107 protein-coding genes, 2 tRNA genes and 1 other RNA gene are annotated in these 108,738 nt (G+C 64.8%); 46 read left to right on the plus strand and 64 right to left on the minus strand.

What is annotated here, in order from left to right:
* Window positions 1–834: 834 nt before the first annotated feature.
* The gene (locus HV681_RS23595) at window positions 835–1,311 is read right to left on the minus strand and encodes an Lrp/AsnC family transcriptional regulator (protein WP_056566859.1); all 477 of its coding nucleotides are present in this window, start codon (window positions 1,309–1,311) and stop codon (window positions 835–837) included.
* A gap of 156 nt (window positions 1,312–1,467) precedes the next feature.
* On the opposite strand from HV681_RS23595, the gene hppD reads away from it, so the two are divergent.
* Complete coding sequence (hppD, locus tag HV681_RS23600; RefSeq protein WP_175125322.1) at window positions 1,468–2,580, plus strand: 4-hydroxyphenylpyruvate dioxygenase; 1,113 nt, start codon at window positions 1,468–1,470, stop codon at window positions 2,578–2,580.
* Between the two features lie 216 nt (window positions 2,581–2,796).
* Here hppD and msrA read toward each other — a convergent pair whose 3' ends face one another.
* From msrA to ilvD, 3 genes are all read right to left on the minus strand, one after another.
* Entirely contained in the window at window positions 2,797–3,351 is a 555-nt protein-coding gene (gene msrA / locus HV681_RS23605; protein ID WP_175125324.1) for a peptide-methionine (S)-S-oxide reductase MsrA, read from the minus strand.
* A 75-nt stretch (window positions 3,352–3,426) separates the two neighbouring features.
* Complete coding sequence (locus HV681_RS23610; RefSeq protein WP_175125326.1) at window positions 3,427–3,762, minus strand: c-type cytochrome; 336 nt, start codon at window positions 3,760–3,762, stop codon at window positions 3,427–3,429.
* Window positions 3,746–5,431 (minus strand): dihydroxy-acid dehydratase, encoded by a 1,686-nt coding sequence (gene ilvD, locus HV681_RS23615; RefSeq protein WP_175125328.1) that lies wholly within the window; start codon window positions 5,429–5,431, stop codon window positions 3,746–3,748. The genes HV681_RS23610 and ilvD overlap by 17 nt, the downstream gene beginning before the upstream one ends.
* A 130-nt stretch (window positions 5,432–5,561) precedes the next feature.
* Here ilvD and lgt point away from each other — a divergent pair, with 130 nt between their 5' ends.
* Entirely contained in the window at window positions 5,562–6,350 is a 789-nt protein-coding gene (lgt, locus tag HV681_RS23620) for a prolipoprotein diacylglyceryl transferase (protein ID WP_056327922.1), read from the plus strand.
* Here the strand turns inward: lgt and HV681_RS23625 are convergent.
* From HV681_RS23625 to HV681_RS23640, 4 genes are all read right to left on the minus strand, one after another.
* Window positions 6,325–7,089, minus strand: a complete 765-nt coding sequence (locus HV681_RS23625) for an SIMPL domain-containing protein (protein ID WP_175125330.1) — start codon at window positions 7,087–7,089, stop codon at window positions 6,325–6,327. The two genes, lgt and HV681_RS23625, sit on opposite strands and share 26 nt — an antisense overlap.
* An 83-nt stretch (window positions 7,090–7,172) precedes the next feature.
* Window positions 7,173–7,358: non-coding RNA, 6S RNA (gene ssrS, locus HV681_RS23630), on the minus strand.
* Window positions 7,359–7,389: 31 nt separating this feature from the next.
* Complete coding sequence (locus HV681_RS23635; RefSeq protein WP_076518838.1) at window positions 7,390–7,701, minus strand: cell division protein ZapA; 312 nt, start codon at window positions 7,699–7,701, stop codon at window positions 7,390–7,392.
* A complete protein-coding gene (locus HV681_RS23640) occupies window positions 7,702–8,148 on the minus strand; it encodes a hypothetical protein (RefSeq protein ID WP_175125332.1) in 447 nt (148 codons plus the stop codon).
* A 480-nt stretch (window positions 8,149–8,628) separates the two neighbouring features.
* Here HV681_RS23640 and HV681_RS23645 point away from each other — a divergent pair, with 480 nt between their 5' ends.
* The 4 genes from HV681_RS23645 (at window position 8,629) to HV681_RS23660 (ending at window position 13,371) form a co-directional block, all read left to right on the plus strand.
* Complete coding sequence (locus HV681_RS23645; protein ID WP_175125334.1) at window positions 8,629–9,093, plus strand: tripartite tricarboxylate transporter TctB family protein; 465 nt, start codon at window positions 8,629–8,631, stop codon at window positions 9,091–9,093.
* 13 nt (window positions 9,094–9,106) lie between these two features.
* Window positions 9,107–10,612: a tripartite tricarboxylate transporter permease gene (locus HV681_RS23650; RefSeq protein ID WP_175125336.1), complete on the plus strand. Its 1,506-nt coding sequence runs from the start codon at window positions 9,107–9,109 to the stop codon at window positions 10,610–10,612.
* A 191-nt stretch (window positions 10,613–10,803) separates the two neighbouring features.
* Window positions 10,804–12,408 carry a gamma-glutamyltransferase family protein gene (locus tag HV681_RS23655; RefSeq protein ID WP_175125338.1) on the plus strand — a complete coding sequence of 535 codons (1,605 nt, stop codon included), beginning with the start codon at window positions 10,804–10,806 and terminating at the stop codon, window positions 12,406–12,408.
* A 57-nt stretch (window positions 12,409–12,465) separates the two neighbouring features.
* Entirely contained in the window at window positions 12,466–13,371 is a 906-nt protein-coding gene (locus tag HV681_RS23660; RefSeq protein WP_175125340.1) for an NAD(P)-dependent oxidoreductase, read from the plus strand.
* A 75-nt stretch (window positions 13,372–13,446) separates the two neighbouring features.
* On the opposite strand, the gene HV681_RS23665 is transcribed toward HV681_RS23660, so the two are convergent.
* Window positions 13,447–14,076: an FMN-dependent NADH-azoreductase gene (locus HV681_RS23665; protein ID WP_175125342.1), complete on the minus strand. Its 630-nt coding sequence runs from the start codon at window positions 14,074–14,076 to the stop codon at window positions 13,447–13,449.
* A gap of 196 nt (window positions 14,077–14,272) precedes the next feature.
* Here HV681_RS23665 and HV681_RS23670 point away from each other — a divergent pair, with 196 nt between their 5' ends.
* A complete protein-coding gene (locus tag HV681_RS23670) occupies window positions 14,273–15,208 on the plus strand; it encodes a LysR family transcriptional regulator (RefSeq protein WP_175125345.1) in 936 nt (311 codons plus the stop codon).
* Here HV681_RS23670 and HV681_RS23675 read toward each other — a convergent pair.
* The 6 genes from HV681_RS23675 to HV681_RS23700 form a co-directional block, all read right to left on the minus strand.
* Window positions 15,202–16,131 carry a 2-hydroxyacid dehydrogenase gene (locus tag HV681_RS23675; RefSeq protein ID WP_175125346.1) on the minus strand — a complete coding sequence of 310 codons (930 nt, stop codon included), beginning with the start codon at window positions 16,129–16,131 and terminating at the stop codon, window positions 15,202–15,204. The genes HV681_RS23670 and HV681_RS23675 overlap by 7 nt on opposite strands.
* Window positions 16,132–16,238: 107 nt before the next feature.
* The gene (locus HV681_RS23680; protein ID WP_175125348.1) at window positions 16,239–17,762 is read right to left on the minus strand and encodes a tripartite tricarboxylate transporter permease; all 1,524 of its coding nucleotides are present in this window, start codon (window positions 17,760–17,762) and stop codon (window positions 16,239–16,241) included.
* Window positions 17,763–17,768: 6 nt separating this feature from the next.
* A complete protein-coding gene (locus tag HV681_RS23685; RefSeq protein ID WP_175125501.1) occupies window positions 17,769–18,197 on the minus strand; it encodes a tripartite tricarboxylate transporter TctB family protein in 429 nt (142 codons plus the stop codon).
* 344 nt (window positions 18,198–18,541) lie between these two features.
* The gene (locus HV681_RS23690) at window positions 18,542–20,074 is read right to left on the minus strand and encodes a sensor histidine kinase (protein WP_175125350.1); all 1,533 of its coding nucleotides are present in this window, start codon (window positions 20,072–20,074) and stop codon (window positions 18,542–18,544) included.
* Complete coding sequence (locus HV681_RS23695) at window positions 20,075–20,761, minus strand: response regulator (protein WP_056327910.1); 687 nt, start codon at window positions 20,759–20,761, stop codon at window positions 20,075–20,077.
* Window positions 20,742–21,314, minus strand: coding sequence for an RNA pyrophosphohydrolase (locus HV681_RS23700; protein ID WP_056327909.1), 573 nt, complete (start codon window positions 21,312–21,314; stop codon window positions 20,742–20,744). The genes HV681_RS23695 and HV681_RS23700 overlap by 20 nt, the downstream gene beginning before the upstream one ends.
* Before the next feature lie 65 nt (window positions 21,315–21,379).
* Between HV681_RS23700 and HV681_RS23705 the strand changes: the two genes are divergently transcribed.
* From HV681_RS23705 to HV681_RS23750, 10 genes are all read left to right on the plus strand, one after another.
* On the plus strand, window positions 21,380–23,110 hold the full coding sequence (locus tag HV681_RS23705) for a proline--tRNA ligase (RefSeq protein WP_175125352.1): 1,731 nt from the start codon (window positions 21,380–21,382) through the stop codon (window positions 23,108–23,110).
* A gap of 57 nt (window positions 23,111–23,167) precedes the next feature.
* Entirely contained in the window at window positions 23,168–23,590 is a 423-nt protein-coding gene (gene ybgC / locus HV681_RS23710) for a tol-pal system-associated acyl-CoA thioesterase (protein ID WP_056564208.1), read from the plus strand.
* Between the two features lie 2 nt (window positions 23,591–23,592).
* Window positions 23,593–24,273 carry a protein TolQ gene (gene tolQ / locus HV681_RS23715; protein WP_056564211.1) on the plus strand — a complete coding sequence of 227 codons (681 nt, stop codon included), beginning with the start codon at window positions 23,593–23,595 and terminating at the stop codon, window positions 24,271–24,273.
* A complete protein-coding gene (tolR, locus tag HV681_RS23720; protein WP_105237338.1) occupies window positions 24,273–24,731 on the plus strand; it encodes a protein TolR in 459 nt (152 codons plus the stop codon). The genes tolQ and tolR overlap by 1 nt, the downstream gene beginning before the upstream one ends.
* Window positions 24,732–24,770: 39 nt before the next feature.
* Window positions 24,771–25,937, plus strand: a complete 1,167-nt coding sequence (gene tolA / locus HV681_RS23725) for a cell envelope integrity protein TolA (RefSeq protein WP_105237337.1) — start codon at window positions 24,771–24,773, stop codon at window positions 25,935–25,937.
* A 16-nt stretch (window positions 25,938–25,953) separates the two neighbouring features.
* A complete protein-coding gene (tolB, locus tag HV681_RS23730; protein WP_175125355.1) occupies window positions 25,954–27,279 on the plus strand; it encodes a Tol-Pal system beta propeller repeat protein TolB in 1,326 nt (441 codons plus the stop codon).
* 31 nt (window positions 27,280–27,310) lie between these two features.
* The gene (gene pal, locus HV681_RS23735) at window positions 27,311–27,811 is read left to right on the plus strand and encodes a peptidoglycan-associated lipoprotein Pal (protein ID WP_056564223.1); all 501 of its coding nucleotides are present in this window, start codon (window positions 27,311–27,313) and stop codon (window positions 27,809–27,811) included.
* Window positions 27,812–27,896: 85 nt separating this feature from the next.
* A complete protein-coding gene (ybgF, locus tag HV681_RS23740; RefSeq protein ID WP_056564227.1) occupies window positions 27,897–28,586 on the plus strand; it encodes a tol-pal system protein YbgF in 690 nt (229 codons plus the stop codon).
* Window positions 28,586–29,629, plus strand: a complete 1,044-nt coding sequence (locus tag HV681_RS23745) for a FecCD family ABC transporter permease (RefSeq protein ID WP_175125357.1) — start codon at window positions 28,586–28,588, stop codon at window positions 29,627–29,629. The genes ybgF and HV681_RS23745 overlap by 1 nt, the downstream gene beginning before the upstream one ends.
* Entirely contained in the window at window positions 29,626–30,438 is an 813-nt protein-coding gene (locus tag HV681_RS23750) for an ABC transporter ATP-binding protein (RefSeq protein WP_175125359.1), read from the plus strand. The genes HV681_RS23745 and HV681_RS23750 overlap by 4 nt, the downstream gene beginning before the upstream one ends.
* Before the next feature lie 83 nt (window positions 30,439–30,521).
* Here the strand turns inward: HV681_RS23750 and HV681_RS23755 are convergent, their stop codons facing one another.
* Window positions 30,522–31,019 carry a YbaK/EbsC family protein gene (locus HV681_RS23755; RefSeq protein ID WP_175125361.1) on the minus strand — a complete coding sequence of 166 codons (498 nt, stop codon included), beginning with the start codon at window positions 31,017–31,019 and terminating at the stop codon, window positions 30,522–30,524.
* A gap of 141 nt (window positions 31,020–31,160) precedes the next feature.
* Here HV681_RS23755 and HV681_RS23760 point away from each other — a divergent pair, with 141 nt between their 5' ends.
* Entirely contained in the window at window positions 31,161–31,970 is an 810-nt protein-coding gene (locus tag HV681_RS23760; protein WP_175125363.1) for an alpha/beta fold hydrolase, read from the plus strand.
* A 12-nt stretch (window positions 31,971–31,982) separates the two neighbouring features.
* Here the strand turns inward: HV681_RS23760 and HV681_RS23765 are convergent, their stop codons facing one another.
* Window positions 31,983–32,453: an Lrp/AsnC family transcriptional regulator gene (locus HV681_RS23765; RefSeq protein WP_175125365.1), complete on the minus strand. Its 471-nt coding sequence runs from the start codon at window positions 32,451–32,453 to the stop codon at window positions 31,983–31,985.
* Between the two features lie 300 nt (window positions 32,454–32,753).
* Between HV681_RS23765 and HV681_RS23770 the strand changes: the two genes are divergently transcribed.
* Window positions 32,754–33,647 (plus strand): DMT family transporter, encoded by an 894-nt coding sequence (locus HV681_RS23770; RefSeq protein ID WP_175125502.1) that lies wholly within the window; start codon window positions 32,754–32,756, stop codon window positions 33,645–33,647.
* Between the two features lie 78 nt (window positions 33,648–33,725).
* Here HV681_RS23770 and fusA read toward each other — a convergent pair whose 3' ends face one another.
* The 4 genes from fusA to HV681_RS23790 form a co-directional block, all read right to left on the minus strand.
* Window positions 33,726–35,837, minus strand: a complete 2,112-nt coding sequence (gene fusA / locus HV681_RS23775) for an elongation factor G (RefSeq protein ID WP_175125367.1) — start codon at window positions 35,835–35,837, stop codon at window positions 33,726–33,728.
* Window positions 35,838–36,054: 217 nt separating this feature from the next.
* A complete protein-coding gene (locus HV681_RS23780) occupies window positions 36,055–36,519 on the minus strand; it encodes a universal stress protein (protein ID WP_175125369.1) in 465 nt (154 codons plus the stop codon).
* Between the two features lie 98 nt (window positions 36,520–36,617).
* On the minus strand, window positions 36,618–36,962 hold the full coding sequence (locus tag HV681_RS23785) for a protein tyrosine phosphatase family protein (protein ID WP_062838528.1): 345 nt from the start codon (window positions 36,960–36,962) through the stop codon (window positions 36,618–36,620).
* A gap of 36 nt (window positions 36,963–36,998) precedes the next feature.
* Window positions 36,999–38,459 carry an aminotransferase-like domain-containing protein gene (locus HV681_RS23790; protein ID WP_437340400.1) on the minus strand — a complete coding sequence of 487 codons (1,461 nt, stop codon included), beginning with the start codon at window positions 38,457–38,459 and terminating at the stop codon, window positions 36,999–37,001.
* Between the two features lie 139 nt (window positions 38,460–38,598).
* Between HV681_RS23790 and HV681_RS23795 the strand changes: the two genes are divergently transcribed.
* Window positions 38,599–39,522: a DMT family transporter gene (locus HV681_RS23795; RefSeq protein WP_175125372.1), complete on the plus strand. Its 924-nt coding sequence runs from the start codon at window positions 38,599–38,601 to the stop codon at window positions 39,520–39,522.
* Window positions 39,519–40,163, plus strand: coding sequence for a LysE family translocator (locus HV681_RS23800; protein ID WP_175125374.1), 645 nt, complete (start codon window positions 39,519–39,521; stop codon window positions 40,161–40,163). The genes HV681_RS23795 and HV681_RS23800 overlap by 4 nt, the downstream gene beginning before the upstream one ends.
* An 8-nt stretch (window positions 40,164–40,171) precedes the next feature.
* On the opposite strand, the gene HV681_RS23805 is transcribed toward HV681_RS23800, so the two are convergent.
* Both HV681_RS23805 and HV681_RS23810 read right to left on the minus strand, forming a co-directional pair.
* Window positions 40,172–40,864 carry an LrgB family protein gene (locus HV681_RS23805; protein WP_175125376.1) on the minus strand — a complete coding sequence of 231 codons (693 nt, stop codon included), beginning with the start codon at window positions 40,862–40,864 and terminating at the stop codon, window positions 40,172–40,174.
* Complete coding sequence (locus tag HV681_RS23810) at window positions 40,854–41,258, minus strand: CidA/LrgA family protein (protein ID WP_175125378.1); 405 nt, start codon at window positions 41,256–41,258, stop codon at window positions 40,854–40,856. Before HV681_RS23810 ends, HV681_RS23805 begins: the two co-directional genes overlap by 11 nt.
* 97 nt (window positions 41,259–41,355) lie before the next feature.
* Between HV681_RS23810 and HV681_RS23815 the strand changes: the two genes are divergently transcribed.
* Both HV681_RS23815 and HV681_RS23820 read left to right on the plus strand, forming a co-directional pair.
* Window positions 41,356–42,243, plus strand: a complete 888-nt coding sequence (locus HV681_RS23815) for a LysR family transcriptional regulator (RefSeq protein WP_175125380.1) — start codon at window positions 41,356–41,358, stop codon at window positions 42,241–42,243.
* Window positions 42,244–42,348: 105 nt separating this feature from the next.
* Window positions 42,349–43,236, plus strand: coding sequence for an alpha/beta hydrolase (locus HV681_RS23820; RefSeq protein ID WP_175125382.1), 888 nt, complete (start codon window positions 42,349–42,351; stop codon window positions 43,234–43,236).
* Between the two features lie 7 nt (window positions 43,237–43,243).
* On the opposite strand, the gene HV681_RS23825 is transcribed toward HV681_RS23820, so the two are convergent.
* Complete coding sequence (locus tag HV681_RS23825) at window positions 43,244–43,705, minus strand: multidrug/biocide efflux PACE transporter (RefSeq protein ID WP_175125384.1); 462 nt, start codon at window positions 43,703–43,705, stop codon at window positions 43,244–43,246.
* Between the two features lie 110 nt (window positions 43,706–43,815).
* Here HV681_RS23825 and HV681_RS23830 point away from each other — a divergent pair, with 110 nt between their 5' ends.
* Window positions 43,816–44,679, plus strand: coding sequence for a LysR family transcriptional regulator (locus tag HV681_RS23830; protein ID WP_175125386.1), 864 nt, complete (start codon window positions 43,816–43,818; stop codon window positions 44,677–44,679).
* Here the strand turns inward: HV681_RS23830 and HV681_RS23835 are convergent.
* Complete coding sequence (locus HV681_RS23835) at window positions 44,666–45,532, minus strand: ChbG/HpnK family deacetylase (RefSeq protein WP_175125388.1); 867 nt, start codon at window positions 45,530–45,532, stop codon at window positions 44,666–44,668. The genes HV681_RS23830 and HV681_RS23835 overlap by 14 nt on opposite strands.
* A gap of 36 nt (window positions 45,533–45,568) precedes the next feature.
* Between HV681_RS23835 and HV681_RS23840 the strand changes: the two genes are divergently transcribed.
* Window positions 45,569–45,964, plus strand: a complete 396-nt coding sequence (locus HV681_RS23840; RefSeq protein ID WP_175125389.1) for a GtrA family protein — start codon at window positions 45,569–45,571, stop codon at window positions 45,962–45,964.
* Here the strand turns inward: HV681_RS23840 and HV681_RS23845 are convergent.
* Together HV681_RS23845 and HV681_RS23850 are read right to left on the minus strand one after the other, a co-directional pair.
* On the minus strand, window positions 45,924–47,507 hold the full coding sequence (locus HV681_RS23845; RefSeq protein ID WP_175125504.1) for an ArnT family glycosyltransferase: 1,584 nt from the start codon (window positions 47,505–47,507) through the stop codon (window positions 45,924–45,926). The two genes, HV681_RS23840 and HV681_RS23845, sit on opposite strands and share 41 nt — an antisense overlap.
* Window positions 47,508–47,509: 2 nt before the next feature.
* Window positions 47,510–48,556: a glycosyltransferase family 2 protein gene (locus tag HV681_RS23850; protein ID WP_175125391.1), complete on the minus strand. Its 1,047-nt coding sequence runs from the start codon at window positions 48,554–48,556 to the stop codon at window positions 47,510–47,512.
* A gap of 150 nt (window positions 48,557–48,706) precedes the next feature.
* On the opposite strand from HV681_RS23850, the gene HV681_RS23855 reads away from it, so the two are divergent.
* The 5 genes from HV681_RS23855 (at window position 48,707) to HV681_RS23875 (ending at window position 52,880) form a co-directional block, all read left to right on the plus strand.
* Window positions 48,707–49,234 carry a GNAT family N-acetyltransferase gene (locus HV681_RS23855; RefSeq protein ID WP_175125506.1) on the plus strand — a complete coding sequence of 176 codons (528 nt, stop codon included), beginning with the start codon at window positions 48,707–48,709 and terminating at the stop codon, window positions 49,232–49,234.
* A gap of 156 nt (window positions 49,235–49,390) precedes the next feature.
* Window positions 49,391–50,599 carry a sodium/glutamate symporter gene (gene gltS / locus HV681_RS23860; protein ID WP_175125393.1) on the plus strand — a complete coding sequence of 403 codons (1,209 nt, stop codon included), beginning with the start codon at window positions 49,391–49,393 and terminating at the stop codon, window positions 50,597–50,599.
* A 2-nt stretch (window positions 50,600–50,601) separates the two neighbouring features.
* Window positions 50,602–52,098 (plus strand): TAXI family TRAP transporter solute-binding subunit, encoded by a 1,497-nt coding sequence (locus HV681_RS23865; RefSeq protein ID WP_175125395.1) that lies wholly within the window; start codon window positions 50,602–50,604, stop codon window positions 52,096–52,098.
* 42 nt (window positions 52,099–52,140) lie between these two features.
* Window positions 52,141–52,407, plus strand: a complete 267-nt coding sequence (locus HV681_RS23870) for a hypothetical protein (protein ID WP_175125398.1) — start codon at window positions 52,141–52,143, stop codon at window positions 52,405–52,407.
* A 5-nt stretch (window positions 52,408–52,412) separates the two neighbouring features.
* Window positions 52,413–52,880 carry a YaiI/YqxD family protein gene (locus tag HV681_RS23875; protein ID WP_175125400.1) on the plus strand — a complete coding sequence of 156 codons (468 nt, stop codon included), beginning with the start codon at window positions 52,413–52,415 and terminating at the stop codon, window positions 52,878–52,880.
* 36 nt (window positions 52,881–52,916) lie between these two features.
* On the opposite strand, the gene HV681_RS23880 is transcribed toward HV681_RS23875, so the two are convergent.
* The 7 genes from HV681_RS23880 to HV681_RS23910 form a co-directional block, all read right to left on the minus strand.
* Window positions 52,917–53,084: a hypothetical protein gene (locus tag HV681_RS23880; protein ID WP_175125403.1), complete on the minus strand. Its 168-nt coding sequence runs from the start codon at window positions 53,082–53,084 to the stop codon at window positions 52,917–52,919.
* A gap of 294 nt (window positions 53,085–53,378) precedes the next feature.
* A tRNA-Val gene (locus HV681_RS23885) sits at window positions 53,379–53,453 on the minus strand.
* A gap of 61 nt (window positions 53,454–53,514) precedes the next feature.
* A complete protein-coding gene (gene dnaQ / locus HV681_RS23890) occupies window positions 53,515–54,240 on the minus strand; it encodes a DNA polymerase III subunit epsilon (RefSeq protein WP_175125405.1) in 726 nt (241 codons plus the stop codon).
* A gap of 44 nt (window positions 54,241–54,284) precedes the next feature.
* Window positions 54,285–57,383, minus strand: a complete 3,099-nt coding sequence (locus HV681_RS23895) for an efflux RND transporter permease subunit (protein WP_175125407.1) — start codon at window positions 57,381–57,383, stop codon at window positions 54,285–54,287.
* A 30-nt stretch (window positions 57,384–57,413) separates the two neighbouring features.
* Window positions 57,414–58,496: an efflux RND transporter periplasmic adaptor subunit gene (locus HV681_RS23900; protein WP_175125409.1), complete on the minus strand. Its 1,083-nt coding sequence runs from the start codon at window positions 58,494–58,496 to the stop codon at window positions 57,414–57,416.
* 199 nt (window positions 58,497–58,695) lie between these two features.
* Window positions 58,696–59,157: a ribonuclease HI gene (gene rnhA, locus HV681_RS23905; protein ID WP_175125411.1), complete on the minus strand. Its 462-nt coding sequence runs from the start codon at window positions 59,155–59,157 to the stop codon at window positions 58,696–58,698.
* Window positions 59,158–59,207: 50 nt separating this feature from the next.
* Window positions 59,208–59,987, minus strand: a complete 780-nt coding sequence (locus HV681_RS23910; RefSeq protein WP_175125413.1) for a class I SAM-dependent methyltransferase — start codon at window positions 59,985–59,987, stop codon at window positions 59,208–59,210.
* A gap of 19 nt (window positions 59,988–60,006) precedes the next feature.
* Between HV681_RS23910 and gloB the strand changes: the two genes are divergently transcribed.
* The 3 genes from gloB (at window position 60,007) to fabI (ending at window position 63,169) form a co-directional block, all read left to right on the plus strand.
* Entirely contained in the window at window positions 60,007–60,828 is an 822-nt protein-coding gene (gene gloB, locus HV681_RS23915) for a hydroxyacylglutathione hydrolase (protein WP_175125415.1), read from the plus strand.
* Window positions 60,829–60,835: 7 nt separating this feature from the next.
* Window positions 60,836–62,254, plus strand: coding sequence for a transglycosylase SLT domain-containing protein (locus tag HV681_RS23920; RefSeq protein ID WP_175125417.1), 1,419 nt, complete (start codon window positions 60,836–60,838; stop codon window positions 62,252–62,254).
* A 129-nt stretch (window positions 62,255–62,383) separates the two neighbouring features.
* On the plus strand, window positions 62,384–63,169 hold the full coding sequence (fabI, locus tag HV681_RS23925; RefSeq protein ID WP_175125419.1) for an enoyl-ACP reductase FabI: 786 nt from the start codon (window positions 62,384–62,386) through the stop codon (window positions 63,167–63,169).
* Window positions 63,170–63,250: 81 nt separating this feature from the next.
* Here fabI and HV681_RS23930 read toward each other — a convergent pair whose 3' ends face one another.
* The gene (locus tag HV681_RS23930; protein ID WP_175125427.1) at window positions 63,251–63,649 is read right to left on the minus strand and encodes an OsmC family protein; all 399 of its coding nucleotides are present in this window, start codon (window positions 63,647–63,649) and stop codon (window positions 63,251–63,253) included.
* Between the two features lie 209 nt (window positions 63,650–63,858).
* On the opposite strand from HV681_RS23930, the gene HV681_RS23935 reads away from it, so the two are divergent.
* A complete protein-coding gene (locus tag HV681_RS23935) occupies window positions 63,859–64,536 on the plus strand; it encodes a tellurite resistance TerB family protein (protein ID WP_175125429.1) in 678 nt (225 codons plus the stop codon).
* Between the two features lie 86 nt (window positions 64,537–64,622).
* Here HV681_RS23935 and HV681_RS23940 read toward each other — a convergent pair whose 3' ends face one another.
* The 3 genes from HV681_RS23940 to HV681_RS23950 all read right to left on the minus strand — a co-directional run bounded on the left by HV681_RS23940 (window position 64,623) and on the right by HV681_RS23950 (window position 67,525).
* Window positions 64,623–65,609 carry a tripartite tricarboxylate transporter substrate binding protein gene (locus tag HV681_RS23940; protein ID WP_175125431.1) on the minus strand — a complete coding sequence of 329 codons (987 nt, stop codon included), beginning with the start codon at window positions 65,607–65,609 and terminating at the stop codon, window positions 64,623–64,625.
* A 19-nt stretch (window positions 65,610–65,628) separates the two neighbouring features.
* Complete coding sequence (gene nadC, locus HV681_RS23945; RefSeq protein WP_175125433.1) at window positions 65,629–66,513, minus strand: carboxylating nicotinate-nucleotide diphosphorylase; 885 nt, start codon at window positions 66,511–66,513, stop codon at window positions 65,629–65,631.
* Window positions 66,514–66,595: 82 nt separating this feature from the next.
* Entirely contained in the window at window positions 66,596–67,525 is a 930-nt protein-coding gene (locus tag HV681_RS23950; RefSeq protein ID WP_175125435.1) for an NUDIX hydrolase, read from the minus strand.
* Between the two features lie 222 nt (window positions 67,526–67,747).
* Between HV681_RS23950 and HV681_RS23955 the strand changes: the two genes are divergently transcribed.
* Complete coding sequence (locus HV681_RS23955; protein WP_175125437.1) at window positions 67,748–67,975, plus strand: hypothetical protein; 228 nt, start codon at window positions 67,748–67,750, stop codon at window positions 67,973–67,975.
* Window positions 67,976–68,027: 52 nt separating this feature from the next.
* Here HV681_RS23955 and HV681_RS23960 read toward each other — a convergent pair whose 3' ends face one another.
* The 9 genes from HV681_RS23960 to ribD all read right to left on the minus strand — a co-directional run bounded on the left by HV681_RS23960 (window position 68,028) and on the right by ribD (window position 79,299).
* Window positions 68,028–68,993, minus strand: a complete 966-nt coding sequence (locus HV681_RS23960) for a Bug family tripartite tricarboxylate transporter substrate binding protein (protein WP_175125439.1) — start codon at window positions 68,991–68,993, stop codon at window positions 68,028–68,030.
* Between the two features lie 69 nt (window positions 68,994–69,062).
* Window positions 69,063–70,241 (minus strand): CaiB/BaiF CoA transferase family protein, encoded by a 1,179-nt coding sequence (locus HV681_RS23965; RefSeq protein WP_175125442.1) that lies wholly within the window; start codon window positions 70,239–70,241, stop codon window positions 69,063–69,065.
* 29 nt (window positions 70,242–70,270) lie between these two features.
* Entirely contained in the window at window positions 70,271–71,209 is a 939-nt protein-coding gene (locus HV681_RS23970) for a hydroxymethylglutaryl-CoA lyase (RefSeq protein WP_217467868.1), read from the minus strand.
* A gap of 196 nt (window positions 71,210–71,405) precedes the next feature.
* Window positions 71,406–72,338, minus strand: a complete 933-nt coding sequence (locus tag HV681_RS23975) for a LysR substrate-binding domain-containing protein (protein WP_175125454.1) — start codon at window positions 72,336–72,338, stop codon at window positions 71,406–71,408.
* A gap of 115 nt (window positions 72,339–72,453) precedes the next feature.
* A tRNA-Ser gene (locus HV681_RS23980) sits at window positions 72,454–72,544 on the minus strand.
* Window positions 72,545–72,689: 145 nt separating this feature from the next.
* Window positions 72,690–74,243, minus strand: coding sequence for a SpoVR family protein (locus tag HV681_RS23985; protein ID WP_175125455.1), 1,554 nt, complete (start codon window positions 74,241–74,243; stop codon window positions 72,690–72,692).
* On the minus strand, window positions 74,240–75,499 hold the full coding sequence (locus tag HV681_RS23990) for a YeaH/YhbH family protein (RefSeq protein WP_175125456.1): 1,260 nt from the start codon (window positions 75,497–75,499) through the stop codon (window positions 74,240–74,242). The genes HV681_RS23985 and HV681_RS23990 overlap by 4 nt, the downstream gene beginning before the upstream one ends.
* 12 nt (window positions 75,500–75,511) lie before the next feature.
* Window positions 75,512–77,428: a PrkA family serine protein kinase gene (locus HV681_RS23995; protein WP_437340401.1), complete on the minus strand. Its 1,917-nt coding sequence runs from the start codon at window positions 77,426–77,428 to the stop codon at window positions 75,512–75,514.
* Window positions 77,429–78,183: 755 nt separating this feature from the next.
* Complete coding sequence (ribD, locus tag HV681_RS24000) at window positions 78,184–79,299, minus strand: bifunctional diaminohydroxyphosphoribosylaminopyrimidine deaminase/5-amino-6-(5-phosphoribosylamino)uracil reductase RibD (protein WP_414632017.1); 1,116 nt, start codon at window positions 79,297–79,299, stop codon at window positions 78,184–78,186.
* A gap of 213 nt (window positions 79,300–79,512) precedes the next feature.
* On the opposite strand from ribD, the gene HV681_RS24005 reads away from it, so the two are divergent.
* Both HV681_RS24005 and HV681_RS24010 read left to right on the plus strand, forming a co-directional pair.
* The gene (locus HV681_RS24005) at window positions 79,513–80,076 is read left to right on the plus strand and encodes a cysteine hydrolase family protein (RefSeq protein WP_175125459.1); all 564 of its coding nucleotides are present in this window, start codon (window positions 79,513–79,515) and stop codon (window positions 80,074–80,076) included.
* 19 nt (window positions 80,077–80,095) lie between these two features.
* Complete coding sequence (locus HV681_RS24010) at window positions 80,096–81,088, plus strand: GlxA family transcriptional regulator (RefSeq protein WP_175125460.1); 993 nt, start codon at window positions 80,096–80,098, stop codon at window positions 81,086–81,088.
* A 49-nt stretch (window positions 81,089–81,137) separates the two neighbouring features.
* Here the strand turns inward: HV681_RS24010 and nrdR are convergent, their stop codons facing one another.
* From nrdR to tyrS, 4 genes are all read right to left on the minus strand, one after another.
* Window positions 81,138–81,617 carry a transcriptional regulator NrdR gene (gene nrdR / locus HV681_RS24015; protein WP_056327845.1) on the minus strand — a complete coding sequence of 160 codons (480 nt, stop codon included), beginning with the start codon at window positions 81,615–81,617 and terminating at the stop codon, window positions 81,138–81,140.
* 225 nt (window positions 81,618–81,842) lie between these two features.
* On the minus strand, window positions 81,843–83,093 hold the full coding sequence (glyA, locus tag HV681_RS24020; RefSeq protein ID WP_175125461.1) for a serine hydroxymethyltransferase: 1,251 nt from the start codon (window positions 83,091–83,093) through the stop codon (window positions 81,843–81,845).
* A 281-nt stretch (window positions 83,094–83,374) separates the two neighbouring features.
* Window positions 83,375–84,028 (minus strand): YbhB/YbcL family Raf kinase inhibitor-like protein, encoded by a 654-nt coding sequence (locus HV681_RS24025; RefSeq protein ID WP_175125462.1) that lies wholly within the window; start codon window positions 84,026–84,028, stop codon window positions 83,375–83,377.
* 71 nt (window positions 84,029–84,099) lie between these two features.
* Complete coding sequence (gene tyrS, locus HV681_RS24030; protein WP_175125464.1) at window positions 84,100–85,329, minus strand: tyrosine--tRNA ligase; 1,230 nt, start codon at window positions 85,327–85,329, stop codon at window positions 84,100–84,102.
* A 256-nt stretch (window positions 85,330–85,585) separates the two neighbouring features.
* On the opposite strand from tyrS, the gene HV681_RS24035 reads away from it, so the two are divergent.
* The gene (locus HV681_RS24035; protein WP_175125466.1) at window positions 85,586–86,995 is read left to right on the plus strand and encodes a M23 family metallopeptidase; all 1,410 of its coding nucleotides are present in this window, start codon (window positions 85,586–85,588) and stop codon (window positions 86,993–86,995) included.
* 87 nt (window positions 86,996–87,082) lie between these two features.
* Window positions 87,083–88,216, plus strand: coding sequence for an anhydro-N-acetylmuramic acid kinase (locus HV681_RS24040; protein ID WP_286939706.1), 1,134 nt, complete (start codon window positions 87,083–87,085; stop codon window positions 88,214–88,216).
* Window positions 88,217–88,375: 159 nt separating this feature from the next.
* Here HV681_RS24040 and erpA read toward each other — a convergent pair whose 3' ends face one another.
* The 12 genes from erpA to pmbA form a co-directional block, all read right to left on the minus strand.
* The gene (gene erpA / locus HV681_RS24045) at window positions 88,376–88,747 is read right to left on the minus strand and encodes an iron-sulfur cluster insertion protein ErpA (RefSeq protein ID WP_063951957.1); all 372 of its coding nucleotides are present in this window, start codon (window positions 88,745–88,747) and stop codon (window positions 88,376–88,378) included.
* An 86-nt stretch (window positions 88,748–88,833) separates the two neighbouring features.
* Window positions 88,834–89,583 carry a DUF6776 family protein gene (locus tag HV681_RS24050; RefSeq protein WP_175125469.1) on the minus strand — a complete coding sequence of 250 codons (750 nt, stop codon included), beginning with the start codon at window positions 89,581–89,583 and terminating at the stop codon, window positions 88,834–88,836.
* 42 nt (window positions 89,584–89,625) lie between these two features.
* Window positions 89,626–90,690: an N-acetyl-gamma-glutamyl-phosphate reductase gene (argC, locus tag HV681_RS24055; protein WP_175125472.1), complete on the minus strand. Its 1,065-nt coding sequence runs from the start codon at window positions 90,688–90,690 to the stop codon at window positions 89,626–89,628.
* 193 nt (window positions 90,691–90,883) lie between these two features.
* Window positions 90,884–91,276 (minus strand): 30S ribosomal protein S9, encoded by a 393-nt coding sequence (gene rpsI / locus HV681_RS24060; protein WP_008163098.1) that lies wholly within the window; start codon window positions 91,274–91,276, stop codon window positions 90,884–90,886.
* A 9-nt stretch (window positions 91,277–91,285) separates the two neighbouring features.
* The gene (rplM, locus tag HV681_RS24065; RefSeq protein ID WP_056564379.1) at window positions 91,286–91,714 is read right to left on the minus strand and encodes a 50S ribosomal protein L13; all 429 of its coding nucleotides are present in this window, start codon (window positions 91,712–91,714) and stop codon (window positions 91,286–91,288) included.
* A 290-nt stretch (window positions 91,715–92,004) separates the two neighbouring features.
* Entirely contained in the window at window positions 92,005–92,715 is a 711-nt protein-coding gene (locus tag HV681_RS24070; protein WP_175125474.1) for an ABC transporter ATP-binding protein, read from the minus strand.
* A complete protein-coding gene (locus HV681_RS24075; protein WP_175125476.1) occupies window positions 92,712–93,500 on the minus strand; it encodes an ABC transporter ATP-binding protein in 789 nt (262 codons plus the stop codon). The genes HV681_RS24070 and HV681_RS24075 overlap by 4 nt, the downstream gene beginning before the upstream one ends.
* Window positions 93,493–94,368: a branched-chain amino acid ABC transporter permease gene (locus tag HV681_RS24080; protein ID WP_175125479.1), complete on the minus strand. Its 876-nt coding sequence runs from the start codon at window positions 94,366–94,368 to the stop codon at window positions 93,493–93,495. Before HV681_RS24080 ends, HV681_RS24075 begins: the two co-directional genes overlap by 8 nt.
* Before the next feature lie 3 nt (window positions 94,369–94,371).
* Window positions 94,372–95,253 (minus strand): branched-chain amino acid ABC transporter permease, encoded by an 882-nt coding sequence (locus HV681_RS24085; RefSeq protein WP_056564389.1) that lies wholly within the window; start codon window positions 95,251–95,253, stop codon window positions 94,372–94,374.
* Window positions 95,254–95,421: 168 nt separating this feature from the next.
* Window positions 95,422–96,576, minus strand: a complete 1,155-nt coding sequence (locus HV681_RS24090; RefSeq protein ID WP_175125481.1) for an ABC transporter substrate-binding protein — start codon at window positions 96,574–96,576, stop codon at window positions 95,422–95,424.
* 254 nt (window positions 96,577–96,830) lie between these two features.
* Entirely contained in the window at window positions 96,831–97,925 is a 1,095-nt protein-coding gene (locus HV681_RS24095; protein ID WP_175125483.1) for a TRAP transporter substrate-binding protein, read from the minus strand.
* 196 nt (window positions 97,926–98,121) lie between these two features.
* Window positions 98,122–99,486, minus strand: a complete 1,365-nt coding sequence (gene pmbA / locus HV681_RS24100) for a metalloprotease PmbA (protein ID WP_175125485.1) — start codon at window positions 99,484–99,486, stop codon at window positions 98,122–98,124.
* Between the two features lie 58 nt (window positions 99,487–99,544).
* Here pmbA and yjgA point away from each other — a divergent pair, with 58 nt between their 5' ends.
* The 6 genes from yjgA to HV681_RS24130 all read left to right on the plus strand — a co-directional run bounded on the left by yjgA (window position 99,545) and on the right by HV681_RS24130 (window position 104,534).
* Window positions 99,545–100,096 carry a ribosome biogenesis factor YjgA gene (gene yjgA / locus HV681_RS24105; RefSeq protein WP_175125487.1) on the plus strand — a complete coding sequence of 184 codons (552 nt, stop codon included), beginning with the start codon at window positions 99,545–99,547 and terminating at the stop codon, window positions 100,094–100,096.
* A 19-nt stretch (window positions 100,097–100,115) separates the two neighbouring features.
* Window positions 100,116–100,790, plus strand: coding sequence for an alpha/beta hydrolase (locus tag HV681_RS24110; RefSeq protein WP_175125489.1), 675 nt, complete (start codon window positions 100,116–100,118; stop codon window positions 100,788–100,790).
* 382 nt (window positions 100,791–101,172) lie between these two features.
* A complete protein-coding gene (locus HV681_RS24115) occupies window positions 101,173–102,177 on the plus strand; it encodes an ABC transporter substrate-binding protein (protein ID WP_175125491.1) in 1,005 nt (334 codons plus the stop codon).
* Complete coding sequence (locus tag HV681_RS24120; RefSeq protein ID WP_056564409.1) at window positions 102,177–102,992, plus strand: ABC transporter ATP-binding protein; 816 nt, start codon at window positions 102,177–102,179, stop codon at window positions 102,990–102,992. Before HV681_RS24115 ends, HV681_RS24120 begins: the two co-directional genes overlap by 1 nt.
* A 3-nt stretch (window positions 102,993–102,995) precedes the next feature.
* Window positions 102,996–103,832 carry an ABC transporter permease gene (locus HV681_RS24125; RefSeq protein ID WP_175125493.1) on the plus strand — a complete coding sequence of 279 codons (837 nt, stop codon included), beginning with the start codon at window positions 102,996–102,998 and terminating at the stop codon, window positions 103,830–103,832.
* A 9-nt stretch (window positions 103,833–103,841) separates the two neighbouring features.
* Entirely contained in the window at window positions 103,842–104,534 is a 693-nt protein-coding gene (locus tag HV681_RS24130; RefSeq protein WP_175125495.1) for a cysteine hydrolase family protein, read from the plus strand.
* A gap of 75 nt (window positions 104,535–104,609) precedes the next feature.
* Here HV681_RS24130 and HV681_RS24135 read toward each other — a convergent pair whose 3' ends face one another.
* On the minus strand, window positions 104,610–107,048 hold the full coding sequence (locus tag HV681_RS24135; protein WP_175125499.1) for a bifunctional acetate--CoA ligase family protein/GNAT family N-acetyltransferase: 2,439 nt from the start codon (window positions 107,046–107,048) through the stop codon (window positions 104,610–104,612).
* Window positions 107,049–107,182: 134 nt separating this feature from the next.
* Between HV681_RS24135 and gltX the strand changes: the two genes are divergently transcribed.
* Window positions 107,183–108,589 (plus strand): glutamate--tRNA ligase, encoded by a 1,407-nt coding sequence (gene gltX, locus HV681_RS24140; RefSeq protein ID WP_175125500.1) that lies wholly within the window; start codon window positions 107,183–107,185, stop codon window positions 108,587–108,589.
* Window positions 108,590–108,738 lie beyond the last annotated feature (149 nt).

Below are 108,738 nucleotides of genomic sequence, written 5' to 3' on the forward strand. Positions count from 1 at the left end.
TCGCTACTCAAAGGAAGTGAGGTATGTTCTTAAACTTGACGTCTAAGGTACTTCACTTCTAGTGAGCACTTGATTTCTTGTGCTTGCGATCCAGGCCGAAACCCAAACCGCCGCACTCGCATCAAGCGCCCACACTTATCGGTTGTTTAATTGTTAAAGAGCGGTACTGCTAAATTCTGTACTACTTAACTTCAAAATCGAGGCGCTGATTTCTCAGCGCGTAGCGACTATCGAAACGTCAGGGTAAACCCTAATTTTTCGGCAACCGCCAAGCCCTCTACTATAACACAGCTTTTGCAGATTGTGCAACTGGCTTCTGCCTGATTTGCACCGCATCTTGCAACCCCGCTTAGCTTTCAAGCGGCTTCGGGAAACCCGAAGGCTGATTACCGCACAGGTGGCTGAAACATCGATCCGGGTAAACCCTGATTCGTCATCACCAGCCAAGCCCAAGACTATAGCACAATTTTTGCAGATCTTGCAACTGGCTTTTGCCTGATTTGCGTCGATCTTTGCAATAACCGCTCGGCCTCATTTCTGACTGCCTTTGCGGCAGGCCGGGGAAACCCACGAACCTGTTGCACCTGCTTGGCTTCGCTGTTCAAAACTGTTGGAGCAGCGAAGGAGCGAGACTATAGCACAGAAATTTGGCGTGTGCGATCAGCATGACACCCATTTTGCAGAAATGTGATTCTTTTTGGCGACGCAGTTGCGGGCAAGCCGCTGAGCCGGCGTTCTTCGGTATCTATCTATATAGAGCGTGCGGGCTCGCCTCTATATATATAGAAGGTATGGGGATGCCTTCGACGGCGGCACCCGCCCCGCTCATTGAGTCTATATACGAAGCTCCGTCGTTTCTTTGATCTGCTGGAGCGCGAAGAAGGAACGCATGTCCACCACCGCCGGGTGGCGCATGAGGGTGTCCATGGCGAAGCGAGAGAAGTGCGCCAGATCGGCAACCTGGATGCGAAGCAGATAGTCCATGTCGCCGGACATGGCATAGCACTCGACGACTTCCGGCCAGAGCTGGACGTCGCGTGCGAAGTCGCTCATGGGTGCGTGACTGGATCCGCTGTGCTTGTTCAGGCGGATATTGACGTACGCGAGCAGTCCGAGGCCTACCTTGGCCGCGTCGATGAGCGCCACGTATTTCTTGATGAAGCCCTGCTCTTCAAGACGCCGCACTCGGCGCAGGCAGGGGCTGGGCGACAGCGAGACGCGGTCCGCCAACTCCTGATTGCTGAGGCGTCCGTCGCGCTGCAGTTCAGCCAGAATCCTTAGATCTGTCCTGTCTAGCTCAATTCCGGACATCTTCAACCCCTCTAATTCGAAAACGAGCAATATTATTGCTCAAGTCATTGCCTTTCGCGCCATCTTTGCAATTGTCTGCCCGGCCTTCGTACCTACAATCTGCGTCTAGACTTGAAGAACAAGTCGTCCTCACAAAACATGCAAGGGAGCAGACTTATGAGCAGCGCTTTCCAACCCTGGGACAACCCGATGGGCACCGCCGGGTTCGAGTTCATTGAATATGCCGCGCCGGACCCCGCCGCGCTGCGCAAGGTGTTTGAGTTGCTGGGCTTCAAGGCCATTGCCAAGCATCGCCACAAGGACGTGACGCTGTACCGCCAAGGCGGCGTGAACTTCCTGATCAACGCCGAGCCCGATTCCTTCGCTCAACGATTTGCTCGCCTGCATGGCCCGTCGATCTGTGCGATTGGCTTTCGGGTGCAGGACGCCAACGCCGCCTACAAGCGTGCGCTGGAACTTGGCGCGTGGGGCTTTGATTCCCATAGCGGGCCGATGGAACTGAACATTCCTGCCATCAAGGGCATTGGCGATTCGCTGATCTATCTGGTGGACCGCTGGGCCGGCAAGGAAGGCCACGGCGGCATTGGCGACATCAGCATCTACGACGTGGACTTCATTCCGCTGGATCCGGCCAATGCGCAGACCGACGTCAACTGGCGCGGCGCGGGCCTGACGCTGGTCGACCACCTGACCCACAACGTGCACAAGGGCCGCATGGCCGAATGGTCGGAGTTCTACGAGCGCCTGTTCAACTTCCGTGAAGTGCGTTACTTCGACATCGAAGGCAAGGTGACGGGCGTGAAGTCCAAGGCGATGACGTCGCCTTGCGGCAATATCCGCATTCCCATCAACGAGGAAGGCACCGACGAGAAAGGCCAGATTCAGGAGTACCTGGATCTGTACCGCGGCGAAGGCATCCAGCACATCGCCATGGCGACCGATGACATCTATGCGACGGTAGAAGCGCTGCGCGAGACGGGCGTCGTGTTTCTGGACACGCCGGAGACCTACTACGAACTGCTGGATCGCCGCATGCCGAACCACGGCGAAGACGTGGATCGCCTGCAGAAGAACCGGATCCTGCTGGATGGCGCGCCGGACGGCGGACTGCTGCTGCAGATCTTCACCGAAAACCAGATCGGTCCGATCTTCTTTGAGATCATCCAGCGCAAGGGCAACGACGGCTTTGGTGAGGGCAACTTCAAGGCCCTGTTCGAATCCATCGAGCTGGACCAGATGCGCCGTGGCGTTGTGAAGTCCGTGGAATAAGACTTGCAGACGGGCGCCAGGCGTGCGTCTACCAAGCTTGCCCAAAACCCCGCTGCGAAGCGGGGTTTTTCTTTGGGCGATCGTCAATCTGACTCGCGACGCATCGGGAAAAGCACCGCGTGGAAAAAAGCCCCACATGCGAGAAGGCCCCGCTTTGATCGGCGGAACGCTTTCCGCCGTACGGGGCCTTCAGTCACGCGAAACGATTGCCGCCGCTCAGCGCTTCAGGCGATCCTGAAATTGCTTACGGAATTTGGCGACCTTGGGCGCAATCACAAACTGGCAATAGCCTTGCTCGGGATGCAAGGCGAAATAATTGCTGTGATAGTCCTCGGCCTGCCAGAAATGCGCCGGCGCCAGCAGCTTGGTCACGATGGGAGCATCGTAGACTTTCTGCGCCTCGACCTCGGCGATGACGGCTTCGGCCTGCTCGCGCTGCGATTCGTTCTGCCAGAAGATGGCGGACTCGTACTGCGGGCCGATATCGTTGCCCTGGCGACCCGGGGTGGTGGGATCGTGGGTGGCGAAAAAGACGCGCAGCAGATCGCTGTAAGAGAGTTCGGCTGGATCGAATTCGATGCGCGCGACTTCGATGTGGCCGGTGTCCTTGCCGCAGACCTGTTCATAGCTGGGATTGTCGACGTGTCCGCCCGCGTAGCCCGGCAAGACGCTCTTGACCCCGCGCAGATCGACAAACACTGCTTCGACGCACCAGAAGCAACCGCCGCCAAGTACGGCGACTTCATTGCCCGGTGATGGTTGTTCTGCCATGACGATTCCTTTGCTGTAGACGGCCGCTGCGCGCGGCCGGCGCCCCCGGCTTGGTGCCGGGGCATAAGAATAAGGCTACTGCTTTGCCGGTGCCAGCGACAAGATCCATTCGGCCAAAGCGCGGGCGTCTTCAGGCGTGACGTGGGTCTGGGCGGGCATAGGCACCGCGCCCCAGGCGCCGCGGCCACCGCCGCGGATCTTGCCCGCCAGGTAATCCACCATGGCGTCGCCCTGCCCCGCGTATCGTTCCGCCACGCTCTTCAAGGGCGGCCCGACCCGTTTGGCTTCCACCTGATGACAGGCCATACAGGCCTTGCTCTTGGCCAGATCCAGGCCAGTGGTTTGCGCATGCACCGCGCCAGCGCCCAGGGCGCCGGCCGCGGCCAACAACAGACTAATCTTCAAACGCATCGGTTACTGCCCCACGGCTGGCGGTGCTGGCGAGCTTGCCGAACTTGGCAAGCACACCGCGTGTATAACGCGGCTTGGGCTGGACCCAGGCCTGGCGACGAGCCGCCATCTCTTCGTCGCTGATGTTGAGCTGCAGCAGCAGCTTGTGGGCATCGATGGTAACCGAATCGCCTTCCTGGATGAGGGCGATGGGACCGCCCACGTACGCTTCGGGCGCGACGTGGCCCACCACCATGCCCCAGGTGCCGCCGGAAAAACGGCCGTCTGTGATGAGACCCACGGTTTCGCCCAGCCCCTGCCCCACAAGCGCGGACGTGGGCGCCAGCATCTCACGCATGCCCGGACCGCCCTTCGGGCCTTCGTAGCGGATGACGACGACGTCGCCGTCGCGGATCTGCTGCGCCATGATGGCCGTCATCGCGTCGTCTTCGGAATCGAACACGCGTGCGGGCCCCGTGATGACGGGGTTCTTCAGCCCAGTGATCTTTGCGACGCAGCCTTCCGGCGAGAGATTTCCCTTCAGGATAGCGAGGTGCCCCTGTGGATAGAGCGCGCGATCGATCGGCATGATGACGTCCTGATCCGCGCGCGGCACGTCGGGTACGTCGGCCAACGTTTCCGCGATGGTCTTGCCCGTGATGGTGATGCAATCGCCATGCAGCAGGCCCGCGTTGAGCAGAAGCTTCATGACTTGCGGAATGCCGCCGGCACGATGCAGGTCGGTGGCCACGTACTTGCCGGACGGCTTCAGGTCGCACAGCACAGGCACGCGCCGGCGGATGCGTTCAAAGTCGTCGATGGTCCACGGCACTTCAGCGGCGTGTGCGATGGCCAGGAAATGCAGCACCGCGTTGGTGGAGCCACCCGTGGCCATGATGACGGACACCGCATTCTCGATGGCTTCGCGCGTGATGATGTCGCGCGGGCGCAGATTGCGCTTGACCGCGTCGACCAGCACGCGCGCGGACTCGGCGGCCGATGTGACCTTTTCCTCGTCTTCGTTGGCCATCGTGCTGGAATACGGCAGGCTCATGCCCATGGCTTCGAATGCCGAGCTCATCGTATTGGCGGTGTACATGCCGCCGCAGGAGCCCGAGCCGGGAATCGCGCATTTCTCGATCTGCTTGAAATCTTCTTCGGGCATGCGGCCCATGGTGTATTCGCCAACGGCCTCGAACACGGACACGATGGTGAGATCGTTGCCCTTGTAGCGGCCCGGCTTGATGGTGCCGCCGTAAACATAGATGCCCGGCACGTTGGTGCGCGCCAAGGCGATCATGCCGCCGGGCATGTTCTTGTCGCATCCGCCGATGACGACGACGCCGTCCATCCACTGGCCTTGCGCGGCGGTTTCGATGCAGTCGGCGATGACCTCGCGCGACACCAGCGAGTACTTCATGCCTTCGGTGCCCATGGACATGCCATCGGAAATGGTGGGCGTGCCGAACACCTGCGGATTGGCGCGCGACGCGCGGATCGCGTCGATGGCGGCGTCGGCCAGCCGTTGCAAGCCGCTATTACAGGGCGTGATCGTCGAATGGCCGTTGGCCACGCCGATCATGGGTTTCTGGAAATCTGCTTCTTTGTAGCCCAGCGCGTAGTACATGGCGCGATTGGGTGCGCGCGCGACGCCTTCGGTAATGTGGCGGGAACGTTCGTTGTGCGGCATGGTCAGTGTCTCCTGTCGGCCGTCGGGGCGCGGACATGGCGAACGCACCCGGGGAAGCTGGCTCGCTTGGCATGCGAATCTTCAGTGCTCGCCGGTTATTATCATTCAACTTTATTGTGTCGGGCAGAACATGCTGGAATATCCAAAAATCGACCCCATCGCCCTGCAGATCGGGCCGCTCGCCATTCATTGGTATGGGCTGATGTACCTGGCGGGCTTCGCGCTCGTGTATTTGCTGGGCCGCCATCGCATCAAGAGCGGGCACACTACATCGCTGAACGTGCGGGACCTGGAAGACCTGATCTTTTATAGCGTGCTGGGCGTGGTGCTGGGGGGACGGCTGGGATATGTGCTGTTCTACAAGCCAGGCTATTACCTTTCGCATCCGCTGGAAGTGCTGTACCTGTGGCAGGGCGGCATGTCTTTCCACGGCGGCCTGATCGGCGTGATCCTGGTGATGCTGCTGTTTGCGCGCAAGAAGGGCCTGCCGTTCTTTGCAATCAGCGATTTCATCGCGCCGTTGATTCCGCTGGGCCTGGGTTTTGGCCGGCTGGGCAACTTCATCAATGGCGAGTTGTGGGGCCGTCCCACCGATGTGCCGTGGGCGATGGTGTTTCCCGACAGCGGCGACGGCCTGCCCCGCCATCCCTCGCAACTCTATGAGCTGGGCCTGGAAGGCATCGTGCTGTTCGCGCTGCTGTGGTGGTTTTCGAGCAAGCCGCGCCCGCTGGGACAGGTGAGCGGATTGTTCCTGATGGGTTATGGAACGTTCCGCTTCCTGGTGGAGTTCACCCGCGAGCCGGACAACTTCCTGGGTCTGCTCGCGGGGGGATTGAGCATGGGACAGTGGCTGTCCCTGCCGATGGTCGCCTTGGGCGCCATCATGTTCAGCCTTACTGCAAAACGATCGTCCCGTTGACGGCGACGCTGACCGTCACGTTCCCTGCTTCAAGGGGAACGCTGACGTCGGCGCTGCTGAAGGAACCGCCCTTCGCCATGGCCGCGCCCATCATGCGCGGCATCGGCGCGGGAGCACCGGAGCCGCCGAGATCCAGCTTGGACAGGCGGTAGCCGGAGAAACCGAACGCGTTGGCCGCGGCCAATGCGCGGTCTTTGAAGGCCTGCGCCGCTTCTTTGAGAAGCTTGCGCTCTTCGGCTTCACGCGCGGCATCCGACAGCGAGAAGCTGATGTTGGAAATGGCGGTCTTGTCGGAAAGCTTGGACGCCAAGGCCGCGGCAGCCGCGAAGTCCTTGGATTCCAGCACGATCTCGCCCTGGCCGCGCCACGAGGCGATCTTTCCCTTGTTGTTCATGTTGGGCCAGACGTTGAAGTTGCTGGTGCGCACTTCCACGTCCTTGGTGTCGCGCGCGCGCTTGACCACGTCTTCGAGCGCAGCGGTCAGCTTCTGGCCGGCGGTCGGCTGATCCGGCGCTTCGACTTCGGCGGACAGGGCGATGCGGACGGTGTCCTGCTTGACCTCGGACGACGCCATCGCTTGCAAGGTCAGCTCCGGCGAACGGTTCGCGGCGGACTCGGCAGCGGCCGCCGGTGCGGGCGCCTGAGCCTGAGCGAAAACGGGTTGGGCCACAGCGATGGCGGCCACGGCTGCGCACGCCGCACCAAGCCTGGTGAGCGAAAAAACGGGGTGTTTGAACATGGACTGGTCCTATGTGGGAGGACGAAGGGGAATTGCCGAGAGGCACCCGACGCGGACCTGCTCCATGGCAGGTCCGCTGGGATAGATGCCCCGCCTGTGCCGTCAAGGCCGGCATCTCGAACCCTGAGGTTCAAGGTGGTCGCGTTCCGAAGAGCATCGGGTTCGTCTGCAAGAGACAATCACTCCAGCTCTGCACTCCCGCAACCAATATGCCAAAAAGACATAGGTTCAGAGAATGTATGGCCTAGTCACGAACACGGCAGGGACAAACTTGAAAATCTTGAATGCAGCTTATGAACGTTAGAGCAGTTTTTCCTGACCCGACAAGGCGTCATCGAGTACTGCGTTCATGTCCTCAATTCTACGCTTGAAGTCGCCGACCGCCAAACCGCCCAGCGGACCGTCCGGCGCTTTCATTGCAAGCAGCTCGCCAGCGATCTGCAATGCAGCCATCACAGCGATGCGTTCGTTGCTGGAAACCTTGCCCGTGCCCTGGATGCGCAGCATGAGCTGATCGACATGGCGCACGGCAGCCAGCAGCGTGGGCTTTTCTTCGGCGGAGCACGCAAGTGAATACTCACGGCCGAGGATCGATACGTCTACACGTTCCATTTAGTGTTGCTCTCCGGACGGCGCACCCGGCAAGCGGGCCAGGACGGCGTCGATGCGCTCGCGGGCCGAAGCGGCGGCCACACGCAAGCGCTGTAGTTCTGTGTCGCGCGATTGCAAGTTGCCCTGCAGTTCGCTTTCGCGCGCGGCGAAGCGCGATTCGAGCGCTTGGCGCTCGGCGGTCTCGCGAGCGAGTTGCTCGCGCAGCGCGGCTTCTGCCCGCTTGGCGTCCTCGAGCATGGCCGAGACGGCGCCGTCGTTATCTTGAAGCTTGCTTTGCAGCGTGACGACCTCGGCCTCGCGATCAGCAGCGCGCTGCTTGAGCACACGCTGCTCGGCTTCGAAGTCGTTCAGGCGGAGACGCAACGCGTCACGCTCGGCGTGGAGTTGGCGGGTGCGTTGCACCAGTTGCCCGATTCGGGCGGCGAGTTGGTCTAGATCTTGCAGCATGGGCGCTATCGTAAACCATCCTGGGTTGGACCGGGCCTCTTCACGCAAGGTGAGAAACCCGGCAATATTCAGTAGGAAATACGGTTGGGTTTTGGCGCGCGAAGGTTACCGGCTCTTGCCTGCCAAGAAAAGTCCCCATCCGTCGAAATTGCCGCATCCGGCCGATCCGGCTTTCGTGAATCTTTCTATAAACTTTCACTTAGCTTTCAAAAAGCCCTCAAACTTCTGACCGCGTTACAAACGGGGATCGGGAGTTCCCCAATTCTAGGGAAAACCCCAGCCTTTCACAGACCTTACAGGGTTTGCAGCGTGGCGGGCGTCCATTACCATTCGGCCTTTCAAGAAACCACGACGTCGCTTTCAGAATAATTAATGGCACCCCGAAGTGCCTTTTTTGTGCCTGTCACTCGCCTTTCGGCGAGCGTCCATCCGGCTACAAACCTCTTTTATCTACATGCTGTAAACAGGAGCCAACCAATCATGCAGCTACGCAATCGACAGGATTTCTGGTCGGGGGTGATGTTCATCGCTCTCGGACTGGGATTCGCCTGGCAGGCCAGCAGCTACCAAATGGGTACTGCTGCCCGAATGGGCCCAGGGTACTTTCCTTTCTGGCTAGGCATTGTTCTTGCATTGCTCGGCGCCATCGTGCTGCTTGGCTCGCTGTCCAAGAAAGCCCATGAAACTCACGTCGACAAGTTCGACTGGCGCATCGTCTTCCTGGTGGTGGGCTCCGTCGTTCTGTACGGCTTGGTCCTGAAGCTGCTGGGCGTGTACATCTCGGTGTTCGTGCTGGTGGTCGTCAGCAGTCTTGCCAGCCATGAATTCAACCTGAAGGTCGCTGTTGCCAACGGCATCTTCCTGGTGGTGTTCACGTACCTGGCATTCATCAAGGGGCTGGGGCTGATTTTCCCGCTGTGGCCGTCGTTTCTGGGCATGAACTGAGGAGCAACCGGTCATGGAATTGTTTGACAACCTGATGATGGGTTTCTCGGTGGCGTTCACGCCCGAGAACCTGCTTTACGCACTGCTGGGCTGCATTCTGGGGACGCTGATCGGCGTGCTGCCGGGCATCGGCCCCGTTCCGACCATCGCAATGCTGCTGCCGATCACGTACGTGCTGCCCCCGGTGGCCGGCCTGATCATGCTGGCGGGTATTTACTACGGCGCCCAGTACGGCGGCTCCACGACGGCGATTCTTGTGGCATTGCCAGGAGAAACGTCAGCGGTGGTGACCGTGCTGGACGGTCACCAGATGGCCCGCAACGGCCGGGCGGGCGCCGCGCTGGCAATTGCCGCGCTGGGTTCGTTCTTTGCCGGTTGCGTTGCCACGCTGCTGCTGGCTGCCTTTGCGCCTCCCCTGGCTGAAGTCGCGTTCAAGTTCGGTCCTGCCGAATACTTCTCGCTGATGTGCCTGGGCCTGGTCGGCGCCGTGGTGCTGGCCTCGGGCTCGCTGCCCAAGGCAATCGCGATGATCATCCTGGGCCTGCTGCTCGGCATGGTCGGTACCGATGTCAACTCGGGTGTCGCCCGCTTCGACTTCGGCGTGCCGGAACTGCAAGACGGCATCGACTTCGCCATCGTGGCCATGGGCGTGTTCGGCTTTGCCGAAATCATGACGAACCTCGAGCAGAAGGAAAACCGCGTCGACATCACCGACAAGATCGGCACGCTGTACCCGAACAAGCAGGAATTCAAGGAAGCCGCTCCGGCCGTGCTGCGTGGCACGGCGCTGGGTTCGGCCCTGGGCATCCTGCCGGGTGGTGGCGCGGTGCTGTCCTCCTTCGCTTCCTACACGCTGGAAAAGAAGATCTCGAAGAATCCGGAACGCTTCGGCAAGGGCCACCCGGCCGGCCTGGCAGGTCCGGAATCGGCGAACAACGCTGCAGCTCAGACCTCGTTCATTCCGCTGCTGACGCTTGGCATCCCCGGCAACGCCGTGATGGCGCTGATGGTGGGCGCCATGACGATCCACAACATCCAGCCCGGCCCGCAAGTCATGACGAGCCATCCGGAGCTGTTCTGGGGCCTGATCGCCTCGATGTGGATCGGCAACCTGATGCTGGTGGTGCTGAACCTGCCGCTGATCGGCCTGTGGGTCAAGCTGCTGAAGGTGCCCTACCGCATCCTGTTCCCGGCGATTCTGGTGTTCTGCACGATCGGTGTGTATTCACTTAACTACAACCCGTTCGACATCTTCACCACGGCCATGTTCGGCATCATCGGGTATGTGTGGTCGAAGCTGAAGTGCGAAGGCGCCCCGCTGCTGCTGGGCCTGGTGCTGGGTCCCATGATGGAAGAAAACTTCCGCCGTGCCCTGCTGCTGTCGCGCGGCGACTTCTCCACCTTCGTGACGCGTCCGCTGTCGGCATCCCTGCTGGCCGTCGCCGTGTTCCTGGTGATCCTGGTGGCCCTGCCGGCCATCCGCAAGAAGCGCGAAGAAACCTTCGTCGAAGAAGACTAAAGGCACAACGCGCCGCCTGTGTGGCGCCCTGTCCTGCTAAAAAAAACCCCCGGGCCTTGCTCGGGGGTTTTTCTTTGCGCGAACGTCGTGCATTCGGCTGAAAACTACTGAAAATTACCTACAGCAACAAATCGTACATAGCCGATTTCATCTACGTTAAGCTACGGGTTTACCCCACGCGATGATTCGACATGAATTTCGACTGGAAGAATCCGTATACGAGTACCCGCACGCCTGTCTTTGCCCGCAACGTCGTCGCCACCTCCCAGCCGCTGGCTGCCCAGGCGGGCCTGCGCATCCTGGCGCAAGGCGGCAATGCCGTGGACGCGGCCATTGCCGCGGCGGCAACCCTGGCGATGGTCGAACCCGTCAGCAACGGTTTGGGTTCAGATTGCTTTGCCATCATCTGGGACGGCGCCAAGCTGCATGGACTTAACGCTTCCGGACCGGCGCCTGCCGCCTGGAACGTGGACTACTTCCGGCGCAAGCATCAGGGCGCGGTGCCGGCGAGGGGTTGGGACAGCGTGACCGTCCCGGGTTGCGTGGCCGGCTGGGCTGCGTTGCACGAAAAGCTGGGCCGCCTGTCTTTCGCCGACATCCTGGCGCCCGCCATCGAATACGCCGAACGCGGCTTTGCGATCACGCCGATGGTGCATCAGAAGTGGACCGCGCAGGCTGACGTGCTGCAACCGCAGCCCGGCTTTGCCGACCACTTCCTGCCGCGCGGCCGTGCGCCGCACATCGGCGAACACTTCGTGCTGCAAGGCGCGGCGGCGACGCTCAAGCGCATTGCGGCAACCAGCGGGCGCGACTTCTACGAAGGCGAGACCGCTCACAAGCTGGTGGCACACGCGCAAGCGCACGACGCGGCCCTGACGCTGAAAGATCTGAGCGACTACACCCCAGAGTGGGTCACGCCGATCAGCCAGGCGTACCGCGGCCATACGCTGCATCAGATTCCGCCCAACGGCCAGGGCATCGCGGCGCTGATTGCGCTGGGCATCCTGCAGAACTTCGATCTGGCGGCGCGTCCGATCGATCATCCCGAGACGCAGCATATGCTGATCGAAGCGATGAAGCTGGCGTTTGCCGACGTCTATGCGCACGTGGCCGACGCGCGCCACATGCGGGTCGCCCCGGAAGAGATGCTGCGGGCCGACTACCTGGCCGAGCGCGCGCGACTGATCGATCCGCGACAGGCTCAGACTTTCGCGACCGGCCATGCGCCGCAAGGCGGCACGGTCTACCTGACCGCCGCCGACCGCAACGGGATGATGGTCAGCTTCATCCAATCGAACTACATGGGATTCGGATCCGGCGTCGTGGTGCCGGGCACGGGCGTCAGCCTGCAGAACCGTGGCCACTGCTTCAGCGCCGATCCCGAGCACGCCAATGTGGTCGCGGGCGGCAAGCGGCCGTTCCACACGATCATTCCGGGCTTTCTGATGCGTGATGGCGCGCCGGTGATGAGCTTTGGCGTCATGGGCGGCAACATGCAGCCGCAGGGCCAGATGCAGGCGCTGGTGCGCATGCTGGACTACCGCCAGCAGCCGCAGGCCGCTTGCGATGCACCGCGCTGGAAGTGGAACCAGGGCCTGGAGGTGGACCTGGAGCCGACGGTATCCCCTGCCGTTGCACAGGGACTGCGGGAGCGCGGCCATGTCCTGCAAGGCATGGACGAGCCGTACATGGACTTTGGATCGGGGCAGTTCATCTGGCGGTTGGGCGATCCGGCCGTGGACGGTTACGTCAGCGCCAGCGATAGCCGCAGAGATGGACTCGCCGCCGGCTTTTGATTGCGTTAAGGTTAGTGTCCTGAAACAGACCTACCCTTATTCAGCGGAGTCCATTGCATGGCAACGATCGGTACCAAGAGCTACGACGCAGCCGTAGCCCAGAAAGTCGCTTTCCTCGGATTGGGCGTGATGGGCTTGCCCATGGCCGGTCACCTGGCCCGCGCCGGGCATGACGTCACGGTCTACAACCGGACCCCCGCCAAGGCGCAGGCCTGGGTCGCCGAGTTTGGCGGGCATAGCGCGGCCACCCCGCGCGAAGCCGTTGCCGGCGCGCAGATCGTCTTTGCCTGCGTGGGCAATGACGACGACCTGCGCAGCGTCGTGCTGGGTCCTGACGGCGCGTTCGCCGGCATGGCGCCGGGCGCCGTGTTCGTCGACCACACCACGGCGTCCGCCGACGTGGCGCGCGAACTGCACGCGAAAGCCAAGGAGCTGGGCCTGAACTTCGTGGACGCCCCCGTCTCGGGCGGTCAGGCAGGCGCCGTCAATGGCGTGCTGACGGTCATGTGCGGCGGCGAGCAGGCGGTGTTTGACGCCATCCAGCCCGTCGCGCAGTGCTTTGGCCGCGCGGTCACGCTGGTCGGCCCCCCGGGCGCCGGCCAGCTTGCCAAGATGGTCAACCAGATCTGCATAGCCGGCATCGTGCAGGGCCTGTCGGAAGCGATCGCATTCGGCCAGGCGGCCGAGCTGGACATGAAGCAGGTGCTGGACGTGATCAGCAAGGGCGCGGCGCAGAGCTGGCAGATGGAGAACCGCGGCGGCACCATGGTCGACGACAAGTTCGACTTCGGTTTCGCGGTGGACTGGATGCGCAAGGATCTGGGCCTGGTGCTGGCGGAGGCGCGCAACAACGGCGCGCGCCTGCCGTTGACCGCGCTGGTGGATCAGTTCTACGGCGACGTCCAGAAACTGGGCGGCGGACGCTGGGACACCTCCAGCCTCATCAAGCGTCTGCGCGACTAAGCCAGCCGTCCTGGCCCAATGCAAAAGGCGAGCCTTCCGGCTCGCCTTTTTGCTTGATACGGCAGCGCCGCCGGGTCAGGCGGCGAGCGAGGCTTCGCTGGCAGCCGGCAGCAGCGCGTCGATGCGTTGCTTGGCCAGGGCCAGTCCTTCCAGCGCGGCCACTTCGCCCATGGCCATGCCTTCCGCGGCGATGAAGGTGACTTCGGTCATTCCCAGGAACGCCAGCATCTGGCGCAGGTAAGGCGTCATCGTGTCGGACGGCGTGCCTTCCGCCTTGCCACCGCGCGCGGTCAGCACGACCACCTGTTTACCCTTGACGAGCCCCTCGGGCACGCCTTCCGACGTATAACGGAACGTGACGCCGGCGCGCGCCAGGTGATCCAGGTAGGACTTGAACTGCGCCGGCAGGTTGAAGTTGTACACGGGCACGGCGAAGACGATGCGATCGGCTTCCATCACTTCGGCGACTAGCGTGTCGCTCAGTTCGACCAGACGCTGTTGCTCGACCGAGCGCGATTCAGCGGGCGTGAACAGGGCGCCAGCGGTGTTGCCGTCGAAATAAGGAATGGGTTGCGCGCCGATGTCGCGAACCTTGATGGCCGAGGCCGGGTTCGACGCCTTGATGCGGGCGATCAGGTGATCGGCCAATTGCTTGCTGTTGGAACGTTCGCCGAGAATCGAGGAAAGGATGACCAGGGTTTTCATTGCAGATATCTCCAGTGGGCGCGCCCGGTGTGGACGGTCTGGATCTGTCAGCGCCGCACCCGTCAGGATGATCGGGCGGGGCCTTGCCGCTTGGGCGGCGTTGGCAGATCCGTTGTGCATGGCGACACTGTAGTAGGACCGATTGAATACATAAATACGGGTATGATGAACTGTTCGTTCCAAACATAGAACAATCATGCAAGATCTCAATGACCTCTACTACTTTTCGCAAGTCGTCGAGCAAGGAGGCTTCAGCGCCGCAGCGCGCGCGCTGGACATTCCGAAATCCCGTCTATCCCGCCGTATCTCCCACCTGGAAGAGAGCCTGGGGGTGCGTCTTTTGCAGCGCACCACCCGCCGGCTTCGGCTGACGTCCGCCGGCGAGCGCTATCTGCATTACTGCCGGGAGATGGCCGCATCGGCGCGCGCGGCGGACGACGCGATGCGGCAGTTGCAGGCGGAGCCGACCGGCCCGGTGATCGTGAGCTGCCCGGTGTCGATCGCGCAGGACGTGCTGGCGCCGCTGCTGCCGGAATTTCTGGACGCGTGGCCCGCAATATCGGTGCAACTGCTGGTGACCAACCGGCGGGTGGATCTGATCCGCGAAGGCGTGGACCTGGCGCTGCGGGTCCGCACGAAGCTCGACACGGACGCCGAATTGGTCGTCCGGCATCTGGGCACGGCGCGCGGCACGCTGGTGGCCAGCCCCGGATACTTGCAGCGCCACGGCGCGCCCGATACGCCGCAGGACCTGGCGTCGCACGTGACGCTGAGTTTCAGCGATCCGCAGAACGAAGTGCGGTGGCCGCTGCGCAATGACAAGGGCGAGGAGGTGCAGATCGAACTGAAGCCGCAACTGTCGTGCAACGACTTCATAGTGCTGACGGAAGCGGCCGTGCGCGGACGCGGCATCGCGTTGCTGCCGTCGATCGCCACGCAGGAGGAACTGCGCCGCGGGCAGCTGGTGCCGGTGCTGCCGCAATGGCAATCGCCCGAGGGCATCGTGCACTGCATCTATCCGTCACGGCGGGGCATGATGCCTGCCGTGCGGACGCTGCTGGATTTTCTGTCGCAGCGCCTGCCCTCGATGTACGAGCGGCTTGAGAAAGCCGTGACGCCCGCGCCTCAGTAGCCGCGCGAGCGTTCCACGACGCCGGTGATGGATTCGCCGCGCATAAGTTGCGCGACCTTGCCCGCGATCTGTTCGATGCTTTCGTCGCGCAGCGTGCGCGCGGCGATATGCGGCGTGACATGGACGCGCGGGTCGTGCCAGAACGGGTGGTCTTTCGGCAGCGGTTCGGTGCGGAAGACGTCGAGCGTGGCGCCCGCGATTTCGCCCTCTTCGAGCATCTGCACCAGATCGTCTTCGACCAGATGCTCGCCGCGTCCCACGTTGACCAGATGCGCGTCAGGCAGCAGCTGCGACAGCGTTTCGCGGTTGAGGATGCCTTGCGTGTCGGGCGTCAGCGGCAGCACGTTGACCAGAAAACGCGTGCGGCCCAAGAAGGCCGGCAAGGCGGCCTCGCCAGCGAAGGATTCAACACCCGGGATCTCGCGCGGCGAGCGCGACCAGCCGGCCACGGGATAGCCGAATTCAGCCAGGGTTTGCGCAACGCGCGCACCGACCTGCCCCAACCCGAGAACGCCCACGGGCCAGTCCGCCTGCCGGGTGCCCTCGCGGGTGTCCCAATGCTGGCGTGCCTGCGCCTGATCGAAGGCTTCGAAATCGCGCGAGACGCGCAGCAACGCATACAGCGCGTATTCGGCCATCTGCGCGGCCATGCCGGCGTCTTCGAGACGCACGATGCGAACGTGGGCCGGGATCTCCGGCATCTTCAGCAAGGCATCGACGCCCGCACCCAGATTGAAGAGGGTTTGCAAACCGGTTTCGTGCTGGAAGAGCTGGGCCGGCGGACGCCAGACCAGCGCGACCTCCGCACCAGACGGCGGGCCGTCGGGATTCCAAACCGAAATACGGCAACCGGGCATGGCGGCCTCGAGGCGAGGCACCCAGGCGTCAGCATCGTGATGGGGACAAGCAAAGAGAATGTGCATGGTGGCAGTGCGCGGGCGATGAAAACCCCAAGCATGAGGGATGCCGCCGCACAAATCAAACGGCCCGGCAAAAGCCGGGCCGCGTGTGCCAGAAGCAAGCCGGGGGATCAGGCCGTCTGCGGCAGCTGAGGTTTGTTCTTGCCCTTGTTGCGACGCAGGAACGCCCAGACCTGCAGCGCGATCAGCAAGGCGCTGGCGCCGATGAACCATGCGCTGATCGGACGTTCGACGAACACGGCCAGGTCACCGCGCGACAGCAGCAACGCGCGGCGGAAATTCTCTTCGACCATGGGGCCGAGCACGAAGCCCAGCAGAATGGGCGCCACCGAGAACTCCAGCGTCATCAGGACCGCGCCGATAACCCCGAAAGCCAGCACTTCCCAGATCTGGAAGAGACTGTTCTGCGTGCTGTACACGCCCACCGCGATGAAGAACAACGCCGAGGGAAAGAGGTAGCGGTACGGCACCTGCAGCAGCTTGACCCACACGCCGATGAGCGGCACGTTCAGCACCATGAGCAGCACGTTGCCGACCCAGAAGCTGGCGATGAGGCCCCAGAAGATGTCCGGATGCTCGGTGATGAGCTGCGGGCCGGGTTGGATGCCCTGGATCAGCAGCGCGCCCAGGATCAGCGCCATCACGGCGTCGCCCGGAATGCCCAGGCTCATCGTCGGGATGAAGTCGACCTGCGTCTTCGAATGCGACGATGCTTCCGGCGATGCCACGCCGGCGATCATGCCGGTGCCGAACTTTTCGGGCGTCTTGGAGACCTTGCGCTCCAGCGCGTAGGCGACGAAGGTGGTGATGGTCGGGCCGGTGCCGGGCATGGCGCCGAACAGCGTGCCGACGGCCGTGCCGCGCACCATGGGCCAGAAAGCGGTCATCAGCTCCTGCTTGCTGGGCCGCATGTCGCGCAGTCGCAGCTTGGCGCCGCTGCCGATGATGGTCATGCGGTTCACGCTCATCAGGAAGTCGGCAACGCCGAACAGCCCCATCGAGATCGCGACCAGTTCAAGGCCGTCGGACAGGTCGAGCAGGCCGAACGAAAACCGGATCGTGCCGGTGTTCACGTCGGTGCCGACCACGCCGCACATCAGGCCGAACACCGTCATCGCCACGCCCTTGAGCGGCGAGCCGCGCGACATGGTGGCGCCCGCCAAGAGGCCCAGCAGCATGATCGAGAAGATCTCGGTCGGGCCGAACTTGAAGGCGACTTCCACCAGCAGCGGCGAGGCAAAGATCATGACGATGATGCCGACCGATGCCGCGAAGAACGAGCAGATCATCGTGATGCCGAGCGCTGTCCCGCCCTTGCCCTGCTTGGTCAATGGATAACCATCAAGACACGTGACCGCGTGCGGCGGATGCGAAGGCAGGTTGAGCAGGATCGCGCCGATGGCGCCGCCATATTGCGAGCCGTAGAAAATGCCGGCCAGCATCAGGATGGCGGGCACGGGCTGCATGACGTAGGTGAGCGGCAGGAGGATGGAGATCGCGGACAGCGCGCCCATGCCGGGCAGCACACCGATAAGGTTGCCCACCAGCACGCCGAAGAACGACCACATCAGGTTGTGCCATTGGAACGCGACGCCGAAGCCGTACCAAAGGTCTACCAAAGCTTGAGAAATCATGGCGCATCAACCCCAGCGGAACAGCGGAAGCTGCAGTTGCAGCGCCCACCAGAAAACGACGACCGCGATCGCGGACATGGTGATCGACAGCAGGATGGCCTGTTTGATCGTGTTCTTGCGGTCGCCCAACGCTGAGATGAAAACGATGGCGAACGTGGCGGGCAGCAGGCCGCCGTAATGGCCCAGCAGCAGGAAAGCCAGGATGCCGAGCAGGATGCAGACGCTGCCGCGGATGTCCGGCATGCCGGTGGGATGGCCTTCGGCGGGCGCCGGGGCCGCGGGTTCGGCCGAGCGCGCCGACATCGCGATCAGCAGGCCGGTGAGCGCCAGCAGGCCGCCGAGCGCCGCGGGGAAAAATCCCGGACCCATGTGGCTGAGCGAGCCGATGTGGTAGTCGGTGCCGCCATAGATCGCGGCCATGCCGATAAGGACCATCAGCGCGCCGCCGTAATAGTCCTTTCTGTTGATTGTCTTTTTCACTTCCGTCCTCCTTCCTTGTGCCGGACAGCGCCGGCCTTTCATGCGCTGCACGAAGCGGACAGCGCCCGGCCCCTGACGACAGGCCGGATCGCAGATTACGGAAGGAAGCTGCTAATCCGCTTTCTATGCGCTGTCGCATTCCTGAATCCGGGGGTTATCCCTGATCGGCATGCGCGAAGCCGCGAAAAAAGCGGGTAGTGGGGAAGCGGACCTTGATGGATTGAGCGTCGAGGAAGGCGCTGGTGAGCGCCGCCTTATTGATCGCCCGGTTATTGATCGCCCGGTTATTGATCGCCCGGTTATTGATCGCCCTTGAGCTGGACCTCGGCGGGCCGCGGATACTGCGACACGGTGGGCGCCAGCGGCAGCCACAGCACCGACGCGAGGCCGACGCCGCCCTGGTCGTTGGGCTCGCCATCGCGCAGTTCGATGTCACCCTCGTTGCGCCGGGCGTAGGCGCGCGCGATGCCCAGGCCCAGGCCAGAACCGGAGGAGGTCACCGGCTTGTCCGTACCCACGCGCTCGAACCGTGTGAAGGCGCGCGTGCGCATGACGGGATCCAGGCCCGGCCCATTATCGGAGACGGCGACCTCGACCCTGTTGTCGGCACGGCAGACGGAGACCGTGATTTGCGCGCCGACCGGCGCGTAATGGATCGCGTTGTGCACGAGATTGGACAAGGCCTCGTGCAGCTCGGCCTCGTTGCCGGACACCGGCACCGGCGTGTCCTGGCCGTCTTCGGCATCGGCCTGCACCCAGCCCAGATCCTGCTGTTTTTCGTGCGCGAGCGGCAGGTACTGCAAGACGACCTCGCGCGAGACCGCGTTCATGTCGAGCAACTGCCGCGGGGTCTGGCCGGCCTGGTTTGCGTGCGCCAGCGACAAAAGCTGTTCGGTCAGCCGGCGCGTGCGCCCGAGCTGGTCGACGATGGCGCGAAGTCCCTCGCGCACGCGCGCTGGATCGCGTTCGCGCAGCGTGTATTGCGCCTGCGTCAGCATGATGGCGAGCGGCGTGCGCAATTGATGCGAGGCGTCGGCAAGAAAGTTCGATTGCTCGTCCAGCACCCGCCGGTAGCGGGCGATGTGGTGATTGACGGCTTCGACGAGCGGAGCGACTTCGCTGGGCACGCGCGAGGCGTCCAGCGGCGTCAGGTCGTCCGGCCGGCGTCCGCGGATGTCGGCCTGCAGCCGGCGCAGCGGCTTCAAGGCCCACGACACGCCCCACCAGACCAGCAGCACGACCAGCGCCAGCATGCGTGAATCGCGCAGGATCTCCTGGCGCCGCGCATTGTTCTCGGCCTCGATGCGCTTGCCGGTGCTTTCGGCCACGACCACCAGCACCTGGCGATGCTGGCCCTGGTAATAGAGATCGCGCACCACGGAAACGACCCGCACGGGATCGTTGCGGTACACGCTGTCGTAGAAGATGGGTTGGCCGTTGGACCGGGGCCAGGACGGCGGGCGCGGCATTTCCGGCATGCCCAGCAGCGTCTTGCCCTGCGTCTGGGGCACGGGCGCCCCGTCGGGCAAGGGCGGATCGATTTCCTCGATGCGGAAATACTTGCGCAGGCCCGCCCGCGATTCGAGCATGACCTGCGCGTAGAGCGGCGTGGCAACCTGCAGGTTGCCGTCCGGGGTGAATTCCAGGCTGCTTTCAAGCACCCGTGCAGGTTCAACCAGCGCGCTGTCGTAGGCTTCGTTGGTGATCTCGGCCAGGGTGCGGTAGTCGTTCAGGCTGTCGATGACCAGCAGCACCACCACGCCGGGCAGCAGCAGGATGATGAGAAGCGCGCGGATGCCGACGCGCGGCAGTCCGGGAATCCGCAGGCTCACTTAGGGTTCCGCGGACTCGCTGGCGACGCTTTCCAGCATGTAGCCCAGCCCGCGCACGGTCACGATGCGCACGTCGCTGCCGGCCAGCTTCTTGCGCAGGCGGTGCAGCACGACCTCGATGGCGTCCGGATTGGCTTCGCTGTCGTGCGTGAAGACCTTGCCGAACAATTGCGACTTGTCCACCGGGTAGCCGCTGCGCGTCAGCAGCGCCGCCAGGGCGGCGTGTTCGCGCGGCGTCAGGAACAGCAGCGATCCGTCCAGCGTGAACGCACGGCTTTCGCTGTCGTAGGACAGCGAGCCGCACTGCAGGCGCGGATGCTGGCGGCCGCGGCTGCGGCGCACGAGCGCGGTCAAGCGCGCTTCGAGTTCTTCGAGAGCAAAGGGCTTGGTCAGGAAGTCGTCGGCGCCGAGATTCAGGCCGCGCACACGGTCCTGCAGCGCACCTTGCGCGGTCAGGAGCAGGACGGGCGTGCGGTCGTCACGGTTGCGCATTTCCCGGAGGACGACCAGACCATGCTTGTCGGGCAGGCGCAAGTCCATGACGATGGCATCGTATTCGGTGCCCGCCATGAAGGCTTCAGCCGTGCGCGCGTCCGCCGCGTGATCGGGCACAAACCCGCTCTGGGCGAGCGCGCGCATCAGCCAGGACGCCATGTCCCGTTCGTCTTCAACCAACAATATGCGCATGACCGTCCGTTCCTTCGGGCAAATTCTCTGCAGCCCGCTGACCATGCACTCGTTGGCGCAGGTAGCGGGTTTCGTGATGGCGCCGAAAGAGGATAGCCGACAACTCGTTCAACGCCTGGGTATAGACGTCTCGCTTGAACTCGATGACGGCATCCAGCGGAACCCAGTACTGGCTCCAGCGCCAGGCGTCGAATTCCGGATGCTGCGTCGCGCGCAAGCAAACATCACTGTCACGTCCCACCAGGCGCAACAAGAACCAAATCTGTTTTTGTCCTTTATAGTGGCCACGCCACTCACGCCGGACAAAGTGATCGGGCACGTTATAACGTAACCAATCGCGTGTACGCCCCAAAATACGGACATGCTCGGGCTTCAGGCCCACCTCTTCATGGAGTTCGCGATACATGGCCTGCACCGGGCTTTCGCCATACTTGATGCCGCCCTGGGGGAACTGCCATGCATGTTCCCTGATACGCTTGCCCCAAAAGACCTCGTTTCTAGTGTTGACGAGAATGATGCCGACATTGGGGCGGTAGCCTTCGCGGTCAAGCATGGGCCACCCCCACCGAATTCAATACAATTACGGTCGATTATACGTATCTGCTGCCACCTTTAAACATGCGCGCATCCAACTACCACATCAACACCCTCAAAGAAGCCCCGTCCGAAGCGGAAGTCGCCAGCCACCAGCTGATGACCCGCGCCGGCATGATCCGCAAGCTCGCGGGCGGCATCTACACCTACATGCCGCTGGGCCTGAAGGTCATCCGCAAGGTCGAGGCGATCATCCGCGAAGAAATGAACGCGGCGGGCGCCATCGAGCTGCTGATGCCCGTGGTGCAGCCGGCCGAACTCTGGCAGGAATCCGGCCGCTGGGAGCAGTACGGCGCCGAACTGCTGCGCATCAAGGATCGGCACCAGCGCGATTTCGTGCTGCAGCCGACGTCCGAGGAAGTCATCACGGACATCGCGCGCAATGAAATCCACAGCTACCGCCAGTTGCCGCTGAACTTCTATCACATTCAGACCAAGTTCCGTGACGAGCGCCGTCCGCGCTTCGGCCTGATGCGCGGCCGCGAGTTCACGATGAAGGACGCGTATTCCTTCGACCGCGACGAAGCCGGCGCCCAGAAGAGCTACGACACCATGTTCGCCGCCTACATGCGCATCTTCGGCCGTCTGGGCCTGGAGTTCCGCGCGGTGGCGGCCGATACGGGTTCCATCGGCGGCACGCGCAGCCATGAGTTCCAGGTGATCGCCGACACGGGCGAAGACCTGCTGGTCTACAACGCGGACTCGGACTACGCCGCCAACATCGAGCTGGCCGAGGCGCCCAGCCTGTACGCCACCCGTGCCGCTGCCGCTCAGACGATGCAAGACGTCGCGACGCCGGGCGCCGCCAAGTGCGAGGACGTGGCCAAGCTGCTGGACATTCCGCTGGAACGCACGATCAAGTCCATCGTCCTGGCCACCGACGGCGAAAAGGGCAAGGTCGACATCTGGCTTCTGCTGCTGCGCGGCGACCACGAACTGAATGAAATCAAGGCGGGCAAGCTGCCGGGCCTGTCGGGCTTCCGCTTTGCCACCGAAACCGAGATCGTCGAATACTTTGGCTGCAAGCCCGGCTACCTGGGCCCGGTCAAGACGGTCAAGCCGGTCCACGTCATCGCCGACCGCACCGTGGCCAACATGGCCGATTTCGTGTGCGGCGCCAACCGCGAAGATTTCCACACCCAGGGCGTGAACTGGGGCCGCGACCTGCCCGAGCCCGAACTCGTGGCCGACCTGCGCAACGTGGTCGCCGGCGACCCCTCGCCCGACGGCAAGGGCACGCTGTCGATCCAGCGCGGCATCGAAGTGGGCCACGTCTTCTACCTGGGCAAGAAGTACTCCGAAGCCCTGAAGGCCACCTTCCTGGACGAAACCGGCAAGCCCGCCGTCCTGGAAATGGGTTGCTACGGGATCGGCGTGACCCGCATCGTGGGCGCCGCCATCGAGCAGAACCACGACGCGCGCGGCATCATCTGGCCCCGAGCGCTCGCGCCTTTCGAGGTCGTCATCTGCCCGGTGGGCTGGGGCAAAAGTGAAACGGTGCGTGACACCGCGCAAAAGCTCTATGAATCCCTGCTGGCGCGCGGCGTTGATGTCGTGCTGGACGACCGCGATGCCCGCCCCGGCGTCATGTTTGCCGAGTGGGAACTGATCGGTGCGCCGCTGCGTGTAACAGTTGGAGAACGCGGCCTGAACGATGGTGTGGTGGAATTGCAGGCCCGCCGGGAAACCGAAGCGGCCAAGATTCCGGTAGAGTCCGCGCTTGAAGCCGTGCTGACCAAGCTCGACACGCTCTAACCTTGTAGCCACTACGGACTTTCCGCGTCCCGACCCGCATATCATCTGTTGAGTACCGTGACCGACCCGAAGTCCGCCGAATCCACCCTGCAAGTCCGCGTCTACTACGAAGACACGGATGCCGGCGGGGTGGTTTTCTACGCCAACTACTTGAAATTCCTGGAGCGGGCCCGCACCGAATGGCTGCGGGACCTTGGCGTCAACCAGTCCGGACTGGCCGCCAGCGAGCAACGGCTGTTCGTTGTCCGCGCCCTGGACATGTCCTACCGCAAACCGGCCAGACTGGACGATTTGCTTACCATACGCAGCCGAGTCACCAAACTGGGCCGCGCTTCGATACACTTCGCGCAGCGCGCGGAGCGCAACGGGGAACTGCTTGCCGAAGGCAACATCCAAGTCTGTTGCGTCGATGCCGTTCACATGCGGCCGGCGGAGTTGCCGGCTGACATTCGCGCAAAACTGGAATTCATTCAGGAATAACCATGCAAGTCACCAACGACATGTCGTTGCTTTCGCTGATTTCGCACGCCAGCGTGCCGGTCCAGCTCATCATGCTGATGCTGTTGGGCATCTCGATCATGTCCTGGACCTACATCTTCGCCAAGCGCATGGCCATCAAGCGGGCCCATGACCAGACGCGCCGCTTTGAAGACGACTTCTGGTCGGGCGGCGACCTGTCGATGCTGCAGCAGGCCGTGGCCTCGCGCCGCGACGAGCAAGGCGCCCTCGCCCGCATCTTCGATGCCGGCATGACCGAATTCCTGAAGGCCCGCCGCGGCAACGCCAGCGGCGACGCCACGGCCGTGCTGGACGGCCCGCGCCGCGCCATGCGCGCCGCCTACCAGCGTGAAATGGACTCGCTGGAATCCCACCTCAACTTCCTGGCGTCCGCCGGTTCGGTGTCCCCGTACATCGGCCTGCTGGGCACGGTCTGGGGCATCATGCACGCCTTCATCGGCCTGTCGAACATGCAGCAGGCCACGCTGGCCTCGGTGGCCCCCGGCATTGCCGAGGCGCTGATCGCCACCGCGATCGGCCTGTTCGCCGCCATCCCGGCCGTGGTTGCCTACAACCGCTTCACGAATGACATCGACCGCATCTCGATCCGCTTCGACAGCTTCGTCGATGAATTCCTGAACATTCTGCAACGGCAGGTGCGCTAATGCCCTCGGTAAGCTCGCGCGGCAGGTCCGGCCGCCGCATGAAGGCCGACATCAACGTGGTGCCGTACATCGACGTGATGCTGGTGCTGCTGGTCATCTTCATGGTGACCGCGCCCCTGATCACGCCCGGACTGATCCAGCTGCCGTCGGTGGGCGCCGCCTCCGACGTGCCGGTCAAGCCCCTGGAAGTCCAGATTTCGGAAGACGGCAAGATCGCGCTGCGCATGCGTGAAGCCGGCGCCACCATGCAGGACATCGCGCGCCCCGAACTGGTCGCGCAAGTGCGTTCGCGCATCACCGCGGAAACGCCGGTGGTGATCGCCGCCGACGGCAAGGTGCCCTACGAGACGGTCGTGAAGGTCATGGACGAGCTGCGCACCAACGGCATCACCCGCCTGGGCCTGCTGGTGGACCAGTCCGGCGCCGCCTCCCAGCCCGTCCCCGCCAAGAAACGCTAACGCGCCGCCCTCCGCCGGCCTGGCCGGCATGCACCGCACATGACGCCACCCATAATTCGACACCGCAGCGGCCCGCCGGCCACCCCGCCCAACAACGACAACCGGAATTCGCTGATTCTGGCTGTGGCGGTGCACCTGCTGCTGCTGGTTGCCCTGATCTTTGGCGTGAACTGGCATACCGAGAACCCTGGCCCCGTCCAGGTGCAACTCTGGGCAGACGGCAATTCGCCCGTCTCGCCCCCGCCCACGCCGCAACCCGAACCGCCCAAGCCGCAACCCAAGCCCCAGCCCGAGCCGGAGCCTGAAAAGACGCCCGAGCCGCCTCCTCCGCCGCCCCCGCCGCCGCCTCCCGAGCCCGAGCCGCAGGTTCAGGCCAAGACCGAGGAGGTCGATCCCGAGATCGCCATCCAGGAAGCCAAGAAGAAGCGCGAGCAGGAAGAGAAGGCACGCGAAGCCGCCGAGGCCGCCAAGGAAAAGGCGCGCCTCGAGGAAGAGCGCAAGCAGGCTGAACTGAAGGAAAAGAAGCGCCTCGAGCAAGAACGCCAGGCCGCCGAGAAGGCCGCGGCTGAAAAGGCTGCCGCCCAGAAGGCGGCCGCCGAGAAAGCTGCCGCCGAGAAGGCCGCTGAGAAAGCCGCCGCTGAAAAGGCCGCAGCCGAGAAGGCCGCAGCTGAAAAGGCGACTGCCGAGAAGAAGGCCAAGGAAGAAGCCGCCAAGAAGGCGGCTGCTGAGAAGGCCGCCGCTGAAAAGGCCGCTGCCGAGAAGGCCGCGGCTGAAAAGGCGGCTGCTGAAAAGGCCGCCGCCGAGAAGGCTGCGGCTGCCAAAAAGGCTGCCGCAGACAAGGCGCTGAAGGACGCGTTCCGCAACGACGCCCTGGGCGCAGCCGGCATTCCTGGCGGCACCGCCGACCGCAACCAGGCTGGCGGCGGACGCGACAGCGGCTATGGCGCCAAGGTCCGCGCCTGCGTGCAACCCGGGGTGGCGTATCCGCCCCCGCCCCGCAGCGGCTCGGGAAATCCGACCGCGCAATACCGGGTACAGTTAGGTTCTGACGGGAAGGTGAATGGCGTTACGTTGACCAGTTCTTCTGGCAACTCCGGCTTCGACCGCGCGGTCGAGACGGGCATCCGCCGTTGCAACCCGTTCCCGAAGCCCTCGACGGGCCGCTACGAACCCATTATTGACGTTGTCTACAGAATGTATGACTGACAGGAGATTGACGAACATGACTCCCGCTTATAGTCGACGAGTACCCACTCTCGCGCTCTGGAGAGCGTATGGAATCGGACTGCTGATGGTGGCGCTTGCCTGCCTGATGGCCATGAAGCCCGCCCACGCACAATTGCGTGTCGATATCTCCGGCACCGGCGCCACGCAATACCCCGTGGCTATCGCCGACTTCGCCGTTGACGATACCCACGGCCGCGCGCTGGCCGAAGTCATCCGCGCCGACCTTACCCGCACCGGCCAGTTCCGCCTGATCAACGCGGCCGGCTCCGGCCTGAACGTCGACTCCCCGATCGCCCACGACGACTGGCGCGGCAAGGGCGCCGACTTCATCGCCTACGGCAGCATTACCCGCGGCGCCGATGGCCGCTACGACGTGCGCTACCGCCTGGCCGATACGGTCAAGAAGTCGCAGCTGGACGGCGTGGCCTTCTCGGGCACCGAGCTGGAACTGCGCCGCGTGGCCCACCAGATCGCCGACCGTATCTACGAAAAGATCACCGGCGTTCGCGGCGTGTTCTCGACCCGTATCGCCTACGTGCTGAAGAAGGGTTCCACCTACGAACTGCAGGTGGCTGATGCCGACGGCCAGAATCCGCAGGTTGCCCTGCGCTCGCGCGAGCCGATCATTTCGCCGTCCTGGTCGCCCGATGGCGCCAAGCTCGCCTACGTGAGCTTCGAGTCCGGCAAACCCGTCGTCTACGTGCACACGCTGGCCACCAGCGCCCGCGCACCGGTCGCCAATTTCAAGGGCAACAACAGCGCCCCCGGTTGGTCGCCTGATGGCAGCAAGCTGGCTGTCGCCTTGACGCGTGACGGTTTGTCGCAAATTTACGTCGTTAATGCGGCCGATGGCTCGAATCCGAGCCGAGTTACGCGTTCTCCCGGGATTGACACCGAGCCGAGCTTTACGCCCGACGGCGCTTCCATTATCTTTACGAGTGACCGCAGCGGCGGGCCGCAAATCTATCAGACCGGCTCGACAGGCGGCGAAGCACGCCGTCTCACGTTTAATGGTGGTTACAACATCTCACCCCGAATTTCCCCCGATGGATCGACGCTGCTGTACGTTGCAAGACGAGACGGCGCGTTTCGAATCGCATCTCTGAACTTGTCCACTGGTGCCGAAGCCTTGCTGACTGATGGTCGTGACGATCAGTCGCCCAGCTTTGCGCCCAACGGAATGCAAGTGCTCTACGCCGCCATCCAGAATGGCCGTAGCGTGCTGGCAGGTGTGTCAAGCGATGGACGCGTGCGACAAACGCTTTCGGTACTGAACGGGGAAATACGTGAACCGACTTGGGGCCCATTCATTACCCGATAACACGTGTGACTCTCTTTGCAAAGGAACTATCATGAAGTCGCGCATTGCCAAAAGCCTAACCATCGCCGCTCTGGCTGCCGCCCTGGCAGCTTGCAGCTCCGTCCCTCTCGACGATAAAGCGGGTCAGGGTGGAGGCGCTGGCCAAGGATCTTCGGCCTCTGGCCAAATCCTTGATCCTTTCAACCCCCAAAGCATCCTGGCGCAACAGCGCTCGGTGTACTTTGATTTCGACAGCTACACCGTGTCGGACCAATACCGTGGCCTGGTCGAAACCCATGCCAAGTACCTGGCTTCGCACCAACAGCAAAAGATCAAGATCGAAGGCAACACCGACGAACGCGGCGGTGCTGAGTACAACCTGGCCCTCGGCCAGCGTCGTGCCGACGCCGTGCGTCGCATGATGACCCTGCTGGGCGTCAGCGACAACCAGATCGAAACCATCAGCTTCGGCAAAGAAAAGCCGCGCTCGACGGGTACGACTGAAGCCGACTTTGCTGAAAACCGCCGCGCCGATATCAACTATCTGCGCTAAGATTTTCGCTTAGTCTGGAGCCCTACCTCGCGTCGGGACGGCCAGCCGGCCGTCCCGACGTTTGTTTTTATACCCGGGAATATTCATGCGCGATTACGTTCTGTCCCTGCGTCCCCTGATTGTGGCCACTGGCCTGGCGCTTGCCGCCCTCACGGCCCCCGCTCACGCTTTTTCCGACGATGAAGCCCGCAAGGCCATCCTGGATTTGCGCCAGCAGGTGCAGCAGCAGAACGAGCAAAGCCAACGCGCCAAGCTGCAACTGGCCGACCAGATCCAGTCGTTGCAGCAGGAAATCGCCCAACTGCGCGACCAGCTTGAACTGGTGTCGCGCCAGCAACCCAGCGCCAAGCCGGGCACCGCGCCGGGCAGCGCCAATCCCCCGGGCGCCTCCGCCGGCGATCCCCAGGAACAGACCGCCTATGACGGCGCGATGGACCTGTTCCGAAAGGGCCAATACAAGGAAGCGGCCGAATCGCTGGCCGCCTTCACCGCGCTTTATCCCAACAGCCAGCTCGCACCCAGCGCCCAGTTCTACCAGGGCAGCAGCCGCTATGCGCTGAAGGACTTCAAGGGCACCATCGAGCAATTGAACGCCATGGTCCAGAAGTCGCCGGATAACGCTCGCGCGCCCGACGCGCTGTTGATCATCGCCGGCAGCCAGATCGAACTGAACAACCGCGCCGGCGCCAAGACCACCTTGCAGCGCATTGTTCGCGACTACCCGACCACGCCGGCCGCCACCACGGCCAAGAGCCGGCTGCAACTGCTGCAGTAATGCGGCACGCCGCAAGCGCGGCAGGCGCTTACCGCCACATTCTTCGCCGCCGGGCGGGGCTCATTGCCCTGCTGCTGGCGGCGATTCTGTTTGCGCTGCTGATCGACTTCACCGTGGGCCCGTCCGGCCTGCCCTGGCGCGCGCTCTGGCAGACGCTGGCCGCGCCCGGCGACGCCGACCCGACCTATCGCGTGATCGTCTGGGACATCCGCCTGCCGTCCGCGCTGATGGCCGCGCTGGTGGGCATGGCGCTCGGCTTGGCGGGCGCCGAGATGCAGACCATTCTGAACAACCCGCTCGCCAGCCCGTTCACCCTGGGCGTGTCGTCGGCGGCCGCGTTTGGGGCGTCGCTGGCGATCGTGCTTCAGTTCGGATTGCCCGGCATTCCGGCCGGCTGGCTGATTGCCGCCAACGCTTTCCTGTTTGCCCTGCTGGCGGCGCTGCTGCTGGACGCCGTGGCCCGCTGGGGCGGCATGAATACGTCTGGCGTCGTGCTGTTCGGCATCGCCATGGTGTTTACCTTTAATGCGCTGGTGTCGCTGGTGCAGTTCACGGCCAGCGCCGAGGCCTTGCAGAACCTGGTGTTCTGGACAATGGGCAGCCTCACGCGTTCAAGCTGGACGACCGTGGGCGTGCTGGCGCTGGCGTTCGCGGTGGCACTGCCGCTGGCCATGCGGCAATCCTGGAAGCTGACCGCCTTGCGGCTGGGCGAGGACCGCGCCGCGAGCTTCGGCGTGGACGTGCGCCGCGTGCGGGTGTCGGCGTTGGCGCGCGTGAGCCTGCTGTCCGCGCTGGCCGTGGCATTCGTGGGAACCATCGGTTTCATCGGGCTGGTCGCGCCGCACATTGCGCGGCGGCTGTTCGGCGAAGACCACCGCTTTTATCTGCCAGGCAGCGCGCTGGTGGGCGCGGTGATCCTGTCGCTGGCGTCCATTGCGTCCAAGAATCTGATGCCCGGCGTGGTGGTGCCCGTGGGGATCGTGACCGCGTTGGTCGGCATCCCCTTCTTCGTGTCCGTCGTGCTGCGCCGCCAATTGCCATGACAACGCCGGCACACACGACCCAATCTTCCGGACTGACGGTGCAGGCGCTGACGGTGGGCTACGGGCGCGAAGACGTCCTGCACGACCTGTCGATCCCCCCGCTGGCGCCGGGCAAGGTGACGGCGCTGCTGGGACCCAACGGCAGCGGCAAGTCGACGTTGCTCAAGGCTCTGGCGGGTCTGGTGCGGCCCCGGGCGGGCAACGCGGCGCTGGATGGGCTGGACCTGACCCGGCTGGACCACGGCGAGCGCGCGCGCCACGTGGTGTATCTGCCGCAGAGCCTGCCCGCGGCGGTTCACCTGCGCGTGTTCGAATCGGTCCTGGTCGCGGCGCGCGCCAGCGACGCCGCGGCGGGGCCCGTGGATCTGCAGGCCATCGACCAACTGCTGGTACGGCTGGGCATTGCGCATCTGGCGCTGCACTATCTGGACGCCCTTTCCGGCGGACAAAAGCAACTGGTGGGCCTGGCGCAAGCGTTGATCCGCCATCCGCGCGTGCTGCTGCTGGACGAGCCGCTATCGGCCCTCGATTTGAACTATCAGTTCCACGTCATGCGGCTACTGCGGCAAGAGACGCGAGAGCATGGCCTGATCAGCCTGATTGTCTTGCACGACTTGAACGTGGCCCTGCAGCACGCGGATCAGGCAGTGATGATTCACGAGGGGCGTCTGCACGCCGCGGGAGCGCCGGCGGACGTCATCACGCCGGATTCGCTGGCCGCCGTTTATGGCGTGGAGGCGCGGGTGGAATCGTGCTCGCAGGGGCGGCGGCAGGTGCTGATCGACGGGCTTCAGGCGCACCCCGGCTGACCGGGCCGGGCCGCAGCGCAGGCCGGGGTCTCCGGCCGCATGCTCGAATCCGAATCCCAGACCCAAAGATCAAACCGGGGCCTTCAGGCTCGCAGCGCCACGTCCGCAACCGGCGCGCCGGTCATGTCCGCCAGCTGGGCCGGCGTCAGGTTGAACACGGTGTGCGGGTGGCCGGCGGCGGCCCACAGGCTTTCGTAATTGAAGAGATCCGCATCCAGCAGCATTACCGGTTTGACCGCGTGGCCGATCGGGCAGACGCCGCCGATGGCGTAGCCGGTCATGTCGCGCACGAAACGCGCATCGGCCTTGGCCAGCGGGCCGACCTGCGCCGCGACCTTGGCTTCGTCCACGCGATTGGCGCCGCTGGCGATGACGAGCACCGGTGCGTCGTCGGTGGCGCGGCGAAAGATGATGGACTTGGCGATCTGGGCGACTTCGCAGCCCAGGCCCGCAGCCGCTTCCGCCGAGGTCTTGCCCGACTGGGGCAGCACCACCACGGGTTTGTCGTGCCCCATGTCCACCAGCAGGCGCGCAACGCGCTGGGCGGATTCCGGCAAGGCGGCGATGGATTCTGGCGACATCGTTGAAAACTCCGTTCAAGAAATCAGGCGCGCGGGCTGACTCCCGCCGGCGCGCCGCAGACGAGTGTATCAGCGTCCGGCACGCCCGCTGCAACGCGATGCCGGGCTAGAATGCGTGCCTGGCTTCACCTCCCGATCCACATGCGTTCCGAACCCGTTCTGCCCCTGCAAACCGCGTCCATCGGCGGTTACGCCATGTCCTACACCGAGTACGGCAGCGGCACGCCGCTGGTGCTGGTGCATGGCTCGCTGTCCGACGCCCGCTACTGGAAGTCGCAAATGGCGCCGCTGGGGCGTTCTTTCCGGGTGCTGGCCGTGTGCCTGCGCCGGTATTGGCCGGAGACCTGGGACGGCGAAGGCGGCGGCTTTTCGGTCGAGCAGCATGCCAGCGACGTGCTGGAATTCATCGACACGGTGGCCGGCGGCCCGGCCCATCTGGTAGGCCATTCGCGTGGCGGGCGCGTCGCGCTGGAAGCCGCCCTGCGCCAGCCCGACTCGCTGCGCAGTCTTACTCTTGCGGACCCCGGCCTGTCGCTGCCGGGCTGCAAGGATGAACGCGGCGGTTTCCGCCAGCGCGCCCTGACGCTCATCCGGCAAGGCGACGTCGAAGAAGGGCTGGCCCTGTTCGTGGACACAGTGACCGGACCCGACACGTGGCAGCGCATGGTGCCGTGGTTCAAGGAGATGGTGCGCGACAACGTGGGCACGCTTTTCGCGCAAGTGGACGAGCAGCCCGACGCCTTGACGCCCGCGCAGATCGGCAGCCTGACGATGCCGGTGCTGCTGATCGGCGGCGCGCTCAGTCCGGCGCCCTATCCGGCCGTGCTGGATGCGCTGGCGCAGTGGCTGCCGCAAGCCCAGCGCCTGGATATCGTGGGCTCATCGCACGGCATGAACCTGGGCAATCCGCGCGCCTTCAATGGCGCCATTCAGGAATTCCTCGGCGGATAACGGACGCACCCGTCAGGGTTCGACGGACGGCGTGTGCTTCAGGCGGCGCAGCACAAAGGTGGAGCGGCTGTGCCGCACACCGCGCAGCTTGTACAGGCGCTTGCGCAGGAATTCCTCGTAGCCCTCCGTGCCCGCCACGGCGACCTTGATGAGGTAGTCGTATTCGCCCGTCACCAGGAACGCCTCGACCACTTCGGGCAGGCGGCTGATCTCTTCGCCAAAGCGCGCCAGCGTGTCGTCGTCGTGGTGCTCCAGCGTGACTTCGATCATTACCGTGTCCGGCAGCCCGAGCGCCTTCTGGTTCAGCAAGGCCGCATAGCCTTCGATCACGCCCGCCTCTTCCAAAGCCTTGACCCGGTTCCAGCACGGCGTCGGCGACAGGCCGACCATGTCGGCCAGCTTCAGATTGGTCAGCCGACCGTCCGCGCGCAGCGCGCGGAGGATCTTGCGGTCGGTTTCATCGAGTTTGGGCAATGTGGGCATCGTGGGCGATATGTGAAGACAGAATCCCTGCAAGAGCGGATTCTACAGAAAGAAGATTCTTCAGATTGCCGCAAACAGGCGGGGATCAGGAAACCTATTTTGCGCGTGGGCACGTAGACTTTCCCCAAAAGGCGCGCACCTATCCCGCACGCCCCGATTCGGCGCTTTCGCTGCGGCACAACCCGGCGGGTGCGCCGGCAGTTCCCACGCAGCAAGCCCGCGCGCCGATCCGCGCGGCCGGAAATCATGCCCAACACAGCAGCACCCGCAAAACCCGGTCTCGGCCTGTCCGGCGCCGTCATGCTCTTCAGCGCTCCGGCGCTATTCGCTTCAAACATGGTCGCAGCCCGCTGGGCCCACGACGCCAACCTTCCCCCCGTTTTCCTCGCGTTCGGCCGCTGGCTGATTGCCCTTCTGATCCTCTTGCCGTTCGCCCTCCCCGCGCTGCGCACGCATCGCCGGGCGCTGTGGCGCGGCTTGCCGGCGCTGTTGCCCTTGGCCGTGCTGGGCATGGGCGTGGCGGTGGCGCCGCAGTACATCGGCGCGCAGACCACCAGCGCCACCAATATCGCGCTGATCTTTTCGTGCAGCCCGCTGCTGGTGACGCTGCTGGAAGCCGTGATCTGGCGCAAGCCGCTGTACGCGCCGCGCGCGGCCGGCCTTGCGCTGGCGCTCGGCGGTGTGCTGGTGGTGCTGACACGCGGTGACGCCAATGTGCTGGCCCGGTTGGCGTTCGGACAAGGCGACTTGTGGGTGCTGCTGGCGGCCACCGGGTGGGCGTTCTACACGGTGCTGCAAAAGCGTCTGACCCTGCCGGCGGTGCCCGACAGCGCGCGGCTGGCGACCATGATGCTGGGTGGCGCGCTGGCGCTGGCGCCGTTCGCGGGCATTGAAGCGGCCGCCGGCATGGCGCCTGCCTGGACGGACCCGCGCCTGGCGGCGGTGCTGCTGTTTTTGGCAGTGGTGCCTAGCCTGGGCGCCTATTACGTGTACGGCCGGCTAATCAGCGTGGCCGGCCCCGCGACCGCGGGCCTGTCGATGTTTCTGGTGCCGGTCTACGCCGCGCTGCTGGCCTGGCCGCTGCTGGGCGAGGCGCCGCAGCTCTTTCATGCATACGGCTTTGCGATGATCCTGCTGGGCGTGAAGCTGGCCGCGTCGCGGCTGCGCCCGGCGGCAGCCGCGGCCGCCGCCTGACATACCGCGGCGACAAACGCTGCGGCCGGAAATTCGGCGGCCTGGAATCCAGCCGCTCGAATCTCAGTCACCGGACAATCAGCGGCCCGCGCCCTGGGCCGCCATGATTTCCTGCGCCACCTGACGCGGCGCTTCGGCGTAGTGCTTGAACTCCATCGTGTACGTCGCGCGGCCCTGCGTCAGTGACCGCAGCGACGTCGAATAGCCGAACATCTCGGCCAGCGGCACTTCGGCGCGCACGACCTTGCCGCCGCCGCCCGCGATGTCTTCCATGCCCTGCACCATGCCCCGGCGCGACGACAGGTCACCCATGACATTGCCGGTGAAGTCCTCGGGCGTCTCGACCTCGACCTGCATCATGGGTTCTAGCAGCACCGGATCAGCGCGCCGCATGCCTTCCTTGAATGCCATCGAACCGGCCATCTTGAACGCGTTTTCGTTCGAGTCGACGTCGTGGTACGAGCCGAAGAACAGCGTCGCCTTCACGTCCACAACCGGGTACCCCGCCAGCACGCCGGCGTTGAGCGCTTCGCGGATGCCCTTGTCCACTGCCGGAATGAACTCGCGCGGCACGACGCCGCCCTTGATGGCGTCGACGAACTCGTAGCCCTTGCCCGCTTCCTGCGGTTCAAGCTTGAGCACCACGTGGCCATACTGCCCGCGGCCGCCCGATTGCTTGACGAACTTGCCCTCGACCTCGTTGCAGGTCTTGCGGATGGTCTCGCGGTACGCCACCTGCGGCTTGCCCACCGTGGCTTCCACGTTGAATTCACGCTTCATGCGGTCGACCAGGATCTCCAGGTGCAGCTCGCCCATGCCGGAGATGATGGTCTGCCCGGACTCTTCGTCGGTGCGCACGCGGAACGACGGATCTTCCTGCGCCAGGCGGCCCAGCGCGATGCCCATCTTTTCCTGGTCGGCCTTGGTCTTGGGTTCCACGGCCTGCGAGATGACGGGCTCGGGAAAGACCATGCGTTCAAGGATGATGATGTGCGAGGGATCGGTCAGCGTGTCGCCGGTGGTGACGTCCTTGATGCCCACGGCCGCGGCGATGTCGCCCGCGTAGACTTCGGTGATTTCGCGGCGCTCGTTGGCATGCATCTGCAGGATGCGGCCCAGGCGTTCCTTCTTTTCCTTGATCGGGTTGTAAACCGAGTCGCCGGATTTCACCACGCCGGAATACACGCGGAAGAACACGAGCTGCCCCACGAACGGATCGGTCATGATCTTGAAGGCAAGCGCGGAGAACGGCTCGTTGTCGGTCGGGTGGCGCTCGATTTCGTTGTCGCGCTGGTCGTGGCCCTTGATGGCGGGCACGTCCACCGGCGACGGCATGTAGTCGATGACTGCATCGAGCATCGCCTGTACGCCCTTGTTCTTGAACGCGCTGCCGCACAGCATCGGCACGATCTCGTTGGCGATCGTGCGGGCGCGCAGGCCTTCCTTGATTTCCGCTTCGGTCAGGGCTTCGCCGGACAGGTATTTTTCAAGCAGGGTTTCATTGGCCTCGGCGGCCTTTTCCACCATCTTGTCGTGCCACTTCTGCGCCTCGTCCTGCATGGCTGCGGGGATATCCACGTACTGAAATTTCACGCCCTGGCTGGCGTCGTCCCAGATGATGCCTTTCATCTTGACGAGGTCGATCACGCCTTCGAAGTGGTCTTCGGCGCCGATCGGCAACTGGATGGGCACGGCGTCGCCCTTCAGGCGCTCGGCGATCTGGCGCTGCACGCGCAGGAAGTCCGCGCCCACGCGGTCCATCTTGTTGACGAAGGCCAGGCGCGGCACCCGGTACTTGTTGGCCTGGCGCCAGACGGTCTCGGACTGCGGCTGCACGCCGCCCACGGCGTCATAGACCATGACGGCGCCGTCGAGCACGCGCATGGAACGTTCGACTTCGATGGTGAAATCGACGTGGCCCGGCGTGTCGATGATGTTGATGCGGTGTTCGGGGTAGTTGCCCGCCATGCCTTTCCAGAAGGCGGTGGTGGCGGCCGACGTGATGGTGATGCCGCGTTCCTGCTCTTGTTCCATCCAGTCCATCACCGCGGCGCCGTCATGGACTTCGCCGATCTTGTGGGTGATGCCGGTGTAGAAGAGGATGCGCTCGGTGGTCGTCGTTTTGCCTGCATCAATATGGGCGCTGATGCCGATATTGCGATAAAGCTCGATGCGCGTCTTGCGGGTCATGGCCTCTTCCTACGGTTGGATGAAGATGCGTAAATATTACGCGCCGTGCGGCAAGATACAAGCCTGAATCGGCCTTGCGAAGGGTCTTTGCGAAGGCAATGAGTTTGGCCCCGCCATACCAACGTATAAGCGCATGCGCGGCGCATAAAAAAGCCCCTCCGACGGAGGGGCCGTGGCGCATGCGGCGGTGCGCGGTGCGCACCACTTTGGCGCGCAATTACTTCTTGTCTTCCTTGACGCGATACACCAGCACGGCGGTGGTGGCCAGCGACAGCACCTTGGCGGTGACGCTGCCCAGCAGCAGGCGCGACAGGCCGCTGCGGCCGTGGCTGCCGATGAAGATCAGGTCGCAGCCGGCGTCGGTGGCGGCCTGAACGATGCCGTCGGCGACGTTGAAGTTGGACACCGCGCGCGCATCGGCTTTGACGCCGGCAGTATCGGCGCGGTCGATGATCTGCTTGAGGTACTTGTCGGCTTGCTCGGCGGAGGCCTTTTCGTAGTCTTCGTCGGTGATGGCATAGGCCGCGGCCATGCCGTCAAATCCGATGGTGGCCGCGAACGGCTGCGTCACGTAGAGGGCGACGACTTCGGCGCCAACCGAGCGCGCGAAGCAGATACCTGCGTTGGCGGCTTGCGCCGAGAGCGGAGAACCGTCGGTGGGAATCAGGATCTTCTTGAACATCTTGCCTGCTCCTGTTTTAAAGGAATCTTTATGCTACCGGAAAGCCGCCGGGTCCACATCCGTCGAACCGGCGGCCTTGACGAGGGTCAAGGCCGGGTTTATCCCAACTGCTGGGCAGCCGCGAACAGGTTCGTGCAGCGGGTGCCGGTGCGGCAGTATGCCAGGACCGGGCCCGGCAGGGTGCGCAGCAGTTCCGCAAAGCGCGCGACGTCGGCGGCCGTCATGGCGCTGCCCACGACGGGCTGGTATTCGATCTGCAGACCGGCTTCCTGCGCGGCGCGCGACACGTCGGCGGCGGTGGGCTGGTCAGGACCGCCCTCGAAATCGGGGCGGTTGATGATGACGCTCTTGTAGCCGGCGGCGGCCACGTCGGCCATGTCGTCGGGACCCAGTTGCGGGGCGACGGCAAAGTTCTGGGTGAGAGGCTTGATGGGTGCGGACATGACGGTTCCTTCGGTGACTGGCGATGTGGCTCGGAATTATTGATTGTAGGACCCGTTCTGCGCGAAAAGTTTTTCCAGTTCGGCCCAGATTCCCCGGTGGTCGGCAACGGATACCGAAAAGCGCAGCATGGTGGACGGCGCCTGCGTCGGCGAAAACAACGTGCCGGGCGCCAGCAGCAGGCCGCGGTCAGCGGCTTCGCGCGCCAGCACCTCGGAATCGCGCCCGCAATCGGCCCAGACGAACATGCCCCCGTGCGGCTCGTGCGGGATGGTCAGGCCCAGTTTCAGCAGCCCTTTCATGCACCGCTGGCGCGCGTCATCGACCCGGTGCCGCACGCGCTCGATATGCCGCCGGTACTGCCCTTCCATGAGGACGCGGTGCACGACGCGCTCGCCGAGTTCGGGCGAGGTCAGACCCGCCAGCATTTTCAGGTCGGCCAGCTTCTGCAGCAGTTCGGAATTGGCGGCCAAATAGCCGACACGAAGACTGGCCGCCAGCATCTTGGAATAGCCGCCCACGTAGATGACGCGGTTAAGCCGGTCCAGCGCGGCGAGCTTGATGGCGCCCCCCGGATGCAGCTCGCCGTAGGTGTCGTCTTCGACCACCATGAAATCGAGGCGCTCGGCGATGCGCAGAATGCCGTAGGCCGCTCCCGCGGACAGGGTGTGGCCGGTGGGATTGTGGACCGAGCCATTGATGATGAAGAGCTTGGGCTTGTGCTGCGCGGCCAGTTGCTCGAGCAGGTCGAGATCGGGGCCGTCCGGGCCGCGCGGCACGCCGATCAGGCGGGCGCCAAAGGCCGCCAGCCGGCCGAAGATCACGAACCAGGCCGGGTCCTCGACCAGGACGGTATCGCCCGGCTTGACCAGATGGCGCGCGATGAGGTCCAGCCCGTGGGTGACGCCGTTGGTCGTGAGCAGGTTGAGCTCGGGATGGGCGGGCACGCCCTCGTTCTGCAGGACCGCGGCAATCTGCTGGCGCAGCGGCGCGAAGCCCTGGGGGCTGCCGTAGCTGACGAGGTTGGCGCGCACCGAGCGGCCCACGGCGCGCACGGCCCCCGCCACCATGTCGGGATCCAGCCAGTCCGCAGGCAGCAGGCCCGCGCCGCCCGGCATGCCCGGCGCGGTGGATTCTCGGAACATGCTGCGAAGCAGCCACGCGATGTCGACCCGTGCGGGCGGCGCGAGCGTGCTGGGCGCGGCCGCGGCCACCGCCGTCAGCGGGCCGCTGCGCGCCTTTACGAAAAACCCCGCGCCCCGGCGCGACTGCACCAGCCCGCGCGCCACGAGGCGGTCGTAGGCTTCGACCACGGTAAAACGGCTGACGCCCGACTGTTCGGCCATTTTGCGGATGGACGGCAGGCGCGTGCCGGGCCGCAGGCCTTGCTCGTCAATGCGGCGGGCCAGGCCGTCGGCCAGTTGCGCCACCAGCGTGGCATCGGCCTGGCGCACGGGCTGCCAAGGCAGGGAAGATGGGGGGGAGTGAGCAACTGTCATGGAGATTTGACCAGGCCAGTGATTAAAGTGACTGCGAAGGTGTACCGGTACTGTACTGACGGCTGTGCGTAGAGTGACAGCAATGCCGCAAACCTGCAACCGCAGGCGCTGCGGCCATGTCACTTTTTACGGTGCCGTCATGTCCCGTCCCGCGCTTTATGCCACGCCTTCGGCCGCCCCCGCCGCCTCGACTTCCCTCTGGGAGGGATACGGCTATGGTTTCCTGGGCGTGCTGGTGTTTTCGCTGACCCTGCCAATGACCCGCGTCGCGGTGGCCGAGTTGTCGCCCTTGCTGGTCGGATTGGGCCGTGCGCTCATCGCCGCCCTGCCCGCCATCGCCCTGCTGTGGCTCACGCGAAGCCGCCGGCCCAACCGGCAGGAATGGCCGGGCGTGATTCTGGCGGCGCTGGGCATCGTCGTGGGTTGGCCGCTGGCCTCGTCGATGGCGATGCAGACGGTGCCTTCGTCGCAGGGCGCTGTCTTCAACGGCCTGCTGCCGCTATCCACCGCCGCCTTTGCCGCCCTGCGCAGCGGCGAGCGTCCATCCGCCGCCTTCTGGGGCTGGGCCGTCGCCGGCGCCGCGCTGGTCACCGCCTATGCGCTGCGCCAGGGCGAAGGCACGCTGACGGCCGGCTACCTGTGGTTGCTGGTGGCGGTGGTGCTGGGCGGAATGGGGTACGCGGAGGGTGCGCGGGCCTCGCGCACGCTGGGCGGTTGGCGCACAATATGTTGGGCGCTGACCATCAGCGCACCGGTGGTTGCCCTGCCCGTCGGCTGGATGGCGGCGCAGCAGCCCCACTGGCCCAGTTCCGATGTGGTTGCCGCCTTCGCCTACCTGGCTTTCGGCTCAATGTTCCTGGGATTTTTCGCCTGGTATCGCGGCTTGGCCGCCGGCGGAATTGCCCGGGTCGGACAAGTGCAATTGCTGCAACCCTTCCTTACCGTCGTGGCCGCTGCTTTGCTGTTTGGCGAAACCGTGGAGGCGACGACGTTCGTGTTTGCCGCCGCCGTGATCGCCGTTATTGCCGGCGGACGCCGCGCCATCGTAAGGACCCCGACATGAACCTGTTTCCCGCCAATTGGGCCGAAGTCCCGCTGGCCTCGCTTTCCCTCCTGGGTCCGCTGGCGCTGTTTGCACTGGTCAGCTCGATCACGCCCGGCCCCAACAACGTAATGCTGGCGTCGTCGGGCCTGAACTTCGGATTCCGGCGCAGCGTTCCGCACCTGCTGGGCGTGAATCTGGGCTTTACGCTGATGATTTTTCTGGTCGGTGTGGGCCTGGGCTCGGTGTTCCAGCAGACGCCTGTCCTCTACACCATCCTGAAGTATGCCGGCGCGGCCTATCTGCTTTACCTCGCCTGGAAGATCGCCACCTCGGGTCCGCTGGACGAGGGCGAGGCGCGCGGCAAACCGTTCACGTTCCTGCAGGCCGCCGCCTTCCAGTGGGTCAATCCCAAGGCGTGGGTGATGGCGGTGGGCGTGGTGGCCACCTATACGCCGCAAAACGGATTCTTTGCCAATCTGGTGATCGCGACGCTGGTCTGCGGCATCGTCAACCTGCCCAGCATCGGCATCTGGGTGACGTTCGGTACAGCCCTGCGCCGCGTCCTGCACCGGCCCGCCGCGATCCGCGCCTTCAATGTGGGCATGGCTCTGCTGCTTGTCGCCTCGCTGTATCCGGTCGCGCTGGAACTGCTGCACTGAACAGCGGCTCAGGCCAGCAATCCCACCACGACGGCCGGCGTGACCAGCACGTTGAACAGGCCCGCCATCACCATCACCAGGCCCGCGACCGCGCCTTCTTCGGCGGCAAGCTCTCGGGCCTTGGCCGTGCCGGCGCCATGTGCGCCCATGCCGAACAGCGCGCCGCGCGCCAGCGCCGAGCGCAGCGGCAGCCAGCGGCACATGAGCTGGCCGATGGCCGCGCCGAAGACGCCCGTGACGATGACGAAGACCGCCGTCAGGTCAGGCACCCCGCCCACGTGGGAAGACACCGCGATCGCGAACGGCGTGGCGACCGAGCGCGGCAGCAGGCTGAGCCGCAGGTCCGGCGGCAAGTCCAGCAGGCTGCCCAGCAACCATGCGCTGACACCCGCGATGCCGCTGCCCACGGCCACGCCCGCGGCCAATACCGGCCAGTACCGCCGGATCAGCGCCCGCTGCTCGTAAAGCGGCAGCGCGAACGCCACGATGACCGGGCCCAGCATGGCCATCAGCCAGTGCGAGCCGGACATGTAGTCGCGATAGCCGGTATGCAGCAGGATGGCCAGCGTCAGCAGAAGCGCGGGCGCGACGACCAGGGTGGATGTCCACCAATAGGCAAAGCGGCGGTAGAACAGGCGCGCGCAGACATACGCGGCGACGGTGGCCGCCGGCCAGAACAGCAGGTTGAATTCAGGCCGCACGGCGGTTCATCCAGCGATAGCAAAGATCGATCGTCAGCGCCGTGCCGGCCATGACAAGCGCCGTGCCGAGCAGGATCACGGCGAGCAGCTTCACGCCGAGCAGGCCGAGAAATTCGCGGTGGTCCAGCAACGACATCACCGCCGGCACGAAGAACAGCAGCATTTCCCCCAGCAGCCAGCTCGCCCCGCGCTGCACGTTGCGCACGCGCAATCGCCGCGTCGCCAGCAGGACCAGCACCAGCGCCATTCCGATGACGCCGCCTGGCACCGGCAGCCCCGAGGCCTGCGCCATCGCCTGGCCCAGCACGGAGAAAAGGACGATCAATGCAATCTGCAGCAAACGGCTGCGGCGCAGCGCGCTGCGGATAAGGGTGGAATGGCGAAAGCGGGGCATGAGACGAAGATCCAGCGGCGAGCCCTTGTTTTACGCTTCGTAGGCGCATAGATAAAATGAATTCGATGAATCCCATTTATTCCAAACTGGCATAGCGATGGAACTGCGAACGTTGCGGGCGTTGGTGGAGGTCGTCAGGCAAGGCGGTTTCTCCCAGGCGGCCAAAGTGATCCACGCGACCCAACCCACGATCAGCAAGGCCGTTCGACAGCTGGAGGACGAGCTGGGCATGCTCTTGCTGGACCGGCAGGCGCAGCCGCTGCGGCTGACGGCCGCGGGCGAGATCGTGTATCGGCGCGCCCTGAACATGCTGGCCGAACGCGACGACCTGAACGCCGAGCTGGATGACCTGAAGGGCCTGAAACGGGGTGTGCTGCGCCTGGGCCTGCCGCCGCTGGGCAGCAGTTCGCTGTTTGCGCCGATGTTCGCGCGCTTTCGCAGCCGCTATCCGCGCATCGAGATCAGCCTGGTCGAACACGGCAGCCGCCGGCTTGAAGAAATGGTGATGGCCGGCGAAATCGAACTGGCGGGATCGCTCAAGCCCGTGCCGGACCACTTTGAATGGCAGCCCGTCGCGCGCGAACCGCTGGTGGCGCTGATGCCCGCCGATCACCCACAGGCCCGCGCCGAGTCGGTGGGGCTGCACGATCTGCGCGACTCGCCCTTCGTGCTGTTCGAAACAGGGTTTGCCCTGAACCGCATCATCCACGACGCGTGCCAACGGGCGGGGTTCGTCCCGACCATCGCCGCGCGCAGCGGTCAGATCGATTTCATCGTGGCGCTGGTGGCGGCGGGGCTGGGCGTGGCGTTTCTGCCGCGCATGAAGGCCAACGAGGAACTGCATGCGAGCGTGGCTCGCGTGCCTTTGCGTGATTCGGGGACGGACTGGGAGATGGTCCTGGTGTGGCGCCGTGGCGGTTATCTGTCGTATGCCGCGCAGGCATGGCTGGCGTTGACGCGCGAGGTCCACCCGGGCGCCGCCTGATGGCGGGCCGCGCCCGGACCGGTAAACATCGGGGCAAACTTCCGGCGCCCGCGCCGGAGTATGCTGATGCCGGAACCCGGCCCGACTTGCCGGGTCAGATCATTCATGCCCGCCCTGCCCCGACTCTCCGCCCGCCGCCTGTTTGCCGCCGCCGTGCTTGCCGCCGCCGGCGTGGTCGGCTGCTCCCAGCTGGATTCCTGGCAGCGCCAGACCATTTTTTCGCCACAGTCCGAGCCGCAATCCTGGTGGCGGGACCCTGCCGCGGGAACGCAGGTCTACGACCTGACGCTCGACAACGGCGACAAGATCCGCGCCTGGTATCTGGCCAGCCCCAAAAAAAGCGCCCCCACGGTGCTGTATCTGCACGGCGCGCGCTGGAACCTGAATGGCAGCGCGTTCCGCATCGACGGCTGGAGCCGCATGGGGTATTCCATACTGGCGATCGATTACCGCGGCTTCGGTGCGTCCACGCCGCGTCTGCCCTCTGAAGACAGCGCGCTAGAGGACGCCATGGCGGGCCTGAAGGAACTGGCGCGCCTGCAGCCCGATCCGGCGCGCCGCTTTGTGTACGGCCATAGCCTGGGCGGCGCAATCGCCATCGATCTGGCCTCACGTCCCGAGCAACCGGACTTCGCGGGCCTGATCGTGGAATCCAGCTTCACCAGCATCGGCGCCATGCTGGCCACGCTGCGCTGGGGCAACGTGCCCGGCGCCAGCCTGCTCGTCACGCAGCCGTTCGCATCCGTGGACAAGCTGGCCCAGCTGCACACGCCCATGCTGTTCATGCACGGCACGGCCGACCGCGTGGTGCCTCACACCATGAGCGACGAACTCTTTGCCGCTGCCCGCAACGTGGCGCCGGAATTGAAGCGGCTGGTGAAAATAGAAGGCGCCTCGCATTCGGGCGCCTTCCGCAGCGGCACGCAGTACGAGACCGCTGTCAGAACCTTCATGCAGGACGCGAGCCAGGCATACGAGCGCAAGAAGGGTTGAAGAGACGTCAGACGCCGGCGGCAGCGGCGCCGCTGCGGCGGGACAGCCACGCGATCACGCGGGGACGGCTGCGGTCGTACGCCAGGTTGTAGAAGAACGCGTAGGGCAGATAGAACAGCACCAGCGCGATGTCCAGCACGAAGGCTTCCCACAGGCTGATGCTGAGCCACCAGGCCGCCAGCGGAATCACGATCAGGATCAAGCCGAACTCGAAGCCGAACGCGTGCAGTACGCGGATGCGGAACGTACGGGTCCAGCCGAAGCGGTTTTCGACACGGTCGAAGCCAGCGTTGTAGATCATGTTCCAGACCAGCGCGATCCAGGCGATGACCGCGGTCAGCACGCCCATTTCGAACAGCGACTTGCCCATGGCCCACGCGGCCACGGGCGCACACAGGCCGATGGCGATAATTTCGAACAAGAAGGCGTGGATGAAACGTTCTTTTAGGGTTTTCTTGGCTTGGGTCATGACCCACCTGCGGTCGAATGCTGAAGAGAGACCGCATTGTCCGCGACATTTCCGGTACGAAAAAGATAATATCCATCGGAAAAACCGATACAACTACCGCCGGGCCACTTATGCGCCACTCCCTCGAATCCCTCGCCGCCTTCGCCCAGGTCGCCTCTGAAGGCTCGTTCTCGGCTGCGGCCCGCAAGCTGGGCAAGAGCCAGTCCACCATCAGCGAGACCATCGCCAATCTCGAGGTGGACCTGAACGTCGCGCTGTTCGACCGCAGTCAGCGCCAGCCTTCCCTGACCGCCGCCGGCAAGGTGCTGCTGGGGCAGGCCTTGCAGGTGCTGGCCGCCAACGATCGCCTGAACCGCAGCGCCAGCCAGTTATCCGAAGGCCTGGAACCCCGGCTCACGGTCGTGCTGTCCGACACGTTCCAGTCGCGCACGTTCGAGGCCATGCTGAGCCAGATCGACGCGCGCTATCCGGCGCTGCGCTTCGAATGCCTGATCGCGGAATACGAGGATGTGGTGGCACTGGTGCAGCAGGGCCGCGCGCACGTCGGGCTGATGGCGGCGCAGGAAAGCTATCCGCCGGACGTCGCGCACGCGTGCCTGGCGGAACGCTCCGAAATCGTCCTGTGCGTGGGGCGCTCGCATCCGCTGGCTACTTTGCCGTCGGTCACGGCCGATCACCTGAAGACCGAACGCGAGCTGCGACTGAGCACCTACGAACTGGACGACAAGGAGGCCACGCCGGCCCATTCGACGTGGTCGGCGCCGGGCTATCTGATGCTGTTGGAAATGGCCAGCCTGGGCTTCGGCTGGACCGAGCTGCCGCGCTGGATGATCCAGCGCTTCGGCCGCGACCAGCTCGTGGAATTGAAGGTGCCGGGTTGGCCGCGCCACATCCATGTCGACGCAGTCTGGTCCACGCGCCGCGCGCTGGGACCAGCGGGCGCCTGGCTGCTGGAAAGCCTTACGCAGGGATAGCGCGCGCCGCCACGGGCAACACGGGATCCGCGTGCGTCAACGCCAGGCGCGTGATGCTGACGCCATTGGCGCGCAGCCATTCACCCAGCTTCGGATCGGCCAGCACGTCGAATTCGGCGCGCCGCTGGCGAGCCATGGCGCTGCCCCGCTCGCTGCCCAGTGCCGGATGGCACATGACGAGATCGCCTTCGCGCGCGTTGAACAGCCAGGTCTGCAAGAAGTGCGCGTAGCGGCGCCTGCCGCCGTCGAACGCATAGACGCCCAGCAGCCGTCTGTTGGTTCGCAAGCCGCATGAACGGGCCTCGCGCGCCAGCGCCGACGCCCCCAACGCGCCGATCACGCGCGCCTTCACCGACTCCTTCAGCGGCATCCCGCACTGCATGCCGGGCGCGGTCTGGCGCAGCCAGGGCGTCTGCACGCCCGCCTGCGTGCCATAACGTCGCGCCATTAATGCCAGCAAGCGCTGGCGGATGCCGGGCAGCTGATGCACATGCTGGTGTCCATCCACATAGTCCGGCGCCCGGCCGAACGCCGCCTCGAACGCATCGAACTGCCGGACAAGCTGCGCCTCGACCCACGCCGCGTCGAGCAGGCCCGCGTAGGCCTTGAGGATCAGCGCGCCCAACGCGGGCATCGGTTCGGCGCCCGCGCGCAGCGTTTCCGACAGATTCAGGTGCAGGCCGATGTCCACATCCAACGCGGCGAGCCGCGGCGCGTTGGCCGCGAAGGTGGGTCCCAGCGTCAGGCAACTGACCGCACTGACGCGCCCCATGCCGGCCAGCGCAATCATGCCCTCGTCGACATCCGCATTCATGCCAAAATCATCACCGCACACCACGACGCGTTTGCTCATCGCCGCCTCTCCGTCTTTCTGTCCGCCACATCCCACATGCGCGCCCTCATCCGGCAAATCAGCCTTTTCATCGCCGTCGGTTGCGCCGCTGCGGCAACGCATTGGGCCATTGCCGTGGGCTGCGTCGAAGCGTTCGGCGCCCCCCCGTTGGCGGCCAACCTGATCGGCTGGATGGTCGCCTTCGTGGTGTCCTTCAGCGGCCATTACCGGCTCACGTTCCGACATTCGCCCATACCCTGGACCGTAGCGGCCCGTCGTTTCCTTTTCATTTCAGCGATTGGTTTTTTGATCAATGAAACGGCCTACGCCTGGCTGTTGCACGCCACCGACGTGCCGTACGACACGCTGCTGGCGCTGATTCTGATCGGCCTGGCGTTCGCGACATTCATCGCTAGCCGGCTGTGGGCGTTCCGGCACAAAGCCGGTTCTTAAGCGCCGCGTCCGCCTGCAGTAACCACATCGCATGCCGGGCGCTGGCGACGGCAGGCTTCACGCCTTGCAGCGGCGCGTAGACCGCGCCGTCGCCATGATTGCCCCACACCCAGAACCGCGACCCCTCGGGCGCCGCGCACAAGCGGGCATTGAACTGGGCCGCGCTGACCAACACCTGCGCCCCGGTGACCGGATCGAACTTGGCGGCGTCGTACAGTTCCTTGCGCCAGTTGTCGCGCACCGGCACTTCCGGATTGAGCCAGTCGTCCACGACCCACGTGGGCCGCGGCGCACGCGCGTACAGCGCCAGATCGAAGGGGTAGGCGTGCAGCGAGACAAAGGTGTCGTCCGGCCGCGCCTCCTGCCGCACCAGCGTGGCCAGCGGCGCAGCGCTGCCTCGGGCATTGAACGCCGCAACACCCACCGCGATGACGCAGATTCCCGCCGCGACGGTGGCGCTGATGCGCACCAGCCGCGGCGTCATCACGCCGGTCTGGCCGCGCCATGCCGACAGGATGACCTCGGCCAGCAGAAAGGCCAGCGGCGCCAATGCCGGCAGCACATAGCCGACCAGCTTGGAATGCGGCAATGAAAAGAACACCACCACCACAGCGAACCACACCGCCGCCAGGCGCCGCAGGCTGCGCGCGGGACCGGGTGCCCAGTAGGCCCGGCGCAGGATGCCGCCGCCCCACAATGACCACGGCAGGCTCAGGCCAGCCAGCACCGGCAAATAGAACCAGAACGGCTGGGCGTTGTTGAAGCCGCTGGCGGCGAAGCGCTGGAAATGCTGATAGACGAAGAAATAGTCGTAGAAGCCGGGATACCGCACCTGCATCAGCACGAACCACGGCGCGGCGACGGCCACGAACATCAGCAGCGCCGGCGGCCAGAACAGCGCCGCCAGCCCGCGCCACCGCCGTTCCCAGACCAGCCAGAGCAGCAGGATGGCGCCCGGCAGCACCAACCCGATCAGCCCTTTGGCCAGCACGGCCAGCGCGGCCAACGCCGCGGCAGCGACGGCCATCCCGCGCGCCCCTTCCCCGCGTTCGGCGCGCAGCGCGGTTTCAGCGGCGGCCAGGACGCACAGCGTGATGAGGCCCGCAACCAGCATGTCCAGGTTGGCGAACTGCGCGCCCCCATAGAAGAACGGCATGGTGCAAAGCGCCAGCACGGTCAGCGTGGCGGCAAACGCATCGCGATGACGCCGCACGAAAACGTACAACCCGGCGGCGGCGCCCCAGGCGGCCAGCCAAGACGGCACGCGCGCCGCCCACGGATGCACGCCGAACACCGAGAACGACAGCTCGGTCAGCCAGTAGTACAGCGGCGGCTTGTGGAAGTACGGCATGCCGTCCAGCAGCGGCACGGCGTGCGAGCCGCTGCGCAGCATGTCCCAGGCCACGCCGGCATAGCGCCCTTCATCGGGCAAGGTCAGCGGCCGCATCCACGCCAGCCAGGCCAGCCAGATGCCGACGGCCAGCAAAAACCGTCCTGCCGGCGGGGTCCATTCGGAGCGCGCCGGTGTGCTGTAGTCCGCCATCATCAGCCCTGCGCCTTGCCAGCGGGTCGGCCGCGGCTGCGCCGCACGACGAACAGCGGACGACCCTTCACCTCGTCGAAGATGCGGGCCACGTATTCGCCCACCACGCCCAGCGAGATCAGATTGACGCCCGCAAAGAACAGCACCGCGGTGACGATGGTCGTCCACCCGGAGACAGCGTTGCCGGACATCAGGTAATCGCCCACGAGAAAGGCCGCATAGGCCAGCGCCAGCACGGCAAACGCCACGCCCACCAGGCTGACCATGCGCAGCGGCCACGTCGTGAATGCCGTCAGGCCGTCAAGCGCCAGGCGAAAAAGGCGCAGCCCGCTATAGGTGCTGGTCCCGTGCATGCGCTCGTCCGGCGTGTAGGGCACGGCCTCTCCCTTGAAGCCGACCCAGGCATACAGGCCCTTCATGAAGCGGGTGCGCTCGGGCAGCGCGATCAGCGCATCGACCACGCTGCGGTCCATCAGCCGGAAGTCGCCGGCGTGCGCTGGCACCTGCACGCCGCGTGCGTTGCTGAGCAACTGATAGAACCAGCGCGCGCCCGAGCGCTTGAGCCAGGATTCGTCGGCGCGGTCGCGCCGCACGGCGTACACCATCTCGGCCCCCGCGGCCCATCGCGCCAACATCAGCTCGATCAACGCGGGCGGATGCTGCAGGTCGGCGTCCAGGCAGATGACCACGTTGCCGCTGGCGGCTTCCAGACCTGCGCTCAGCGCCGCCTCCTTGCCGAAATTGCGGGACAACTGCACGTGGCGAAAGCCTTCGTGCTCGGTCCATTCGGCCATCAGCGCGTCCGTGCCGTCAGTGCTGCCATCATCGGCCACGATGATCTCCCAACCGGTGCAAAGCGCGGAGAGCCGGTTGCGCAGCAGCGGCAGCAGCACGCGCAGGTTCTCGCATTCGTTCAGGCACGGAATCACGCACGTGACGCGGATGTCATACGGCACGTCGGCGGCCTGCGGCGGCCACACGGACCTGAGCGGCAGGGATTTTGCCAACACCTGCGGCGCTGGCGGGTCGGACCGGAACTGGATGTGCATGGGGTTCTGCAATGACGGAATACGGGACACGATGCGGTGCAGTATGCGCAGGGGCTCGTCGAATTTTCATGAAATGCCGGCCGGGGCCCGGCCGCTAAAATGGCGGGCATCTCCAGTCTTCGGGTTGTCATGCAATACCAAGTCCGTCCCATGCGGGCCAGCGATGTGGACGCCATCCTGCAGGCCCAGGCCCTTGCCTATCCTCAGTTCCTGCTGGAAGGCGCCGGCTTCTTCCTGAACCGTCTCGCGCTTGCGCCGCAATATTGCTGGGTTGCCCAGCCCGGCACGCCAATGTCTTCGGGCGCGTTGCTGGGCTACCTGATTTCCTACCCGTGGGATGCGGGCCTGCCGCCCGCCCTGGACGTGCCGCTACCCGCGCTGCCGGCGCGGGCCGATCACTGGTTTCTGCATGACTGCGCGGTCGTGCCGGCGGCGCAAGGCACGGGCGTGGGTCAGGCGCTGGTGGGCGCCGCCGCCGCAAGCGCCATGGACAACGGCCTGACGCGCGCCAGCCTGGTGTCCCTGGCATCGGCGGCCGGCTATTGGTTGCGTCATGGCTACGCGCCGCTCGCGCCGCAGACGCCGGGTCTGGCCGAAAAACTGGCGGGCTACGGCGAGGGCGCCAGTTACATGTCGCGCGCCTTTCCCTTCCCGGCCGCACGCCCGTTGCGCGCCTGACGGCGTCCCCCACCCCGTGTACAGGTGCACTGGCCTGGACGTAAGATAGCTTCGCAGTCCGCGAACGATGCGGCGGAAGATGGCCTGAACAGCGGGCTTGAACATCGGGTTTGAACAGCTAGTCTTGCTGCGCCCCGGCGGGGCGCGAAGGTTCATATGATCTCCCTTTCGCCCGTCCAATCCCTCCTCGCCTGCTGCCTCGTGCTCGTCATCGGACGGGTCATGACCACGCGCATCGGCGTCCTGGCGCGCTACAGCATTCCGGACCCCATCGTAGGCGGGCTGCTGTTCGCCGTATTGGCCTATCTGCTGTCCACCTGGGGCGGCGTCGCCGTCTCGCTGGAGACCAGCATCAAGCCCACGCTGCTGCTGCTGTTCTTCGGCTGCATCGGGCTTACCGCCAACCTCAAGCTGCTGGCGCGCGGCGGGCCCCGTCTCATCGCCTTTCTCCTCGCGTTGATTCCGTTTCTGGTCCTGCAGAACGCAGTGGGGCTGGGCATGGCATGGCTGCTGGACATGCATCCGCTCATGGGCCTGCTGGGCGGCACGATCACGCTGGTGGGCGGTCACGGCACCGGCGCGGCCTACGCGACGCGCTTTGCCGACTTCAACAACATCCAGGACGTCATGCCGCTGGCCATGACGGCGGCGACGCTGGGACTGGTGCTGGGCGGCGTGGTGGGTGGCCCCGTGGCGGAATGGATCATGCGCCGCCACAAAGTGTCGGGCAGCCTGGACCACACCGCGGCCGAAGGCCACCAGGCCGCCGACCTGAATGAAGCGCATCAGCCGCCCACCCCCGGTACGTTCATCCTGTCCATGACCGCCGCGTTCGTCTGCCTGGTCGTCGGCGGCATGCTGGCAGCGCTGGTGGAAGATGCCCCGGTCAGCCTGCCCAACTTCCTGTGGTGCCTTGCGACCGGGGTACTCATCCGCAACGCAGGGCCGCTGGTGGGCATCCGGCTCGACGATCGCGCCACCGACATCATCGGCACGATCTCGCTATCGCTGTTTCTGGGCATGACGATGATGACGCTGGACCTGTCCAGCGTCGCGCGCCTGGCCGGTCCGCTGGCGCTGATGCTGGCGGTGCAGACGCTGGTCTGCGCGCTGTATGCCGCCTGGGTGGTGTTCCGGCTGCTCAAGCGCGACTACGAGGCCGCCATCATGTCTGCGGCGTTCTGCGGCTTCGCGTTGGGCGCCACCGCCACCGCCATCGCCAACATGCAGGCGCTCACGCGCCGCCACGGTCCGGCGCCGGAAGCGTTCATTGTCGTTCCGGTCACGGGCGCCTTCCTGGTGGACATCCTGAACGTGATCGTCCTGAGCTCGCTGATCTCCTTGCCGTTCGTGGGAGGGATGTAGCCATGTTCAAAAGACTCATGATTGTCCTGCTGTGCGCGATGCTGGCTGCGTGCGGCCGCGCTCCCGATGCCGACACCCTGCGCGCAGACGTCACGCGCAGCCTGGACGCGACCTATGGGCAGGACCTGTTCCGCATCGCGGATCTCAAGCGCATGGGGTCGGCAACGGACAGCACCGCCCCGGCGGGCGAAACCCGGCGCGTCGTGTACTACGACATCGACCTGGAACTGACCCGCGACATTTCGCTGGGCGCATGGGATCAGCCCGGCGCGGCGTCGCTGGTGACGTTGCTGGGCGCCGGTCCCCGCAGCATCAGCGGCGTGAAGTCCGGCGGCAACAAGGCCGGCGATCGCATCATTGCCCACGCCAGCGCCATCTACCGCGAAGCGGACGGCGCGTGGAAGCTGGTGACGCCCGCAGGCTTCAAGGCGGCCGAGGCGCCGTCACTGGACACCGGGGCGCCGCCGCCCGTCACGCGCCAGCTGCTGGACACGCTCGACCAGATCACCCACTCGGTAACCTACAGCGCGTCCAGTACGGCCCAGCATGTGGTCCAGCAGGAGCTGGAACGCTCGGTCGCGCGCATCAATGGCCGGCTTTCCCGGCTCCAGCAGGGTTACCCGCTGGCCGGCGGTCCGGACCGCGGCGAGTACCTGGCCTTTTCCCGCGCCCTGAGCGACGTGGCGCGCGCGCGCCAGATCCGGGTGTCGCCGCTCATCACCGGCGGCGGCGCCGACAACATCGCATTGCTGCGCAGCGGCGACGCCGTCGTCGGCCTGGCGCAGGCCGATACCGCGCAGATGGCCTACGAGGGCACGGGTCCCTTCGCGGGTCAGGGGCCGTTTCCCGGCCTGCGCGCGCTGGGCAGCCTGTATCCGGAGATGGTCCACATCGTCGTGCGCGACGATCCCGCTCTGCGTGGCGTGCGAGATCTGAAGGGCAAGACGATCGCATTGGGTCCCGAAGGGTCAGCCGTGCGCGCTACCCTGCAAACTGTGCTGGCCGCGCATGGCCTGCAGGCCGGGCGCGATTACCAAGTGTCCGACACCCCGTTTGTTGCCGCCCTGCCGCTGCTGCAATCCGGGGCGGTCGACGCCGCAGCCCAGGTGATCGGCGTGCCGGCAACGCCGCTGCGCGACGCGCTGATTCCCGCGCAGCTCAAGCTGCTGCCGCTCGACGCCGATGCCATCAAGACCCTCACGGCCGGCGACAGCGTGCTGATGCCGCTGGACATCGCGGCGGGCACGTATCCCAATCAGCAGGAACGCATCCCGACCGTGGGCGTGGCAGCCCTGATGCTGACCACCACCGACCTCACGCGCGACGAAGCGCTGGTCGTGGTGCGCGCGGTGTACCAGGCCGGCCAGGACCTGCTGGCGGCCGGTTCGACGCAGGGCTCGCAGGTATCGGCGGCCACCGCCCGGCTCGGCCTGAGCGTGCCGCTGCATGACGGCGCCGAGGAGGGAATCGCCCAACTGGAGCACGCCAAACCGCGCTGAGGCGCGTTGCGTCTATGATGGCGCTCCCTATCAGGAATTCCGATGAACAAATTCGATCTTCAAAAGAACCAGGCCCTCAAGCTGGCCGGCCAACTCAAGCAATCGGCAACGCCCGACCGCTTTGGCGCCTCGTCCCAAGTGCCTGACCGCCGCGAGCAGCGCAAGCTGGATCAGGCCGCCGGTCTGGTGCCCTTCCCGCTGAAGCTGTCGCAAACGCAGGCCGACAAGCTGCGCGCCGCCGCCGCCGAACGCGGCGTATCGACCAACGACCTCGTGGCCGAGGCGCTTGAGAAAGCGCTGGGCAAGTAAGCGCAATGCACATCTGGGTCGACGCGGACGCCTGCCCCGCCGTCATCAAGGACATCCTGTTCCGCGCCGCGCAGCGCTGGCAGGTGCCCCTGACGCTGGTGGCCAATCAGGCGCTCTACACGCCGCCGTCGCCGCTGATCCGGGCCGTGCAGGTGCCGCGCGGCTTTGACGTGGCCGACGCGCATATCGTGGAGCGGGCGGAAAAAGGCGACCTGGTCATCACCGGCGACATTCCGCTGGCTGCGCAGGTGCTGGAAAAAGGCGCGATGGCGCTCAATCCCCGCGGCGAACGCTATTCGCCGGAAACCATCCGCGAACGGCTGGCGATGCGGGACATGATGGAGGAACTGCGCGCCAGCGGCGTGGACACGGCCGGCCCGTCGTCGTTCAGCCAGTCCGACCGCAAGGCATTCGCGAACCAGCTCGACACGCTGCTCGCGCGGGTGGCCCGCCAGCAGGCGCAGAAAAGCTGAAAACCGCCGGCAGGGCCCGCGGTCAGTTATCAGCGGTCAGTAGAAGGTGATGTATGCCTTGTAGATGATCGCGCCGATCGCGGTGACAAGGCCCAGGCCCATCAGGGTCATGCCGAGATTGCGGTCACGAAACCCGAAGCCGATCAACATGAGCGCCACGCCGGTGCAGATGATGATGAGCATGGTGTTGGTATGCGGACCCATGGCCTTCTCCTGTTTTGCTCGGCAGTCATTCGCCGTTTTATCGATGATAGACAGGCGTGGAACAGGCTTGGCGCAACCGGCAGCAGCCAGATTGCGGCAGATCAGAAGAAGATTAATGAATCGATAACAAAAAAGCCAACCGATGAAGGTTGGCTTTTTACTTGAGCATTACTGCCCGAAATACTGACTGCCCGAAGAACAAAACCGATATCGCTAATTACTGCTGCATTACTGCTACGACATGGGCGTTGTCTTTTGGGGCTCTTCGAAGGCTGTTAAGCCCAAGAAGGTCTTTGGTGGGTAGTACTGGGTTCGAACCAGTGACCCCTGCCGTGTGAAGGCAGTGCTCTACCACTGAGCTAACCACCCCGAAAGAGGCGAAATAATAGCACGAATTTTTAAACGTGTGCAAGTCGCCTCGGGAAAACTTTCAAGCGGACGCCGCCACAGGCGCATCGAGCTTGCGCCAGATGCTCTCGCCGCCCACGCTCTTGTCCAGCGCAGCCACGTAAGCCTCGTGCTCGGCCAGCTCTTCGGCGTTGGCGTACAGCACCGGCAGCCCCGATGCGTCGAACTTGGCCAGCACCAGGCCATCGCTGCCGGTGCCCGCGTTGTCGTCCACGTCGATCAACAGCGCGTCCTGGCCGCGCGTCATCGCCAGCCAGACTTCGGCCAGAAGCTGCGAGTCGAGCAATGCGCCGTGCAGCGTACGGTGCGCGTTCGAGATGCCGAAGCGGTCGCACAGCGCGTCCAGCGAGTTGCGCTTGCCGGGGAACAGCGACCGGGCATGCAGCAGCGAGTCGGTGACGGTCTCGCAGAACTCGGTGATGGGACCGCGCCCGGTCTTGGCAAGCTCGGCGTTGAAGAACTTCACGTCGAACGCGGCGTTGTGCGCGATCAGCTCGGCGCCCTGGATGAACTTGACGAATTCGTCCGCGACCTCGGAAAAGCGCGGCTTGTCCGACAGGAACTCGGTGGTCAGCCCGTGCACCGCGAGTGCCTCGGGGTCGCTGTCGCGGTCCGGATTCAGATAGATGTGCAGGTTGTTGCCCGTGGCCATCCGGTTGACGAGCTCCACGCAGCCGATTTCGACGATGCGATGACCCTGTGCAGGGTCCAGTCCGGTGGTTTCAGTGTCAAAGATGATCTGGCGCATAACGATTCCGACGCGTCGATTTCGACGCGTCTATTCCGAAGGGTTTATTCCGATGCTTGAGGCTGCGAGGCCGGCGGCGTATGCGGTTGATGCGCTTCGCTGCCGGACTCGCCTGGCTTCTTGCGTGCGGTGGCAATCAGCGTGTAGGCCACCGGCACGACCAACAAGGTCAGTAGTGTACCCAGCAACAGCCCGCCGACCAGAACCCAGCCGATCTGCTGCCGCGATTCCGCCCCCGCGCCCGTGGACAGCGCCAGGGGGACGGTACCCAGGACCATGGCGCCCGTCGTCATCAGAATGGGCCGCAGGCGCAGCACGCTGGCTTCGACCACGGCCTCGAACAGTTCCCTGCCCTCGTCGCGCAACTGGTTCGTGAATTCCACGATCAGGATGCCGTGCTTGGTGATCAGGCCGACCAGCGTGATTAGCCCGATCTGGCTGTAGATGGACAGCGTGCCGCCCGTCAGCCACAGCGCCAGCAATGCGCCGGTCATGGACAGCGGTACCGACAGCATGATGATGAACGGATTGCGCCAGCTTTCGAACTGCGCGGCCAGCACCAGATAAATGAACGCCAGCGCCATCGCGAACACCAGATAGATGCTGCCCGACGAATCGCGGAACTCGCGCGACTGGCCGTCCAGGTCCGTGATGATCGTGTTGGGCAGGACCTCGCGCGCCACCTGATGCATGTGTTCCAGCACTTCGCCCAGCGCGTAGCCCGGCGCGACAGCCGCATCGATCTTCACGGCGCGCAGGCGGTTGAAGTGGTTGAGCGACTGAGGCGACACGCCTTCGTGCACGCCCAGCAGGTTGTCCAGCTGGACCATGCTGCCGTCGCGCGCGCGCACATAGATGCCTGAAATGTCGGTGGGATTGGCGCGGTCGCGCGGCGTGACCTGCACGATCACGTCGTACTGCTCGCCTTCGTCCTTGTAGCGGGTGACCTGGCGGCCGCCCAGCATCGACTCCAGCGTGCGGCCCACGACGTCCACGTTGGCGCCCACGTCGGCCATCTTGTCGCGGTCCACGCGCACGCGCAGCTCCGGCGTGTTCAGGCGCAGGTCGGTGTCCAGGTTCAGCAGGCCGGGATACTTGCGCAGCTCGGTCAGGAAAATCTGGGTCAGCCGCGACAGCTCTTCGTACGAGGCCTGGCTCATGATGATGAACTCCACCGGCTTGGATCGGGCCGACTGGCCCAGCGACGGCGGATTGGTCGGGAAGGCGCGCACGCCCGGCAGCGATGCGAACTGCGGCTGCAGTTGCTGCGTGATGGTCTGCTGCTTGCGCTCGCGTTCTTCCCAGGGCTTCAAGCGCAGGATCGCCGTGCCGTCCGTGACCGTGGGAAAGCCCACCGTGACCTGGCTGCCGCTGGCTTCCGGAATGTCGGCATAGAACTTCTCGATGCCCAGCATGCTGTCCAGCGTGTAGTTCAGGGTCGCGCCCTCGGGCGCGTTCACGATGCCGAACACCACGCCGCGGTCCTCGACCGGCGCCAGCTCGCTCTTGACCACCTTGAACAGCACGCCGCTGCCCGCGGCCACGGCCAGGCCGATCACCACGACGATCCAACGATGCCGCAGCGACGCGCCCAGCATGCGGCGATAGCCGTTGCTCATGCCGTTCAGCCAGCCTTCGATCAGGTTGTACCAGCGGCTATGGCTGGTCTCGTGCCGCAACAGCACGGAACACATCATGGGCGTGAGCGTCAGCGCCACGAAGCCCGACACCAGCACCGCGCCGGCCAGCGCCAGCGCAAATTCAATGAACAGCCGGCCGGTGCGCCCCGTGGCGAACGCCAGCGGCGCATATACGGTGACCAGCGTCATGGTCATGGCGACCACCGCAAAGCCGATTTCCTTGGAGCCGCGCAGCGCCGCTTCCTTGCGTGGCATCCCGTCCTCGATGTGGCGGTAGATGTTCTCCAGGACCACGATCGCGTCGTCCACCACCAGGCCGATCGCCAGCACCATGGCCAGCAGGGTCAGCGTGTTGATGGAAAAGCCGAACAGGTACATCAGCGCACACGCGCCCACCAGCGACACCGGGATGGTGACGATGGGAATGATGCTGGCGCGCAGGTTGCGCAGGAAGAAGAAGATCACCAGCACCACCAGCACGATGGCCTCGATGATGGTGTGGAACACGGAATCGATCGACCGCTCGATGAACACGGACGAGTCGTACGCGATGTTCAGCTTCATGCCGGCCGGCAGGGTCTCGTTCAGCCGGGCGACTTCCTGGCGCGCCGCCTTGGACAGTTCCAACGGGTTGGCCGTGGACTGCCGCGTGACGCCGATGTTGATGGCGGGCTTGCCATTGAAGCGGGACAGGATGCGGTCATTGGCTGCCGCGATCTCGACCTTGGCCACGTCGCGCATCCGCACCGGATAGCCCTTCACGTTGGCGACGATCACGTCTTCAAATTGGGCCGGCGTCTGCAGGTCGGTCGCGGACACCACCGAGAATTCCCGCGCGCGCGATTCAATGCGCCCCGCCGGAATTTCCACGTTCTGGCTGCGCAGCGCGGCCTCGACGTCCTGCACGGTCAGGCCGTACGCGGCCAGCTTGTCGCGGTCGACGTAGATGCGCATGGACGGCAGCCGCTCGCCAAAGACGCGCACTTCCGCCGCCCCCGGCAGCACCGACAGACGGGTCTTGATATAGCGGTTGATGTAGTCGGACGTCTGGATGGCCGAGAACGATCCGGATTCCACCGCGATGTAGATGATGGGCTGGGAATCCGCCTCGACCTTGCCGATGATGGGCTCGTCGATCTCGTCCGGCAGAAAGCGCCGCGCGCGCGAGACCTTGTCGCGGACTTCGGCCGCCGCGGCGTCCGGGTCGCGCGTCAGGTTGAACTTGATGTTGATCTGGCTGCGCTCGGACCGGCTGCGCGAGGTCATCACGTTGACGCCTTCGATGCCGGCCAGCTGGTCTTCCAGCGGCTTGGTCACCTGCGATTCGATCACCTCGGGCGATGCGCCCTTATACGTGGTGTCGACCGACACGATGGGCTCGTCGATCTTGGGGTATTCGCGCACCGTCAGGCGCGAATACGAGATCAGGCCGATCAGCACGATGATCAGCGACAGGACCGACGCGAACACCGGGCGCTTGATACAGGTTTCCGAGATACGCATGGTGCTATCGCTGAAAGGGTAAGGGGCCGGCTACTGGCCGTTGCCCACGATGGTCACGGGCGCGCCATCGGTCACGCGCTGCAGGCCCGAGACCACCAGCTGGTCGTTCAGGGCGACGCCGGTCAGGATCTCGACACGGCCCTCGCGGCGCTCGCCGATGGTCACTTCGCGCCGATGCGCCACGCCGTTCTCGACCCGGTAAACGTACTGCGTTTCGCCCGACGGCGATAGCGCGGCCTCGGGCGCGACCAGCGCCTTGTCCTCGTTGAACAGCAGTTGCACCCGCGCGAACATGCCGGGGCGCAGCACACCGTCCTGGTTGGCCACGGTGGCGCGCAGCAGGATCGACCGGCCGCCCGCGTCGACCAGCGGGCTGACCGCGTAGACGAGTCCCCGGCGCTCCTGGCCGGGCAAGGCGTCCAGGCGCAGCGTCAGTTGCTGGCCGACCCGCACCTTGCTCAAGTACATCTCGGGCACGCGGAAATCCACTTTGAGCGGATCGATCGCCTCGAGCGGCGCCAGGTCCTGGCCCTGGTTCACGTAGTCGCCGACCGACACGCTGCGCAGGCCGACGATGCCCGCGAACGGCGCGGTAATCGTCATCTTGTCGAGCCGCGCCTGGGCCAGCGCCACGGCGGCCTCCTGCACCTTCAGGGTGCTGGCCGACTCGTCGCGCGCCTGCTGGCTGACGAAGCCCTTGCCCTGCAGCTCGACGGCGCGGCGGTAATGGCTTTGCGCCAGCGTCAGGTTCGCGCGTGCCTGTGCCAATTCGGCGCGCGGCACCGAGTCGTCCAGGCGGATGAGCAGCTGGCCCTGCTTGACGGGCTGGCCTTCCTTGAAATCAATGGCCTGGATGCGGCCGGCAACTTCGGGGCGCAGGACGACGGATTCATCGGAACGCAGACTGCCCACAGCCGACAGGCCACGCGCAAAGGGAATTTCCTGGACGGCGGCCACGGCCACGCGAGCGGGCGCGGCGGGCGCGGTTTGGGATTTGGTGGCGACCGGGGCGGGAGCGGCGGACGGCGCCAGCCAGCGCGGCACAAACACGCCGAGCGCGGCCCCCGCGGCCAACCCTGCCGCGACGGCGGCCAGCAGTACAGCTTTTTTCATGCGCGAAAGTGGCGGTGTTGCGGCGCGGACCGGGCATGCCCCACTCGGACGTCGCCGCAGGAACTGGAGGAAGGGTTGGCACTTTAGCACCCGAATTTACATACTGGAACAATCCTGAAGCGCGATGAAAGAACTAAATCTGCCCTAGTGGGCCGATTTGAGGGTATATCCGGATGCCGGCAGGGGCGACGGATACCGTTCAGGCGCGGCGCGCGACCTCGACACCCATGTTGGCAAGCTGGTCCGCGCGCTCGTTGCCGGGGTCGCCCGCGTGACCGCGAACCCAGCGCCACGACACCGTGTGCCGCTGCACCTGCTCATCCAGCGCCTGCCAGAGCTCGGCATTCTTGACCGGCTTTTTCTCGGCGGTAATCCAGCCGCGCCGTTTCCAGTTGGCCAGCCACTCGGTCATGCCCTTCATGACGTATTGCGAGTCGGTGTGGATGGTGACGACGCACGGACGCTTGAGGGCGCGCAGGCCTTCGATGACCGCCAGCAGTTCCATCCGGTTGTTGGTGGTCTGGAGTTCGCCGCCATGCAGCGTCTTTTCGTGCGCGCCGGCGCGCATCAGCACGCCCCAGCCGCCGGGACCCGGATTGCCCTTGCAGGCGCCGTCGGTCCACATTTCCACTTTCTGATCGTTCGCTTTGTTGTCCTGCATGGTGCTGCGTGCGTGTCCTTATTCTTGCAATGTGAGGCCGGCCCGGCCGTTCAGGAGGGGTCGAAGCCGTCGTCCGCCTGGCGGTTGACCACCACCGACGCCGCGCGTGCGCGCTTGGGTTTGGTCTTCCAGGCAGGCCCGATGATACGCATGCCGGTCACGCGCTTGACTGCCGAGACCATGTACACCGCGCCGCCAAGGCTCCACCAGCGGGCGCCGGCGGACTCCAGGAAGCTCCAGCGCTGCAGCCATTTTTCGCTGCGGCAGGCCGGCGCGTAGCAGCCGAACTGGCTTTCATCGACCTCCAGCGACAGCAGCTTGAACCAGTCCTTGAGCCGCACCAGCGACACCTGGGACGACGGCGGCTGCGGCAGCCAGGGCTCCATGCCGGGCATGCGGGTGCGCGCGCCCCACATGCTCCAGGGATTGAACCCCGAAATGACGACCCGCCCCTCGGGCACCAGCACGCGCTCGACCTCGCGCAGCACGTTGTGGGGATCGGGCGTGAGTTCGAAGGTGTGCGGCAGGATCAGGAGGTCGACGCTTTGCGATTCGAACGGCAGGGCCTCGGGCTCTGCGACGACCACGCGCGACTGCCAGCCGGGCATGTTTTCCGGCGCAGGGGTCTCGGTGCCCACATAGCCCTTGAACGGCATCCGGTTCGCCCGCAAAAGGTTCAGGTCGGCAAGGCCGACCTGCCAGGCGTAATATCCGAAGACATCCGCGACGGCCGCGTCGAACTGGGCCCGCTCCCAGGCCAGCACGTACTGGCCCGGCGGCGTCTGGAACCATTCGGCCAGTTCTACAATCGGCGGAGTTTCTTCTGCCACGTTTTTTCCTTCGAATCCCATGCAAGCCTTGACCGCCCCCGCAGGCGGCCGCGAACGCAACGCCGCGGTCTTGCCTTTGCCAGCCTTTTCCGACAACTACATCTGGGCAATCGTCCAGGACGGCCTGGCGGCTGTCGTGGACCCCGGCGAAGCCGGCCCCGTGTTGCAGTTCCTGGATCAGCATGGCTTGAAGCTGCGCGCCATTCTACTCACGCACCACCATGGCGACCATGTGGGCGGCGTGCTCGAATTGTCCCGCATCGAGGGCATCACCGTATATGGTCCGGCGCGCGAAAAGCTGCCGCGCTGCGACGTCCGTCTGGCCGAAGGCGACCGCGTGACGCTGCCGGAACTGGACTTGGACCTGACCGTGCTGGACGTCCCGGGCCACACCGCCGGGCACATCGCCTATGCCGGCCGCGCGGCCGGCGTCGAGCACGCGCTGTTCTGTGGCGACACGCTTTTCGCGGGGGGCTGTGGCCGGCTTTTCGAAGGCACCCCAGCGCAAATGTTTGATTCCTTGGAAAAATTTTCCGCTTTACCGCCGGATACAAAAGTTTTTTGCGCACACGAGTACACTCTAGCGAACCTTCGCTGGGCATCGGCCGTCGAACCGGCCAACCGCGACCTGCAAACGTGGCACCTGCGGGCCCAGCAATTACGCGCGGATGGTCACCCCACGCTTCCTTCGACCATCGGCCAGGAACGCGCGACCAATCCGTTCTTGCGCACGCAGCAGCCCGACGTCGTCCAGGCCGCCGCAAGCTGGGCCGGACGCCACCAGCAAACGCCGGTAGAGGTTTTTGCCTCCCTTCGTGAATGGAAGAACGATTTCAAGTGACCACCTGATGAATCTATCCCGACTCCTTCTGCCGCTCATGCTGGCAGTCCTCGCCGGTTGCGCAGGAACCAAAGCCCCCGATAACAAGAACCTCACCACCAATTCCCAAGGCCGATACATCGCCCGGGACACTTCCCGCACGATCGACCTGACCAACCCGCCGGCCGACGCCTGGGACCGCATCCGCCGCGGTTTCGCGATCCCCAACCTGAATACCGACCTCTCCAAGCAGTGGACCGACTACTACGCGTCCCACCCCGAGGCGGTGCAGCGCATGGCGGAACGCGCGGGCAAATACCTGTATTTCATCGTCGACGAGATCAACCGCCGCGGTCTGCCGACCGAGCTGGCGCTGCTGCCCTTCGTGGAAAGCGCGTACAACCCGACGGCGCTGTCCCGCGCGCAGGCTTCGGGCCTGTGGCAGTTCGTGCCGGCCACGGGCCAGCATTTCAACCTGAAGCAGGACTGGTGGCGCGACGAGCGTCGCGATCCCATCGCCTCAACCAACGCAGCCCTGGACTACCTGGAAAAGCTGTTTGAAATGCAGGGCGACTGGTACCTCGCCCTGGCCTCTTACAACTGGGGCGAAGGCTCGGTGCAGCGCGCCATGGCCAAGAACGAGGCCGCCGGCCAGAACACCGACTACCTGTCGCTGAACATGCCGGACGAGACCCGCAACTACGTGCCCAAGCTGCAGGCCATCAAGAACATCATTGCGGATCCGCAGCGCTATGCCGTGGCCCTGCCGCCCGTGGGCAACACCCCGTACTTCGTGACGGTGCAGAAGAACAGCGACATCGACCTTGAAATCGCCGCCAAGCTGGCCGAAATGCCGCTGGACGAATTCAAGGCCCTGAACCCGTCCTTCAACCGCCCGGTCATCCGCGGCGACCACGGCCCCACCCTGCTGCTGCCGGCCGACCGCGTTGAAATCTTCAACGCCAACCTCACCAACTACAAGGGCGACCTGTCCGCCTGGAAGGTCTACCACTCCCGGCGCGGCGAGTCCTACGCGGCCATCGCCAAGCGCTTTGGCGTATCCGAAGCCTCGCTGCGCGAGACCAACGACATCAGCCGCCGCCAGAAATCCGCGAACGGCCAGGCGCTGCTGGTGCCGGGCGACCCCGGCACGGGCGGCGTGCAGATCGCATCGCTGGCCCCGCCGGTGGGCGCGCTGGACGCGGCGCCGCAGGACAACAAGGCCGCCGCCCCGCGTGGCCGCACCACGCAGGCGCCCGCCGCCCGCGTTTCCAGCGCCCGCCCCAACGTCCGCAGCCACAAGGTCCGCCAGGGCGACACCCTGTTCTCGCTGGCCAAGCAATACGGCACCACGGTCGACGCGCTGCGTGCGCTCAACAACATCAAGGGCAGTGCCCTGAAGATCGGCACGCAGCTCCGCGTGCCGGGCACAAACGCGCGCGGGTAACTCCCGCCACACTCGGCGCGGCACACCGGCGCGGCACCCCGCAAAGGGGCCGCGCCGTTTTGCCCGCTGGACCGCCAAATTCCCTAAAATAGGCGGCCTCCAGAAGGGAAAAATTTCAAGGACACATCTATGGGCTTTCTCGCCGGCAAGCGCATCCTGGTCACCGGGGTGCTTTCCAACCGTTCCATCGCCTACGGCATCGCGCGCGCCTGTCATCAGCAAGGCGCCGAACTGGCGTTCACCTACGTGGGCGACCGCTTCAAGGACCGCGTCAGCGAATTCGCCGCCGAATTCGGCAGCAACATCGTGCTGCCCTGCGACGTGGCCGAAGACAGCCAGATCGACGGCGCCTTCGCCGAACTGGGCAAGCACTGGGACGGCCTGGACGGCCTGGTCCACTCCATTGGCTTCGCCCCGCGTGAAGCCATTGCCGGCAACTTCCTGGACGGCCTGTCGCGCGAAGGTTTTCGCATCGCCCACGACATCTCGGCCTACAGCTTTGCCGCCATGGCCAAGGCCGCGCTGCCCCTGATGGAAGGCCGCAACGGTTCCGTGCTGACGCTGACGTACCTGGGCGCCGAGCGCGTGGTTCCCAACTACAACACGATGGGTCTGGCCAAGGCGTCGCTTGAAGCCAGCGTGCGCTACCTGGCCACGGCGCTGGGCCCGCGCGGCATCCGTGCCAACGGCATCTCCGCCGGCCCGATCAAGACCCTGGCCGCCAGCGGCATCAAGGACTTCTCGGCCATCCTGAAGTTCGTGGAAAACCAGTCCCCCCTGCGCCGCAACATCACCATCGAAGACGTCGGCAACGTCGCGGCCTTCATGCTGTCGGACCTGGCTGCCGGCGTGACCGGCGAGATCACCCACGTGGACGGCGGCTTCTCGACCATCGTTCCGGGCATGGAAGAGTAAGACTTTCTTGGGACGGGGCCTGGCGCCCCGCCTTGTCGAACGGGGCCGGTTTCTCCGGCCCCTTCTCAGATTTCCGGTTTCTCAGTCCGGCCGCACGATCAGCGTGGACACCTGCACGTCCACCGCCGTCATCAGCTTGTGGATCGGGCACTTCTCGGCCACGGTCAGCAATTCGTCGATCTGCGCATCGGACAACTCGCCGTGCAGCGTCAGCTTGGCGGTCAGGCGGTAGATGCCACGGCGTTCCTCGCTGGCATCGCGCACCACTTCCACCCCCACCGATTCCAGCGGCAGGCCCTTGCGCTGCGCGTAGACCATCAGCGTCATCGCCTTGCATCCGCCCAGCGCGGTATCGAAGTAATCGTGCGGATCCGGCCCCTCGCCTTGCGGCTTGGGCATGTCCAGCGGCAGGTCGTGGCCTTCGGCCGTGGCGGTGAATTGCAGGGACTGGGGCGCATTCTGGCGCACGCGGATGCTCATGGTTCGGTTCTCCTGTGTTGGGACTACCAGGGACAGCCTTGGATGATCTGGCTGCGCCTGTGCATGGGGCGGCCGGTCGGCCGGCGACAAGGACGGTTGTAGCACTTGCCGCAGCCTTCCGGGGCCGGATCAACCGCCTGACGGTTAGCTGAACTTCCTGCGACGGCCACGGTCCGATATCCCTGACCGATCGTTTTACAGGAGGCCGCATGAGCGCCCGGCAATTACTTGATCAACTGTTGCAGTCCGGACAAGGGCTGCTTTCCGACACGACGAACCGCGTGCAGAACGCCACCGGCGGCAAGGGATCGTCCCTGCTTTCCGGCTTGGGCGGCGGCGCCCTGGGCGCAGGCGCCCTAGGCCTCTTGATGGGCAGCAAGAAGGCCCGCAAGATCGGCGGCAAGGTCGCCATGTACGGCGGCATGGCCGCGCTGGGCGCATTGGCCTATCGCGCCTACGGCGACTGGCAGCGCAAGCAGGCGGGCGCGCCCACTGCCCCGCCCCAGACGCTGGACCGCCTGCCCGCCCCCGAGGCCGAACAGCACAGCAACGCCGTCCTCACCGCCATGATCGGCGCGGCCAAGGCCGACGGCCACATCGGTCCCGAGGAAAAAACCCTGCTGGAAACGGAACTGGCCAAGCTGTCATCCGACGCCCAGGACCGCCGCTGGCTGGAAGCCGAGCTGTCCCGTCCGCTGGATCCCAGCGTCATTGCCCAGTCGGCCAAGACGCCCGAAATGGCGGCGGAAATGTACCTGGCCAGCCTGCTCGTCGTGGACCAGGAAAGCTACATGGAGCGCGCGTACCTGGATGAGCTGGCGCGTCAGCTCAAGCTGGAACCGGGCCTGAAGGAGCAATTGGAGCAGCACGCCAAAGCGGCTGTCTGATAGCAGCGGCTGACGCTGCAACCGTAGTTTCAGCCCCCTCCGCGGCCGATTCCGCGCATCACGCGCCGGATCGGCCGCTTTGCCGTTCAATCCGCCCGCAATCCGATCGCCTCGGTCAGCGCGGTATAGCGGTCGATGTCCGCGCCGATCATCTGCTGAAACTCTTGCGGCGAGCTGCTGGCAGGCGTAAAGCCCTGCTCACGCAGTGCGGCCTGCACATCCGGCCGCCGCACGATCTTCCCCACCGCCGCATTCAGCTTGTCGACCACTGCCGGCGGCGTCGCCGCCGGGGTCAACAGCCCGTGCCACTGATCCAGCGCATAGCCTGACACGCCCTGCTCGGCCACCGTCGGCACAGTGGGCATGAGCGGTGACCGCGCGGGCGACGTCACGGCCAGCGCGCGCAGCTTGCCCGCGGCGATCAACGGCGCCGCGCTGGAAGCCGTCACCACCCCCACGCCCACCTGCCCCGCCATCACATCGGTCAGCGCCGGGCCACATCCCTTGTACGGCACCTGCTGCATCACCGCACCCGTCTTGCGCGACAGCATCTCGCCCGCCAGATGCTGCGGTGTGCCGTTGCCGCACGTCGCAAACGCCAGCGGCTTGTCCGGCAGGGCGGCCAAGATCACGTCATCAAGATTGCGCAAAGGCGACGCCGCCGGCACGACAAACACCGAGGGCACGAAAGCCACATTGATGACCGCCGAAAAATCCCGGTTCGGCGAGAAGCCCAGATTGCGATAGACGCCCGGGTTGATCGCAAACGAGCTGTTCACCATCAGCAGCGTGTAGCCGTCCGGCGGCGACTCGGCCACGATCCGGGCACCGATGTTGCCGCTGGCGCCCGGCCGATTCTCCACCACCACCGGCTGCCCCAACGACTCCTGCAGACTGGCGCCGATGCGGCGTGCAAGCAGATCGGTCCCGCCGCCGGGCGGGAACGTCACGACGATCGTGATGGGATGCGACGGATACGACGCATCGCCCGGCGCCTCGCCCGAGGGCGGATTACCGCAGGCCGTCAGCGACAGAGCAACAAGCGTAAGAGACGAGAGCAGCAGGCGTTTCATGTTCGGGACCAATGAAAAGTCAGGCGTCCAGACCAATGTCCAGCACCTTGGCGCTGTGCGTCAGCCACCCCACGGCGATCTGGTCCACGCCGGTAGCGGCCACGGCCGCCGCGGTTTCGGGCGTGATCCGGCCCGAGGCTTCCGTAATCGCCCGGCCCCGCGCCATCGCGACGGCGCGACGCAGGTCATCCAGGCTCATGTTGTCCAGCAGCACCACGTCCACGCCCAGCGACAGCGCCACTTCAAGCTGCTCCAGCGTGTCCACTTCCAGCTCGATCTTCACCATGTGGCCCACGCCGGCGCGCGCCCGTTCGACGGCCGTCGCCACGCTGCCGGCCAGCGCAATGTGGTTGTCCTTGATGAGCACCGCGTCGTCCAGCCCATGACGGTGATTGCTGCCGCCGCCCACGCGCACCGCGTACTTTTGCACCGCCCGCAACCCCGGCATGGTCTTGCGCGTGCAGGTGACACGCGCGCCGAAATCCGAGATGGCCCGGGCGATCGACGCCGTGGCTGTCGCCACGCCGCTCAGGTGACACAGAAAATTGAGCGCCACCCGCTCCGCGCTAAGCATCGCGCGCGCATTGCCCTGGATGCGCGCGATCTCCATCCCGGGCTCGAGATCGCTGCCATCGCGGCGCGACACCGTGAATGCCAGGTTCGGGTCCATCGTGCGGAACGCCAGCCGGGCCAGATCCAATCCCGCCAGCACGCCCTCCTGCCGCGCCACGAGCCGCGTTTCGGCCGTGGCATCGGCCGGCACGATGGCGTCGGTCGTCAGGTCGCCAGCGCGGCCCAGGTCCTCCAACAACGCCGCCCGCACGAGCGGCTCCAGCATGACGTCCGGCAGCGGCGGAACGGGAAGGCGATCGGCTGCGAGGGGCTTTGCGGCTTTAATGCTCATTTTGAGTATTTGTATCGTAAAAAAAGGCGCGCAAGAATTGCGCACCACTTATGCTAATTATGAGTATAAGCCTTGTCAAGCATCAAACGACGCGCGACACCGGCAGCTTGCTGCCTGCAATGGCCCGCTCCAACAGCACGTCGCGCCGGAACCGGAACAGTTTGGCGGGCCGGCCGGCGGTGCCGGTCGCCATGGCGCCGGTCTCTTCGACCAGATCCTGCTGTTCGATGAAGCGGCGGAAGTTCTGCTTGTGCAACCCACGCCCCGCCAGCGCCTCGACCGCCATCTGCAGCTGCAACAGCGTGAACTCGTCCGGCATCAGTTCAAACACCACCGGGCGGTACTTGATCTTGGCGCGCAGCCTCGCAATGCCGGTGGCCAGGATGCGCCGGTGGTCGTGGCGCATCGGCTGTCCGGGCACCACCGCGGTTTCGCCGGTGCGCCGCACCGCCTCGGGCACCAGCCCGGCTTCGAACAACAGTTCGTAGCGCTGCAGCACCATGTCCTCATTCCACGCTGCGCCATCCAGTCCAAAGGTGATCGCCGCGCGCTGCTGGCGGCGCGCGCGGACCGATGCGTCCGCGCTGCCTTCGCACCACGCGGTGAGCCGCGGCACGATCACATCCTCGACGAGCGCCGGCGTGCCCGCGCGGCGGTCTTCCCACGGAAAGTAGCGATACCAGTCCTGCCAGCCGACTTGCGCAACGCCCGTCTCGCCCGCTTCGCGCGTGAGGCCCAGGTAGCTGACCGAGATGACCCGCCCGCCGGACTCATCCGAGCGATCGCCGTCCGCAAAGGTATACAGCTGCTCGACATACCCCAACGGATGATGCGTCTGCGCCTCGACCCAATCGCGCAGGCCGGCCTGCAGCGACCGGTGCGACAACTCGAACGGCCCGGCCGGCAACGCCCTGGCATCGTCCGTCGTCAGCACCCGCGGCTCGCCGTTGGTCACCGCAACCAGCACGGCAACGAGTTCAGCATGGACGGAGCGTTCGACGGATTCGGTCAAGGTGGGCGTGGGGATATCGAGAATGGGCGGTCGGCGGAAAATGGCGGCGCGAAGCTCGAGATTATAAGGACGCAGTGTGGCAAGTTTTGATGGCCTCGTCCTGCAACAGCCCCTTGCAATCGTGACATCCAGAACGCTGCCTCACCGGGATGGGGGTTCTAAGATGGATCCATGTCCAGGCGCGGCGCCATCCTGGCCTCGCGCGCAGTCGGAGCAATCGCCATGCTGAAAACCACCCCTGATCCCACCACTGCGTCCAAGGGTGCGGACGAACAAAAGCCCCCGACAGACCCGCGCAAGGGTACCGAAACCCTACCCATGCCGGATGAAAGCAACGTCGTCGCCGGCATGCCGCGGCGTGGCCGCGCCATTGCGGAACCCGGAGAACCGGGCGTCATCACGCCGGAAGACGACGTGCTGGATACGTCGTACGACACGCCCAAGACGTGACGCGCACGGTGTTCCGCGCATCGGGATCGCCGGCGCAAAGCCGGCGATCCCCTCAGTCCAGCTTCACCTTCGCACCCTCGATCACAGGCTTCCACTTCTGGTAGTCCTGCTTGATGGTCTCCGCGAACTGTTCCGGCGTCGTGGGCATGGCCTGCGCGCCCTGAGCCGCCAAGGCCTCCTGCATCGCCGGCAATGCCAGCACCTTGTTGAGCTCCGTGTTCAGCGTCTGGATGACGGGTTTGGGCGTCTTGGCGGGCGCCAGCAAGCCATACCAGACCCGTACGTCAAAGCCGGGATAACCCAGTTCCGCCACGGTCGGCACGTCGGGCAGCGCCGGGCTGCGCTGCGGCGAGGTAACGGCCAGCGCGACCGCGCTGCCGGCCTTGAGCTGCGGCGCCGCCGACGGGATGGACGTGAAGATCACCGGCACCTGCCCGCCCAGCAGATCCGCCATGGCGGGCCCCGACCCCTTGTACGGCACATGGACCAGCTTGACGTCCGCGCGCTGCTGGAGCAGTTCGGCAGCCAGGTGCGTGATGGTGCCGGCGCCCGGCGACCCGTAGTTGACGGCTCCCGGCGCCTTGCGGGCCGCTTCGATCAGCGCCTGCAAGGTCTGGTAGGGACTGGATTTTCCGGCCACGATGACCAGGGGCGCTTCGCCCACGATGCCAATCGGCGCAAAGTCCTTGATCGGGTCGTAGGAGAGCTTGCTGTAGATGGAAGGCGCCACCGCCAGGTTGTCGACCTGCCCCATGACGATCTCATAGCCGTCCGGCTTGGCCCGCGCGGCCGCGCCGATGCCGATGGTGCCGCCTGCGCCCGGCCGGTTCTCGGCCACCACGTTCCATTTGGTCGTCTCGCCCAGCTTGGCGCTCACTGTGCGCGACAGGAAGTCCGTGCCGCCGCCTGGCGTGAACGGCACGATGATGCGGATGGGTTGATTCGGGTAGGACTCCTGGGCGTGGGCGCCTGCCGCGACGCCCAGCACGCAAGCTGAAAGCAGAAGGTTGCGTAGCATGTCGTTTGTCTCCGTCGTTATTGCTTTATGGGCAGGCTGTGTCGCCTTGGTGGTCCTGCCGCGGCGCATTCAGATGACGCCGCGTTCCTGCAAACCGCGGATGTCCTCCTGCGCGAATCCGAATCGCAGCAGGACATCGCGAGTATCGGCGCCCAGCGCGGGCGCGGCTTGCACGGGCCGGGCTTCGGCCTGCGCAAACTTGATCGGGAAGCCCAGCATCCGCACATCGCCGTGGCCGCCATGCGGCACGTCGATGGCCATGCGCTGGTCCTGCACCTGAGGATCCTCGAACACTTCCTGCAGGTTCAGCACCTGACCGCACGGCACGCCGAACCGGTTCAGGCGTTCGATCCAGTGGGCGCTGGTGTGCTGACGCGTGCGCGTCTGGATGGCCTCGGTGATGGCACCACGATTGCGCATGCGATCGGCGTTCGTCGCAAAACGGGGATCGGCGCGCAGTTCCGATAGCTCCAACGCGTCCAGCAGCTTGTGATAGACGGCGTCGTTGCTGGGCGCGATTGCGACCTGCCCGTCGGCCGTCTCGAACAGCCCGTAGGGCGACGCGATGCCGTGATCGTTGCCCGTGCGCGCAGGCAGCCGGCCGTCGGCAAAATAGTTCGACGCCTGAAAGCTCAAGAGGCCGATCATGCTGCCCAGGAGGCTCACGCTGACGCTGTCACCCTGCCCGGTGCGCTCGCGCCGCAGCAGTGCCGCCACGATGCCGAGCGCGCCATTCATGCCGGCCACCAGATCGCTGATGGGGGGGCCCGCGCGCATGGGCGGCTGACTTTCCGCGCCATTCAGGCTCATGAACCCGCTCATCGCCTGCGCGATGAAATCGAATGCCGGCCGGTCGCGATAAGGCCCCGTCGTACCAAAGCCGTTGATGCTGCAATGAATGATGTCGGGCTTGAGCGCCTTGAGCGCCTCGTCGCCCAGCCCCATCTTCTGCATTACGCCCGGCCGGTAGTTCTCGACGATGACATCGCATTCGGCGATGAGGCGCCGCAGCACGGCCTTGCCTTCCTCGCTGTAAAGGTCGAGCGTGACAGATTTCTTGTTGCGGTTGTAGTTGGCGAAGTACCAGCTCAGGCCGTCGCGTATCACGCCCTGGGCGCGCACCGGGTCGCCTTCGCCCGGCGTCTCGATCTTGATGACCTCTGCGCCCATGTCGGCAAGCAGAGAGGTGCAGAACGGACCCGAGATGATGCGGGTCAGGTCCAGAATGCGGAATCCGGATAAAGGCATGGGTTCTTTTGAATCCAGGGTTGCGGAAATCAGCCGACGGCGGCCACGGCGCCGTCGTAATCGTGCAAGGCAAGACGCGGCCCGGCCTTCATCACCTGTCCTGACAACCGGCGCTTCATCACCTGCTCAAGATGCCGCGACGCCTGGATCAGCGCCGCCAGGTCGATGCCCGTCTCGATGTCCATCTCGTGCAGCAGGTTGACCGTGTCCTCGGTGCAGACATTTCCCGTCGCCCCGGGCGCGAAAGGACAGCCGCCCAAGCCGCCCAGCGACGATTCAAAGGATGTGATGCCGGCATGCAGCCCCTCGACCACATTCACCAGCCCGAGGCCGCGCGTGTTGTGAAAATGCAGCGAAAAGTCCATGGCCGGAAAAGCGGCGCGCAGCGCGTCCACCGTCTTGCGCACCAGCCGCGGCGTCGCCATGCCCGTCGTGTCGCCGAGCGTGACGGCGTCGAAATCCAGGCGGGCAAACTCGGCCACGATGGTCTTCAACGAGGCGATATCGACATCGCCTTCAAACGGACAACCGAAGGCGACCGCGATGGCGCCCTTGCGCCGCATGGGATGTTCCTGCAACAGCGCCGCCACATCCTCGATGTCGCGTAGCGATTGCTCCACGGACCGGTTCAGGTTCTTTCTGTTGTGGCTTTCGCTGGCCGACAGGAACACCACGACTTCATCGGCACGCGATGCCAGCGCACGTTCAACGCCGCGCGGGTTCGGCGCCAGCGCGCTCAACACCACGCCCGGCCGCTTGTCCGCCAGCGCCAGCAACTCCGCGGCGTCGCGCATCTGCGGCACGGCACGGGGCGACACGAACGAGGTCGCCTCGATGTGCCGCACGCCGGCGGCAATCAGTTCATTCAGGATGGCAGCCTTGGTCTCGGTGGGCACAAACTCGGACTCGCTTTGCAGTCCGTCCCGCAGTCCCACCTCCACGATCTGCACTCGGCTTGGAAGGCTCACGTCTCTCTCTCCTCGCGCCCGCGCGGCGGGCGGTACATGGGCTTGATGAGCCATCTTCCGAGGTCCGCCGGCGTGGCACAAATCGCGATTCTTCAGCGGGGCATCGCCATTCGCGATGGCTGCGCGCGGCGGCGCCTGCGTTGGCCGTCCGGATTTTGCTACGCAACATACGGATCCGAATCCCGAAAGACCTGCCTCAATTGCCAGAGGCGGCGGCCTCTTGCAGCAGGTGTTCCATCAGCAACCGGGCAGCGCCGGACAGGGGCTCATTGCTGCGCACGCACAACTTGAGCTGGCGACGCGCCCACGCGTCCGTCAAAGGGATAATCCGTAGATCGCCGCAATCGAAGAGGGACAGCGCCTCCACGGGCACGATGCCGATACCCAGCTCGCAGCGCACCATCGATACCAGCGCATCGTATGACGTGACCTGGAACCGCAGCCGCACCGTCCGATTGATGGCTGCCGCCTCGCGCGTGAACAGGTAGTTCGCCGCGCTGCCCCGGTGCATGCCGACGTGGTCATATTCCAGCGTGTCGGCAAACGCCACGCGCTCCCGCGCAGCCAGCGGATGAGACCGGTTGGCCAGCAGCGTCATCACATCGCGCCGGTACGGAAAACTCTGCAGCCCGCTGTCGTCGTCGGTCTGGGTATAGATACCGATATCGCTCATGTTCTGCTGCACCGCTCGCGTCACCGCGGAACTGACGTTCTCCTCCAGATCGATCTGCACGCCGGGGTGCAGCGTCAGAAAGCGCCGCAGATCCTGCGGCAGGAACTGCGTGATGGAAGACAGGTTGGCCGCGATGCGCACATGCCCGCGCACGCCCGATGAAAAATCGCGGATCTCGTCCGTGAGGCCGCGCGCCTGATGCAGCAGCGCCCGCGCATGCCGCGCCAACGCGTGGCCAGCGCCCGTCGCCGCCACCCCTCGAGCATGCCGCGTGATCAGCACCACATCCAGGATGCGCTCCAGCTCCGACAGCCGCTTGCTCAGCGCCGAGGGCGCAATGTGCTCACGCGCGGCGGCCGCGGCAATGCTGCCCTCTTCGACCACGGCCACAAAGACCTGCAGGCTGTAGAGATCCAGGCGAGGCGCGGATGATCGAATCGGCAGGTCGAAAGTCATGGCACGAGCGTACCGTAACGATTCCCGGAAATGCAAAAGGCCCCGGTCTCTGGGAGATCGGGGCCTTTTTTGGCTTGGCCGCTTTTTGGGGGCTTGGCGGCCTTGCCAGTATTCTTGGCGGACAGAGGGGGATTCGAACCCCCGATACGCTTTTGACGTATACACGCTTTCCAGGCGTGCGCCTTCAACCACTCGGCCACCTGTCCTACTGCACTTCCAGGGGCCTTTCGGTGCTGATGAAAGACGCTGCTGAAAATGCGAATCCGCGATTCTAGCAGAATCGGCAACAGCACAGCAAGCGGGCAAACAAAAAGGGACGCACTACGCGCGTCCCTTCCCCTGCCGGCGCCATTACTTCGACGCGGGCGGGTCCTGCTCCCGGTAGGAGCTGATCGTGCCGTCCGGTTCGGTTTCTTCCAGCCGGACGCGGAATCCCCATAGACGTGCCAGATGCTTCATGACCTGTTCGGCATCTTCACCGGCCAGCGGCCGGCCGCGGCTCTTCAAGTGGCGCAGCACCAGCGAGCGGTCGGTGTCGCGGTTGAAGCGGACGACCTGGATGTCGGGCACCAGGTTGTCGCGATTGTGCTGCGCGGCGAGCAGGCGCCGGATGTCGCGGTAGCCCTCGTCGTCGTGGATCGCGGCCACTTCCAGTTTGGGGTTGGCTTGGTGGTCCGAGATCGCGAAGAAGCGGAATTCGCGGATCAGGCGCGGGGACAGATACTGCGAGATGTAGGACTCGTCCTTGAAGTTGCGCATGGCGAAGTCCAACGTCTTCAACCAGTCGCCGCCCGCGATGTCGGGGAACCAGCGGCGGTCTTCGGGCGTGGGCGCTTCGCAGATGCGGCGGATGTCCGACATCATTGCAAAGCCCAGTGCGTACGGGTTGATGCCGCCATAGCCGCGCTCGTCAAAGCCGCGCTGGCTGACGACGTTGGTGTGGCTTTGCAGGAACTCCATCATGAAGCCGTCGTTCACCAGGCCCTTCTCGTGCAGGCGGTTCAGGATGGTGTAGTGCCAGAACGTGGCCCAGCCTTCGTTCATGACCTTGGTCTGGGTCTGCGGATAGAAATACTGCGCGACCTTGCGGACGATGCGCACCAGCTCCTTCTGCCACGGGGCCAGCTTGGGCGAGTACTTCTCGATGAAGTACAGCAGGTTCTCCTCGGGCTCGGGCGGAAACACGGACGCCGCGACGCGCGTGTCCTTGTCCGCTTCGATGCGCGGCAGCGTGCGCCACAGGTCGTTGTACTGCAGGCGCGCGTGTTCCTCGCGCTCGGCCTGGCGGGTGGCCTCTTCCTTGAAGGAGACCGGCGTCGGGCGCTTGTAGCGGTCGACGCCGTGATGCGACAGCGCATGGCACGAGTCCAGCAGCGACTCCACGGCGTCGATGCCGTAGCGGTCTTCGCACGCCATCACGTACTTGCGCGCGAACACCAGGTAGTCCAGCACGCCGTCGGCGTCTGTCCATTGCCGGAAGAGATAGTTGCCCTTGAAGAAGGAATTGTGCCCGTAGCAGGCATGCGCGATCACCAGCGCCTGCATCGGCATGGAATTCTCTTCCATGAGGTAAGAAATGCACGGGTTGGAATTGATGACGATTTCGTACGCCAGCCCCTGCATGCCGCGTCGGTAGTACTGCTCGTTGCGGATGAATTCCTTGCCGTACGACCAATGCGGGTAGCCAATGGGCAAGCCCGCCGACGCGTACGCGTCCAGCATCTGTTCCGAGGTGATGACCTCGATCTGGTTCGGATAGGTGTCCAAGCCATATTCGCGCGCAATCTGCGAGATCGCGTCGTCATAGGTCTGGATCAGTTCGAACGTCCATTCGGAACCCTGCGAGATCGGCCGGACACCGCCGTCCGATCCCGGCTCCACGAGCGCACCCATGTTGGCGTTCATGCGGTCTCCTTCTTGAACAGGTCGTGGAACACGGGAAAGATTTCCCCGCGGTCGCAAATGCGCCGCATGACGAAGTGCGGTTCCAGTTTCTGTTCATACTCGGCCCACAGACTGCTCTTGCGGGCTTCCTGCGAGTCGGGGATTTCGATGTAGGCAAAGTAGCGCGACGAAGGCAGCAGATGCTCGGCCAGGAATCGCGCGCTCTTGCCCGCATCGGCGCCAAACGAGTCGCCGTCGCTGGCCTGCGCCGCGTAGACGTTCCACGCGGACGGCGGATAGCGCTTTTCAAGGATCTCGCGCATCAGCTCCAATGCCGACAACACGATCGTGCCGCCGCTCTTGGGGTCGTAGAAGAACGTGTGCTCGTCCACTTCCTCGGCGTTGTCGGTGTGGCGGATGAACACCAGATCGACGTGCTCGTACTTGCGCGACAGGAACAGGTAGAGCAGCGTGAAGAAGCGCTTGGCCAGATCCTTCTTGCCCTCGTCCATCGAGCCGGACACGTCCATCAGGCAGAACATGACGGCGCGCGCCATGGGGATGGCGACCGACACGCGGTTGCGATAGCGCAGATCCAGGTCGTCCAGGAACGGCACGCGCGCCAGACGCTCGCGGCAATCCTCGACCTCCTGTTCCAGCTCGCGGATTCGGGCCTGCGACACGCCGGCAGCCTTGGCCTCTTCCAGCGCGTCCTCGGCATCGCGCAGGTCGGCGCGCGCCTTCACGCCCAGCGACACCCGACGTGCCAGCGATGACTTCAGCGTGCGGCTGATGCTCAGCGTGCTGGGCGAGCCGGTGGTGGTGTAGCCGGCGCGCTGCCACTTCTTCTGGCTGACTTCGCCAAGCTGGTTGCGCGCCAGGTGCGGCAGTTCCAGATCCTCGAAAAAGAGGTTCAGGAATTCAGCACGCGACAGGCTGAAGGTGAACTGGTCCACCGACTCACCTTCACCTGGCTCGGAGCCGCCCTCGCCCTGCCCGCCCTGCGGCCGGTCGAAGGTGTCGCCCTTGGCGAATTCGCGGTTGCCCGGATGCACCATTTCGCGGTCGCCGCCCGCGCCGTGCCGGAATGTCGGCTCGGAAATATCGCGGGCGGGCAGGTTGATCTCACCGCCTTGATCCATGTCCTGGATCGAGCGGTCACGGATCATCCCGTGTACCGCCTTGCGGATCTGATCCTTGTAACGCCGCAGAAAGCGTTCCCGGTTAACGGCGCTCTTGTTGCGACCGTTAAGACGGCGATCGATCAGTGAATTCATGATTCACCTCGCTCAGGAAGACTTCCTCACACGGAGATACCACTCGCACAGCAGCCTGACCTGCTTTTCCGTGTAGCCCTTCTCCACCATCCGGTCGACGAAGCTCTGGTGTTTCGTCTTGTCCTCGGCCGAGGCCTTGGCGTTGAACGAAATCACCGGCAGCAGGTCTTCCGTGTTCGAGAACATCTTTTTCTCGATTACTTCGCGCAGCTTTTCATAGCTGGTCCAGTTCGGATTGCGGCCGCTGTTGTTGGCGCGCGCCCGCAGCACGAAGTTCACGATCTCGTTACGGAAGTCCTTGGGATTGGCAATGCCTGCGGGCTTCTCGATCTTTTCCAGCTCATCGTTCAACGCGCTGCGGTCGAAGCTTTCGCCGGTTTCAGGATCGCGGAACTCCTCGTCCTGGATCCAGCAGTCGGCAAACGTGACGTAACGGTCGAAGATGTTCTGGCCGTATTCGGAGTAGGACTCCAGGTAAGCGGTCTGAATCTCCTTGCCGATGAACTCCGCGTAACGCGGCGCCAGGAAGCCCTTGATGAACTCGAGATAGCGCCGGCGGATTTCGTCGGGATAGTCTTCGCGGCCGATGCGCTGCTCCAGCACGTACATCAGGTGCACCGGATTGGCGGCCACTTCGGTCTGGTCGTAGTTGAAGACGCTGGACAGGATCTTGTACGCGAAACGCGTGGAGACGCCGGTCATGCCTTCATCCGTGCCCGCGTAGTCCTTGTATTCCTGCAGCGCCTTGGCTTTGGGATCGACGTCCTTCAGGCTTTCGCCGTCGTAGACCCGCAGCTTGGAATAGATGCTGGAATTCTCGGGTTCCTTCAGGCGTGTCAGCACCGAGAACTGCGCCATCATGTCCAGCGTTCCGGGCGCGCACGGCGCTTCGGACAGCGAGCTGTGATGCAGCAGTTTTTCGTAGATGCGGACCTCTTCGGACACCTGCAGGCAATAAGGCACCTTGACGATATAGATACGGTCAAGGAACGCCTCGTTGTGCTTGTTGTTGCGGAAGGTCTGCCATTCCGATTCGTTCGAGTGGGCCAGGATCGTGCCGTTGAACGGGATGGCCGAGAAGCCTTCCGTGCCCTTGAAGTTGCCTTCCTGGGTAGCCGTCAACAGCGGATGCAGCATCTTGATCGGGGCCTTGAACATTTCCACGAACTCGAGCAGCCCCTGGTTCGCCAGGCACAGACCGCCGGAATAGCTGTACGCGTCCGGGTCGTCCTGCGAATGGCGGTCGAGCTTGCGGATATCAACCTTGCCCACCAGCGACGAAATGTCCTGGTTGTTTTCGTCGCCCGGTTCGGTCTTGGCAATGGCGATCTGCCGCAACACCGACGGGTTCAGGCGCACGACACGGAACTTCGAGATGTCGCCGTCGAACTCCTTCAGGCGCTTGACTGCCCACGGCGACATGATGCCGGTCAGGTAACGCTTGGGGATGCCGTATTCCTTTTCGAGCATGTCGCCGAATCGTTCCGGATGGAACAGCCCGAGCGGCGATTCGTTCACCGGCGATCCCTTCAACGCGTAGATGGGAAAACTTTCCATCAGCGCCTTGAGCCGTTCGGCGATGGACGACTTGCCGCCGCCCACCGGTCCCAGCAGATAGAGGATTTGCTTGCGCTCTTCCAGCCCCTGCGCGGCGTGTTTGAAGAACGCGACGATCTGTCCGATCACGTCCTCCATGCCGTAGAACTCCTGGAACGCGGGATAGCGCCGGATGGTCCGGTTGGAAAACAAACGGGAAAGACGTGGGTCGTTGCGCGTATCCACGATTTCAGGGTCGCCAATCGCGGCCAGCATGCGCTCAGCGGGGCTGGCGTAGGCCATGGGATCGCGCTTGGCGAGGCTCAGATACTCCTCGAGCGAGAGCTCTGATTCCTGCTCTCTTGCATACTGCGACTTGAAGCCTTCGACGATGTTTTGCACGGAAACCTCCTACATACAACACGCGAAAAATTCAATACGTCCCTACATGCCCATTGTGCATCAGCGCCTGCGAATTACTAAACAACTTCGCTGTTGGCGTTTTCGGCAAGTTGTTATGTTGCTTTCGCCACACATCAACCATAAGCACGATCGGACCCTTTGTGTTTAGGCTGCACCCCTTTCGCACTAGTTCCGTCAGGGATTGCAACTAACGTGAGCAAGTTAACTCGTCGTCTCGAGCATAGACCCGCATATAGCGTGCCTGACGCAACCGCACATGAAATGGTCGGCAACGAAACGACGGAATGAGCGATATCCGATGGATTCTTGTTGGCCCGGGATAAACCCGGAGCGTTCGCCATGCGATCGCAGCGAACGGGCTGAACGGCGCTGGGCGACTTCGTTCAGTGGCGTGCCGGTCGGTGTTGAACTGCGCCGATTCGCGGCACGGGAATCCGTGGTGACGAGGGCGCGCAGCGGCTGTGCGGGTGGTCCGTGAGCGCGTAGCGCCAAGTCATGCTGCTTATGCTAAGCCCGTGACTCTTTTGTGGCAATTCATTTTGCGCGAATATTTGCTCGCGTAATCACGCGAAACGCCTTCGTGCGCGGTGTGGTGCACGGTGTGGTGCGCGCCCATCGCGTATGCCGATCCGCACGCATCGATAGGGTGAATCGTGCAGACGCAAGCTGTGCGCGGCTTTCAAACGATTGGCAGCCGAACGCGCGGAGTGCTAACAGCAAATCCGTTACGACAACGTGGGCAACGCCACGCTTTCCATCAAATGCCGCCACGTGCCTGCCACGCGCGCGCGCACAGACAGATCGGCGCCCACGCGCGCGATATCGGTAAATTCGTAGCGCCGCGCGGCGTCCAGGTGTTCGAGCATCGGCAAGCGCACCATGCCCGCCGCGTCGCCCAGCAGCACCGGCGCAAGATACAACAGCAGTTCGTCGACGCAGCCGGCTGACACCAGCGCACCGCTCAGGCCCGCGCCTGCCTCGACGTGAACCTCGTTGAACTGCTGCTCGGCCATCCAGCGCATCATGGCAGGCAGATCGACGCGGCCAGGTTCCGTGCCCGGCAAGCACACCACGCGCGCATTCTTGTCCGCCAGGCGCGCTGCCTTCGCGGCATCTTCGCGCGCGGTGAACACGATGACCTCTGCGCCATCGAACAGCCGCGCGGTCTCCGGGATCTGGAATTGGCCGTCCACGACGGCCTTGCGCGGCTGGCGCGGCGTATCGACGTCGCGCACGTTCAGCTGCGGATCGTCCTTGAGCACGGTGCCCATGCCGGTCAGCACGACGCAGCTGCGCGCCCGCCAGCGGTGTCCGTCGGCCCGCGCTTCCGGTCCGGTGATCCATTGCGACATGCCGTTATGGAGCGCACTGCGGCCGTCCAGCGACGCCGCCATCTTCATCCACACCCACGGCAGGCCGCGGCTCATACGCGAAATGAAGCCGGCGTTCACCGCCAGCGCTTCTTCGCGGCAGACGCCGGTCGTCACCGCGATGCCCGCTTCGCGCAGCCGCGCCAGCCCCTGCCCGTTGACGAGCGGATTCGGATCACCCATGGCGACCACCACGCGCGCCGGCCGCGCCGCCAGCACCGCATCGACGCATGGCGGCGTGCGGCCGAAGTGGCTGCACGGTTCCAGCGTGACGTACAGCGTGGAACCGACGACCGTCTCGCCGCGCGCTTGCGCATCGCGCAGCGCGCAGATTTCCGCGTGCGGGCCGCCCGGCGGCTGCGTCGCGCCTTCGCCCAGCACGCGGCCGTCACGCACGATCACGCAGCCGACCCGAGGGTTGGGTGCGGTGGTGAACATAACGGTGTGCGCCAGCGCCAGGGCGCGTCGCATCCAGAAGAGATCGTCGGAGTCGCGGGTAATGTCCATGCCGAGGATTGTATGTCCGCCGCGCACGAATCTGCCGCGCGGCCCGGGCGCTTTCCGGCTGCCACCCCGCCATGTCCGTTTTGGGCCGCCGGCCGTCTTGGAACGCGCTCGCGGATCCGGCCAATCGGGAGTAAAAATGGCGTCACCCCCACGAATCCATGGCCAGGAGGCCCGGAAATGAAACAGGCACTTATCGTCATCGACGTCCAGGAATCCTTTCGCCAACGTCCGTTTTGGGACGAATCGGAGTATCCGGCGTTCATTTCGCAGATCCAGCCGCTGATCGACGCCGCCGCCGCGAAGGACATGCCGGTCTTGCAGGTATTCCACACCAGCCCCGCCGACGACCCTGCCAATCCGTTTTCGCTCGCCTCCGGCCACGTCAGGACGCTCAAGGAATTGCGAATTTCTCCCACGGCGGTATTTCATAAGACAGTGCATTCGTCGCTGTACGCCAAGGACGAGCACGGCGCCTCGTTGCACGATTGGCTGCTCAAACACGGCATCGAAGGCATCATCGTGGTCGGCATCCGCACGGAACAATGCTGCGAAACGACGTCGCGCCATGCCAGCGACGCCGGCTTCAAGGTGGTGTTTCCCACCGACGCCACGCTGACCTTTGCCATGCAAAGCCCGTCCGGCAGGAACTACACGCCGGCCGAGATCCGCGACCGGACCGAGCTGGTCCTGCAGGGCCGCTTTGCCCGCATCGTGCGCGCGGCCGACGCGCTGGCCGCGTAGCGTCCGGCGGGAGGCGCAGATGATCCCGGTGTATTTCGTCGTGCCGCGGGGCATCGTCCTGCTGGACCTCGCGGGTCCGGCGGAAGCCTTCCGCGTGGCCAACAAGCTGTGTCCGGGCACGTTCGCGCAGCATTTCTGCGGCCCTTCCCGCGACGTCGAAAGCGGCATTCCGGGCCTGCACCTGGCGCACGTGCAACCGCTGCCGGCTGCCGTGCCCCGCAATGCGCTGGTCATCATCTCGGGCGTGGTGGGCAAACACACGCGCCTGGAAGACGACGATGCGCGCGCCATCGTCGACTGGCTGGCGGTTCGCCATCCGGCCGACGGCTTCACGTTGATGACGGTCTGCGCGGGCGCGCTGTTCGCGGCCGCGGCCGGCCTGACGCGGCAGCGCGAGTGCACCACGCATCACACCTGTCTGGAACAGCTTGCCGCGTTGGATCCCACTGCCCGCGTGCTGGACAACCGCATCTTCGTCGAGGACGGTAACCTGGTCAGCAGCGCGGGCATCACGGCCGGGATCGATCTGGCATTGCACATGGTGTCGCGCCATTGCGGCCCGCGCGCGGCCAGCGAGGCGGCGCGCGACATGGTCGTCTACCAGCGCCGGGTGGGCTCGGATTCCGCGTTGTCGCCCTGGCTGGACCATCGCAGCCATATGCACCCTGGCGTGCACCGGGTCCAGGATGCCGTCATCCGCGATCCGGCTGCGCCCTGGTCGGCCCAATCGTTGGCAGATCAGGCGCACACCAGCGCCCGCCATCTGACGCGCCTCTTTCGTGAACACGCCGGCTGCACGCCGATGGACTACCTGTATCAGATCCGCGTGGCGCTGGCGCGCGACTTGTTGCGCGACACCCGGCTGGACCTGGAGCGCGTGGCGGAAAAGTCCGGATTCGGGTCGGCGCAACACATGCGCCGGGTATGGCGCAAGTTTCAGCCCCTGACGCCAAGCCTGATGCGGGGGGAGTTCACGCCTGGAGATGCCCTGCGCCGGACGCCAATGCAATGAACGGCGCCCCAGGCGCCGTTCATGATCGGTCAGGCCGCGCCGTGCGGCGCTAGTCCTTGCGCAGCTTGCCGGGCAGCAGCGGCCCCTGCATCTCGCGGATCGCCTCGACGAACTCGCCGATGTCCTCGAAGCTCTTGTAGACCGAGGCAAAGCGCACGTAGGCCACTTTGTCGAGCTTGCGCAGTTCGTTCATGACCAGTTCGCCGATGTGTTCGGACGGCACTTCGCGCTGGCCGCTGGCCAGCAGTTGTTCCTCGATGCGCGCGACGGCCGCATCCACGTCCTCCGTGCTGACGGGGCGCTTGCGCAGGGCCAGGCTCAGGCTGGCGCGCAGCTTGACCGGATCGTATTCGCTGCGGCTGCCATTGCGCTTGACGATCGAAGGCATGGCGAGCTCCACCCGTTCATAGGTGGTGAACCGCTTGTCACAGGACAGGCAACGGCGGCGACGGCGAATGGCGTCGCCCTCTTCGGAGACCCGGCTGTCGACGACCTGCGTTTCGGCATTGCCGCAAAATGGACACCGCATGTGTGATCCCTAAAGGCGCTGGACGCAAAAATTGAGCATATTGTAACGACGGGCACGATGCAAAGCGTCATTAGGGACGAATCCGGCGCGGCCGCCGTATTGCCCCCCCTCGTGCGGCAGGATGCCCCCCTACCCGCTCAGAAAGATTAAGGGACGGCGCCTTGCGGCGCCGTCCCTTGGTATGGTTTTGCCCGGAAGCGGCCAGGCCGCGTCCGGGGCACCTGCTTACTTCTTGCCGTACACCGGCAGACGCGAGGTCAGTTCATTGACCTTGGCGCGCACGGCGGCGATGTTCGCTTCGTCGCGCGGGTTGTCCAGCACGTCGGCGATCAGGTTGGCGGTCAGCTCGGCGTCGGCTTCGGTGAAACCGCGGGTGGTCATGGCCGGCGTGCCCAGGCGGATGCCGCTGGTCACGAAGGGCTTTTCCGGGTCGTTCGGGATGGCGTTCTTGTTCACCGTGATGTGGGCCTGGCCCAGCACCGCTTCGGCTTCCTTGCCCGTGATGCCCTTGGAACTCAGGTCCACCAGCATGACGTGGCTTTCGGTACGGCCCGAGACAATGCGCAGGCCACGCTTGACCAGCGTGTCGGCCAGCACCTTGGCGTTCTTGACCACTTGCTGCGCGTAGTCCTTGAACGAGGGTTCCAGCGCTTCCTTGAAGGCCACGGCCTTGCCGGCGATGACGTGCATCAGCGGACCGCCCTGGATGCCGGGGAAGATTGCCGAGTTGATGATCTTCTCGTGCTCGGCCTTCATCATGATGACGCCGCCGCGCGGGCCGCGCAGCGACTTGTGCGTGGTCGAGGTGACGAAGTCGGCATGCGGAACCGGGTTGGGATAGGCGCCGCCGGCGACCAGACCCGCGTAGTGGGCGATGTCGACCATGAACAGCGCGCCGTTTTCACTGGCGATGCGGGCCATGCGTTCGAAGTCGATATGCAGGGCATAGGCCGATGCGCCCGCCACGATCAGCTTGGGCTTGTGTTCCTTGGCCAGCTGTTCGACCTGCTCGTAGTTCAGGACTTCGTTTTCATCCAGGCCGTACGAGATGAAGTTGTACAGCTTGCCCGACGCGTTGACCGACGCGCCGTGCGTCAGGTGACCGCCTTCGGCCAGGCTCATGCCCAGCACGGTGTCGCCCGGCTTGAGCACGGCCATGTACACGCCCTGGTTCGCCTGCGAGCCGGAGTTGGGCTGCACGTTGGCGGCCTCGGCGCCGAAGATCTGCTTCAGGCGGTCGATAGCCAGTTGCTCGACCACGTCCACGTATTCGCAACCACCGTAGTAGCGCTTGCCCGGGTAGCCTTCGGCGTACTTGTTCGTGAGCTGCGTGCCTTGCGCTTCCATGACGGCCGGGCTGGCGTAGTTCTCCGAAGCGATCAGCTCGATGTGCTGCTCTTGGCGCTGATCTTCCTTCTGGATGGCGGCCCAAACGTCCGGGTCAGCCTTGGACAAGGTGAGGTTGCGGTCAAACATGACGGGGGTTTCCTGAGGCGGTAAAAGGAGAAAACGAGAAAGAAGAAAACGGCGTCGGGCGGGTAAACCCGCAGAATGCTGAGTAGTTTACCCCGTCATGCGGGATCATTTGCGCTCAAAACGGCCTGAACCGGCCCAATTTCCGGCGGACGGGCGCGAAAACCACGGCATCGCCGCGGGTCGGGAAACGGCTCTCATGACGACTTGAGAAAGATTCATGCAAAGGGCGCGGGCAATAAAAAGGGCCGCACTTGGCGGCCCTGCGTACATGACGGTGTCGATCAAGCCGACGTGGCCCCGATTTGCTTGGGCGCCAGCGCCGGATTGAGCGTATAGGTGCCGGTCAGCGACGCTTGCGCGAGCACATGCTTCTGAATGGCCCGCAGTGCGTCTTCGCCGTTGAAAGAGCCCTGCAAGTTCAGGCTGGGCACGTCCAGGGCGTACAGCGTAAAGATGTAGCGATGGACCAGGGCATCATTCCAGGGCGGGCACGGACCGTCGTAGCCGAAGTACTCGCCGCTCATGTCGTGGTCATTGGCGAACCACGACGAATAGGAATTGATGCCTTGGCGCGCGTCCATGGGGGCCAACGGGCCGCCCTTGCCGCGCGGCGTGATGCCGTTGGAAAACGCGCCTTCGTCGATCTCGCGCAGGTCGGCCGGCAAATCGACCAGCACCCAATGGAAGAAGTCGACACGAGCGAGGTCGGCGGGCACTTCGCGGCCTTCCTGGTTGACGTCGTCAGGACGCGAGGGCACATCGGGATCGTGGCAGATCAGTGCAAACGACTGCGTGCCCGCGGGGACGTCGTCCCAGGAGAATTGCGGGTTGCAGTTGTCTGCCAGCGCGACGTGCGATTGCGCATCGATCTTGCCGAAAGCATAGCGTTCGGGAATCGACTCGTGATCGGAAAAAGACAAACTCGAAAGTTCCATGTCGTGCTCCTTTAAATGCCGCAAAGGCGCCAGGCGTTTGTATGTACCCTGAGCGTATCAAAACTTCGCATTTACGGGTTCAAGTTAACACGCGCAAACTTGCGCTTGCCCACCTGAACGACGTAAGTCCCGGCCGGCAATTGCAACGATTTGTCTTCTACGCGATCGCCGTTGACGCGCACGCCGCCTTGCTCGACGTTGCGCTGCGCTTCCGAGCCGGAAGCGACCAGCCCCGCTTCACGCAACAGCTTCAGGATGCCCACCGGCGCGCCGCCGATGTTGACTTCGGGCATGTCGTCAGGGATGGCGCCGTCGCGGAACCGTGCCTCAAACGAGGCCAGCGCGTCGTCCGCCGCCTTGGCCGAATGGAACCGCGCGATGATTTCCTGGGCCAGCATGACCTTGGCGTCGCGCGGATTGCGGCCGCCGTCGATCTCCTGCTTGAGCGACGCGATGTCCTCCAGCGAGCGGAAGGACAGCAGCTCGAAGTAGCGCCACATCAGCGTGTCGGAAATCGACATGAGCTTGCCGAACATGGAATCGGGCGACTCCGAAATGCCGATGTAGTTGCCCTTGGACTTGGACATCTTCTCTACGCCGTCCGTCCCGACCAGGAGCGGCATCGTCAGGATGCACTGCGGCTCCTGTCCATATTCCTTTTGCAGCTCGCGTCCCACCAGCAGGTTGAACTTCTGATCGGTGCCCCCCAGCTCCAGATCGGACTTCAGCGCGACCGAGTCGTAACCCTGCATCAGCGGATACAGGAATTCATGCACCGAGATGGGGATGCCGCCCTTGAAGCGCTTGGTGAAGTCTTCGCGCTCCATCATGCGGGCGACCGTGTAGCGCGACGCCAGCTGGATCATGCCGCGCGCGCCCAGGGGATCGCACCATTCGGAGTTGTAGCGGATCTCGGTGCGGGCCGGATCCAGCACCAGGCTGGCCTGGGCGTAATAGGTCTTGGCGTTAGCCTCGATCTGTTCGCGCGTCAGCGGCGGGCGCGTGCTGTTGCGGCCGCTGGGGTCGCCGATGGTCGAGGTGAAATCGCCGATCAGGAAGATGACGTTGTGCCCCAGGTCCTGCAACTGGCGCATCTTGTTCAGCACCACCGTATGACCCAGGTGAATGTCCGGCGCGGTCGGATCCAGGCCAAGCTTGATGCGCAGCGGCACGCCGGTGGCGCGGCTCTTGGCCAGCTTGCGGGCGAATTCGGACTCGACCAGCAGTTCATCGCAGCCGCGCTTGGCTATACGCAGATCCGCTTCGACTTCGGGGGTGATGGGGGCTTCGGTGGGTGACATGACAGGGGGCCCAAGGCGGCTTCAGCCGACAAAAAGGTGTAAAAAGTGACGAAAACTATCGTAAATTCTAGCCGAATCGGCTAGGATACCGGCCTAATCATACGCAACTGCCATATGTACGCAGGTGCGTTCGCTCTACCATCCCTTGTTCACAAGATGCGCCCCGCGCCAGCCCTTGCCCCGGAAACGTGGCGCGCGAGGGCCGTTCGTGTACCGCACCCTGAGAGTTCAAGCCACCTGAGAGGGTATTTTCACGATGACTCGTGGCCTCCACGAACTGGCGAGTGGCCTCAAGCGCAAAGTCGCTGCCGTATTTGCGCCCGTTGAGCCCAAGCCCCATCGCTCGGGACTTTTCCGCCGCACGCTTCTCGTCACCGCAATTGGTCTGTTCGCAGGCGCCGCCGCTCTCGGCATGGTGCAGCAACCCGACCGCACCGAACTCCCCCCCTCGCGCGTCATCCAGAGCATTCTGCCGCTGACCGCCGAGCAAGTCGAAGTCAGCACCCCCAGCGCCGCCCCCTACATCAGCGAAACCCGGATCCGTCCGGGCGACACGCTGTCGGCAGTGCTGCAGCGCCTGGAACTCGACGCCCCCAACCTGCAATCCTTCCTGACGCACGACGCCAGCGCCCGCAGCATCTACAAGCTGTACCCGGGCCGCTCGGTGCAGGCCGCCACGGACGAACAGGGCAACCTGGTCTGGTTGCGCTACATCCACACTCCCGGCAATGAATCCGACGGCCAGGTCGTGACGCGCATGCTGCACGTGGCCCCGTCCGGCGACAGCTACAAGGCCGAGGAAGTCACCGAAAGCACCGAACGCCAGACCCGCGTCGCAGTCGGCACCATCAAGTCCTCGCTCTTCGGCGCCACGGACTCCGCCGGCATCCCGGACTCGGTCACCATGCAAATGGCCGACATCCTCAGCGCCAAGATCGACTTCCTGCGCGACCTGCGCCAAGGCGATCAATTCCGCGTGGTCTACGAAGTGCGTTCGCACGACGGCCGCTACGCTGGCGCCGGCCGCGTGCTGGCCCTGGAATTCATCAACGGCGGCAAGACCTTCAACGCCGTCTGGTTCAGCCCCGACGAAAAGTCGGGCTCCTATTACGACTTCGACGGCACCAGCCTGCGCGGCGCATTCCTGCGCACTGCCCTGAAGTTCAGCCGCATCAGCTCGACGTTCGGCATGCGCATGCATCCCATCCACAAGACCTGGACGGGACACAAGGGCGTCGACTACGCCGCGCCGTCGGGCACGCCGATCCACTCCACCGCGGACGGCACGGTCGAATTCTCGGGCTGGCAGAACGGCTACGGCAACGTGGTCATCGTCAAGCACCACGGCAAGTATTCGACGCTGTACGCGCACCAGAGCCGCATCGCCGAAGGCGTCACCAAGGGCTCCAAGGTCTCGCAAGGCCAACTGCTTGGCTATGTCGGTTCCACCGGCTGGGCCACCGGACCGCACCTGCACTACGAATTCCGCGTCGACAACCAGCCCATCGACCCGCTGTCGGTGGACCTGCCCGTAGCCCGCGCCCTCGAACCCGCGGAAGTCCGCGCGTTCAACCAGGCGGTCGGACCGTACAAGCAGCAGATCCAGTTGCTGACGCAATTCCAGCAGACGCTGCCTGACGCGCTGACCAACGTGGCCAGCCGCTAAGGCAGGTCCGCACTAAACAGGCCCGCGCGCAGCGGGTGCGGCGGCGGGGCGAAAAGCCCCAGCCGCCTTTTTTATTTGGAGGCGCCCGTGAATGCCACCCTGCCCTTGCAGCAAGACCGTCGCCCGCTCTACATCGGCCTGATGTCGGGCACCAGCGTCGATGGCGTCGACGGCGTGCTGGCCCGCCTCGAAGACGGACAACCGCCGCAGGTGCTGGCCAATGCCAGCCTGCCCATGCCGGAGAATCTGCGCCGGGAGTTGCTGGCACTGAACGTTTCGGGAGGCGACGAGCTTGCCCGCGCCGCGCTCGCGGCCAATGCACTGGCGCGCGTGTATGCCCAGGCCGTGGCAAAGCTGCTTGCGGATGCCGGCGTGGCCGCAGCCGACGTCAGCGCCATTGGGGCACACGGCCAGACCGTGCGGCACCGACCTGACCTGGGCTACACGCTGCAGCTCAACGCGCCTGCCCTGCTGGCGGAACAGACCGGCATTTCGGTGATCGCCGACTTCCGTACGCGCGACGTCGCCGCAGGCGGCCAGGGCGCGCCGCTGGTGCCGCCGTTTCACGCCGCCATCTTCGGCGCCAGCCACGGCCGCGCCGTACTGAACTTGGGCGGCATTGCCAATGTGACACTGCTTGAGCCGGGGCAGCCAGCGCGCGGCTTTGACACCGGTCCAGCCAACGTGTTGCTGGACGGCTGGTGCCAGCGCCATCTGGGCCGACCTTACGACGCCGGCGGCCGCTGGGCCGCGAAGGGACAGGTGCTGGCGCCCCTGCTCGAACAACTGATCGGCAGCGAGCCGTGGTTCGGTTTGCCGCCCCCCAAATCCACGGGCCGCGACCTGTTCAACATGCAGTGGCTGGACGCCCGACTGGCGGAGTTCGACGGTGCCGCGCCTGCCCCTCAAGATGTGCAGGCGACGCTGCAGCGGCTGACCGCCAGGACGGTCGCCGACGCGATCGACCGGGCCGCGGCGGGGACGCAGGAGGTCTTTGTGTGCGGCGGCGGGGCGCACAACGCCGGCCTGATGCAGGAACTGGCGTATTGCCTGCAACGCCCCGTTCGTCCCACCGATGCGCTAGGCGTGCCCGCGCAGCAGGTGGAGGCCTTGGCATTTGCGTGGCTGGCGCATGCGTTCATAAAGGGCAAGCCAGCCGGCCTGCCCAGCGTGACCGGCGCACGCGGCCCGAGGATACTTGGAGCGCTGTATCCGGCTTGAGCTCCGCATCAGGCCCAGGCGGCGATCTGGGCTTGGTGCCAGGCCCACCGTAGGGACGCAGCGCATCGCGCGCAGAATCCCCGCCGCGCGCCAAGCGCCGCCCCAATGCAAAAAGCCCTTCGGAAAACCGAAGGGCTTTTTCCTTTCCTGCCTTGGCGATTACACCGAGAACGAGGAGCCGCAGCCGCAGGTGGTGCTGGCGTTGGGATTGCGGATGACGAACTGCGCGCCTTCCAGGTCTTCCTTGTAGTCGATCTCGGCGCCGACCAGGTATTGGAAGCTCATGGGGTCGACGAGCAATTGCACGCCGTCCTTGTCCAGCACGGTGTCGTCTTCGTTGACGACTTCGTCAAACGTGAAACCGTACTGGAAGCCGGAACAGCCGCCGCCCTGGACGAATACGCGCAGCTTCAGTTCGGGGTTGCCTTCTTCGGCCAACAGGTCTTTCACTTTGGCGGCAGCCGAGTCGGTGAACACCAGGGGAACAGGCGGGGGGGCCTGAAGGTCGACGGTTTCGGTCACTGCATTCATGGTTCACTCCTGGCCGAATCGGCCATATTTCAGTGAGCGGCGTCGCCGCTCGTATGGTGTCACTATAGCGCAGGGCTTGACCAGACTCAAAGTTCCAGTTTGACACTGCGCGATGCGCGGACGGTTTCACCCTCGAGGACGCTAACGGTCACACTTTCGGGGACAAATCCCTCGGGCACGGCCAGGATGCCCTGGCTGCGCTGGTATTGGTCGAACTGCAGGGCAAGCGAGGCGGCAGCCAGGTTTTCGCCCGTGGCCGTGACGGGACCGGTTTCGGCCTTGACCTGCATGGGCGCGAGGTCGACGGTGACGGTTTCGCCCTTGAGCACGCCTGTGGCCTGAAAGCGCAGGGCGCCCGCGAAGGGCGTGCCGCCATTGCGGCCGCTGCGCATCAGCAGCACCTTGTAGCGCAGACCGCCGCCTTCGCGGTCGATCTGTACGCCTCGGATGTCCACAGACCCCTCAGGACCGGGCGGCAGCAGTTGCTCATAGAACGCGAGCTGGTCGCGTACGCGGCCGACTTCGGCTTGCGCGGCGTGGAGCTGGGTTTCGAGTTCCTGGCGGGCGGATCGTTCGATGACCAGTTCGCCGTCGGCGGTATCGAGTTGGCCGCGGATGTAACGCAGCTGCGTGGCCTGCTGGCGCATGGCCTCGTCCTGGGCTTCGGCCTGCTGGACGCTGATGACCACGGCGTCCTGCGGACGGTAGAGGTGCCGCGCGTGAAAGAACCCGGCGGCGCCACCCGCCAGCACGCCCAGCAGCAGCATCGCGCAGAGACGCACGATGGCGCCATGACGGGCGCGAGGCGGGGAACTGACTGGCGGATCTGCAGGCATAAAGAGCAATATTGGCGGCCCGCCGAGCGGGCCGCCCTGGCCTTACGGCAGGATGGCGACCTGGTCGAGGCCGACCGTTTCAGGGATGCCGAACATGAGGTTCATGTTCTGCACCGCCTGGCCGGCGGCGCCCTTGACCAGATTGTCCTGCACCACCATGACGATCAGCAGGTCGCCGTTATCCGGGCGGCTGAGCGCGATGCGCAGGTTGTTGGAACCGCGCACCGAACGCGTTTCGGGATGGCTGCCGGCAGGCATGACGTCCACGAAGGGCTCGTCGGCATAGCGCTGCTCGAACAGCGCCTGGAAGTCGGTGTCGCGCGCTTCGGGCTTGATGCGGGCATAGATGGTGGAGAACATGCCGCGGATCATCGGCACCAGATGCGGCACGAACGTCAGGCCCACCTTGCCGCCGGCCAGCTTTTCGAGCTGGGCGGAGATCTCGGGGTGGTGACGATGGCCGGCCACGCCGTAGGCCTTGAAGTTGTCGGAGGCTTCGGAGAACAGCGAGCCCACTTCTGCCTTGCGGCCCGCGCCGGACACGCCCGACTTGCAGTCGGCGATCAGCGTTTGCGTATCGACCAGCGCCTTGCCGCCTTCAAGCAGCGGCGCCAGGCCCAGCAGCACCGTGGTCGGGTAGCAACCGGGGTTGCCGATGACGCGAGCCTTGGAGATGGCTTCGCGGTTCAGTTCGACCAGGCCGTATTGCGATTCGGCCAGGATGTCCGGGCAGGTATGGGGAATCTTGTACCAGCGCTCGAACGTGGGAATGTCCTGCAGGCGGAAGTCGGCGGCCAGGTCGATGACGCGGGTGCCGGCGGCGATGAGCTCTTGCGCCTGCGCCATGGCCACGCCGTGCGGCGTGGCAAAGAAGACGACGTCGCAGTCGGTCAGCGAGGCCTTTTCCGGGGCCGAGAAGGCAAGCTTCACACGGCCGCGCAGGTTGGGATACATGTCGGCGACGGGCAGGCCGTCTTCCTTGCGGGACGTGATGGCAGTCAGTTCCACGTTGGGATGCTGCGACAGCAAGCGCAGCAGTTCGACGCCGGTATATCCGGTGCCGCCGACGATACCAACCTTGATGCGGGTGTTCGATGCTTGGGCCATGATGGATGCTCTTCGGAGAACGAATGACGATTGTATCGCTCGGGAAACGGCGGATTGCACCGGCGTGCCGGATTTGGCACTGCAAACCTTTTTTCCGACCGGGCGGGTGGCGCGGAGTTCCGCGCGGGGCCGGCGATGACGCATTGCCGGCCCAAAAACAAAAAGCCCGCCGAAGCGGGCTTTTTGCAGGGCATTAACGCTTGCTGAACTGCTTGCGACGACGCGCCTTGCGGAAGCCGACCTTCTTACGTTCGACTTCACGGGCATCGCGCGTGACGAAGCCAGCTTGCGACAGCGAGGGCTTCAGCGTGGCGTCGTAATCGATCAGGGCACGCGTGATGCCGTGACGGATTGCGCCGGCTTGGCCGGTTTCGCCGCCGCCGTGCACGTTGACCTTGATGTCAAACGATTCCAGGTGGCCGGTCAGTTCCAGCGGCTGGCGCACGACCATACGGCCGGTTTCACGAGCGAAGAACTCGTCGACGGGCTTGCCGTTGACGACGATCTTGCCAGTGCCCTTCTTGATGAAAACGCGAGCCACCGAAGTTTTGCGACGGCCGGTTCCGTAATTCCAGTTACCGATCATGGCGTTTCCTTAGAGATCCAGCGTCTTGGGCTGCTGGGCGGTATGCGGGTGCTCGGCACCGGCATAGACCTTAAGCTTCTTGATCATGGCGTAGCCCAGAGGACCCTTGGGCAGCATGCCCTTGACGGCCTTCTGAATGGCACGGCCGGGAAAACGCTCTTGCATTTTCTCGAAGTTCGTTTCACGGATACCGCCCGGGTACGTCGTGTGGCGGAAGTACTTCTTGTCCTTCGCCTTGGCACCGGTAACAACGATATCGGACGCGTTGATGATGACGATGTAGTCACCGGTATCAACGTGAGGCGTGAATTCAGGTTTGTGCTTGCCACGCAGACGACGTGCGACTTCGCTGGCCACACGACCGAGGACTTTGCCCTTGGCGTCGATCACAAACCAGTCACGTTGGACTTCATGCGGCTTGGCCACAAAGGTCTTCATGATGGTTCCTAAGAATAAAAATTTGCTCTGGCCGGAACATCCCGCCAGTGTTCTTTCCCAAACTAGGCCGCGTATTGCAGCGCTTTGGCCACAAACTGCAGCCCTTAATCGCCCCCCGCCTAAGCGTTATGAATCCGCCCGTGCAAAGGTCAAAATGAGGGAAAGCCTGAAATTCTAACACGGTTGCTCAAAAAATGGGCAAGCGGAAAGAATTCGGGTGACTTGCGGCTGGCCGCCACCAGACGGCAGCCGCAATTTGGATAAGGGGACAAATGATGCCCCCTGCACCGTCAGGCGCCCAGGTAGGCTTCCAGGACGCGGGGATGGCCCAGCAGTTCGCGGCCGGTGCCCTTCAGCGCCAACGCGCCGTTTTCAAGCACGTAGCCGTGTTGCGCGATCTTCAAGGCCTGGCGCACGTTTTGCTCAACGAGGAACAGCGTGAGGCCGTCGGCATTGATGGCGCGCAGCGAACGGAAGATTTCCTGAACCACGATCGGCGCCAGGCCCATCGACGGTTCGTCCAGCAGCAACAGGCGCGGCTTGGCCATCAAGGCGCGGCCGATGGCCAGCATCTGCTGTTCGCCGCCGGACAGGTTGCCGGCCATGCCATGGATCCGTTCCTTCAGGCGCGGGAACAGGTTGAAGACGTATTCCAGATCGGTGGCGACGTTCTTCAGGCCGCGGCGATAGGCGCCGAGTTCCAGGTTTTCCAGCACCGTCATGGTGGTGAGGATGGCCCGCCCTTCCGGCACCTGCACGATGCCGCGCGCGACCAGCTGGTTCGGCGCGAGGTTGGTGACGTCTTCGCCCTCGAAGAGGATGCGGCCGCGCGCTTTGGGCAGGAGGCCCGACAGCGCCAGCAGCGTGGTCGACTTGCCGGCGCCATTGGCGCCGACCAGGGCGGTGATTTCGTTGGCGTTCAGGTCCAGGTCGATGCCGCGCACGGCTTCGATGTGGCCGTAGTTGACCTCGAGTCCGCGGACTTCCAGCATGGCGCTCATTTGGCGGCCTCCGCTTGTTCGGTGTCTTCGTCGTCTTCGCGGCCCAGGTAAGCCTCGATGACCTGCTCGTTGTTGCGGATTTCCTCGGGACCGCCGCAGGCGATGATCTTGCCGAAGTTCAGCACCGCAATGCATTCGCACAAGCCCATGACGAAGCGCATGTCGTGCTCGATCATGAGGATGGTGTAGCCGCGGTCGCGGATCGCCAGGATCTCGCGCATCAGTTCGGCGCGTTCGCCGGTGTTCATGCCGGCGACGGGTTCGTCCAGCAGCAGCAGCTTGGGCTCGGTGGCCAGCGCGCGCGCCAGCTCCAGGCGGCGCTGTTCGCCGTAGGACAGGTTGTCCGCCAAATCGTTGGCCTTGTGATCCAGGCGCATCCACGTCAGCAGTTCATGTGCGCGTTCGCGGGCGCGCTGCTCGTGCTCGCGGTAGCCGGGCAGGCCCAGCAGCAGGCTGGGGAAACCGTAGTTCATGTGGCGATAGGCGCCCACGACGACGTTTTCCAGCAGCGTCATTTCCTTGAACAGACGGATGTTCTGAAACGTGCGGGCGATGCCCATGCGCGTGATGCTGTGCGGCTTCTTGCGCAGGACGCTTTCGCCCTGGAACGTGATGGAGCCGCCGCTGGGCGGCAAGAGGCCGGTGATCAGGTTGAAGACCGTGGTCTTGCCGGCGCCGTTCGGGCCGATCAGGCCGAAGATGGCGCCTTCGGGCACGGACAGGCTGACGTCATGCAGCACATGCAGGCCGCCAAAGCTCTTGGAGACGGAGGACAGCTCAAGCATGACGCTTCCCTCCCTGGCGGCTTTGACGCATCCAGCGCTTGAAGCGCGCCGGATCCCAGATGCCTTGCGGCAGGAACAACACAATCACCACCAGGATCACTCCATTCGCGATCAGGCGCAGATCCGCAAATCCGCGCAGCAATTCAGGCAGCACCGTAATGATGAAGCTGCCGATCACGGGACCGGCCAGGCCGCCGATGCCGCCCAGGATCGCCATCGTCAGGATTTCGACGCCACGGTCGAAGCCGTATTCGTTGGGACCGATGAAGAACGTCAGGTGCGCGTTCAACGCGCCAGCCAGGCCGGCGATCATGGCGCCGGCAACAAAGGCCAGCATCTTGTTCGAACGCACGTTGATGCCCATCAGGCCCGCCGCCGTCTCGTCGCCACGGATGGCGTCGAAGGAGCGGCCGATCTTGGAAGCACGCACGCGCCACAGCACGAACAGCACGATGATGACGGCCAACAGGACGTGCCACCACTGCGTGAGTTGCGGGATGCCGTTCAGGCCCAGCGCGCCGCCGGTGAGGGACTCGGTGTTCAGGATGGTCACGCGGACCACTTCACCGAATCCCAGCGTGGCCATCGCCAGGTAGACCCCGGACAGCCGCAACGTCGGCAGGCCGATCAGGGCCGCCACCAGCGCGGGCGCGGCCATGCCGCCAGCCAGCGCCACCGTGAACGGAGCGTCGTAATTCATGGTGAGCAGCGCGGCGGTGTAAGCCCCGATGCCCATGAAGGCGGCGTTGGCCATGGCCAGCATGCCGCAGGCCAGCGTCAGCCAGATGGAGAGGGCCAGGAGTGCATTGGTGCCAAGCGTCAGCACCAGGTTGCCGTAGATGGCCCAGAAATTTTCGAATCCGCTCATACCTTAAGCCTTGCGTTGAACCACTTTGCCGAACAGACCTTGCGGGCGGACCAGCAGGATCAGGAACAGCAGGCCGAAAGCCACCGCGTCGCGCATGGTGGAGCCGATGTAAGCCACGGACAGCACCTCGGCGAAGCCCAGGAAGAGACCGCCCAGCATGGCGCCGCGAATGTCTCCCATGCCGCCCAGGATGATGACCGCGATGCCCTTGTGCAGCATCGGCTGGCCCATCAGCGGGAACAGCGCGTTCGAGTACAGCCCGATCAGCACGCCGGCCACGCCGCCCAGAGCGGCCGCGGCGAACGAGGTGGTGATGAACAGCTTTTCGACGTTGATGCCCAGCAGCCACGCGGCCTTGGGCGATTCGGCAATGGCGCGCAGCGCGCGGCCGAACTGCGTGCGGCGCATGACGTACATCAGCACGGCCATCAGCGCGAACGACAGGAAGATGATGCCCAGTTCGATGACGGTCAGGTGCAGGCCGGCGACTTCGATGACTTCCTCGGGCACGGTGCCGTGCGGGAAGCGCAGGTTGCTGGCGCCAAAGATGCTTTGGGCGCCGTTGTTCAGGATGATGCCGACACCGATGGTGGCGATCATGGGAATCAGGTGGGGTGCGTTGCGCTTGCGCAGCGGCTTGAGGACCAGGTAGTCGATGATGACCCCGGTGAAGCCGGCGACGAAGAACGCGACCATCAGCGCCGCCCACAAGGGCAGGCTGAACTGCTGGACCACGACAAGTGCTGCGTAGGCGCCAACCATGAAGACGGCGCCATGCGCCAGGTTGATCACCCCGAGCACGCCGAAGATCAGCGTGAAGCCCAGCGCGAACAGTGCATACACACAGCCCAGCGACAAGGCATTGACGAATTGTTGTTCGAACATGATGGGACTTTCCAGATCTGAGAGGGCCACCTCGCTGTGCCCACAGCGAGGTCTTTTCTGCTTCCGGGGAAGCTTTTTACTTGGGACGGCCCTGCGATAAAAAGCGCCTTGCAGACGGCCAGCAGGCCATCCGCAAGGCGCATCCCCCCGCGCGGGGATGCGTACTGCTTACTTCTCGATGACGTACTTGCCGTCCTTGGTCACGCTGACGATCGGCGCCTGGTCGGCGTCGTAACCGGCCGGCTTGCCGGCGCGGTCGGTGGCCTGGCGGAACTTGAACGGGCCGGTGGCGCCGGTCCAGGTCACGGACGGCAGGGCATCGCGCAGAGCAGCGCGGTCCTTGGCCAGTTCGCCGGTGATCTTGGTGTTCTTCAGGGCCTGGGCAACGATGTACATGGCGTCATACGACTGCGCCGCGAACTGGTCGGGGGCATTCGTGAACTTGGCCTTGTAGGCGTCGATGAACTTGACGTTCTCGGGGGCCTTGTTCTCGATCGACCACGGGCTGCCGATCCAGAGATTGTTCGACGCGCCGCCGGGGGCCAGGTCGAAAATCTTGACCGAGTTCATGCCGTTGCCGCCGATGACCGGCACGTTCAGGCCGAGTTGGCGGGCCTGGACCATGATCGGGGCGCCTTCGGCCAGCAGTGCGGACAGCACGATGGCGTCGGGGTTGGTGCCCTTGATCTTGGTGAGCTGGGCCTTGAAGTCCACGTCGCCCTTGGCGAACGTTTCGGTCGTGGTGACCGGGATCTTCTGGTCTTCCAGGGCCTTCTTGAAGTTGTCGTAGCCGCTCTTGGTGAAGACGTCGTCGTTGCCGTAGAGCACCGCCACGTTCTTCAGGCCGGTCTTGGCCTTGACGGTGGAGATGGTGGCGGGCAGCACGTCGGCTTCGGTGACCGAGTTGCGGAACACGTAGTTGCCGATGGAGGTGATGCCGTCAGCGGTGTTGGAGGTGCCGAAAGCGACCGTCTTGGCGGCCTGGGCGACCGGGTCGGCGGCCTGGGCTGAGTTAGACAGGGTGGGACCGAAGACCATCAGGACGTTGTCCTTGAAGATCAGCTTCTTGAAGACGTTGATGGCTTCTTCTTTCTTGCCTTGTTCGTCTTCGATCACCAGGACGATCTTGTTGCCGTGGATGCCGCCTGCGGCATTGATTTCATCGGCAGCGAGCTGGAAACCGTTGCGGATCGACACGCCGTACTGGGCGGCGCCGCCGGACAGGGCTTCAGCCACGCCCAGCTTGATGTCGGCAGCGTTGGCGGCCGGGACGATACCGGCGGCGATCAGCGCGGCCAGCAGCTTTTTGGTCTTGGATTGCATGGTTGTTACCACCTTAAAGTCTGTCTCGGAATATTGGTAATCCGGGCTGATGTAATCCTGCCGGATTGACGTCGATGCCGCCTAAAGGCCGCATGTATGCGCGTCAAGACCCGGGATATTACTCCTTTGTATCAGGCCGAAACTCGAATGCCGTTCAACAAAAGCCTCAAAACCGCCCATTTTTTTGTAAAAAACGTGTGGTTACTAGCACAAACCCTGAAACTCACCGAATGCCATTCGGCACCGGCTTCCTCCTAACTCCTGGCCGACAGCGCCACGCCCAGGTACTGGCCGAACGCGCCTTCGGTCAGGCGAAACCACGGCATCTCGCTGTCGCGAAAGCCCATGTAACTATCATGCAATGCCTTGAATCTGGGGTCTTTGGCGCTCAAGTCCTTGTAGACCTGCTGCGATGCTTCAAACGCGGCGTCCATGATTGACCGGGGGAATGCGCGCACTTGCGCGCCATTCGAGGTTAATTGCGCCAGCGCCTGCGGATTGAGGGCATCGAACCGCGCCGTTGCCGAGGTGTGCGCAGCCAGCGCGGCGGACTGCACGACGGCCTGGTAGTGCTTGGGCAACTGGTTCCAGACCTCGTCGTTGATATAGAGCGACAGCTGTTCGCCGCCCGCCCACCAACCAGGTGCGTAGTAATACTTAGCTACTTTATTCAGTCCAAGCTTGGCATCTTCATACGCGCCCGCCCCCGCCACTGCCTGCAGGCCCTCTTTTTCGAAGAGCTCGGCCAGCTTGGCCAGATCGGCCTGCTGGGGGACAACGCCCAGACGGGACAGCACGTCGCCGGCCAAGCCGCCGACTCGCATCTTCAGGTCTTTCAGGTCGCCGGTGCGCTTGATTTCCTTGACGTACCAGCCGCCCATCTGGGCGCCGGTGTTGCCCAGCGGAAAGTTGATGATCTTTTCGGGCTTGAAGAGTTCGCGCGTCAGGCGCAGGCCCTCGCCTTCGCTCATCCAGGCGTTCATCTGGCGCGCATTCAGGCCGAACGGCACGGCCGCGTCAAAGCTGAACGCGGGATTCTTGGCGTAGTAAAGGCGCGAGGAGACGTGGCCGCACTCCACCTTTTTGGTGGACACGGCTTCCATGAGGTCGGCGGCGGCAACGACTTCGCCGTCGGGGAAGTGGCGGATGTTGAACTTGCCGCCGGTGGATTCGGCAACGAACTTGCAGAAGTTTTCGGCGGCGCCGACGCGCAGGTCCAGGGCGCTGGGAAAGCCTGAAGACAGGCGCCAGCTCACCGAGGGCATGTCCTGGGCGAACGCGGGCGCACTGACGGCGGCGCCAGCGACGGCGCCCAGGCTGGCGCGCTTCAGGAATGAACGTCGTTGCATCACTTTGCTCCTATACGGCAACACCCGGGACTTTGAGCAATACCCGCCGGATATTACACGGTGGCAATGGCCGGAACGGCTAGAGGAAATCCCGAGCGTAAAGGGGTTGCAATGCGCGGGATTGCCATGCGGGGGGATTGCCAAGCGGACAAATGCAGGAACCCGGCGGCGCATTGCGCGCCGCCGGCTCGCGGGATCAGATTCCGGCGATTGCCATCTGCTCGATGAGGATCGAGCCGGTGGTCTTTGTGCCGCGCGAGATCGTGTCGGCGCCGATCGCGACGATCTGCTTGAACATGTCGGCCAGGTTGCCGGCAATGGTGACTTCCTGCACGGCATGCTGGATCTGGCCGTTTTCGACCCAATAGCCGAAGGCGCCGCGCGAGTAGTCGCCCGTCACGTAGTTGACGCCCTGCCCGATCAGTTCGGTGACGAGAAAGCCCGTGCCGAGCTTCTTGAGCATGGCTTCGAAATCGTCGCCGCGGCGGGTCTGCGTGGAGCTGAACACCAGGTTGTGCGAGCCGCCGGCGTTGCCGGTGGTGGTCATGCCCAGCTTGCGGGCGGTGTAGGACGACAGGAAATAGCCTTCCAGCACCCCGCCCGACACCACGTTGCGGCGGCGCGTGCGCACGCCTTCGTCGTCGAACGGCGAGCTGCCCATGGCGCCGCGGATGTGCGGATCTTCGACCAGATTGATGTGCTTGGGAAAGAGCGGCTTGCCCAGCGAATCCACCAGAAAACTGGCCTTGCGGTACAGCGCGCCGCCGTTGACGGCCTGCGTCAGCGCGCCGACCAGGCCAAGCGCCAGCGGCGCCTCGAACAGGACCGGAAACTTGCCGGTGCGCACGCGCCGGGCCGACAGGCGCGACAGCGTACGTTCGGCGGCGTAGCGGCCGATGGCTTCGGGCGAAGCCATCTTGGCCGGATCGCGCTCGGACGTGTACCAGTAGTCGCGCTGCATGCCGTTGCCGCGGCCCGCGATGGGCGCAACCGACAGGCTGTGGCGCGAATACGGATAACCGCCCAGGAAGCCGCGCGTGTTGCCCATCACGAACTGGCCTTCGTACGTGCCAACCGTGGCGCCATCGGTGTTGGTGATGCGGGGATCGACCTCGCGTGCGGCGCGCTCGGCGCGCAGCGCCAGTTCGGCCGCTTCCTCGGTGGAAACGGTCCAGGCGCGGTGCAGGTCCAGATCGGGAAATTCGGTGGCCAGCTGGTCGGCGTCGGGCAGGCCGGCGGCCGGGTCGGCGGCGGTATGGCGGGCGATGTGCCAGGCGGCTTCGACCGTCTGGCGCAGGGCGGCCTCGGAGAAGTCGGACGTCGACGCGGAGCCGCGGCTTTGGCCGGCGTAGACCGTCAGGTCCAGCGCCCGGTCGCGCGTCTGCTCAACGGTTTCGATGTCGTTCTTGCGGACCGAGACGGACAGTCCCAGGCTTTCGGAGACTTCCGCGGCGGCGTCGGAAGCGCCGATCTGGCGCGCGTAGGCCAGGGTTTGTTCGACAAGTTCGGAAAAACGCGCGTGATTCGCCGCCAGCGGCAAGGATGAGGAGGTTTTAACCATTGCAGTCCAATTTGCAGAGACGGTTATCATAGCCAAGTCTGTCATTGCGCAGTTTTCCATGAATTCCCATCCCCAAGAAGATTCCGTCGACGACGGTTACGACGAGAACGGCTACGACCGTCCCAGCAAGTCCCAGGTCAAGCGTGAGATGCACGCCCTGTTGGACCTGGGCAAGCAATTGATCGCGCTGTCGCCCGAACGTCTGAAGCAACTGCCGCTCGAAGAACGGCTGTACGAGGCCATCCGCATGGCCCAGCGCACCACCGGCCGCGAGGGTTTGCGGCGTCAGGTCCACTTCGTGGGCAAGCTGATGCGCGACGCGCCGGCTGACGTCATCCGCAAGCAGCTCGACGTCTGGGAGAACGGCTCCCGCGAGGAAACGGCCGCCATGCACCGCCTTGAAGGGCTGCGTGACCGCCTGCTCGACGACGACGACGCCCTGACCCGCCTCCTGACCAACAACCCGCAGGCCGACGTGCAGCAATTGCGCACGCTGATCCGCGCCGCGCGCAAGGAAAAGCTGGCCAACGCATCGCTGTTGCAGGGCCAGGAGCCGCAGAAGAAGCACTATCGCGCGCTGTTCCAGGCGCTCAAGACCCTTACCCTCTGATATCCCCAACAGCCCGTCCATGACCGCACCCGACCTGCTCGACTGCATCGAGATCGAAACCGCTCCCAACCCCACGCACGCCGTGATCTGGCTGCACGGCCTGGGCGCCGACGGCAACGATTTCGCGCCCATCGTGCCGGAGCTGCGCCTGCCCGCCGGGCGTGGCGTGCGCTTCGTGTTTCCGAATGCGCCGGTTCAACGGGTCACCATCAACAACGGCATGTCGATGCGTTCCTGGTACGACATCCTGGTGATGGATCTGGTGCGCGTGGAAGACGGCCGCGGCATCCGCGCCTCTGAAGCCGCCATCCACCAATTGATCGCGCGTGAAAACGCACGTGGCATCCCGACGTCGAACATCGTGCTGGCCGGGTTCTCGCAAGGCAGCGCGATGACCCTGCACACGGGTCTGCGCCTGAAGGAGAAGCTGGCCGGCATGATGGCGCTGTCTGGCTATCTGCCGCTGCTGGACACCGCAGAAGCTGAGCGTCAGCCTGCCAACAATGCCACGCCTATCTTCATGGCGCATGGCCAATACGATCCGGTGGTGTCGCTGGCGCGCGCCGAAGCGTCGTTGGCGGAGTTGAAGCGCCTGGGTTACGACGTACGCTGGCACACGTACCCAATGCCGCACTCGGTCTGCGCCGAGGAAGTGGCGGACATTTCGGACTTCCTGAACGAAGTGCTGGTCTAGCGCAGCACGGGCCGGGAACGAAAACGGGCGGCGTGCAAGACGCGGCTCGTGTTCCTGGCTGATGGGCGCGCCGGCATTGCGCGCCTACGATGGGATGAGCCCTGCCCCGTCACGATTCAAATCTGAAGCGGCTCAAAATCTTATTTTGTATACCAACTGGTATTCCAGCCTTGCATTGTCCCGGCTCGGAGGGCTTGCGTCCATAGAGAAAAACGCCAATCTCAAAACGCTTGTCGCCTCCTTATCTTGAATATAGTATTCGATCCAAGCCTTACCGGCCCGGGCCTTCTCTGTTCGGGCTTCCCTGTTGTTGCAGTCGATCCATCCCATTGGCCGTGTTGCGCCGATCCGTCGGCGCATTCAAGACGCAGGAGAAAGTCCCGTGAAGACCTTGCCCTTGCCCCGCCTGGCAGGCGCGGCGCTGCTCGCGCTGCTTGCCCCTCTGGCCGCTCAGGCCGAAGCCCTGAACCCTCCCGTGAAGGTGCGCTACGAAGAAGTGGTGCGATCGATCCTTTACGTGCCGAAGTATGTCGCGCTATCGCAGGGCTATTTCAAGGACGCCGGCCTGGACGTGTCCATGAAAACCTCGCAAGGCACCGACAAGGGCATGACCGCCCTGCTGTCGGGCAGCGCGGACATCGTGCTGATCGGGCCCGAGGCGTCCATCTACGTGCAGAACAGCGAATCACCGGTCAAGCCCAAGATCTTTGCCGGCCTGACCGCCACGGACGGCTTTTTCCTGCTGTCGCGCAAGCCGGTCGACAAGTTCGACTGGTCCATGCTCAAGGGCAAGGAAGTGATCGGCTTTCGCCCGGGATCGAATCCCATCGTGTTTCTGGAGACCGCGCTGCGCAAGCATGGCCTGGATCCTCAAAAGGACGTGAAGCTGCTCAACAACATCGGCATCCCCGCGCGCGCCGGCGCCTGGATGGCGGGCCAAGGGGAGTACGGCATCTTCCTGGAACCCGAGGCCGGCGAACTGGTGCGCAACGGCAAGGGGCACATCGTCGCGTCCGTGGGACATGAAGTGGGCCAGGTGGACTACACGGTCTTCACCGCCACCGACAAATACATCCGCGACAACCCCAAGGTCATCCAGGCCTGGACCGACGTGGTCGCGCGCGCCGAGAAATACGTGAAGGACACGCCCGCCGCCACGCTGGCCCCGCAGATCATGACCTTCTTTCCCGGCATGGACCAGGCCGCGGTGACCGAGGCGATCGAACGCTACAAGCAATATCAGATCTGGAAGACCACGCCGCTGGTGACCGCGCAGGCGATGACGCAACTGCAGGACATGCTGGTGGCCAGCGCCGTGATGAAGGACACCGCCCGCGTCAAGTACGAGGACGTGGTGATCGCCGACTTTGCCAAAAAGGCGCAATGATGGGCGCCGCCATCCATAACCTGAAGCCGGCGCCCGCCACGGCCAAGATCGAACTGCGCGAGGTCTGTCTTTCGTACTTCACGCCGGAAGGCGAGACCGAGGCGCTGTCCAACGTCTCGTTCAGTCTGGCGCCGGGCGAGTTCGTCAGCCTGATCGGGCAAAGCGGCTGTGGCAAGAGCACGCTGCTGTCGTTGATCGCGGGTTTGATTCCGCCGACCTCGGGCGCGGTGCTGGTCGACGGGCAGGCGGTGACCAAGCCGAATGCCCGCATCGGCTACATGCTGCAGCAGGACTATCTGTTCGAATGGCGCACCATCCTGGACAACGTGATGCTGGGCGCCGAGATCCAGGGGCGGCGCGACGCGCGCAGCGAGGCGCGCGCCGTGCACCTGCTTGAAAAATGCGGCCTGGGCGCGTTTTTGTCGCACACGCCGCGACAGCTGTCCGGCGGGATGCGTCAACGCGCGGCGCTGGCGCGCACGCTGGTCACCGAGCCCGACGTGATCCTGCTGGACGAACCGTTTTCGGCATTGGATTCGCAGACGCGGCTGGCGATTTCCGACGAAGTCGTGGACATCCTGCGGCGCGAAGGCAAGACGGTGGTGCTGGTGACACACGATATCGGCGAGGCCATCGCCATGACTGATCGCGTGATCGTGCTGTCGCGCCGGCCGGGACGTTTAAAGAGCCAGTACCGCATTCATTACGGCGACGGCCAGGTCCGACCCACGCCGTTCCAGGCGCGCTCGCGGCCGGAGTTCAACACCTACTTCAAACAGCTCTGGGACGAGCTGGATGTTCACGTGGAGGGCTGACCCATGAACGCGCCGATTGCCAATACCGTTCCGCTGCGCGCCGTGCCCGGCCCCAGCGAGAAATACCTGAACTACCTGCGCCGCGACCGCGCGCGCCGCCGCAACATCCGCATGGCCCAGGCGCTGCTGCTGGTGGTCTTTCTATGCGCGTGGGAAATCCTGCCGCGCATGCACATCGTCAATCCGCTGCTCACCAGCTATCCCAGCGCGCTGTGGCCCACGTTCCTGGAACTGTGGAACCACGGCAGCCTGGGCAAGCACATCATGACGACGCTGTCGGCGACGCTGGTCGGCTTTGTGCTCAGCATGGGCATCGGGATCGTGGTGGCGGCCGCACTGTGGTGGTCCGACTTTCTGTACAAGGTGCTGGACCCCTTCCTGGTGGTGGCCAACGCCATGCCCAAGATCGCATTCGTGCCGATCTTCTATCTGTGGCTGGGTTCCGATTACGCGGTCTACGGCATGGCGGTGGCCATTGCGGTGTTCGTGACCATCATGGTCGTGTACGCGGGATTCCGCGGTATCGACCTGAACAAGGTGAAGCTTGCCCACACCTTTGGCGCCAGCCGTTGGCAGGTGCTGACCAAGGTCGTACTGCCGGGCAGCGTGCCCACGATGATCGCGGCCGTGAAGATGAACATCGGCCTGGCGCTGGTGGGCGTGATCGTGGGCGAGTTCCAGTCGGCGGATTCGGGATTGGGCTTTCTCATCATGAACGGCAGCCAGGTGTTCAAGCTGAACATCGTCATGACCGCCATCGTGATGCTGGCGCTGATTTCCAGCGTCATGTATCTCATCATCTACCGCGTCGAGTCCGCCGTGGCGCGGCGTTACGGCTAAGGAGGAAGCATGGAATTCCCCCACTGGGTGAAGGATCGCGTCGTGGCCCGTCAGGGCTGCCTGCATCCCTATGACGAACTGCCGGCCGCGCGCACCGCGGTGGTGGTGATCGACATGCAGCAGTATTTCGTGATGCCGGGTTATCAGGGCGAATGCGCCCCCGCGCGCGAGATCATCGACCCCATCAACCGCCTGTGCGGCGCCGTGCGCGATGCGGGCGGGGTCGTGGTGTGGGTGCAGACGGCGTCGGACAACGCGGACGTGTTCTGGTCGCATCATCATGGCGTGATGCTCACGCCCGAACGCAGCGCCCGCCGCCTGGAGACCCTGCGGCGCGACTCGCCGGGCTTTGCGCTGCATCCGGACCTGCACGCGCAGGCCACGGACCCGCGCGTGGTCAAGCGCTTTTACAGCGCCATGGCGCCGGGTTCGTCGGAATTGGAACCGCTGCTGCGCGGGCTGGGCGTGGATACGCTGTTGATATGCGGCACCGTCACGAATGTGTGCTGCGAATCCACCGCGCGCGACGCAATGATGCGGGACTTTCGGACCATCATGATCGACGACGCGCTGGCCGCGGTGACGCCGGCGGAACACGAAAACGCACTGCACGGCTGGATGCTGTTTTTCGGCGACGTCCTGTCGGTGGACGAAGCGGCCGCGCGGCTCAAACCCGCGCAGCCGTCGCGCCGGACCGCCTGAAGCGTCCCGGCGCGACGGGTGACGGGTCCAGACCCGGGCCCAGCCCAAGGTCCAGACCCGGATCCTGAATCAGACTCAGCCCAGGTCCAGCCAGACCCGGCGCATCGTCGGATCCTCGGGATCGCGATCGTTCGTGAATCCCAGGCTGGTCATCAGCGCCAGCATGGGCCGGTTCGTCGACAGCACCAGGCCGTCGATGTATTCCAGACCCTGCTCGCGCGCGGCGTCGATCAGCGCGGTCATGAGCTGACGTCCCAACCCGCGCCGTTGCCAGTCGTCGCCGATCACCAGCGCGTATTCCGCGCCCCGCCCGTCGGGATTGCGCAGGTAGTGTGCAAAGCCCACCAGCACCTCGCGCGGATGGCCACGATTGGCGGGATTGGGCACCTGCGTCGCCGCCACCAGGGCGAGTTCGCGGTGATAGTCCACCTGCGTGTAGCGCGACACCATGCGCGGCGTGAGTTCGCGCATCATCGACACGAACCGCATGTAGCGCGACCGCTCCGACAGGCCGCGAATGAATTCCTGCAGCGCCTCGCCGTCTTCGGGGCGGATCGGGCGCAGCACCCACGGGATGCCGTCATCGAACCGGCGCACCTGCACCAGCCGAGCCGGATACGGGTGGATCGCCATGTGCGGGTAGCCCGTGGTCTGCGGCGAAGCGCAGCCCGGCGTATCGGTCAGCGTCATGCGCAGGCCGCCGGCGCGCAGATGCGTTTCGCCCGCATAGAGCGGGTCGATGTCCAGGGATTCGATGTCGGGCAGTTCCGACACCAGCTCGGACACCAGCACCAAGGTTTGCTGCAGCGCCTCGGCAGCCAGGTGGCCGACCCGGGGGGCCAGCACGCGTCGCCACAGCCTGCTGCGCTCGATGAGTTGGCGCGCCAGATAGCCGTTCAGCGGCGGCAAGTCCATGCCGCGCTCGGCCAGCGACAGCACCGCGTCCGGCCCGCCCGCGCCAAAGCGGATGACAGGGCCGAATTGCGGATCGCGACGCACGCGGATCGCCATGGGCCGTGATTCGGCGTCGGCTGCCGATGGTGCGGCCGCGTCGGACAACGGCACATAGAACAGCCCCAGCAGCGTGCGGATTTCAGCAGTATTCAGTTCGCGCCGGCAATCGGCGCGCACGCGCGCAACGATTTCGCGCGCCGCCGCCAGGTCCGGCACGTGGCTGGCAGGTTCGGGCGGCTGCGTCTGCAACAGCAACTGCTGGTTGTAGTGGTGCGACGCCAGCACGCCGAACGCGTCCGCGGCCGACTCGGGCGTGCGGAACGCCGACGTGCCCGCATCGTCCAGCATGCGCCGCAACGGCCGCATGCCGGCATCGCCCATGAAGCAGGTCACCACGGGTTTCTTGGCGGACGGCGCGATCTGCGCCAATTCGCGCGCCACTGCGGGCATGTCGGCCAAGGCGTCGGGCGCCAGCAGCACCAGCACGCCGTCCACGCCGGCGTCGTCCAGGACGGCCTCGAGCATGGCGCGGATGCGCTCGGGCGTCATCGGCAGATAGGTGATGACGGGGTTGGCGGTGCCGGCGTCGGGCTCCAGCATCTCGGCCAGCGCGCGCTGCGTGGCGGGCGCCAGGTCGGCGCGCAGGACGGCGGCGTCGGGGCCGATCAGATCCATGGCGAGCTGCGGGGGTCCGCTGCCGTTGGAGATAAGCGCCACCCGGCGGCCCTTGGGGCGGCGTGTGTAGCCCAGCACCTTCACGGCCGAGAAGAGCTGCACGAAGTAGCGCACACGCACCGCGCCAGCCCGGCGCAGCGCCGCATCGAAAACGGCGTCGCTGCTGTCGGCATCGGAGCGGCCGGCCTTGAGCACGATGACCGGCTTGATGCTGGCCGCGGCCCGCAGCGTGCTCATGAACTCGCGGGCGGGCCCGACGTCTTCCAGGTAGAGGACGATGCTGTCCGTGCGCGGATCGCTGGCCAGGTAGTCCAGCAGCTTGGGCAGGCCCACCACGGCTTCGTCGCCCAGCGACACGGCGGTGGAAAAGCCGATGTGCACGTCCTCGGCCCAGTCCATGACGGCGGCCATGATGGAGCGCGACTGCGCCACCAGCGCCACGCGGCCGCTGCGCGCCAGAACCGGGTGCTGGCTGAAGTTCAGGCCCGCGTGCGGCCGCTGCGCGCCGAAGGAGCGCGGCCCCAGCAGTTCGCAGTGGTTTTCCTCGGCCCAGGCCCGGCACAACGCCAGCGTGCCGCGCGGGTACGGGTCGGGCAGTTCGTGCGGCAGCAGGATCACGGCGCGGGGCGACAACGGCGCCAGGCGGCGCAGCGTTTCGGGCAGCACGGCAGGCGACACGCAAACCAGGGCCAGATCAGGCCGGTCGCCCTGGGCCAGGCCTTCAAGCCTGTCCGGCAGGTCGGGGGCTGCGCCGGGTTCGACGGCGACAACCGTGGTCTTTGTCTTCAGGGAGGGAGAGAGGGAACTTGCCGCGGGCAGCGGCCGATCGGCCACGATCACCAGCGAGGCGGGTTCGAACATCGGCGCAAGAGCGTGTCTCAACATGGGGAGGTCGGGCCAGGGCCTGTTCACACTAATCTAAAATAGCGTTCATCGTATCAAGACAAGCCCGCTGTCCGCTTGATGAGGACACTGCCCGACGCCGCTTTGTGGCGCCGCAGCCGCTAACACTGCCACCTATGACTTCCAACGCCACTACTCCCATTCGCACCCGCTTCGCGCCCTCGCCCACCGGTTTCCTGCATTTGGGCGGCGCGCGCACCGCGCTGTTCTCCTGGGCCTTCGCGCGCCACCACAAGGGCACCTTCGTGCTGCGCATCGAGGACACGGACGTCGAGCGGTCCACGCCGGAAGCGGTGCAGGCCATCCTGGACAGCATGGAATGGCTGGGCATGCAGCCGGACGAAGGCCCCTTCTACCAGATGCAGCGCATGGACCGGTACCGCGAAGTCGTGGCCCAGATGCTGGCCGCCGGCACCGCCTATCACTGCTACAGCTCGCCCGAAGAAGTCGAAGCGATGCGCGAGGCCGCCCGCGCCCGCGGCGACAAGCCGCGCTACGACGGCACCTGGCGCCCGGAACCCGGCAAGACGCTGCCCGCCATCCCCGAAGGCCGCAAGCCGGTGGTGCGCTTCAAGAATCCCCAGGACGGCGCCACGTCCTGGAACGACATGGTCAAGGGCACGATCAGCTTCGACAACACCGAGCTCGACGACCTGATCATCGCGCGTCCGGACGGCACGCCCACCTATAACTTCTGCGTCGTGGTCGACGACTGGGACATGGGCATCACGCACGTGTTGCGCGGTGACGACCACGTCAACAACACGCCCCGCCAGATCAACATCCTGCGCGCGCTTGGCGCCACCCTGCCGGAGTACGGCCACGTGCCGATGATCCTGGGCCCGGACGGCGAAAAGCTGTCCAAGCGCCACGGCGCGGTCAACGTCATGGAGTACGACAACGAGGGCTATCTGCCCGAAGCCATGATCAACTACCTGGCCCGTCTGGGCTGGAGCCACGGCGACGACGAGCTCTTCTCGCGCGACCAGCTCGTGTCGTGGTTCGACACCAAGCATCTGTCCAAGTCCGCGTCGCAGTGGGATCCCAAGAAGCTGAACTGGGTCAATGCCCACTACATCAAGCAGATGGACAACGCCGAACTGGCCGAACGCGTCGCCACGCGCGTGGCGACGCGCGGCGGTTATCCCGAGCAGATCGACCTGCCGGGCGTCATGGGCCTCCTGAAGGACCGCGCCGAAACGCTGGAACAACTGGCCGACGGCGCCATGCTGTTCTGCGGCGAATTCAAGGGCGCCCCGGCGGAGCTGGCCGAACAGCACCTGACCGCGCCGGCCCGCGAGGCGCTGGCCGATTTCGCGCAGCGCGCGCAGGATGCGGAGTGGACGCGCGAAGCGCTGTCCGCGCTGATCAAGGGCGTGCTGGCCGACCGCGGGCTGAAGATGCCGCAACTGGCCATCCCGCTGCGCGTGGCGGTCACCGGTCAGACGCAGACGCCTGCGGTGGATGCGGTGCTGGCACTGCTGGGCAAGGAAACCGTGCTCAAGCGGCTGTCGGCGATTTGAATCCGGGTGTCAGACACTCTCCGAAAGCCTACTGCCCAGGTGTCTGACACCCTGATATGGTCGCTGTCGTCAATAGGAATGGTTTGCTGGTTGGAAATCAGTGACACGGGGTGATGCGACACAAGCCTGCTGCTGCGACGATAGATCAG

The organism is Achromobacter animicus (genome assembly GCF_902859585.1).
Classification (GTDB): Bacteria; Pseudomonadota; Gammaproteobacteria; order Burkholderiales; family Burkholderiaceae_B; genus Achromobacter; species Achromobacter animicus.

Bases quoted from the DNA above. Each gene is read 5' to 3' on its own strand.
- HV681_RS23595 (WP_056566859.1), bottom strand. From the start codon at position 1,311: ATGTCCGGAATTGAGCTAGACAGGACAGATCTAAGGATTCTGGCTGAA.
- hppD (WP_175125322.1), top strand. From the start codon at position 1,468: ATGAGCAGCGCTTTCCAACCCTGGGACAACCCGATGGGCACCGCCGGG.
- msrA (WP_175125324.1), bottom strand. From the start codon at position 3,351: ATGGCAGAACAACCATCACCGGGCAATGAAGTCGCCGTACTTGGCGGC.
- HV681_RS23610 (WP_175125326.1), bottom strand. From the start codon at position 3,762: ATGCGTTTGAAGATTAGTCTGTTGTTGGCCGCGGCCGGCGCCCTGGGC.
- ilvD (WP_175125328.1), bottom strand. From the start codon at position 5,431: ATGCCGCACAACGAACGTTCCCGCCACATTACCGAAGGCGTCGCGCGC.
- lgt (WP_056327922.1), top strand. From the start codon at position 5,562: ATGCTGGAATATCCAAAAATCGACCCCATCGCCCTGCAGATCGGGCCG.
- HV681_RS23625 (WP_175125330.1), bottom strand. From the start codon at position 7,089: ATGTTCAAACACCCCGTTTTTTCGCTCACCAGGCTTGGTGCGGCGTGC.
- HV681_RS23635 (WP_076518838.1), bottom strand. From the start codon at position 7,701: ATGGAACGTGTAGACGTATCGATCCTCGGCCGTGAGTATTCACTTGCG.
- HV681_RS23640 (WP_175125332.1), bottom strand. From the start codon at position 8,148: ATGCTGCAAGATCTAGACCAACTCGCCGCCCGAATCGGGCAACTGGTG.
- HV681_RS23645 (WP_175125334.1), top strand. From the start codon at position 8,629: ATGCAGCTACGCAATCGACAGGATTTCTGGTCGGGGGTGATGTTCATC.
- HV681_RS23650 (WP_175125336.1), top strand. From the start codon at position 9,107: ATGGAATTGTTTGACAACCTGATGATGGGTTTCTCGGTGGCGTTCACG.
- HV681_RS23655 (WP_175125338.1), top strand. From the start codon at position 10,804: ATGAATTTCGACTGGAAGAATCCGTATACGAGTACCCGCACGCCTGTC.
- HV681_RS23660 (WP_175125340.1), top strand. From the start codon at position 12,466: ATGGCAACGATCGGTACCAAGAGCTACGACGCAGCCGTAGCCCAGAAA.
- HV681_RS23665 (WP_175125342.1), bottom strand. From the start codon at position 14,076: ATGAAAACCCTGGTCATCCTTTCCTCGATTCTCGGCGAACGTTCCAAC.
- HV681_RS23670 (WP_175125345.1), top strand. From the start codon at position 14,273: ATGCAAGATCTCAATGACCTCTACTACTTTTCGCAAGTCGTCGAGCAA.
- HV681_RS23675 (WP_175125346.1), bottom strand. From the start codon at position 16,131: ATGCACATTCTCTTTGCTTGTCCCCATCACGATGCTGACGCCTGGGTG.
- HV681_RS23680 (WP_175125348.1), bottom strand. From the start codon at position 17,762: ATGATTTCTCAAGCTTTGGTAGACCTTTGGTACGGCTTCGGCGTCGCG.
- HV681_RS23685 (WP_175125501.1), bottom strand. From the start codon at position 18,197: ATGGTCCTTATCGGCATGGCCGCGATCTATGGCGGCACCGACTACCAC.
- HV681_RS23695 (WP_056327910.1), bottom strand. From the start codon at position 20,761: ATGCGCATATTGTTGGTTGAAGACGAACGGGACATGGCGTCCTGGCTG.
- HV681_RS23700 (WP_056327909.1), bottom strand. From the start codon at position 21,314: ATGCTTGACCGCGAAGGCTACCGCCCCAATGTCGGCATCATTCTCGTC.
- HV681_RS23705 (WP_175125352.1), top strand. From the start codon at position 21,380: ATGCGCGCATCCAACTACCACATCAACACCCTCAAAGAAGCCCCGTCC.
- tolQ (WP_056564211.1), top strand. From the start codon at position 23,593: ATGCAAGTCACCAACGACATGTCGTTGCTTTCGCTGATTTCGCACGCC.
- tolR (WP_105237338.1), top strand. From the start codon at position 24,273: ATGCCCTCGGTAAGCTCGCGCGGCAGGTCCGGCCGCCGCATGAAGGCC.
- tolA (WP_105237337.1), top strand. From the start codon at position 24,771: ATGACGCCACCCATAATTCGACACCGCAGCGGCCCGCCGGCCACCCCG.
- tolB (WP_175125355.1), top strand. From the start codon at position 25,954: ATGACTCCCGCTTATAGTCGACGAGTACCCACTCTCGCGCTCTGGAGA.
- pal (WP_056564223.1), top strand. From the start codon at position 27,311: ATGAAGTCGCGCATTGCCAAAAGCCTAACCATCGCCGCTCTGGCTGCC.
- ybgF (WP_056564227.1), top strand. From the start codon at position 27,897: ATGCGCGATTACGTTCTGTCCCTGCGTCCCCTGATTGTGGCCACTGGC.
- HV681_RS23745 (WP_175125357.1), top strand. From the start codon at position 28,586: ATGCGGCACGCCGCAAGCGCGGCAGGCGCTTACCGCCACATTCTTCGC.
- HV681_RS23750 (WP_175125359.1), top strand. From the start codon at position 29,626: ATGACAACGCCGGCACACACGACCCAATCTTCCGGACTGACGGTGCAG.
- HV681_RS23755 (WP_175125361.1), bottom strand. From the start codon at position 31,019: ATGTCGCCAGAATCCATCGCCGCCTTGCCGGAATCCGCCCAGCGCGTT.
- HV681_RS23760 (WP_175125363.1), top strand. From the start codon at position 31,161: ATGCGTTCCGAACCCGTTCTGCCCCTGCAAACCGCGTCCATCGGCGGT.
- HV681_RS23765 (WP_175125365.1), bottom strand. From the start codon at position 32,453: ATGCCCACATTGCCCAAACTCGATGAAACCGACCGCAAGATCCTCCGC.
- HV681_RS23770 (WP_175125502.1), top strand. From the start codon at position 32,754: ATGCTCTTCAGCGCTCCGGCGCTATTCGCTTCAAACATGGTCGCAGCC.
- fusA (WP_175125367.1), bottom strand. From the start codon at position 35,837: ATGACCCGCAAGACGCGCATCGAGCTTTATCGCAATATCGGCATCAGC.
- HV681_RS23780 (WP_175125369.1), bottom strand. From the start codon at position 36,519: ATGTTCAAGAAGATCCTGATTCCCACCGACGGTTCTCCGCTCTCGGCG.
- HV681_RS23785 (WP_062838528.1), bottom strand. From the start codon at position 36,962: ATGTCCGCACCCATCAAGCCTCTCACCCAGAACTTTGCCGTCGCCCCG.
- HV681_RS23790 (WP_437340400.1), bottom strand. From the start codon at position 38,459: ATGACAGTTGCTCACTCCCCCCCATCTTCCCTGCCTTGGCAGCCCGTG.
- HV681_RS23795 (WP_175125372.1), top strand. From the start codon at position 38,599: ATGTCCCGTCCCGCGCTTTATGCCACGCCTTCGGCCGCCCCCGCCGCC.
- HV681_RS23800 (WP_175125374.1), top strand. From the start codon at position 39,519: ATGAACCTGTTTCCCGCCAATTGGGCCGAAGTCCCGCTGGCCTCGCTT.
- HV681_RS23810 (WP_175125378.1), bottom strand. From the start codon at position 41,258: ATGCCCCGCTTTCGCCATTCCACCCTTATCCGCAGCGCGCTGCGCCGC.
- HV681_RS23815 (WP_175125380.1), top strand. From the start codon at position 41,356: ATGGAACTGCGAACGTTGCGGGCGTTGGTGGAGGTCGTCAGGCAAGGC.
- HV681_RS23820 (WP_175125382.1), top strand. From the start codon at position 42,349: ATGCCCGCCCTGCCCCGACTCTCCGCCCGCCGCCTGTTTGCCGCCGCC.
- HV681_RS23825 (WP_175125384.1), bottom strand. From the start codon at position 43,705: ATGACCCAAGCCAAGAAAACCCTAAAAGAACGTTTCATCCACGCCTTC.
- HV681_RS23830 (WP_175125386.1), top strand. From the start codon at position 43,816: ATGCGCCACTCCCTCGAATCCCTCGCCGCCTTCGCCCAGGTCGCCTCT.
- HV681_RS23835 (WP_175125388.1), bottom strand. From the start codon at position 45,532: ATGAGCAAACGCGTCGTGGTGTGCGGTGATGATTTTGGCATGAATGCG.
- HV681_RS23840 (WP_175125389.1), top strand. From the start codon at position 45,569: ATGCGCGCCCTCATCCGGCAAATCAGCCTTTTCATCGCCGTCGGTTGC.
- HV681_RS23845 (WP_175125504.1), bottom strand. From the start codon at position 47,507: ATGGCGGACTACAGCACACCGGCGCGCTCCGAATGGACCCCGCCGGCA.
- HV681_RS23850 (WP_175125391.1), bottom strand. From the start codon at position 48,556: ATGCACATCCAGTTCCGGTCCGACCCGCCAGCGCCGCAGGTGTTGGCA.
- HV681_RS23855 (WP_175125506.1), top strand. From the start codon at position 48,707: ATGCGGGCCAGCGATGTGGACGCCATCCTGCAGGCCCAGGCCCTTGCC.
- gltS (WP_175125393.1), top strand. From the start codon at position 49,391: ATGATCTCCCTTTCGCCCGTCCAATCCCTCCTCGCCTGCTGCCTCGTG.
- HV681_RS23865 (WP_175125395.1), top strand. From the start codon at position 50,602: ATGTTCAAAAGACTCATGATTGTCCTGCTGTGCGCGATGCTGGCTGCG.
- HV681_RS23870 (WP_175125398.1), top strand. From the start codon at position 52,141: ATGAACAAATTCGATCTTCAAAAGAACCAGGCCCTCAAGCTGGCCGGC.
- HV681_RS23875 (WP_175125400.1), top strand. From the start codon at position 52,413: ATGCACATCTGGGTCGACGCGGACGCCTGCCCCGCCGTCATCAAGGAC.
- HV681_RS23880 (WP_175125403.1), bottom strand. From the start codon at position 53,084: ATGGGTCCGCATACCAACACCATGCTCATCATCATCTGCACCGGCGTG.
- dnaQ (WP_175125405.1), bottom strand. From the start codon at position 54,240: ATGCGCCAGATCATCTTTGACACTGAAACCACCGGACTGGACCCTGCA.
- HV681_RS23895 (WP_175125407.1), bottom strand. From the start codon at position 57,383: ATGCGTATCTCGGAAACCTGTATCAAGCGCCCGGTGTTCGCGTCGGTC.
- HV681_RS23900 (WP_175125409.1), bottom strand. From the start codon at position 58,496: ATGAAAAAAGCTGTACTGCTGGCCGCCGTCGCGGCAGGGTTGGCCGCG.
- rnhA (WP_175125411.1), bottom strand. From the start codon at position 59,157: ATGCAGGACAACAAAGCGAACGATCAGAAAGTGGAAATGTGGACCGAC.
- gloB (WP_175125415.1), top strand. From the start codon at position 60,007: ATGCAAGCCTTGACCGCCCCCGCAGGCGGCCGCGAACGCAACGCCGCG.
- HV681_RS23920 (WP_175125417.1), top strand. From the start codon at position 60,836: ATGAATCTATCCCGACTCCTTCTGCCGCTCATGCTGGCAGTCCTCGCC.
- fabI (WP_175125419.1), top strand. From the start codon at position 62,384: ATGGGCTTTCTCGCCGGCAAGCGCATCCTGGTCACCGGGGTGCTTTCC.
- HV681_RS23930 (WP_175125427.1), bottom strand. From the start codon at position 63,649: ATGAGCATCCGCGTGCGCCAGAATGCGCCCCAGTCCCTGCAATTCACC.
- HV681_RS23935 (WP_175125429.1), top strand. From the start codon at position 63,859: ATGAGCGCCCGGCAATTACTTGATCAACTGTTGCAGTCCGGACAAGGG.
- HV681_RS23940 (WP_175125431.1), bottom strand. From the start codon at position 65,609: ATGAAACGCCTGCTGCTCTCGTCTCTTACGCTTGTTGCTCTGTCGCTG.
- nadC (WP_175125433.1), bottom strand. From the start codon at position 66,513: ATGAGCATTAAAGCCGCAAAGCCCCTCGCAGCCGATCGCCTTCCCGTT.
- HV681_RS23955 (WP_175125437.1), top strand. From the start codon at position 67,748: ATGCTGAAAACCACCCCTGATCCCACCACTGCGTCCAAGGGTGCGGAC.
- HV681_RS23960 (WP_175125439.1), bottom strand. From the start codon at position 68,993: ATGCTACGCAACCTTCTGCTTTCAGCTTGCGTGCTGGGCGTCGCGGCA.
- HV681_RS23965 (WP_175125442.1), bottom strand. From the start codon at position 70,241: ATGCCTTTATCCGGATTCCGCATTCTGGACCTGACCCGCATCATCTCG.
- HV681_RS23975 (WP_175125454.1), bottom strand. From the start codon at position 72,338: ATGACTTTCGACCTGCCGATTCGATCATCCGCGCCTCGCCTGGATCTC.
- HV681_RS23985 (WP_175125455.1), bottom strand. From the start codon at position 74,243: ATGAACGCCAACATGGGTGCGCTCGTGGAGCCGGGATCGGACGGCGGT.
- HV681_RS23990 (WP_175125456.1), bottom strand. From the start codon at position 75,499: ATGAATTCACTGATCGATCGCCGTCTTAACGGTCGCAACAAGAGCGCC.
- ribD (WP_414632017.1), bottom strand. From the start codon at position 79,299: ATGCGACGCGCCCTGGCGCTGGCGCACACCGTTATGTTCACCACCGCA.
- HV681_RS24005 (WP_175125459.1), top strand. From the start codon at position 79,513: ATGAAACAGGCACTTATCGTCATCGACGTCCAGGAATCCTTTCGCCAA.
- HV681_RS24010 (WP_175125460.1), top strand. From the start codon at position 80,096: ATGATCCCGGTGTATTTCGTCGTGCCGCGGGGCATCGTCCTGCTGGAC.
- nrdR (WP_056327845.1), bottom strand. From the start codon at position 81,617: ATGCGGTGTCCATTTTGCGGCAATGCCGAAACGCAGGTCGTCGACAGC.
- glyA (WP_175125461.1), bottom strand. From the start codon at position 83,093: ATGTTTGACCGCAACCTCACCTTGTCCAAGGCTGACCCGGACGTTTGG.
- HV681_RS24025 (WP_175125462.1), bottom strand. From the start codon at position 84,028: ATGGAACTTTCGAGTTTGTCTTTTTCCGATCACGAGTCGATTCCCGAA.
- tyrS (WP_175125464.1), bottom strand. From the start codon at position 85,329: ATGTCACCCACCGAAGCCCCCATCACCCCCGAAGTCGAAGCGGATCTG.
- HV681_RS24035 (WP_175125466.1), top strand. From the start codon at position 85,586: ATGACTCGTGGCCTCCACGAACTGGCGAGTGGCCTCAAGCGCAAAGTC.
- erpA (WP_063951957.1), bottom strand. From the start codon at position 88,747: ATGAATGCAGTGACCGAAACCGTCGACCTTCAGGCCCCCCCGCCTGTT.
- HV681_RS24050 (WP_175125469.1), bottom strand. From the start codon at position 89,583: ATGCCTGCAGATCCGCCAGTCAGTTCCCCGCCTCGCGCCCGTCATGGC.
- argC (WP_175125472.1), bottom strand. From the start codon at position 90,690: ATGGCCCAAGCATCGAACACCCGCATCAAGGTTGGTATCGTCGGCGGC.
- rpsI (WP_008163098.1), bottom strand. From the start codon at position 91,276: ATGATCGGTAACTGGAATTACGGAACCGGCCGTCGCAAAACTTCGGTG.
- rplM (WP_056564379.1), bottom strand. From the start codon at position 91,714: ATGAAGACCTTTGTGGCCAAGCCGCATGAAGTCCAACGTGACTGGTTT.
- HV681_RS24070 (WP_175125474.1), bottom strand. From the start codon at position 92,715: ATGAGCGCCATGCTGGAAGTCCGCGGACTCGAGGTCAACTACGGCCAC.
- HV681_RS24075 (WP_175125476.1), bottom strand. From the start codon at position 93,500: ATGCTTGAGCTGTCCTCCGTCTCCAAGAGCTTTGGCGGCCTGCATGTG.
- HV681_RS24080 (WP_175125479.1), bottom strand. From the start codon at position 94,368: ATGAGCGGATTCGAAAATTTCTGGGCCATCTACGGCAACCTGGTGCTG.
- HV681_RS24085 (WP_056564389.1), bottom strand. From the start codon at position 95,253: ATGTTCGAACAACAATTCGTCAATGCCTTGTCGCTGGGCTGTGTGTAT.
- HV681_RS24090 (WP_175125481.1), bottom strand. From the start codon at position 96,576: ATGCAATCCAAGACCAAAAAGCTGCTGGCCGCGCTGATCGCCGCCGGT.
- HV681_RS24095 (WP_175125483.1), bottom strand. From the start codon at position 97,925: ATGCAACGACGTTCATTCCTGAAGCGCGCCAGCCTGGGCGCCGTCGCT.
- pmbA (WP_175125485.1), bottom strand. From the start codon at position 99,486: ATGGTTAAAACCTCCTCATCCTTGCCGCTGGCGGCGAATCACGCGCGT.
- yjgA (WP_175125487.1), top strand. From the start codon at position 99,545: ATGAATTCCCATCCCCAAGAAGATTCCGTCGACGACGGTTACGACGAG.
- HV681_RS24110 (WP_175125489.1), top strand. From the start codon at position 100,116: ATGACCGCACCCGACCTGCTCGACTGCATCGAGATCGAAACCGCTCCC.
- HV681_RS24120 (WP_056564409.1), top strand. From the start codon at position 102,177: ATGGGCGCCGCCATCCATAACCTGAAGCCGGCGCCCGCCACGGCCAAG.
- HV681_RS24125 (WP_175125493.1), top strand. From the start codon at position 102,996: ATGAACGCGCCGATTGCCAATACCGTTCCGCTGCGCGCCGTGCCCGGC.
- HV681_RS24130 (WP_175125495.1), top strand. From the start codon at position 103,842: ATGGAATTCCCCCACTGGGTGAAGGATCGCGTCGTGGCCCGTCAGGGC.
- HV681_RS24135 (WP_175125499.1), bottom strand. From the start codon at position 107,048: ATGTTGAGACACGCTCTTGCGCCGATGTTCGAACCCGCCTCGCTGGTG.
- gltX (WP_175125500.1), top strand. From the start codon at position 107,183: ATGACTTCCAACGCCACTACTCCCATTCGCACCCGCTTCGCGCCCTCG.